Annotated in this window: 106 protein-coding genes and 1 other RNA gene; 72 read left to right on the top strand and 35 right to left on the bottom strand. The window is 63.1% G+C overall.

The genetic code is table 11. The features are described from left to right. Positions 1-298 precede the first annotated feature (298 nt). Positions 299-1,183: a dienelactone hydrolase family protein gene (locus AC1RBA_RS24425; RefSeq protein WP_492403464.1), complete on the top strand. Its 885-nt coding sequence runs from the start codon at positions 299-301 to the stop codon at positions 1,181-1,183. Positions 1,184-1,281: 98 nt separating this feature from the next. Here the strand turns inward: AC1RBA_RS24425 and AC1RBA_RS24420 are convergent, their stop codons facing one another. After that, positions 1,282-1,563: a hypothetical protein gene (locus AC1RBA_RS24420; protein ID WP_162995517.1), complete on the bottom strand. Its 282-nt coding sequence runs from the start codon at positions 1,561-1,563 to the stop codon at positions 1,282-1,284. Here AC1RBA_RS24420 and AC1RBA_RS24415 point away from each other — a divergent pair. Further along, entirely contained in the window at positions 1,451-2,209 is a 759-nt protein-coding gene (locus AC1RBA_RS24415; protein ID WP_492420032.1) for a ZIP family metal transporter, read from the top strand. The two genes, AC1RBA_RS24420 and AC1RBA_RS24415, sit on opposite strands and share 113 nt — an antisense overlap. Before the next feature lie 276 nt (positions 2,210-2,485). Further along, on the top strand, positions 2,486-4,225 hold the full coding sequence (locus AC1RBA_RS24410) for an ABC-F family ATP-binding cassette domain-containing protein (RefSeq protein WP_492420031.1): 1,740 nt from the start codon (positions 2,486-2,488) through the stop codon (positions 4,223-4,225). A 47-nt stretch (positions 4,226-4,272) separates the two neighbouring features. On the opposite strand, the gene AC1RBA_RS24405 is transcribed toward AC1RBA_RS24410, so the two are convergent. Genes AC1RBA_RS24405 through AC1RBA_RS24395 form a run of 3 tightly spaced genes read right to left on the bottom strand, consistent with a single transcriptional unit; the run spans position 4,273 to position 7,217 of the window. After that, complete coding sequence (locus tag AC1RBA_RS24405) at positions 4,273-5,124, bottom strand: sulfurtransferase (RefSeq protein WP_492420030.1); 852 nt, start codon at positions 5,122-5,124, stop codon at positions 4,273-4,275. Positions 5,125-5,137: 13 nt separating this feature from the next. After that, positions 5,138-6,061, bottom strand: a complete 924-nt coding sequence (locus AC1RBA_RS24400) for a DMT family transporter (RefSeq protein ID WP_489628890.1) — start codon at positions 6,059-6,061, stop codon at positions 5,138-5,140. Between the two features lie 55 nt (positions 6,062-6,116). Further along, on the bottom strand, positions 6,117-7,217 hold the full coding sequence (locus AC1RBA_RS24395; RefSeq protein WP_070222628.1) for an aromatic ring-hydroxylating oxygenase subunit alpha: 1,101 nt from the start codon (positions 7,215-7,217) through the stop codon (positions 6,117-6,119). A 407-nt stretch (positions 7,218-7,624) separates the two neighbouring features. Between AC1RBA_RS24395 and AC1RBA_RS24390 the strand changes: the two genes are divergently transcribed. The 8 genes from AC1RBA_RS24390 to AC1RBA_RS24355 all read left to right on the top strand — a co-directional run bounded on the left by AC1RBA_RS24390 (position 7,625) and on the right by AC1RBA_RS24355 (position 14,319). Continuing rightward, entirely contained in the window at positions 7,625-7,876 is a 252-nt protein-coding gene (locus AC1RBA_RS24390; protein ID WP_046683420.1) for an exodeoxyribonuclease VII small subunit, read from the top strand. After that, positions 7,876-8,784 (top strand): polyprenyl synthetase family protein, encoded by a 909-nt coding sequence (locus tag AC1RBA_RS24385; protein ID WP_070290249.1) that lies wholly within the window; start codon positions 7,876-7,878, stop codon positions 8,782-8,784. The genes AC1RBA_RS24390 and AC1RBA_RS24385 overlap by 1 nt, the downstream gene beginning before the upstream one ends. Beyond that, on the top strand, positions 8,785-10,653 hold the full coding sequence (gene dxs / locus AC1RBA_RS24380) for a 1-deoxy-D-xylulose-5-phosphate synthase (protein ID WP_070290055.1): 1,869 nt from the start codon (positions 8,785-8,787) through the stop codon (positions 10,651-10,653). Between the two features lie 165 nt (positions 10,654-10,818). Next, positions 10,819-12,912: an FUSC family protein gene (locus AC1RBA_RS24375; protein WP_492420029.1), complete on the top strand. Its 2,094-nt coding sequence runs from the start codon at positions 10,819-10,821 to the stop codon at positions 12,910-12,912. A 269-nt stretch (positions 12,913-13,181) separates the two neighbouring features. Continuing rightward, complete coding sequence (locus AC1RBA_RS24370; protein ID WP_070290059.1) at positions 13,182-13,367, top strand: hypothetical protein; 186 nt, start codon at positions 13,182-13,184, stop codon at positions 13,365-13,367. Between the two features lie 90 nt (positions 13,368-13,457). After that, the gene (locus AC1RBA_RS24365) at positions 13,458-13,823 is read left to right on the top strand and encodes a glutaredoxin family protein (RefSeq protein WP_230506351.1); all 366 of its coding nucleotides are present in this window, start codon (positions 13,458-13,460) and stop codon (positions 13,821-13,823) included. Between the two features lie 31 nt (positions 13,824-13,854). Next, a complete protein-coding gene (locus tag AC1RBA_RS24360) occupies positions 13,855-14,046 on the top strand; it encodes a hypothetical protein (RefSeq protein WP_070290063.1) in 192 nt (63 codons plus the stop codon). An 84-nt stretch (positions 14,047-14,130) separates the two neighbouring features. Continuing rightward, positions 14,131-14,319: a hypothetical protein gene (locus AC1RBA_RS24355; protein WP_070222614.1), complete on the top strand. Its 189-nt coding sequence runs from the start codon at positions 14,131-14,133 to the stop codon at positions 14,317-14,319. 62 nt (positions 14,320-14,381) lie between these two features. Here AC1RBA_RS24355 and AC1RBA_RS24350 read toward each other — a convergent pair whose 3' ends face one another. After that, on the bottom strand, positions 14,382-14,936 hold the full coding sequence (locus AC1RBA_RS24350) for a cob(I)yrinic acid a,c-diamide adenosyltransferase (protein WP_070290065.1): 555 nt from the start codon (positions 14,934-14,936) through the stop codon (positions 14,382-14,384). Between the two features lie 150 nt (positions 14,937-15,086). Between AC1RBA_RS24350 and AC1RBA_RS24345 the strand changes: the two genes are divergently transcribed. Genes AC1RBA_RS24345 through glcF form a run of 3 tightly spaced genes read left to right on the top strand, consistent with a single transcriptional unit; the run spans position 15,087 to position 18,906 of the window. Continuing rightward, positions 15,087-16,577: an FAD-linked oxidase C-terminal domain-containing protein gene (locus tag AC1RBA_RS24345; protein ID WP_492420065.1), complete on the top strand. Its 1,491-nt coding sequence runs from the start codon at positions 15,087-15,089 to the stop codon at positions 16,575-16,577. Between the two features lie 16 nt (positions 16,578-16,593). Next, the gene (gene glcE, locus AC1RBA_RS24340) at positions 16,594-17,664 is read left to right on the top strand and encodes a glycolate oxidase subunit GlcE (protein WP_070222608.1); all 1,071 of its coding nucleotides are present in this window, start codon (positions 16,594-16,596) and stop codon (positions 17,662-17,664) included. Positions 17,665-17,670: 6 nt separating this feature from the next. Beyond that, entirely contained in the window at positions 17,671-18,906 is a 1,236-nt protein-coding gene (gene glcF, locus AC1RBA_RS24335) for a glycolate oxidase subunit GlcF (protein WP_070222607.1), read from the top strand. Here glcF and AC1RBA_RS24330 read toward each other — a convergent pair. From AC1RBA_RS24330 to AC1RBA_RS24315, 4 genes are all read right to left on the bottom strand, one after another. Next, the gene (locus AC1RBA_RS24330; RefSeq protein ID WP_492420028.1) at positions 18,899-21,007 is read right to left on the bottom strand and encodes a putative bifunctional diguanylate cyclase/phosphodiesterase; all 2,109 of its coding nucleotides are present in this window, start codon (positions 21,005-21,007) and stop codon (positions 18,899-18,901) included. The two genes, glcF and AC1RBA_RS24330, sit on opposite strands and share 8 nt — an antisense overlap. A gap of 184 nt (positions 21,008-21,191) precedes the next feature. Then, the gene (locus AC1RBA_RS24325) at positions 21,192-21,677 is read right to left on the bottom strand and encodes a glutathione peroxidase (protein WP_492420027.1); all 486 of its coding nucleotides are present in this window, start codon (positions 21,675-21,677) and stop codon (positions 21,192-21,194) included. Between the two features lies 1 nt (position 21,678). Next, entirely contained in the window at positions 21,679-22,818 is a 1,140-nt protein-coding gene (locus tag AC1RBA_RS24320; RefSeq protein WP_492420026.1) for a PilT/PilU family type 4a pilus ATPase, read from the bottom strand. A gap of 3 nt (positions 22,819-22,821) precedes the next feature. Beyond that, positions 22,822-23,865 (bottom strand): type IV pilus twitching motility protein PilT, encoded by a 1,044-nt coding sequence (locus tag AC1RBA_RS24315; RefSeq protein ID WP_070312390.1) that lies wholly within the window; start codon positions 23,863-23,865, stop codon positions 22,822-22,824. Positions 23,866-23,935: 70 nt separating this feature from the next. Here AC1RBA_RS24315 and AC1RBA_RS24310 point away from each other — a divergent pair, with 70 nt between their 5' ends. Further along, the gene (locus AC1RBA_RS24310) at positions 23,936-24,637 is read left to right on the top strand and encodes a YggS family pyridoxal phosphate-dependent enzyme (RefSeq protein ID WP_070290071.1); all 702 of its coding nucleotides are present in this window, start codon (positions 23,936-23,938) and stop codon (positions 24,635-24,637) included. 16 nt (positions 24,638-24,653) lie between these two features. Then, entirely contained in the window at positions 24,654-25,484 is an 831-nt protein-coding gene (gene proC, locus AC1RBA_RS24305) for a pyrroline-5-carboxylate reductase (protein ID WP_492420025.1), read from the top strand. Positions 25,485-25,496: 12 nt separating this feature from the next. Here the strand turns inward: proC and AC1RBA_RS24300 are convergent, their stop codons facing one another. The 8 genes from AC1RBA_RS24300 to AC1RBA_RS24265 form a co-directional block, all read right to left on the bottom strand. Then, the gene (locus AC1RBA_RS24300; RefSeq protein ID WP_492420024.1) at positions 25,497-26,213 is read right to left on the bottom strand and encodes an anti-sigma factor; all 717 of its coding nucleotides are present in this window, start codon (positions 26,211-26,213) and stop codon (positions 25,497-25,499) included. Continuing rightward, positions 26,210-26,776 carry a sigma-70 family RNA polymerase sigma factor gene (locus AC1RBA_RS24295; protein WP_492420023.1) on the bottom strand — a complete coding sequence of 189 codons (567 nt, stop codon included), beginning with the start codon at positions 26,774-26,776 and terminating at the stop codon, positions 26,210-26,212. Before AC1RBA_RS24295 ends, AC1RBA_RS24300 begins: the two co-directional genes overlap by 4 nt. 90 nt (positions 26,777-26,866) lie before the next feature. Beyond that, complete coding sequence (locus AC1RBA_RS24290; protein WP_070312386.1) at positions 26,867-27,424, bottom strand: DUF3455 domain-containing protein; 558 nt, start codon at positions 27,422-27,424, stop codon at positions 26,867-26,869. An 89-nt stretch (positions 27,425-27,513) separates the two neighbouring features. Next, positions 27,514-27,861 carry a hypothetical protein gene (locus tag AC1RBA_RS24285; RefSeq protein ID WP_492420022.1) on the bottom strand — a complete coding sequence of 116 codons (348 nt, stop codon included), beginning with the start codon at positions 27,859-27,861 and terminating at the stop codon, positions 27,514-27,516. Beyond that, entirely contained in the window at positions 27,858-28,235 is a 378-nt protein-coding gene (locus AC1RBA_RS24280) for a phage holin family protein (RefSeq protein ID WP_083287244.1), read from the bottom strand. Before AC1RBA_RS24280 ends, AC1RBA_RS24285 begins: the two co-directional genes overlap by 4 nt. 55 nt (positions 28,236-28,290) lie before the next feature. Continuing rightward, positions 28,291-28,647 (bottom strand): ElaB/YgaM/YqjD family protein, encoded by a 357-nt coding sequence (locus AC1RBA_RS24275; protein WP_070290084.1) that lies wholly within the window; start codon positions 28,645-28,647, stop codon positions 28,291-28,293. 108 nt (positions 28,648-28,755) lie between these two features. Next, a complete protein-coding gene (gene ubiA / locus AC1RBA_RS24270; RefSeq protein WP_121668476.1) occupies positions 28,756-29,610 on the bottom strand; it encodes a 4-hydroxybenzoate octaprenyltransferase in 855 nt (284 codons plus the stop codon). 58 nt (positions 29,611-29,668) lie between these two features. Further along, on the bottom strand, positions 29,669-30,607 hold the full coding sequence (locus AC1RBA_RS24265; RefSeq protein WP_070312382.1) for a hydrogen peroxide-inducible genes activator: 939 nt from the start codon (positions 30,605-30,607) through the stop codon (positions 29,669-29,671). Between the two features lie 134 nt (positions 30,608-30,741). Here AC1RBA_RS24265 and AC1RBA_RS24260 point away from each other — a divergent pair, with 134 nt between their 5' ends. The 8 genes from AC1RBA_RS24260 (at position 30,742) to AC1RBA_RS24225 (ending at position 40,818) form a co-directional block, all read left to right on the top strand. Continuing rightward, complete coding sequence (locus tag AC1RBA_RS24260) at positions 30,742-30,981, top strand: DUF3717 domain-containing protein (protein ID WP_070290090.1); 240 nt, start codon at positions 30,742-30,744, stop codon at positions 30,979-30,981. Between the two features lie 33 nt (positions 30,982-31,014). Continuing rightward, positions 31,015-31,497, top strand: coding sequence for a D-glycero-beta-D-manno-heptose 1-phosphate adenylyltransferase (gene rfaE2 / locus AC1RBA_RS24255; protein ID WP_070222576.1), 483 nt, complete (start codon positions 31,015-31,017; stop codon positions 31,495-31,497). 127 nt (positions 31,498-31,624) lie between these two features. Continuing rightward, complete coding sequence (locus tag AC1RBA_RS24250; protein WP_492420021.1) at positions 31,625-33,121, top strand: hypothetical protein; 1,497 nt, start codon at positions 31,625-31,627, stop codon at positions 33,119-33,121. Further along, positions 33,118-34,587, top strand: coding sequence for a hypothetical protein (locus AC1RBA_RS24245; RefSeq protein ID WP_492420020.1), 1,470 nt, complete (start codon positions 33,118-33,120; stop codon positions 34,585-34,587). Before AC1RBA_RS24250 ends, AC1RBA_RS24245 begins: the two co-directional genes overlap by 4 nt. Before the next feature lie 44 nt (positions 34,588-34,631). Next, positions 34,632-35,069: a hypothetical protein gene (locus AC1RBA_RS24240; protein ID WP_492420019.1), complete on the top strand. Its 438-nt coding sequence runs from the start codon at positions 34,632-34,634 to the stop codon at positions 35,067-35,069. A gap of 36 nt (positions 35,070-35,105) precedes the next feature. Continuing rightward, complete coding sequence (locus AC1RBA_RS24235; protein WP_492420018.1) at positions 35,106-38,804, top strand: tubulin-like doman-containing protein; 3,699 nt, start codon at positions 35,106-35,108, stop codon at positions 38,802-38,804. A gap of 33 nt (positions 38,805-38,837) precedes the next feature. Next, a complete protein-coding gene (locus tag AC1RBA_RS24230) occupies positions 38,838-40,055 on the top strand; it encodes a hypothetical protein (RefSeq protein ID WP_492420017.1) in 1,218 nt (405 codons plus the stop codon). A gap of 16 nt (positions 40,056-40,071) precedes the next feature. Next, positions 40,072-40,818 carry a hypothetical protein gene (locus AC1RBA_RS24225; protein WP_492420016.1) on the top strand — a complete coding sequence of 249 codons (747 nt, stop codon included), beginning with the start codon at positions 40,072-40,074 and terminating at the stop codon, positions 40,816-40,818. A 113-nt stretch (positions 40,819-40,931) separates the two neighbouring features. Here the strand turns inward: AC1RBA_RS24225 and trmL are convergent, their stop codons facing one another. Next, positions 40,932-41,402, bottom strand: a complete 471-nt coding sequence (gene trmL, locus AC1RBA_RS24220; protein WP_034784868.1) for a tRNA (uridine(34)/cytosine(34)/5-carboxymethylaminomethyluridine(34)-2'-O)-methyltransferase TrmL — start codon at positions 41,400-41,402, stop codon at positions 40,932-40,934. Positions 41,403-41,441: 39 nt separating this feature from the next. Continuing rightward, the gene (locus AC1RBA_RS24215; RefSeq protein WP_492420015.1) at positions 41,442-42,209 is read right to left on the bottom strand and encodes a phosphoribosyltransferase family protein; all 768 of its coding nucleotides are present in this window, start codon (positions 42,207-42,209) and stop codon (positions 41,442-41,444) included. 57 nt (positions 42,210-42,266) lie between these two features. Between AC1RBA_RS24215 and AC1RBA_RS24210 the strand changes: the two genes are divergently transcribed. The 7 genes from AC1RBA_RS24210 to AC1RBA_RS24180 all read left to right on the top strand — a co-directional run bounded on the left by AC1RBA_RS24210 (position 42,267) and on the right by AC1RBA_RS24180 (position 48,335). Continuing rightward, positions 42,267-43,190 (top strand): methyltransferase domain-containing protein, encoded by a 924-nt coding sequence (locus tag AC1RBA_RS24210; protein ID WP_227742101.1) that lies wholly within the window; start codon positions 42,267-42,269, stop codon positions 43,188-43,190. Positions 43,191-43,655: 465 nt separating this feature from the next. Then, on the top strand, positions 43,656-44,864 hold the full coding sequence (gene coxB, locus AC1RBA_RS24205; protein ID WP_070222560.1) for a cytochrome c oxidase subunit II: 1,209 nt from the start codon (positions 43,656-43,658) through the stop codon (positions 44,862-44,864). Positions 44,865-44,877: 13 nt separating this feature from the next. Then, the gene (ctaD, locus tag AC1RBA_RS24200; RefSeq protein WP_034749009.1) at positions 44,878-46,476 is read left to right on the top strand and encodes a cytochrome c oxidase subunit I; all 1,599 of its coding nucleotides are present in this window, start codon (positions 44,878-44,880) and stop codon (positions 46,474-46,476) included. Positions 46,477-46,527: 51 nt separating this feature from the next. Beyond that, positions 46,528-46,644 (top strand): cytochrome oxidase small assembly protein, encoded by a 117-nt coding sequence (locus AC1RBA_RS24195; RefSeq protein ID WP_217494223.1) that lies wholly within the window; start codon positions 46,528-46,530, stop codon positions 46,642-46,644. A 1-nt stretch (position 46,645) separates the two neighbouring features. Next, positions 46,646-47,218 (top strand): cytochrome c oxidase assembly protein, encoded by a 573-nt coding sequence (locus AC1RBA_RS24190; RefSeq protein WP_099409817.1) that lies wholly within the window; start codon positions 46,646-46,648, stop codon positions 47,216-47,218. Positions 47,219-47,227: 9 nt separating this feature from the next. After that, positions 47,228-47,434, top strand: coding sequence for a DUF2970 domain-containing protein (locus AC1RBA_RS24185; protein ID WP_077399736.1), 207 nt, complete (start codon positions 47,228-47,230; stop codon positions 47,432-47,434). Positions 47,435-47,474: 40 nt separating this feature from the next. Next, complete coding sequence (locus AC1RBA_RS24180) at positions 47,475-48,335, top strand: cytochrome c oxidase subunit 3 (protein ID WP_099665459.1); 861 nt, start codon at positions 47,475-47,477, stop codon at positions 48,333-48,335. A 160-nt stretch (positions 48,336-48,495) separates the two neighbouring features. Here AC1RBA_RS24180 and AC1RBA_RS24175 read toward each other — a convergent pair whose 3' ends face one another. Further along, positions 48,496-48,696 carry a twin transmembrane helix small protein gene (locus AC1RBA_RS24175; RefSeq protein ID WP_046683386.1) on the bottom strand — a complete coding sequence of 67 codons (201 nt, stop codon included), beginning with the start codon at positions 48,694-48,696 and terminating at the stop codon, positions 48,496-48,498. A 36-nt stretch (positions 48,697-48,732) separates the two neighbouring features. Here AC1RBA_RS24175 and AC1RBA_RS24170 point away from each other — a divergent pair, with 36 nt between their 5' ends. The 6 genes from AC1RBA_RS24170 to AC1RBA_RS24145 are packed head-to-tail and all read left to right on the top strand — an operon-like array spanning position 48,733 to position 53,892. Then, complete coding sequence (locus AC1RBA_RS24170) at positions 48,733-49,479, top strand: SURF1 family protein (RefSeq protein ID WP_492420014.1); 747 nt, start codon at positions 48,733-48,735, stop codon at positions 49,477-49,479. Next, the gene (locus tag AC1RBA_RS24165; RefSeq protein ID WP_492420013.1) at positions 49,460-50,089 is read left to right on the top strand and encodes an SCO family protein; all 630 of its coding nucleotides are present in this window, start codon (positions 49,460-49,462) and stop codon (positions 50,087-50,089) included. Before AC1RBA_RS24170 ends, AC1RBA_RS24165 begins: the two co-directional genes overlap by 20 nt. Before the next feature lie 18 nt (positions 50,090-50,107). Then, entirely contained in the window at positions 50,108-51,283 is a 1,176-nt protein-coding gene (locus AC1RBA_RS24160) for a COX15/CtaA family protein (RefSeq protein ID WP_070290255.1), read from the top strand. After that, a complete protein-coding gene (cyoE, locus tag AC1RBA_RS24155) occupies positions 51,284-52,183 on the top strand; it encodes a heme o synthase (protein WP_070290106.1) in 900 nt (299 codons plus the stop codon). Then, positions 52,180-52,773 carry an SCO family protein gene (locus tag AC1RBA_RS24150; RefSeq protein ID WP_492420012.1) on the top strand — a complete coding sequence of 198 codons (594 nt, stop codon included), beginning with the start codon at positions 52,180-52,182 and terminating at the stop codon, positions 52,771-52,773. The genes cyoE and AC1RBA_RS24150 overlap by 4 nt, the downstream gene beginning before the upstream one ends. Positions 52,774-52,815: 42 nt before the next feature. After that, positions 52,816-53,892: an AI-2E family transporter gene (locus AC1RBA_RS24145; RefSeq protein ID WP_409027231.1), complete on the top strand. Its 1,077-nt coding sequence runs from the start codon at positions 52,816-52,818 to the stop codon at positions 53,890-53,892. On the opposite strand, the gene AC1RBA_RS24140 is transcribed toward AC1RBA_RS24145, so the two are convergent. The 3 genes from AC1RBA_RS24140 to nhaR all read right to left on the bottom strand — a co-directional run bounded on the left by AC1RBA_RS24140 (position 53,893) and on the right by nhaR (position 57,726). Continuing rightward, the gene (locus tag AC1RBA_RS24140) at positions 53,893-55,233 is read right to left on the bottom strand and encodes a hemolysin family protein (protein WP_326458246.1); all 1,341 of its coding nucleotides are present in this window, start codon (positions 55,231-55,233) and stop codon (positions 53,893-53,895) included. Between the two features lie 119 nt (positions 55,234-55,352). After that, a complete protein-coding gene (locus AC1RBA_RS24135; protein WP_492420011.1) occupies positions 55,353-56,687 on the bottom strand; it encodes an MFS transporter in 1,335 nt (444 codons plus the stop codon). Between the two features lie 124 nt (positions 56,688-56,811). Next, positions 56,812-57,726 (bottom strand): transcriptional activator NhaR, encoded by a 915-nt coding sequence (gene nhaR / locus AC1RBA_RS24130; protein ID WP_492420010.1) that lies wholly within the window; start codon positions 57,724-57,726, stop codon positions 56,812-56,814. A 115-nt stretch (positions 57,727-57,841) separates the two neighbouring features. Between nhaR and AC1RBA_RS24125 the strand changes: the two genes are divergently transcribed. The 5 genes from AC1RBA_RS24125 to AC1RBA_RS24105 all read left to right on the top strand — a co-directional run bounded on the left by AC1RBA_RS24125 (position 57,842) and on the right by AC1RBA_RS24105 (position 61,311). Further along, entirely contained in the window at positions 57,842-58,915 is a 1,074-nt protein-coding gene (locus AC1RBA_RS24125; RefSeq protein ID WP_492420009.1) for a DUF475 domain-containing protein, read from the top strand. Between the two features lie 131 nt (positions 58,916-59,046). Next, entirely contained in the window at positions 59,047-59,622 is a 576-nt protein-coding gene (locus tag AC1RBA_RS24120; protein WP_070222543.1) for a TerD family protein, read from the top strand. 73 nt (positions 59,623-59,695) lie between these two features. Continuing rightward, entirely contained in the window at positions 59,696-60,391 is a 696-nt protein-coding gene (locus AC1RBA_RS24115; RefSeq protein WP_492420008.1) for a TIGR00266 family protein, read from the top strand. Positions 60,392-60,430: 39 nt separating this feature from the next. After that, on the top strand, positions 60,431-61,012 hold the full coding sequence (locus AC1RBA_RS24110) for a TerD family protein (protein WP_070290121.1): 582 nt from the start codon (positions 60,431-60,433) through the stop codon (positions 61,010-61,012). A gap of 80 nt (positions 61,013-61,092) precedes the next feature. Beyond that, positions 61,093-61,311 carry a hypothetical protein gene (locus AC1RBA_RS24105; RefSeq protein WP_034784905.1) on the top strand — a complete coding sequence of 73 codons (219 nt, stop codon included), beginning with the start codon at positions 61,093-61,095 and terminating at the stop codon, positions 61,309-61,311. A gap of 93 nt (positions 61,312-61,404) precedes the next feature. Here AC1RBA_RS24105 and AC1RBA_RS24100 read toward each other — a convergent pair whose 3' ends face one another. The 5 genes from AC1RBA_RS24100 to AC1RBA_RS24080 form a co-directional block, all read right to left on the bottom strand. Then, entirely contained in the window at positions 61,405-61,902 is a 498-nt protein-coding gene (locus AC1RBA_RS24100) for a zinc ribbon domain-containing protein (protein ID WP_492420007.1), read from the bottom strand. Between the two features lie 144 nt (positions 61,903-62,046). Then, positions 62,047-63,687, bottom strand: a complete 1,641-nt coding sequence (locus AC1RBA_RS24095; RefSeq protein WP_070222535.1) for a patatin-like phospholipase family protein — start codon at positions 63,685-63,687, stop codon at positions 62,047-62,049. An 84-nt stretch (positions 63,688-63,771) separates the two neighbouring features. Beyond that, the gene (locus AC1RBA_RS24090; protein ID WP_492420006.1) at positions 63,772-66,054 is read right to left on the bottom strand and encodes a CPBP family intramembrane glutamic endopeptidase; all 2,283 of its coding nucleotides are present in this window, start codon (positions 66,052-66,054) and stop codon (positions 63,772-63,774) included. Further along, on the bottom strand, positions 66,051-66,776 hold the full coding sequence (locus tag AC1RBA_RS24085) for an ABC transporter ATP-binding protein (protein ID WP_070222530.1): 726 nt from the start codon (positions 66,774-66,776) through the stop codon (positions 66,051-66,053). Before AC1RBA_RS24085 ends, AC1RBA_RS24090 begins: the two co-directional genes overlap by 4 nt. Beyond that, a complete protein-coding gene (locus AC1RBA_RS24080; protein ID WP_070222528.1) occupies positions 66,773-67,471 on the bottom strand; it encodes an ArsR/SmtB family transcription factor in 699 nt (232 codons plus the stop codon). Before AC1RBA_RS24080 ends, AC1RBA_RS24085 begins: the two co-directional genes overlap by 4 nt. Before the next feature lie 76 nt (positions 67,472-67,547). On the opposite strand from AC1RBA_RS24080, the gene AC1RBA_RS24075 reads away from it, so the two are divergent. Both AC1RBA_RS24075 and AC1RBA_RS24070 read left to right on the top strand, forming a co-directional pair. Further along, positions 67,548-68,675, top strand: a complete 1,128-nt coding sequence (locus tag AC1RBA_RS24075; protein WP_492420005.1) for a cytochrome P450 — start codon at positions 67,548-67,550, stop codon at positions 68,673-68,675. Next, complete coding sequence (locus AC1RBA_RS24070) at positions 68,672-69,019, top strand: antibiotic biosynthesis monooxygenase family protein (protein WP_492403396.1); 348 nt, start codon at positions 68,672-68,674, stop codon at positions 69,017-69,019. Before AC1RBA_RS24075 ends, AC1RBA_RS24070 begins: the two co-directional genes overlap by 4 nt. 3 nt (positions 69,020-69,022) lie before the next feature. Here AC1RBA_RS24070 and AC1RBA_RS24065 read toward each other — a convergent pair whose 3' ends face one another. Then, the gene (locus tag AC1RBA_RS24065; protein WP_492420004.1) at positions 69,023-69,475 is read right to left on the bottom strand and encodes a hypothetical protein; all 453 of its coding nucleotides are present in this window, start codon (positions 69,473-69,475) and stop codon (positions 69,023-69,025) included. A gap of 177 nt (positions 69,476-69,652) precedes the next feature. Here AC1RBA_RS24065 and AC1RBA_RS24060 point away from each other — a divergent pair, with 177 nt between their 5' ends. Next, positions 69,653-69,919: a hypothetical protein gene (locus AC1RBA_RS24060; protein ID WP_070222522.1), complete on the top strand. Its 267-nt coding sequence runs from the start codon at positions 69,653-69,655 to the stop codon at positions 69,917-69,919. Positions 69,920-70,008: 89 nt separating this feature from the next. Here AC1RBA_RS24060 and rpoH read toward each other — a convergent pair whose 3' ends face one another. The 5 genes from rpoH to AC1RBA_RS24035 all read right to left on the bottom strand — a co-directional run bounded on the left by rpoH (position 70,009) and on the right by AC1RBA_RS24035 (position 75,143). Then, positions 70,009-70,902, bottom strand: coding sequence for an RNA polymerase sigma factor RpoH (gene rpoH, locus AC1RBA_RS24055; RefSeq protein ID WP_070222520.1), 894 nt, complete (start codon positions 70,900-70,902; stop codon positions 70,009-70,011). Between the two features lie 410 nt (positions 70,903-71,312). After that, entirely contained in the window at positions 71,313-72,233 is a 921-nt protein-coding gene (ftsX, locus tag AC1RBA_RS24050) for a permease-like cell division protein FtsX (protein ID WP_070222518.1), read from the bottom strand. Beyond that, positions 72,230-72,973 carry a cell division ATP-binding protein FtsE gene (locus AC1RBA_RS24045; RefSeq protein WP_070222516.1) on the bottom strand — a complete coding sequence of 248 codons (744 nt, stop codon included), beginning with the start codon at positions 72,971-72,973 and terminating at the stop codon, positions 72,230-72,232. Before AC1RBA_RS24045 ends, ftsX begins: the two co-directional genes overlap by 4 nt. Positions 72,974-72,981: 8 nt before the next feature. Further along, positions 72,982-74,037 carry a signal recognition particle-docking protein FtsY gene (gene ftsY / locus AC1RBA_RS24040; protein ID WP_492420003.1) on the bottom strand — a complete coding sequence of 352 codons (1,056 nt, stop codon included), beginning with the start codon at positions 74,035-74,037 and terminating at the stop codon, positions 72,982-72,984. 164 nt (positions 74,038-74,201) lie between these two features. Then, positions 74,202-75,143 (bottom strand): MerR family transcriptional regulator, encoded by a 942-nt coding sequence (locus tag AC1RBA_RS24035; RefSeq protein WP_230506317.1) that lies wholly within the window; start codon positions 75,141-75,143, stop codon positions 74,202-74,204. Between the two features lie 204 nt (positions 75,144-75,347). Here AC1RBA_RS24035 and AC1RBA_RS24030 point away from each other — a divergent pair, with 204 nt between their 5' ends. From AC1RBA_RS24030 to AC1RBA_RS23985, 10 genes are all read left to right on the top strand, one after another. Further along, positions 75,348-76,661 (top strand): NAD(P)/FAD-dependent oxidoreductase, encoded by a 1,314-nt coding sequence (locus AC1RBA_RS24030; protein ID WP_070222510.1) that lies wholly within the window; start codon positions 75,348-75,350, stop codon positions 76,659-76,661. Beyond that, positions 76,651-77,448: a DUF1365 domain-containing protein gene (locus AC1RBA_RS24025; RefSeq protein WP_492420002.1), complete on the top strand. Its 798-nt coding sequence runs from the start codon at positions 76,651-76,653 to the stop codon at positions 77,446-77,448. The genes AC1RBA_RS24030 and AC1RBA_RS24025 overlap by 11 nt, the downstream gene beginning before the upstream one ends. Further along, on the top strand, positions 77,445-78,692 hold the full coding sequence (locus AC1RBA_RS24020) for a class I SAM-dependent methyltransferase (RefSeq protein WP_492420001.1): 1,248 nt from the start codon (positions 77,445-77,447) through the stop codon (positions 78,690-78,692). Before AC1RBA_RS24025 ends, AC1RBA_RS24020 begins: the two co-directional genes overlap by 4 nt. 2 nt (positions 78,693-78,694) lie before the next feature. After that, positions 78,695-79,243: a chalcone isomerase family protein gene (locus AC1RBA_RS24015; RefSeq protein WP_492420000.1), complete on the top strand. Its 549-nt coding sequence runs from the start codon at positions 78,695-78,697 to the stop codon at positions 79,241-79,243. Then, complete coding sequence (locus tag AC1RBA_RS24010) at positions 79,240-80,520, top strand: MFS transporter (protein ID WP_492419999.1); 1,281 nt, start codon at positions 79,240-79,242, stop codon at positions 80,518-80,520. Before AC1RBA_RS24015 ends, AC1RBA_RS24010 begins: the two co-directional genes overlap by 4 nt. Further along, positions 80,511-81,071: a DUF3833 domain-containing protein gene (locus AC1RBA_RS24005; protein WP_492419998.1), complete on the top strand. Its 561-nt coding sequence runs from the start codon at positions 80,511-80,513 to the stop codon at positions 81,069-81,071. Before AC1RBA_RS24010 ends, AC1RBA_RS24005 begins: the two co-directional genes overlap by 10 nt. Continuing rightward, positions 81,068-81,835, top strand: a complete 768-nt coding sequence (locus tag AC1RBA_RS24000; protein WP_070222504.1) for an SDR family NAD(P)-dependent oxidoreductase — start codon at positions 81,068-81,070, stop codon at positions 81,833-81,835. Before AC1RBA_RS24005 ends, AC1RBA_RS24000 begins: the two co-directional genes overlap by 4 nt. Continuing rightward, the gene (locus tag AC1RBA_RS23995) at positions 81,832-82,287 is read left to right on the top strand and encodes a nuclear transport factor 2 family protein (RefSeq protein WP_492419997.1); all 456 of its coding nucleotides are present in this window, start codon (positions 81,832-81,834) and stop codon (positions 82,285-82,287) included. Before AC1RBA_RS24000 ends, AC1RBA_RS23995 begins: the two co-directional genes overlap by 4 nt. Positions 82,288-83,261: 974 nt before the next feature. Beyond that, a complete protein-coding gene (locus AC1RBA_RS23990; RefSeq protein ID WP_070222502.1) occupies positions 83,262-84,326 on the top strand; it encodes a porin in 1,065 nt (354 codons plus the stop codon). Positions 84,327-84,478: 152 nt separating this feature from the next. Next, positions 84,479-85,018: a hypothetical protein gene (locus AC1RBA_RS23985; protein WP_230506312.1), complete on the top strand. Its 540-nt coding sequence runs from the start codon at positions 84,479-84,481 to the stop codon at positions 85,016-85,018. A 72-nt stretch (positions 85,019-85,090) separates the two neighbouring features. Here the strand turns inward: AC1RBA_RS23985 and AC1RBA_RS23980 are convergent, their stop codons facing one another. Continuing rightward, positions 85,091-86,794: a thiamine pyrophosphate-binding protein gene (locus AC1RBA_RS23980; protein WP_492419996.1), complete on the bottom strand. Its 1,704-nt coding sequence runs from the start codon at positions 86,792-86,794 to the stop codon at positions 85,091-85,093. A gap of 240 nt (positions 86,795-87,034) precedes the next feature. Between AC1RBA_RS23980 and rnpB the strand changes: the two genes are divergently transcribed. The 17 genes from rnpB to AC1RBA_RS23895 all read left to right on the top strand — a co-directional run bounded on the left by rnpB (position 87,035) and on the right by AC1RBA_RS23895 (position 106,052). Further along, an RNA gene (rnpB, locus tag AC1RBA_RS23975) (RNase P RNA component class A) lies at positions 87,035-87,374 on the top strand. Positions 87,375-88,035: 661 nt separating this feature from the next. After that, positions 88,036-88,464, top strand: a complete 429-nt coding sequence (gene mraZ, locus AC1RBA_RS23970; protein WP_034748899.1) for a division/cell wall cluster transcriptional repressor MraZ — start codon at positions 88,036-88,038, stop codon at positions 88,462-88,464. Between the two features lie 9 nt (positions 88,465-88,473). Beyond that, positions 88,474-89,445 carry a 16S rRNA (cytosine(1402)-N(4))-methyltransferase RsmH gene (gene rsmH / locus AC1RBA_RS23965; protein ID WP_070222499.1) on the top strand — a complete coding sequence of 324 codons (972 nt, stop codon included), beginning with the start codon at positions 88,474-88,476 and terminating at the stop codon, positions 89,443-89,445. Beyond that, positions 89,442-89,711 carry a cell division protein FtsL gene (ftsL, locus tag AC1RBA_RS23960; protein WP_326458273.1) on the top strand — a complete coding sequence of 90 codons (270 nt, stop codon included), beginning with the start codon at positions 89,442-89,444 and terminating at the stop codon, positions 89,709-89,711. The genes rsmH and ftsL overlap by 4 nt, the downstream gene beginning before the upstream one ends. Continuing rightward, complete coding sequence (locus tag AC1RBA_RS23955) at positions 89,711-91,489, top strand: peptidoglycan D,D-transpeptidase FtsI family protein (protein WP_492419995.1); 1,779 nt, start codon at positions 89,711-89,713, stop codon at positions 91,487-91,489. Before ftsL ends, AC1RBA_RS23955 begins: the two co-directional genes overlap by 1 nt. An 8-nt stretch (positions 91,490-91,497) precedes the next feature. Further along, the gene (locus AC1RBA_RS23950; protein WP_492419994.1) at positions 91,498-93,006 is read left to right on the top strand and encodes a UDP-N-acetylmuramoyl-L-alanyl-D-glutamate--2,6-diaminopimelate ligase; all 1,509 of its coding nucleotides are present in this window, start codon (positions 91,498-91,500) and stop codon (positions 93,004-93,006) included. Beyond that, complete coding sequence (locus AC1RBA_RS23945; protein ID WP_492419993.1) at positions 93,006-94,436, top strand: UDP-N-acetylmuramoyl-tripeptide--D-alanyl-D-alanine ligase; 1,431 nt, start codon at positions 93,006-93,008, stop codon at positions 94,434-94,436. The genes AC1RBA_RS23950 and AC1RBA_RS23945 overlap by 1 nt, the downstream gene beginning before the upstream one ends. A gap of 2 nt (positions 94,437-94,438) precedes the next feature. Next, complete coding sequence (gene mraY / locus AC1RBA_RS23940; protein ID WP_070222491.1) at positions 94,439-95,614, top strand: phospho-N-acetylmuramoyl-pentapeptide-transferase; 1,176 nt, start codon at positions 94,439-94,441, stop codon at positions 95,612-95,614. Beyond that, the gene (murD, locus tag AC1RBA_RS23935) at positions 95,614-97,170 is read left to right on the top strand and encodes a UDP-N-acetylmuramoyl-L-alanine--D-glutamate ligase (RefSeq protein WP_492419992.1); all 1,557 of its coding nucleotides are present in this window, start codon (positions 95,614-95,616) and stop codon (positions 97,168-97,170) included. Before mraY ends, murD begins: the two co-directional genes overlap by 1 nt. Next, on the top strand, positions 97,170-98,381 hold the full coding sequence (gene ftsW, locus AC1RBA_RS23930) for a putative lipid II flippase FtsW (RefSeq protein WP_070222487.1): 1,212 nt from the start codon (positions 97,170-97,172) through the stop codon (positions 98,379-98,381). Before murD ends, ftsW begins: the two co-directional genes overlap by 1 nt. Then, on the top strand, positions 98,378-99,472 hold the full coding sequence (gene murG, locus AC1RBA_RS23925) for an undecaprenyldiphospho-muramoylpentapeptide beta-N-acetylglucosaminyltransferase (RefSeq protein WP_492419991.1): 1,095 nt from the start codon (positions 98,378-98,380) through the stop codon (positions 99,470-99,472). Before ftsW ends, murG begins: the two co-directional genes overlap by 4 nt. A gap of 10 nt (positions 99,473-99,482) precedes the next feature. After that, a complete protein-coding gene (murC, locus tag AC1RBA_RS23920; RefSeq protein ID WP_070222485.1) occupies positions 99,483-100,886 on the top strand; it encodes a UDP-N-acetylmuramate--L-alanine ligase in 1,404 nt (467 codons plus the stop codon). 1 nt (position 100,887) lies between these two features. Continuing rightward, positions 100,888-101,856 carry a D-alanine--D-alanine ligase gene (locus tag AC1RBA_RS23915; RefSeq protein WP_492419990.1) on the top strand — a complete coding sequence of 323 codons (969 nt, stop codon included), beginning with the start codon at positions 100,888-100,890 and terminating at the stop codon, positions 101,854-101,856. Position 101,857: 1 nt separating this feature from the next. Beyond that, entirely contained in the window at positions 101,858-102,676 is an 819-nt protein-coding gene (locus AC1RBA_RS23910; RefSeq protein WP_070312913.1) for a cell division protein FtsQ/DivIB, read from the top strand. A 49-nt stretch (positions 102,677-102,725) separates the two neighbouring features. Continuing rightward, a complete protein-coding gene (ftsA, locus tag AC1RBA_RS23905; RefSeq protein ID WP_010394955.1) occupies positions 102,726-103,958 on the top strand; it encodes a cell division protein FtsA in 1,233 nt (410 codons plus the stop codon). A gap of 154 nt (positions 103,959-104,112) precedes the next feature. Next, a complete protein-coding gene (ftsZ, locus tag AC1RBA_RS23900) occupies positions 104,113-105,321 on the top strand; it encodes a cell division protein FtsZ (protein WP_034784974.1) in 1,209 nt (402 codons plus the stop codon). Positions 105,322-105,545: 224 nt separating this feature from the next. Beyond that, entirely contained in the window at positions 105,546-106,052 is a 507-nt protein-coding gene (locus tag AC1RBA_RS23895; protein WP_492419989.1) for a peroxiredoxin, read from the top strand. The last annotated feature ends 484 nt before the right edge of the window (positions 106,053-106,536 follow it).

Here is a 106,536-nt window from a genome sequence, read left to right as displayed (position 1 = left end):
CCCCGCTAAGCCGACCTACATGTTTAATTCAGCAATGACCGTAAGCCGAACACATGTTTACTTGAGCAATGACCGTAGGCCGGCTTAGCGCAGCGTAAGCCGACATTGTTTGTCAACTGGGACGAAGCGCATTGATGCTGTGTCGGCTTATGCGGGGCATGCCCCGCTAAGCCGACCTACATGTTTAATTCAGCAATGACCGTAAGCCGAACACATGTTTACTTGAGCAATGACCGTAGGTCGGCTTAGCGCAGCGTAAGCCGACATTGTTTGTCAACACACCTTTCAGGAGTAACGCATGAGCGACATGATCACCGATTGTGAAAGTTTGCTGGGCCAGAGCAGCGTGTCCGGGCCGGACGGCCGGCGCGGTTTCCTGAAGGTGGCGCTGGGCGCGGGCTTTGCCGTGGCCGTGCTGCCCGTGGCGGCGCAAAACGTCATCAAGACGGATTCCGCCGGACTCGTCACGGGCACCATGTCGGTGATGGTCGATGGCCAGGCCGTGCCCGTGTATGCGGCCCAGCCGGAAGGCAAGACGGGTTTGCCCGTGGTATTGGTTATTTCGGAAATCTTTGGTGTGCATGAACATATCGCCGACATGGCGCGCCGCTTCGCCAAGCAGGGTTACCTGGCGCTGGCGCCCGACCTGTTCGTGCGCCAGGGCGATCCCACCAAGGTGGCCAGCATCCCGGAATTGATGAAAGGCATCATCGCCAAGACGCCGGATGCGCAAGTGATGGCGGACCTCGATGCGGTTGTTGCGTGGGCGAAACAGAATGGCGGCGACACGAGCCGTCTGGGCATCACGGGCTTTTGCTGGGGCGGCCGCATCACGTGGCTGTACGCGGCGCACAATCCGGCAGTCAAGGCGGGCGTGGCCTGGTATGGCCGCCTGGTGGGCGAAGCGACTGCCTTGCAGCCGAGCAACCCCATCGACATCGCCGCCACCTTGAAAGTGCCCGTGCTGGGCTTGTATGGCGGCAAGGATACGGGCATCACGCAGGAATCGATCGCGAAGATGAAAGAGGCGCTGGCCAAGGGCGGCAACCAGTCGGAATTCGTCGTGTATCCCGATGCGGGCCACGCCTTCAATGCCGATTACCGCCCCAGCTATGTGGCGGCCGATGCAAAAGACGGCTATGCGCGCTGCCTGGCCTGGTTCAAAAAGCATGGCGTTGCCTGAGGTTGCAAGCTGAACGGCGCTAAAAGTGCCTGATTGCCACATTTTTTTCCAGAAGTTGCCGCGAAAGGCGCACCGGGCTGTAAAATGCCCGGTTCGCGTCAATGCAGTACAATTGCATCTTCACTGCGCCACGCTGCCGCCAAGCGCGCACAAGATTGAATAATAAGCAACACTATACAGATCAAGCCAGACGCCAGCATTGCGGGCGCCCGTAGGCCGGCGCCATTTTGAGGTAAGAAAATCATCGATCCCGTCCTTATATCCATTTTGCTCGCGACCACGATCGCGGGCGTCTTCAGCATTACTGCGGCGGCGATCTTTTCGTTTGCATTCCTGTCCAAAGTGGTCGAGCGCATGGTCAGCTTGTCCGTCGGCATCATGCTGTCGACGTCCTTGCTGCACGCCTTGCCCGAAGCGTTCGAGTCGCAGGCGGACCCGCGCAGCCTGTTCGCCACCCTGCTGGCCGGCTTGCTGGCCTTTTTTATGCTGGAAAAATTCGCCATCCTGCGCCATTCGCACCACCACGAAGGCGACGGCCACCACCACGCGCACGGCCACGACAAGCACGAGGCGGGCAAGGCCGGCTGGATGATCCTGGTCGGCGACGGCATGCACAACTTTACGGACGGCATCCTGATCGCGGCCGCCTTCCTGGCCGACCCGAAGCTGGGCCTGGTCACGGGCCTGGCCATCATCGCGCATGAAATCCCGCAGGAAATCGGCGATTTTATTGTACTGCTCAACGCCGGCTTCTCGCGCCTGCGCGCCTATGTCTTCAATCTGCTGTGCAGCCTGATGGCGGTGGCCGGCGGCTTGCTCGGCTATTTCACCCTGGACCGCGCCAGCATTCTGATCCCGTACGTGCTCGTGTTCGCCTCGTCTGGCTTCATCTATATCGCCTTGTCCGACCTGATGCCGCAGATGCAGCGCCGCGCCACCTTGCGCGAAACCATCCCGCAAGTGCTGCTGATCGCGCTGGGCGTGTGTATCGTGCTGTTCCTGACGCACAAGCGCCACGGCGGTTGATGCACTGATTCGGTGCCGCAGTACCACTTATGCTATATTGCCTTTCTGACTAACTTGCACAGAAAGGAGGAAAATATCATGGAAGAAAACTTGTTGCTCGCCTTGTGGCGCGCACGCTCTTTTAGCGCATTTGCCAGCTCTTGCCCACGTTCTATCGCGCTGCGATAACCTGGCCAGAGCAAAGTTACCCTCCTCTACGAGTCCTTTCCTGGTACTCCGTTGTCGTTAGCGCTCCTGTTAACGCGGATGCTTGCATCCCGAACAAAGACAAGAGCCATGACTACCCTGATTTCTACCCAAGCTTTACAACTGGATACCCACGACGGTTTCCTCTTCAACGAACTCGCCTTTACATTGCGCCAGGGCGACCGCATCGGCTTGATCGGCCACAATGGCTGCGGCAAATCCACCTTGCTGGGCCTGCTCAGCGGCACGCGGGAAGCCACTGCCGGCACCATCCACTATGCCCGTGCCTGCCGCCTGCAGCACGTGGAGCAGCACTTGCCGCCGGAACTTGCCAGCCTGAGCCTGTACGACGCCTTGCTGGCGCCCGTGCTGGAGCAGCCCGAGCTGCATTGGCGTGTCGACAGCCTGCTGGCCGAGTTAGGCTTCGAGCACGAGACGGCGCAAGTGCCCGTGCATTCCCTGTCCGGCGGCCAGCACACGCGCCTGCTGCTGGGGCGCGCCCTGCTGCAGGAGCCGAACGTGCTGCTGTTGGACGAGCCGAGCAATCATCTGGACTTGCCGTCGCTGCTGTGGCTGGAGCAATTCCTGCTGCGCTGGCGCGGCGCCTTCATCCTCGTCTCGCACGACCAGCGCCTGCTCGACAACGTGGCCACGCGCAGCTGGATCTTGCGCGATAGCCGCCTCTACGATTTCGACTTGCTGTGCGGCCCCGCGCTGGCGGCCCTGGCCGAAGCCGATCTGGCCGCTGCCGCCCGGCATGCGGCCGAACAGAAGGAAATCGACCGCCTGTCCGCCAGCAGCGCCCGCCTGGCCCTGTGGGGCCGCACCTACGACAATGAAGACCTGGCGCGCAAGGCCAAGACCATGCAGCGGCGCATCGACAAATTGAAGGATGCGCAATCGTTCGTCAGCGATGGCGCACCGTGGCGTTTGAGTTTGCGCGGCAAGCCGCTGGCGGCCGACCAGTTGCTGGCGCTGGACGCCCTGGATGTGCGCGCCGTGCCCGCTTCCCCGCTGCTGTTCCACACCGGCCAGCTGTGGCTGAAACCGGGCGACCGGGTCGCCTTGCTGGGTGCCAACGGCAGCGGCAAGTCGTCCTTGCTGCGCCTGTGCTGGCAAGCGATCCAGGCGCAGGAGGAGCGCAGCGACTTGCGCTACCACCACGCCGCCAGCATCGGTTACTACGACCAGTCGCTCAGGCAACTGGCCGATACGGCCGATTTGTCCGACGCCCTGTACCCGTTTGCCGTGCAGAACGAGGCGGCGCGCAGCCAGGTGGCGCGCAAGCAAGCGTTGATCTCGGCCGGTTTCCCGTATGCGCGCCATGGCCAGACGGTGGCGACGCTGAGCGGCGGCGAGCGGGCGCGGCTGCTGTTCCTGGGCCTGTCCCTGGCCAGTTATCACTTGCTGCTGCTGGACGAGCCCAGCAACCACCTGGACATGCAGGGCAAGGCGGAACTGGGGCAAGCCTTGCGCGGCTTTGCAGGCGGCTGCCTGCTGGTGTCGCACGACCGCGACCTGATCGAAACGGCCTGCAACCGCTTTTGGGTAGTGGCCGATGGCCGGCTGGAAGAGTGGCCGGATGCGGCCAGCGCGTATGCACGCCTGAGTGCCGAGGATGGACAGGCGCCGTTGCCGGTGCCGCGCGTGGAAAGCGCACTGCTTGTGCCAGGGCAAACTGATGTGGATCAACAGCTGGAACGCTTGTGCGAACTCGAGCAATTGCTGGCGGAAGACCTGGCGAGAAAACCGCGCCACCAGAAGCCGGCCAGCCAGCAGGCGTGGCAGGCGGAACTGGCGCAGTTGAATCAATCGCTGGGGATAATTTAATCGTTATCCACAGGTGAAAAATGGCGGACCACTCGGTCCGCCATTTTTTAATTGCCCGTCGCCATCGGCCGCGCCGGATCGGCGCACCATTCGCTCCACGAGCCGGGATACAGGGACGCGCCTGGCAAGCCGGCCACTTCCAGGGCCAGCAGGTTGTGGCATGCCGTCACGCCGGAGCCGCACTGCATGACGGCCGCTTGAGGTGCGTCAAACAGGGCGCTGAAATCGCGCCGCAGTGCTTCCGCGCTTTTAAAGCGGCCGTCCGCCTGCAGGTTATCCTTGAAGAAACGGCTTTTCGCGCCGGGGATATGGCCGCCCACGGGGTCGATGGTTTCGTTTTCGCCGCGGTAGCGGTCGGGGGCGCGCGCGTCGATCACCGTCAAGGCTTGCGTTTCCAAGTTGGCAACGACGTCCTGCACGTTGACCGTGCGCGTCAGGCTGGCCTTTTCCGTCAGCTTGCCGACAGGGCGTGGCGCCACGGGCGTCACCAAGGGCAAGCCTTGCGCCTGCCAGGCGGCCAGGCCGCCGTCGAGCACGGCCACATTCGGGTGGCCGAGCCAGCGCAGCAGCCACCACAAACGGGCGGCGAACATGCCGCCCTGGCCATCGTACGCCACCACTTGCGTGTCGTCATCGATGCCCCAGCCGCGCAGGGTGGCCAGCAGGGCGTTGCGGTCGGGCAAGGGATGCCGTCCCGTAAATTGGGGGCCACGGGCCGTCTTGGGGCCGGACAAGGCCGTGTCGATGTCGGCGAACTGCGCGTTCTGGATATGCGCGGCGGCAAACGCGTCGCTGCCCGCTGCTGGGTTGAGCAAGTCGTGGCGGCAATCAAGGATGACCCAGTGGCTGTCATTCAGGTGGTCGGCCAGTTCGCTGGCCTGGATTAAGGTGGTGTACATCAGCAACGCTCCTTTACACTTCGCTGGCGATGGGATCCGTGCGCGCGATGGCGGCGCCACGGGCCGTGTTGCGGGTATTGTAATAGGTGGCCGCGATGCCCGAGGCGAGAATGATGGCGATGCCCGTCCAGCCATGCCAGTCGAACAGGTCGCCAAAGATCACCACGCCCCAGAAGCTGGAAAAGACGATGCCTGTGTACTGTAAATTGGCAACCACGAGGGTCTTGCCCAGGCGATAGGAGCGCGTCATGGCCATCTGCGCCATGGTGGCGCACAAGCCGATGGCGGCCAGCAAGCCGATGCCGTAGGCGCTCGTGTGCATGTGCCAGACGACGGGGCCGCCGCCGGCGCTGGCCACGTGGCCGATCACGCCGGCCAGGAAATTGACGACCGAGAAATAGAACACGACCCGGTATTCGGGCTCGCCCAGCAAGCCCAGTTTGCGCACCTGCAAGTAGGCGAGGGCCGACAGCATGCCGGAAATCAAGGCCGTGATGGCGCCGGCCAGCTGGTCCGTCTCGAACACAGGTTGCAGCAGCAGGGTCACGCCGACAAAGCTCATGGCAATCGCTGCCACCAGCGGCCACTCGACCTGTTGCATGCCTTTCCACCAGCCGCCGGCGAGTAAAATCACGGCGATCCAGATGGGCGCCATGTAATTGAGGGTCATGGCCGTGGCCAGCGGCAGGATGGCGATGGCATAAAACCACAGCCACAGGGCGATCACGCCCACCACGCCGCGCCACAGATGCTGGCCCGGCATCGTGGTTTTAAAGCTGCCGCCCTGGTACAGAATCGTGCAGCTCATGACGATCATGCCGATGATGCCGCGGTACATGACGATTTCGGACGTCGAATACAGATCCGACGCCAGTTTCACGCACACGCCCATGATGGCGAACATAAAGCTGGCAAACAGCATCCAAAGTGACTGCATGAGTAATCCTGACGATGAAAATGAAAAAGGCCGCGCAATGCGGCCCCTTGAGGAACTACAGTTCGATATTGCTGCGGTACCACTCGTGGAAGTGCTGCATGCCGTCTTCCATGGGCGATTGGTAAGGGCCCACTTCGTTCACGCCGCGCGCAATCAGAACCTTGCGGCCCGCATCCATGCGCTGGGCGATTTCATCGTCCTCGACACAGGTTTCCATGTAGGCAGCCCGTTCCGCTTCGACGAAGTCGCGCTCGAACAGTACGATTTCTTCGGGGTAATAGAACTCTACCACGTTGCGCGTTTTTTGCGGGCCGTCGGGCCACAGGGTCGAGACGACCAGCACGTGCGGATACCATTCGACCATGATGTTCGGATACAGGGTCAGCCAGATGGCGCCATACGGCGGCGCTTCGCCGCCGCGGAATTGCAGCACCTGCTCCTGCCATTTCTTGTAGGCAGGCGAGCCGGCCTGCTGCAGGCCGCGGTGCACGCCCACCGTCTGCACGCTGTAATCCTTGCCGAATTCCCAGCGCAGGTCGTCGCAGCTGACGAAGCTGCCCAGGCCCGGGTGGAACGGTTCGACGTGATAATCCTCGAGGTAGACTTCGATGAAGGTCTTCCAGTTGTAGTCGCACTCGTGGATTTCCACGTGGTCGAACATGTAGCCGGAAAAATCGAGGTCTTTCGAGACGGACAAATCTTTCAATTTTTCCATCACGTTGTAGCCATTTTGCTCGAACAGCAAGCCATTCCAGCTTTGCAGCGGCGTTTTCGACAGGTTCAGGCACGGCGTCTCGGGGAAATGCGGCGCGCCGATCAATTCACCCTTGAGGTCGTAGGTCCAGCGGTGCAGCGGGCAGACGATGTTATTTGCGTTGCCGCGGCCATTGAACATCAGCGCCTGCCGGTGGCGGCACACGTTGGACAGCACTTCGATGCCATTGGCGTTGCGCACGAGCATGCGCCCTTCGTTCTCAGACGCCAGGGTCGCAAAATCGCCGGTTTCCGGCACCATCAGCTCGTGCCCGACATAGCGCGGGCCGGCTTGGAACAATTGCTGCATTTCACGCTGCAACAGCGTTTCGTCAAAATAGACGTGGACCGGAAGTTGCGCGTTTGAACGCGCCAGCTTGGCGTGAGTAGCCAGATCGGACATCCCAACCCCCCATAAATGTACAACGGTCAGCAGTGCCCCAGGCCATTCCCTGGGCAACCGCTACAGAGAGAAAGAATCCGCAAAGACCTGAATTCAAATTTGTTGAAACGGTATTTCGGACAGAACCGGCGATTATAGCGCGTATCGGCCTCGGCATTATCAAACCCGCCCGGTAAATGCACTACTTTAATGAGAAACATTGTCATTTGGCGTGCAATTTCCGGTAGCAAGGGGCGATTCGGCTAAAATCCACTGACAAGCTGGCAACGCTATTGACTTTGAGCGCGCCGATTGCGCTTAAGTTTTCACTTAATAGTGTGGTTTGTTCTAAAATAACGCTTCTATGCTGGCCGGGAGTCCCCGGCGTCTCCCTACAAGCCCCTCGTGCCACGAAGAGATCTGAGTCTATGTCGAAGAAATTAACTGCCGCTGCCGCAGCGCCGGCCTCGTTTGAAGAGGCGATGGCGGAACTGGCGCAGCTGGTAACGCAAATGGAAGCGGGCCAGTTGCCGCTGGAAGCATCAGTCGCGGCGTACCAGCGCGGCTCGGAACTGGTCAAGTATTGCGCTACCCAGCTCGACAGTGTCGAAGCGCAGGTGAAAGTACTGGAAGGCGACATGTTGAAACCGTTCGTGGATGCCGGCGAGGCCGCCCAATGATGGCCAATGTGCAACAAGACAGCGTGACCTTCGGCGACTGGATGCAAGCGACCCAGTCCGGCTTGGAAGGCCGGCTCGACCAATTCCTGCCGGCGGCAGACGTCGTGCCGCACAAGCTGCACGCGGCCATGCGCTACGCGCTGCTGGGCGGTGGCAAGCGCGTGCGCCCGCTGCTGGTGATGGCGGCCGGTGAGCTGTTTGACGCCGATCAAGACACGCTCGCGCGCGCCGCTTGCGCGCTGGAAATGATTCACGTGTATTCGCTCGTGCATGACGACATGCCGTGCATGGATGACGATGCCTTGCGCCGTGGCAAGCCCACCGTGCACATCGCCTACGATGAAGCGACGGCCCTGCTGGTCGGCGACGCGCTGCAATCGCAGGCGTTCATGCTGCTGGCCGACGGTGCGGCGATTCCTCCCGCGCGGCAGATGGCGATGATCCGGCTGCTGGCGCACGCGTCCGGGTCAAGCGGCATGTGCGGCGGCCAGGCGATCGACCTCGACAGCGTGGGCCAGGCCTTGACCTTGCCGCAGCTGGAACAGATGCATCAACTGAAAACGGGCGCCTTGCTGCGCGCAGCCGTGATCCTCGGCGCGCTGGCGGGCAAGGATTTGACGGCGGACGAGATGACGGCGCTGAACGCGTATGCGCGCGCCGTCGGTCTGGCGTTCCAGGTGGTCGACGACGTGCTCGACGCGACGGCCGATTCGGCCACCCTGGGCAAGACGGCGGGCAAGGATGCGGCCGCCAACAAGCCTACCTACGTATCGATACTGGGGCTGGAACCATCGCGGGCCCTGGCAGAACAATTGCGGTGCGACGCCCATGCGGCGCTGGCGCCATTCGGGGACAAGGCACGCCGTTTGCGCGAGCTGGCGGACCTGGTCGTGCAGCGGAAGGCATAAATGAAACTGTTAGAAACCATCAATGAACCAGCGCAAGTGCGCAAGCTGGCCCGCTCGCAACTGGTGCCGCTGGCGCAGGAATTGCGCAGCTTCCTGCTCGATTCCGTTTCCAAGACGGGCGGCCACTTGTCGTCCAACCTGGGCACGGTCGAGCTGACCGTCGCGCTGCACTACGTCTTCAACACGCCGCACGACCGCATCGTCTGGGACGTGGGCCACCAGACCTATTCGCACAAGATCCTGACGGGCCGCCGCGAGCGCATGCACACCTTGCGCCAGAAAGACGGCATTTCCGGCTTCCCGAAGCGCGATGAGAGCGAATACGACACCTTCGGCACGGCGCACTCGTCGACGTCGATCTCGGCCGCGCTGGGCATGGCCCAGGCCGCCAAGATCAAGGGCGACCCGCTGCATGCGATCGCCGTGATCGGCGACGGCTCGATGACGGCCGGCATGGCCTTCGAGGCGATGAACAATGCGGGCGTGCAGGAAGACGTCAACCTGCTGGTGATCCTGAACGACAACGACATGTCGATCTCGCCGCCCGTGGGCGCGCTGAACCGCCACCTGGCGCGATTGATGTCGGGCCAGTTCTATGCGGCGGCGAAAAATGTCGGCAAGTCCGTCCTGCCCGGCCCCGTGCTGGAACTGGCGAAGCGCTTCGAAGAGCACGCCAAGGGCATGGTCGTGCCCGCCACCATGTTCGAGGAATTCGGTTTCAATTACATCGGCCCCATCGACGGCCACGACCTCGATTCGCTGATCCCGACCTTGCAAAATATCAAGCAACTGAAGGGTCCGCAATTCCTGCACGTGGTGACCAAGAAGGGGCAGGGCTACAAGCTGGCCGAAGCGGAACCGATCCTGTACCACGGCACGCCGAAGTTCAATCCCTTGGAAGGCATCAAGCCGGCCACGGCACCGGGCAAGATGACGTACACGGAAGTGTTCGGCAACTGGCTGTGCGACATGGCGGCGCACGACAAGCGCCTGGTGGGCATCACGCCGGCCATGCGCGAAGGCTCGGGCATGGTCAAGTTCGAACAGCAATTCCCGAACCGCTATTTCGACGTCGGTATCGCCGAGCAGCATTCCGTGACGTTTGGCGCCGGCCTGGCCTGCGAAGGCTTGAAACCCGTCGTGGCCATTTACTCGACCTTTTTGCAGCGCGCCTACGACCAGCTGATCCACGACGTGGCCCTGCAAAACCTGGACGTGACGTTCGCGCTGGACCGTGCCGGCCTGGTGGGCGCCGACGGCGCCACGCACGCGGGCAATTACGACATGGCGTTCCTGCGCTGCATCCCGAACATGGTCGTCATGGCTGCGTCCGATGAAAACGAATGTCGCCAAATGCTGACGACGGGCTACCATTATCCGGGCCCGGCCGCCATCCGCTATCCGCGCGGCGCCGGTGCCGGCGTGGCCATCGTGCCGGAACTGACCAGCATCGAGATCGGCAAGGGCGAGATCAAGCGTCACGGCAAGCGCATCGCCATCCTGGCCTTCGGTTCGATGGTGGCGCCGAGCGTGGTGGCTGGTGACAAGCTCGACGCGACGGTGGCCAACATGCGCTTCGTCAAGCCGCTCGACGTGGCACTGGTGAAGCAGCTTGCTGCCGAGCATGATTGCCTGGTGACGGTGGAAGAGGGCTGCATCATGGGCGGCGCCGGTTCGGCCGTGGCCGAAGCGCTGGCGGCGGAAGGCATCGTCAAGCCGATTTTGATGCTGGGCTTGCCCGACACCTTCATCGACCATGGCGACCCCGTGCAACTGCTGAAAAGCGTGGGCCTGGACGCCACCGGCATCGCCGCGTCGATCGAGCAGCGTTTTGGCGGCTCCCAGCCGCGCCTGGCTGTCGTCAGCTAAGTTGGCTTACAGAATGAAAAGCGGCACTGCGGTGCCGCTTTTTTTGCGCCTGCGGGGTTTTTACGCTGCACTGCAACATTTTTCGTCCGGGAATGCTACGATGACGCTTTGATACCCCTTTCAAAGCCGATCTTGCATTTCAGGAAACTCCACCGCCGTTCGCGCATGCTGGCAAGCCGCTGGCTGACGGGCATGCACGCCTATACCGACACCCTGGCGCAGCGCCGTCCCCTGTGGATGGTCAGCCTGGCCATCGACGAAACGAACTTGTCCGAAGGCTTGCGGGCCGCTTGCGCCTCGAGCGCCATGCTGCTCTTGGGCTTGCTGTTCGACCATCCCGATTTTTCCTGGGCCGCCATCGGCGCCTTCTGGACCTGCCTGGCCGACGCGGCCGGTACGCGGCGCATGCGTTTCGTGTCGATGGTGGGTTTCGGCCTGCTGTCGACCGTGGCCGGCGGCCTGACGGCGCTGGCGGCCGGCCATGGCTTGGTGACGGCGGCCATCGCCGTGCTGCTGTTTTCCTGGGCCGGCGCGCTGGCGCGCATCTGGGGCGCGGCCACGGCGCAGGTGGCCATCCTGGCGGCCACGGCCTGCGTGGTGATGGTCACGCATCCATTGCAATCGATGACGCAGACGGCGCCTTTCCTGGGGCTGTACATGTTCGGCTGCCTGTTCGCCACCGTGCTCAGTTTTACGGTCTGGCGCATCCATCCGTTCGGCCCGAGCAGGCGCGCCATCCGCGCCGCGTATTCGCGCCTGGCCGGCATCGCGCGCGACAATGCGCGCTTCCTGCAACTGGGCCCCGCATTGCCGGACGCGGCCGCGCATGGCGCCAGCTACCGTTCGCAGGCGCGCGCCGCGCTGGAAGCGGCACGGGTGGCGCTGGCCGCCGTGCCGCCCGCGCGCGCGGGCCGCAGCGCCCTGTACGACAATCTGCTGCTGGCGCTCAGCGACGCCGAGCGCATCTTCGCCTATCTGATCGCCGTCACGCATACGTGCGAGCGCGAGCAGCACCGGCTGCGCCAGGACCCGCGCGCGCGGCGCAGCCTGGAAGTGATGGCCGTGCTGCTGCGCCGCCTCGGGCAAGCCGTGCAGCGCCAGCCGGAAACGCCGCCCCTGGAATTGCAGCGCCGCCTGGCCGGCTGCGGACGGCGCCTGGAAGCGGCGCTGGGCGCCTTGCTGCCCTTGCGCCTGAACGTGGAATTCATGGAGCTGGGCTTGCCGCGCGCGACGCAGCTGCCGTGGCGCGAGGCGGCCTTCCTGGCGCTGGGGCAGGCGTGGCAAACGGCGAAAGTCAACGCCACGCCGCAGTCGCTGAGCTGGCGCCACGCGGCGCGCGTGTCACTGGCGACGACGGCCGGCTTCCTGCTGGTCGAGGCGCTGCATATTCCGTTCGGCTACTGGGCCACCATGGCCACCTTATTGATATTGCAGCCGTCGGTGTCCACCACCTGGCCGCGCGGCATCGAACGCGTGGCGGGCAGCGTGCTGGGCGCCGTGCTGGCCGTGCTGATCGGCCTCGTCATCTACACGCCGCTGGGCATCTCGCTGGTGGTGTTTCCCCTGATTGTCGCCACGATGGCCTTGCGCCGCGTCAGCTACAGCCTGCACGTGCTGTTCATGACGCCCGCCTTCGTGCTGGTGGCCGACTATGCGGCGCCGGCCAGCGAGATGGTGTATGCGATGAGCCGCCTGGGCAACAACGTGCTCGGCTGCGTGTTGGCCCTGCTGGCCACGTTCTTCCTGTGGCCGGACCGCGAGGCGGACGACCTGGACCAGCGTCTGGCGAAAGCCGTGTCGGCCAACCTGAAATACCTGCTGGCCGTGCTGGCGGCCGGTGGCAAATGGGATAGCGCCATCGCGCGCCTGCGCCGCGAGGCGGGGTTGGCCAGCAATAACGCGGAACAGGTCTTGCAGCGCTTGCGCATCGAGCGCCGCCTCGACCGCAGCAGCGGCGTGGGCCTGGCAGCGCTGCGCACCTTGCCGCTGCTGCGCCGCGTGGCGGGCAGCACGGCGCGCATCAGTCTGAGCCCGCAGGCCGAGCCGGCGCCGCCCGAATTGCAACGCTGGATCGCCGAGGTCAGCGGGGAAATCGATGCGCTGCTGCGCGGTGACGCCGATGCCGGCGCGCCTGGCCCCTGCGTTGCCGAGGGCTTGACGGCCCTGCAAGCCGACGCGGTGGCCCAGGTGCAGCTGCTGCGGGGATTATTGCGCGAACATGTGCATGCGCAGCCCATGAGCCTGCCTGTGCCGGCCTGAATATAGCCGCCGGCCGGCTGCGCCCGCAACCGGCCTCTCCTGCTTACGGCGCCGATATTGTATAGACGTTTGACGCCTCCCAATCTCTCCAAATTCCACATTCCATGCGCTTTGCCGGTATATTTTCCAAACTGGAAATTTATCGAAATGAAACGTTGACTCTAAAATAAGTGCGGTCTATATTCGTTTTCGTAGCAAGCAAAGATGACATTTCTTACGACTGGTCTGCCGCGATTGCCTGAGGCAATCGCTCACATGGAGAGTAGTAAATGAAAAAGATTGCAGCATTTATTTTCACCCTGGGATTGAGCGCTTCCTATGCCATGGCTTCCGATATCGGCTGCTCTACCTGCGAGGAAGAGCTGCGGGAATGCACGATGCAAAATGGCGACAGATCCCCATTTTGCATCGGCAGTTACAAAGCCTGCCTGAGGGTCTGCGACATCGCTTCCTGATTTCCGTGCATTGCCAGGCGGCGGGCAAGCGCATGCTGCGCCGGCCGCCCTCGATCATCTACGTCTCTGATACCTATGATGCAGAAAAAAATGAAAACCATCGCCATGTATGGCCTGATCCTCGCTGCTGGCCTGGGCAGCGGTTATGGCCTGTCCTTGTTGCCGGGCTTGTTCAAGTCGAATTACACCGAGGGCAATTACGCGGCGTATTTCCCTAACGCCCAGGCGAAAGTGGTCTTGTACGGTACGGACTGGTGCGGCTACTGCGCCAAGACGCGCGCGTACTTCAAGGAAAACAAGATCGAATTCGTCGATCTCGATATCGAGAAATCACCGGAAGCGAAAAAAGCCCATGCGGAACTTGGCGGCGGCGGCGTGCCTGTTGTGCTGATCGGCAACCGCAAGATCCAGGGTTTTAATGCGGGCGCGCTGGAAGCGGCGCTGAAGAAAATCTGACGTTCCCACTTGTTAACTTGAAAGGCTGACCATGTTCAAAAAGATTGCCGCTTTCCTGTTTGCCGCCGGCGCCGCCCTGTCTTTCAGTGTCCAGGCTGGCGGCCCTGACTGCACCTTTGTCTGCGAGCGCAACTTGCTCGATTGCGTGGAATTCGGCCAGCCGGCCTGCATGGAAAATTATCAGGCTTGCCAGAAGGAATGCCTGCGCCCGCCGCATAACTGACGCGCGGAAGCACTTATGGATGACGCGTAAGGGACGGCGCGCCATGGATGTTGCTCATCGTCTCACAATTCAACAGGAGTGCTTATGTTCAAAAAACTGGGTTTCTTTTTGTTTGCCATGGGCGTCAGCGCCTCGTATGCGATGGCCAGCAGTACCGCCGACATATCGGAATGCCAATCCGAGTGCTATATGGCGCTCGACGCCTGTGTCATGGAGTTCAGTGTGCCTTCATGCGTGCGTGTCAATAAGGCGTGTCTGCAGGCCTGCGGCTAGCAAGCGCCTGTCAGCTTGATGCAACACGGCGATGCTTGTCAAACTGCATCGCCGTTTTTTATTTAGCCCCGCGTGCGGTCATGCCGCCACAGCACGTCGCTGCCGCCGGCAAAGCGGTTGAGCACGCGCGACAGCACGAACAGCAGGTCCGACAATCGGTTCACGTACTGGCGCGGATGTTCGTGCAGGGGCTCCGCATTGGCCAGGGCGACGATGCTGCGCTCGGCGCGGCGGCAGACGGTGCGGCACACGTGCGCGAGCGAGGCGGCGCGCGAGCCGGCCGGCAGGATGAATTCGGAGAGGGCCGGCAAGTCCGCATTGTATTTCGCCAGCAGGTCGTCGAGGCGCAGCACGTGCTCTTCCTTGATCAGCTGGTAGCCGGGGATGCAAATTTCTCCGCCCAGGTCGAACAGGTCGTGCTGGATGGCCACCAGCTCCTCGCGCAAGGCGTCGGGCATGGCTTCGCACAGCAGCAAGCCGATGTTGGAATTGAGTTCGTCCACGTCGCCCATGGCGTGGATGCGGGCGCTGTCCTTGCTGGTGCGGCTGCCGTCGCCCAGGCCGGTGCTGCCATTGTCGCCCGTGCGCGTGGCGATTTTCGAAAGTCGGTTGCCCATGATGCTGATCCTGTAAAGAAGAATGGGGGCAGCATACGACACTGTGCGCCGCCCGGCGCCGGATTTGCAGGCAAATCGGACAAAAAATGCGGTGCGCGCCACTTTTGTGCTTACAATCGTTGCACGCCCATGCCTCTTGCCATCCATCTTATGCTCAATGCCGCCCCTGAATCCGGATTGACCGCCGCGCGCCAGCAAGCCGTCGTCGCGGCCCTGCTGGCCGTGCTGCCGGCCCGCTGCGTGCTGTCCGACGCTGAAGACACGCGCCCGTACGAATGCGACGGCCTGGCCGCCTACCGCCAGCTGCCGATGGTGGTGACCCTGCCCGACACGGAAGAACAGGTCATCGCCATCCTCGGCGTCTGCCGGGAATTGAAGGTGCCGATCGTGCCGCGCGGCGCCGGCACGGGATTGTCGGGCGGCGCCTTGCCCATCGCCGACGGCGTGGTGCTGTCGACGGCGCGCCTGAACCGCATCGTGCGCCTCGACGCGTATGCGCGCACGGCCGTGGTGCAGCCGGGCGTGCGCAACCTGGCCATTTCCGAAGCGGCGGCTCCCCACGCGCTGTATTACGCGCCCGACCCGTCGTCGCAGATCGCCTGCAGCATCGGCGGCAACGTGGCGGAAAACTCGGGCGGCGTGCATTGCCTCAAATACGGCCTGACCGTGCACAATGTGCTGCGCGTGCGCGTCGTCACCATCGACGGCGACGTGCTGGAACTGGGCGGCGAATGCCTCGATTCGCCCGGCCTGGACCTGCTGGCCGTCTTCATCGGCTCCGAAGGCATGCTGGGCATCGTCACGGAAGTGACGGTCAAGCTGATACCGAAGCCGGCGACGGCGCGGGTCATCATGGCCTCGTTCGGCGACGTCGTCACGGGCGGCAATGCCGTGGCCAATGTGATTGCCGCCGGCATCATCCCGGCCGGCCTGGAAATGATGGACCAGACCTCGTCGCGCATGGTCGAACCGTTCGTCAAGGCCGGCTACGACACCGACGCGGCGGCCATTTTGCTGTGCGAAGCGGACGGCACGCACGAGGAAGTGGAAGAGGAAATCGCCCGCATGACGGCCGTGCTGGAAGGGGCGGGCGCCAGCGCCATTGCCGTCTCGCAGTCGGAAGCGGAGCGCATGAAATTCTGGTCCGGCCGCAAGAACGCGTTTCCCGCCGCGGGACGCATCTCGCCCGACTACTACTGCATGGACGGCACCATCCCGCGCAAGCGCCTGGCGGAAGTGCTGACGGGCATCGCCGCCATGGAAACGACGCATGGCTTGCGCTGCGCCAACGTGTTCCACGCGGGCGACGGCAATCTGCACCCGCTGATCCTGTTCGACGCCAACATGCCCGGCGAATTCGAGCGCGCCGAGGCGTTTGGCGCGGACATCCTGGCCCTGTGCGTGGCCGTGGGCGGCACCATCACGGGCGAACATGGCGTGGGCATGGAAAAGATCAATTCCATGTGCGTGCAATTTACGCGCGCCGAACTTGATGCCTTCTTTGCCGTCAAGCGCGCCTTCGACCCCCACACCTTGCTGAACCCGGACAAGGCGATTCCCACCTTGAACCGCTGCGCCGAATTCGGCAAGATGCATGTGACGGCGGGACGCCTGCCGTTCGCCAACCTGCCCCGTTTTTAATTTTCCGGAGACCCCATTGCAAGCGATAGCGGAACAATTCAGGCAGCAGATTCTGGCGTCCAGCGCGGCGGGCAAGCCCTTGCTCCTGCGCGGCGGCGGCACGAAAGACTGGTATGGCCAGCAGCTCGATGGCGAGGTGCTCGACACGCGCGCGTATGCGGGCATCATCGATTATGAACCGACGGAGCTGGTGATCACGGCCCGCTGCGGCACGCCGCTCGCCGAGATCGAGGCGGCGCTGGCCGCGCGCAACCAGATGCTGGCTTTCGAGCCGCCCCATTTCGGCGCTGGCGCCACGCTGGGTGGCGTCGTCGCCAGCGCCTTGTCCGGGCCGCGCCGGGCCAGCGCGGGCGCCTTGCGTGACTTCGTGCTGGGCGCCGTGCTGATGGATGGCCATGGCGAACGCCTGGCCTTTGGCGGGCAGGTCATGAAAAACGTGGCCGGCTACGATGTCTCGCGCCTGCTGGCGGGGTCCATGGGCACGCTGGGCCTGATCCTGGAAGTGTCGCTGAAGGTGCTGCCCCTGCCGCTGCGCGAAGCGACCTTGCGCGTGGCGTGTGCGGAAATCGCCGCCTTGCGCCTGCTCAATGAATGGGCTGGTCAACCGCTGCCGATATCGGCCAGCTGCTGGCACGATGGCGTCTTGAGCGTACGCCTGTCCGGCGCCGAGGCGGCCGTGTCGGCGGCGTTGCATGCGCTGGGCGGCGAGGTGCTGGCGCCCGATGACGCGGCCGCCTTCTGGATGTCCGTGCGCGAGCAGACGCACGCCTTCTTTGCGGGCGCGGGCAGCTTGTGGCGGCTGTCGCTGCCGCCGCACGCCAGCGCCGTGATCGTCAAGGGGCGCCAGTTGATCGAGTGGGGCGGGGCGCAGCGCTGGCTCAAGCTCGACGCCGACGCCGATGCGGCCGGGGCGCTAGACATCCGCCGGGCAGTGGCCGCGCTTGGCGGCCACGCCACCCTGTTCCGCGGCGGCGACAAGGCCGTGGGCGTATTCCATCCGCTGGCGCCGGCCGTTGAAAAAATCCACCAGCGCCTGCGGCAGGCTTTCGACCCGGCTGGCATCTTCAACCCGCACAGAATGTATTGAGCGCGCATGCAAACCAATCTCGCCGATTTCATCAAGAACACGCCGGCAGGCGACGAAGCCGAAGCCATCCTGCGCGCCTGCGTGCATTGCGGCTTTTGCACGGCCACCTGTCCCACCTACCAGCTGCTGGGCGACGAACTCGATGGCCCGCGCGGGCGCATCTACCTGATCAAGCAGGTCTTGGAAGGCGCGCCCGTCACGGCCAAGACGCAGACGCACCTGGACCGCTGTCTGACCTGCCGCAACTGCGAGTCGACCTGTCCTTCGGGCGTGCAGTACGGGCGCCTGGTCGACATCGGCCGTAACGTCGTCGAGCAGCGCGTACAGCGCCCCTTGCGCGAACGCGCGCTGCGCTTCGCCCTGAAGGAAGCCTTGCCGCGCCGCTGGCTGTTTACGCCCGTGTACAAGGCGGGGCAGGCGCTGCGCCCGCTGCTCTCGAAAAGCTTGCAGGACAAATTGCGGCCAGGCGCCGCAGCCGGTGCATGGCCGGTGCGCCGGCACGCGCGCACCATGTTGCTGCTCGACGGCTGCGTGCAGCCGGCCATGTCGCCGAACATCAATGCGGCCACGGCGCGCGTGCTCGATGCGCTCGGGGTACAGCTGATCGTCGCGCCGAAGGCGGGCTGCTGCGGCGCGCTGCGCCATCACCTGAACGACCAGGACGCGGCGCTGGACGACATGCGCCGCAATATCGACGCCTGGTGGCCCTATGTCAACGGCATGGACAGCGCCGAAGCCATCGTCATGACGGCGTCCGGCTGCGGCGCCACGGTGAAGGAATACGGCCATCTGCTGGCGCACGATGCGCAGTATGCGCAGAAGGCGCGGCGCATCGCTGAACTGACGCGCGATCTGTCCGAGATCATGCCGGCCTTTGAAAACGAGCTGGCGGCGCTGCTGAAGGGGCGCATAGTGAAAAAGGTGGCGTACCACCCGCCGTGCACCCTGCAGCACGGCCAGCAGATCCGCGGCAAGGTGGAGCAGGTGCTGCGCGCCGTCGGCGTCGACGTGCGCCTGTGCGCGGACAGCCATTTATGCTGCGGTTCGGCCGGCACGTATTCGATCCTGCAGCCGGAACTGTCGCAGCAGCTGCGCGACAACAAGGTGGCGAACCTGGAAGCGTGCGAGCCGGAGATGATCGTGTCGGCCAATATCGGCTGCCTGAGCCATTTGCAGTCCGGCACGCAGACGCCCGTGCGGCACTGGATCGAGCTGATTGATTCGGCCTTGACGCCTAAATAGGTATTTCGCTGTACTGCGCGATGCGCCATTGCGGGGCGGGGATGAACGTGTTCGCCCACTCCAGCACGGCGTCGGCCGGCATGGGGCGGGCGATGCCGTAGCCTTGCGCCAGGTCGCAGCCGAGCTGGATCAGGCGCGCGCCATGCTCGACGCTTTCCACGCCTTCGGCGATCACCGTCAAGCTGAAGGAACGGGCCAGGCCGATGACGGCGCGCACCAGGTGCAGGTCGTCGCGGTCGTTGAGCATATTGCGCACGAAGCTCTGGTCGATCTTGACGATATTGGCCGGCAGGCGTTTCAGGTAGGACATCGACGAATAGCCGGTGCCGAAATCGTCGAGCGCGAACGTGATGCCCAGCGCCTGGCAGGCGCGGATGATGCGGCGCACGTCCTCGATGTCGTGCAGGGCCGACGATTCGAGGATTTCCAGTTCCAGCATGCTGGCGCGCACGCCGGGAAATTCGCCGAGGATGGTTTCCAGGCGCGAGACGAAGTCCGGTTGCTGGAAGTGGCGCGCCGCGATGTTCACGCTGACCACCCAGTGCTTGCCGGTCGCGCTCCAGCGCTGCATCTGCCACAGGGCCTGGCGCAGCACCCATTCGCCGATATCGATGATCAAATCCGTCTGTTCCACCAGCGGCAGGAATTGCGCCGGCGCCAGCACGCCGCGGCGTGGATGTTGCCAGCGCAGCAGCGCTTCCATGCCCACCACCGTGCCGGCGCGCATATTCACCTTGGGCTGGTAGTACAACCGCAGTTCGCCGTTGATCAGGGCGTGGCGCACTTCCGTGCGCTGGTTGTGGTGGGTGCGTACTTCCTCGTCGAGGTTGGTGTCGAAGAAGTGGTACTGGTTGCGCCCCGTCAATTTCGCCTGGTAGACGGCGTGGTCGGCGTGGCGCAGCAGGCTTTCCGTATTCAGGTCCTTGCCCGCGTAGACGGCGATGCCGGCGCTGGCCGTCATGTGCAGCGCCTGCTGGTCGCACTGGTAGGGACGGCTCAGCTCAGTCATCAGTTGCGTGACGTTCTGTTCGATGCTGGCGATGCTGGCCTGGCCGCACAGCAGCATGACGAATTCATCGCCGCCCAGGCGCGCCGCATAGTGGACCTGGCCCGTAAAGCCGTGCAGGCGGCCCGCTACCTGCTTGAGGATTTCATCGCCAGCCTCGGCGCCGTAGCGGTCGTTGATGGCCTGAAAGTGATCGAGGTCGAACAGGCAGACGGCCAGCAGGCGCTGGCGTTCGCGCGCGAGGAACAGTTCCTGTTCGAAGCGGGCGGCCAGCGCGGCACGGTTGGGCAGGCCCGTCAGCACATCATTGTAGTTTTGCCAGGACAGCTTTTGCAGCGCCTGTTGCATGTGCACGGTTTCATTCAGCTGTTCGCCCAGCTGGCGCTGGCTGGTCTTGAGTGAGGTCAACAGTTCTTCGATATCGCCGGCCATGCCGTTGAACGACTGCGACACGGCTTGCGCCTCGGGCGTGGCGCCGGCTGCCAGGCGCACGGCGAAGTTGCCTTCGCGGAAGCGGTCGGTCGCCTGCACGAAGCGCGCCAGCAGCTTGCGGTGCGTGGCCAGGATCAAGCCCAGCAGCAGGAAGACGAGCACGATATTGATGCTGCTGAGGATGGCCTGCTCGCGCACCCGCTGCCACACCTGCGCCAGGGGCAGGCCGGGCGTGTAGTGCAGGTCGAGGATGCCGTCGCCGCCGTCCGGCAGCGCCACCGTCAGGCGGCTGCGGATGGCATTGATACCCGCCAGGCGCGCGAACCACGCCGGCACCGTGGCCAGTGTGTCGCCAAGCTTGCTGTCGGCCAGCACCTCGACATGCCCGCCAGCCGTGTCCCAGCGGGCAGAAACGAGGCTGCGGTTCAGCGGCAGGGCGCTGCGCAGTACCTGGCGCACGCTGTCGTGCATCGCGTGACTGTCCGCGTGCACGGCCAGCGGCAGCACGCTATTGGCGAGGAACAGGTCGAGTTGTCGCGCATCGCTCTGGTAGCGCGCATTGGCCAGCGCCGTTTCCGTGCCGAGCAGGGCGTGATAGCGAACGGCGGAAACGGCGAGTATCAGGAAGAAAATAGGAAGAAAGAGGCGGGAATAAATTCCCATCCGCATCCATGAAGATAATATTTTCCCAAAGACTGGCATCGTTTTTTGATCGATATCTGCGAATAATTATGCAAACATTATCACTGAAATTTGCTATTGGAAACACAATATTGATATCAAGCATGAAATAAACACGGATTCATTGATTTGAGCAATTATTGTTTTTAATCAAACCGTCGAATGGCTATTCCTGTAGCAATTGCCGAATGTCGTCCGCCAGGCTGGCCGGTTTGCTGGCCGTCGCGTAGCGGCGAAATACGCTGCCATCCTTGCGCACCAAAAACTTGGTGAAATTCCATTTGATCGACTGCGTGCCCAATATGCCGGGCGCCGCCTGTTTTAATTGCGCAAAGACAGGGTGCGTATGCGGGCCATTCACATCGATCTTGGCAAACAGGGGAAAGGTGACGCCGAAGTTCTTTTCGCAAAAGGCTTTGATTTCCCCATTCGAGCCCGGTTCCTGCTGGCGGAATTGGTTGCAGGGAAAGCCCAGCACGACCAGGCCCTGCTCGTGGAATGCGCGGTACAGCGCCTCGAGCCCCTGGTATTGCGGCGTGAAGCCGCAGGCGCTGGCCGTGTTGACGATCAGCATTACCTTGCCCTTGTAGCGGGCCAGGTCGATCGGCGTGCCGTCCAGCGCCTCGGCCTGGAAATCGTGGATGCTGGTCATGTCAGAGGAGTCCCAGTTTGGTGGCGCCCGTTTGCGGGGCGGGTTCCGGCGCCGTGGCGCCCTTGAGTTTGATCGCCAGGCGCAGGTCGTTGACGGAGTCCGCATTGCGCAGCGCGTCTTCATGGCTGATGGCGCCCGCTTCGTGCAGGTCGAACAGGGCCTGGTCGAACGTCTGCATGCCATGCTCGCGCGATTTTTTCATCAATTCCTTGATCTCGTGCACCTGACCCTTGAAGATCAGGTCGCTCATCAGCGGCGAATTGAGCAGGATTTCCAGCGCCGCCTTGCGCCCGCCGCCTTCCTTGTTGGGGATCAAACGCTGCGAAATCATGCCTTTTAAATTCAGCGACAGATCCATCAGCAGTTGCTGGCGACGCTCTTCCGGGAAGAAATTGATGATGCGGTCCAGCGCCTGGTTGGCGTTGTTCGCGTGCAGGGTGGCCAGGCACAGATGGCCCGTCTCGGCAAATGCGATGGCGTGGTCCATGGTGTCGCGGTCGCGTATTTCGCCGATCTGGATCACGTCGGGCGCCTGGCGCAAGGTGTTTTTCAGGGCCGTGGCCCAGTCGTCCGTGTCGACGCCCACTTCGCGCTGGGTGACGATGCAGTTGCCGTGCGGATGGATGAATTCCACGGGGTCTTCGATGGTGATGATGTGGCCATGGCTGTGTGCGTTGCGGTGGCCCACCATGGCGGCCAGGGTGGTCGACTTGCCGCAGCCCGTGGCGCCCACCATGATGACGAGGCCCCGCTTGCTCATCACGATGTCTTGCAGGATGGCGGGCAGGCCCAGGCCATCCAGGGTGGGGATGGCGGTATTGATCAATCGCAAGACCATGCCTGCCTGGCCCATCTGCACGAAGGCGGACACGCGGAAACGCCCCAGACCGTCCGGGCTGATGGCGAAATTGGCTTCGCGGCTCGATGCGAACTCGGCCGCCTGGCGTTCGTTCATGACGGCGCGCACGTAGCCGGCCGCCTGCTGCGCGGCCAGCGCGCCGCCCGCCAGCGGCGTCAGCTTGCCGTCGAGCTTGATGGCGGGCGGAAAGCCGGCCGTGATGAACAGGTCGGAGCCGCCCCGGGCGCGCATCTGCGCCAGCAGCGCGTGCATGGCGCCATAGTGTTCGTGCGTCGTCTGCATGGCTTATCCGGGGAAGTTTTCGGGCGACTTGGCGGCCGAGCGGGCAGTTTCCGCCGAGATCGTGCCGCGCCGCACGAGGTCGGACAGGCACTGGTCCAGCGTCTGCATGCCCACGTTGCTGCCCGTCTGGATGGCCGAATACATTTGCGCCACTTTCGCTTCGCGGATCAGGTTGCGCACGGCCGGCGTGGCCAGCATGATTTCATGCGCGGCCACGCGCCCAGCGCCGTCCTTGGTTTTGAGCAAGTTCTGCGAAATGACGGCTTGCAAGGACTCGGACAGCATGGCGCGCACCATTTCCTTTTCCTCGGCGGGGAAGACGTCGATGATGCGGTCGATCGATTTCGCCGCCGACGAGGTATGCAGGGTGCCGAACACCAGATGGCCCGTTTCGGCCGCCGTCAGCGCCAGGCGGATGGTTTCCAGGTCGCGCAATTCGCCCACCAGAATGACGTCCGGGTCTTCGCGCAGGGCCGAGCGCAGCGCATTGCTGAACGAATGCGTGTGCGAGCCTACCTCGCGCTGGTTGATCAGGCATTTTTTCGGCTCATGCACGAATTCGATCGGGTCTTCGATGGTCAGAATATGGTGATTCAGCCGTTCGTTGACGTGGTTCACCATCGCTGCCAGGGTGGTGGACTTGCCCGAACCCGTCGGGCCCGTCACCAGCACGAGGCCCCGCGGGCGCATGGCCAGTTCGCCGAAGATGCGCGGCGCGTTCAGGTCTTCCAGGGTCAGGACTTTCGACGGAATCGTGCGCAGCACGGCCGAGGCGCCGCGTTCCTGGTTGTAGGCGTTGACGCGGAAGCGGGCCAGGCCGGGAATTTCGAACGAGAAATCGCACTCGAGCGCCTCTTCATACGCCTTGCGCTGGCTGTCGTTCATGATGTCGTAGATCATGCTGTGCACTTCCTTGTGCTCGAGCGGCGCCACGTTGAGGCGGCGCACGTCGCCATTGACCCGTATCATCGGCGGCAGGCCGGAAGACAGGTGCAGGTCGGAAGCCTTGTTGCTGACGGAGAAAGCGAGAAGTTCGGAGATGTCCATTTATAATCCCTGTGCCTGCATTGATGGGCTGGCGCACTGTGCCGCCGCCCCTATACACTAGAAAATGATTATGTCCACAATCGAACAGAACTTGCAAGCCGTGCGCGACAGTATTGCGCAGGCAGCCGTGGAGGCGCAGCGCGCGCCTGCCGACGTGACCCTGCTGGCCGTATCAAAAACATTCGGCGCGGACGCCGTGCTGGACGCCATGCGCGCGGGCCAGATGGCGTTTGGCGAAAACTATCTGCAGGAAGCGCTCGACAAGATCGCCTTTGTGAAGGAGGCCTCGCCGCAGCACGTCCCGGCATGGCATTTCATCGGCCCCATCCAGAGCAACAAGACGCGCCCCATCGCCGAGCACTTCGACTGGGTGCATACGGTGGAACGGGAAAAGATCGCCGCGCGCCTGTCCGAGCAACGGCCGGCCGGCTTGCCTGACCTGAATATCTGTCTGCAAGTCAATATCAGCGGCGAAGCCAGCAAGAGCGGCGTAACGCCGGCTGACTTGCCGGCGCTGGCGCATGCCGTGGCGCTGCTGCCCCGCTTGCGTTTGCGCGGCCTGATGGCAATTCCCGAGCCGGAAACGGATGTCACGCTCCAGCGCCGTGCGTTCGCGCAATTGCGCGCGCTGTACGAACAATTGCAGGCGGACGGACTGGCGCTCGACACCCTGTCGATGGGCATGTCGGCCGACTTGCGCGCCGCCGTGCTCGAGGGCGCCACTATCGTGCGCGTGGGCAGCGCCATCTTCGGTTCCCGCAACTATTCCTGATGAAGAGAGAACAAGCATGACGACAGAATTGAATATCGCATTTGTAGGCGGCGGCAACATGGCCGCGGCCCTGATCGCCGGCCTGGCGGGCAAGCTGACCCTGGGCGGCAACATCCACGTGATCGACCCGCACGCGCCGGCGCTGGAAAAACTGCAGGCGCAATTCGGCGTCACGACGGCGACGTCCGCCAGTGACGCGTTGCGCGGCGTGGACGTGATCGTGCTGGCCGTCAAGCCGCAAAGCATGCGCGACGTGGCGGCGCAGCTGCTGCCCTTCCTCGACGGGGAAAGCGCGCCATTGGTCCTGTCGATCGCGGCCGGCATCCGCGCCGCCGACCTGTCGCGCTGGCTCGGCGATTATTCCGCCATCGTGCGCTGCATGCCGAACACGCCGGCCCTGATCGGCATGGGCATCACGGGCATGGTGGCCAGCAGCGGCGTGAGCGACGAACAGAAAAAGACGGCCGACGCCATCCTGCGCGCCGTCGGCCAGACCGTCTGGCTCGACGACGAAGCGAAGATCGATCCTGTGACGGCCGTCTCCGGCAGCGGTCCCGCCTATGTGTTTTACTTTATCGAAGCGATGCAGCAGGCAGCGGCCGAACTGGGCCTGACGCCCGAGCAGGGCACGCAGCTGGCCATTGCCACGTTTACGGGCGCGGCGCAGCTGGCGGCGAATTCCAGCGAGCCCGTGTCGCTGTTGCGCGAGCGCGTCACGTCGAAAGGCGGCACGACCTATGCGGCCTTGACCAGCATGGAAGAGAGCGGCGTGAAGGCGGCCATCGTCAAGGGCATCAAGGCGGCCGCGCAGCGCGGGCGCGAGATGGGGGACGAGCTGGGCAAATAAGTGGACAGGTAATTACATGACCTTGACGGCGCGGCCGATGTAGAGCACCGGCCCCGTCGGTCTGCCCGTGGGCGAACCCGTCTCCGGCTCCAAGGTGATTTCAAACAATTGCTCGGGCTGCAGCGGCGGCAGCTTATCCAGGGTCAATTTGACGCTTTGCCCCGGCTTGACGAGGCCCAGCGAGACGGGCGCGCCCCAGTCCTTGCCCTTGGTCCAGAATTGCAGGGCTTTCTGCTGCGGCACCGTGGTCGGCCCCAGCGGGATCAGGCTCAGGTCGCGGTTCTTGCCGCCGCGTCCGCCCGCCTGCACGATCCAGCCCGGCGATTTATCTTGCGGCGCCACCAGCACCACAAGGTAGCCGGGCCCGCTGGGAGCTTGCAATTGCGTAGTGACCAGCACGGCCAGCGCGGCCGTGGCCAGCAAGCCGCCGCCGGCCAGCACTCTCCAGAAGGCCAGGCTGTTCCACCACGCTTGCCAGCCGCCCGCCTGCCGCACGGTGTTCGGCATGAACAGGCTGGCGCTGATGCGCGGCCACAGTTGCGCCGAGGGCGTTTCGGGCGGCGCCAAAGTCGTCAAGGGCAGCAGACGCCGTTCCCAGTCGGCCACGGCGTCGCGCAAGGCGGCGTCAAGCGGCAAACGCTGCTCCACTGCCGCCCGTTCGGCCAGGTCCAAAGTGCCCAGCACGTATTCGCCGGCCAGCCTTTGCCATTCCTCGTCGCTGTTGATCATCCCATGCACTCCCGCAAGGCGGCCAGGCCCCGCTTGACCCAGGCCTTGACGGTGCCCAGCGGCGCTTGCAGGCGCTGCGCGATTTCGCTATGGGAACAGCCATCGACGTAGGCGTACAGGATGCTGTTGCGCTTGGGTTCGTCCAGGTGGCCCAGGCAATCGTGCAGCTTGCCCATGTTCGCCTGCAGGGCGTAGGCGTCCGAGGTGGCGTCGGCATCGTGGCCTTCGCGTTCATGCAGCAGGGTTTCCACGGTATCCTCGTCGGCCGATACTTCATGGGCGCGGGCGCGCGCCACGTTCAGCGCCTGGTGCCGCACCACCACATAGATCCAGCCCTTGCCGCTGCCGCGCGTGGCGTCGAAGCTGCCGGCGCGGCGCCAGATGTTCAGGAAGGCATCGTGCAGCACATCTTCGGCCAAGGCCCGCTGGCGCACGATGCGCAGGGCCACGCCCAGCAGATAGCGGCTTTCCTGCTGGTACAGGCCATGCAATGCCTGCTGCTCGCCCCTGGCGCAGGCGCGCAGGGCGGCATCGTAATCGTAAGGGGCGGCGTGGGCTGGCAAGGTCGGCGCAATCGTTGACTGAACGGTTAGCAAGTTTTCAAGGCCGAGTATAGGTCAGAAACCCGCTTGCCAACCGTCGCTTGAAAGGATTTATGCCGATTTCCAGAAGATGTAGTCGGCCTGGTAGGGCACCCATTGTTTGGCACCGACGGACTCCATGCCGCAGGGGCTGCTTGGCGCCACGCCGCCGCTGGTGGCCACGCGCTGGATGTAGCTGACGCCCTGCATGGCGCCGCTGCCCGTGGCCGGATTGGCTTTCACCAGCTGATACGGGATATTGCCCGCGCCGGCCGGTGCCACGGCCACTTGCGTCGCCGTCACTTTCGAGCCGTCCAGGTTGGCCCAGGTGGCGGGCGGGCCCACATACGTGCCCACTTGCATGCCGCTGCGGTCGTTCAGGGCCGCGTCCGGTCCCACGAAGACCCATTCATGCCCCGTCATGTCTTTCTTCGCCTTGCATTCGTAGGCGATCTTGCCCACGCCCACCGTCTGCATGGCGACCTGATGGCCATCGGGCACCTTGACGGCGTTCGGCAATTGTTCCTGCGAGTAGCGTGCGCTCATCGGTGCGCAGGCAGCCACGAGCAGGGCGGCGCACAGGACGGTGAGCGAGGGGGCGGTATGGCGTGGGGCGGTGGTGGCATGCATGGCAAGCTCCTGGTAGTTGGCTCAACCGGCTGGTTGATACCATTACTACGCAGGGGCCGGCCATTTGGATGCAGCCAGGCAAAAATATTTTATGGCGGCGTGTCTTTCTTGCTGAAGCGCTGCGCCAGCGCCAGCACGACGGGCATGGCGGTGGTGGCGTGCTTGAGCAGCGCGCCGCTGGCCCGCAGCAGCGGCAGGAAGCGGCTCGGGCGCACCAGCAGCAAGCCCAGCACGGCGCCGCCCACCATCAGGGGAATTTTAAAACGCGTGGCCAGGGTGTGGCGCAGATTGCCGCCCGTTAAAGGTTCCAGCAATTGGCGTGTCTGCACGCCCAGGGCCAGGCGCTGCAGCGCGCATTCGGCCAGCAGCGCGTCGCGCCGCTGCGCCAGGCTGGCGGCCGTATGCACATGCGACAGTTTGGTGGGATGCGTGGTCATGGCCGCTCCGATCCCCGGCGGGCCAGTAGTTGCAGCTCGTCCAGGTCTTTGTTCAGTTCGGAAAGTGTGAAGGACAGCAGTTTCGGCTTGCTGCGGAAACTGGCGCGCACGCCCAGCAGGGTGGCGACGGCGGCGACGATGAAGACGGCGGCCGTGATGGCGATGGCGGCGATGCGGTGCGTATCCCAGAACAGCACGATGACGAGGAATACGATCAAGACGAGGCCGACGAACAGGCACAGCAGCGCCAGCATGGCCAGCGCCAGATAGGACAGGAAGCGCAGCGACTCTTCTTCCATTTCCACGGCCGCCAGGGCCAGACGGGTCTGGACGATGGCGGCGAGGGTCGCTGCGACTTGGGCGACATGGTGCATGATAGCCATATGCTGCCTTTCGCGTCAGGGGAGGCGGCCTGCGCCGCCGGTACTACTAGCGGCGTGACGAGGAAAGCAGCAGGCCGAACAGCACGCCCACGACGGCGCCCGCACCGACAGCTTTCCATGGATTGTCCTGCACGTATTCGTCGGTGGCCTTGGCCGCCTTCTTGGTACGTTCGAGCAAGTCTTCTTCCAGCTTGATCAAGTCTTTCTTGGCCGTTTCCAGGGTGGCGATGAACTTGTCCTTGACGGCTTTGACATTCTCGCCAGTCTGATCCTTGGCGCCATCGAGCCAGCCTTCCGCTTCATTGATGACGTTTTTCAGGTCGCCGACCAGTTTGTCGCGGGCCTTGTCGGCGTCGGCGAGGATGCTGTCGCTGCTGGATTTGCCGGTATGTATCGAGTTCATGTATTACCTCATGGAAGTGAAACTGCACAGTGAAATACCAGTGTAGGCAGCTGCGGCCAGGCCTGTCTTGCGCCGCCTCAAGGGCTGCCGCGGCGCAAAGATCATTGCTTAACGGAAAGCAATGTCCAGTACCACGCCCGCAAAGACCGCTGCTCCTAGCCAGTTATTATGCCGGAATGCCGCAAAACACGGCATACGCTCGCGTGCGCGGATCAGGGTGTAGTGATAAACGGCGCAGCCGGCCGCCACCAGCAAGCCCGCGACGAACCAGTAACGCAAGCCCAGATACCAGCCGCATGCCAGCCACAGCAGCAGGAAAACGGCATAGCAGAACATGACGATGGCCACGTCGTAGCGGCCGAAGGTGATGGCCGAGGTCTTGATGCCGATTTTCAAGTCGTCGTCGCGGTCGACCATCGCATATTCCGTATCGTAGGCCACGGCCCAGAAGACATTCCCCAGCAGCAGCAGCCAGGCGACGACGGGCACGGAATCCGTGATGGCGGCAAAGCCCATGGGAATGCCGAAGCCGAAGGCGATGCCCAGATACGCTTGCGGAATCGCAAAGAAGCGCTTGAAGTAGGGATAGGTGCCGGCGATGATGACGGCCGCCACGGACAGTTGCTTGGTCAGCGCATTCAGGGGCAGGATCAGGCAAAAGGCCAGCACGGTCAGCACGCTGGCCACGGCCAGCGCTTCCTTGCCGCTGATGCGTCCGCTGGTGATGGGACGGTCCGCCGTGCGCTTGACGAATTTGTCGATATCCTGGTCGGCGTAGTCGTTGATGGCGCAGCCTGCCGAGCGCATCAGGAAAGTGCCGAGAGTGAAGATGAGCAGCAGCCGCCAGTCCGGCACGCCTTGCTGCGCCAGCCACAGCGCGCACAGGGTAGGCCACAGCAGCAATACGGTACCGATAGGCTTGTCCAGCCGTATCAGGCGGAAATACAGCGCCAGCTTGTTCATGGAAGACTCGATCTTGTTGAAGAGAAAGGTCGATTATCGCAAATAGTATGCAAATGTACTATTCGTCGTCTTCGCACAAGGGGGTGATGCCAGGCAAGTTGCAGCCGGCGATGGCCGCGCACAGGGCGTCGATGGCCGCCTTGCGCGTAAAACTCTTGCGCCACAGCATCACTACCCGGCGCGATGGCACGGGGGTGGCGAAGGGCCGGTATTCGAGCATGCCGTCGGTGGCGTGCATATTGGCGACCGAGGCGCGCGGCAAGACCGTCAGGCCGATGCCGCTGGCCACCATGTGGCGGATGGTTTCCAGTGAGGAACCTTCAAACGTGCGCTGCATGCCGTTCCCGGGCGAGGAAAAGCGCGCCATTTCGGGGCACACTTCCAGCACCTGGTCGCGGAAACAGTGGCCATTGCCCAGCAACAGCATGGTTTCCGATTTCAAATCCTGTGCGGCGATTTTTTCACGCGCCGTCCACGGATGCTGGCGCGGCATGGCCACGACGAACGGTTCGTCATACAGTTCCTGCATGGCCATGCCGTGATCGGGCAGGGGCAGCGCCATGATGGCCACGTCCAGTTCGCCCTGGCGCAGCAATTCGAGCAGGCGAACCGTGAAGTTTTCCTGCAAAATCAAAGGCATCTGCGGTACCTGGTCTATCATGGCCTTGACCAGCGGCGGCAGCAGGTAGGGGCCGATCGTATAGATCACGCCCAGGCGCAGGGGGCCGGCCAGCGGGTCCTTGTTCTGCTTGGCGAGTTCCTTGATGGCGGCCGTCTGTTCCAGCACGCGCTCGGCTTGCGCGATGATCTGCGCGCCCAGGGGCGTGACGGAGATTTCCGCGCCGCCCCGTTCGAACAGGACCACGCCCAATTCGTCTTCGAGTTTCTTGATGGCCACTGACAGGGTGGGTTGGGCAACGAAACAGGCTTCGGCGGCGTGGCCGAAGTGCTTCGCTCGCGCGACTGCAACGATATATTTCAGTTCAGTCAGTGTCATAGGTTGATTGAAACACAGGAAGTACTTACTTGCAATGAATGAAAGGTGGCGCAAACGTGAAACTGTGGCGCCGATGGCGTATTGTAGCGGATCGCCCCCTATAATGCGGGAGCGGGCGGCGGAAGGAGGGGGCGATGGAATTGCGGATGCAGGCGCTGGAAGCGGCGATCAATTACTGGCGTGCCCGGCAACCGGCGCGCGGCAATGAATATGCGCTGTCGCCACCCGTCAGCCGCCTGGCCGGCGTGTATGCGCTGATGATTTATTACCGGCAAGATCGCATCGCCGAAGAGGGCCTGGATCCTGCCATTCTGGCCTTGATCGATGCCTGGCGCCGCGATGCCGGCGGCATCCAAGGCGATAGCCACGCCTGAGTGTGACCGTATTTAACCCAACAAGAGATATCCATGCCTGAATTTGAAAACAAACTGTGCGGCCGTGACGAACTGCGCGCCCGCGCCGCGGCCCTGCCGAAACCGGTGGTCGTGACGAACGGCGTGTTCGACATTTTGCACCGCGGCCACGTGACGTATTTGGCGCAGGCGCGCGCGCTGGGCGCTTCGCTGATCGTTGCCGTGAATACTGATGCATCAGTGAAACGCCTGGGCAAGGGCGACGACCGTCCCCTGAACAGCTGCGAAGACCGCATGGCCGTGCTGGCCGCGTTGGAAGCGGTGAGCCTGGTCGTGCCGTTCTCGGAAGACAGCGCCCTGGAAGTGGTGCAGGAGATCGAACCGGAAATCTATGCCAAGGGCGGCGATTACGACATGGCGGCCATCCCCGAAGGACGCGCCGTGCTGGCGTATGGCGGCCAGGCCGTGGCCATCGATTTCGCGCACGACCGCTCGACCACCAAGCTGTTGACGAAAGTGCGGACGCAGCAGGGCTGAGGACCGTCGTCAATGTTTCCATACAGATAAAAAGACGTTACTATGAGAACTGCCAGGGCTGCGACTTCGTTTCGACAGCCCCAGCACGTTACACCGTCTGATATGCATTGCTTGTCATAGAAAATACATGGATCATAAAACTTCTGGGGATTGGCCACTGCCCTCCGGCGCCTGGTACGTCGATGACGCGGGCGCGTGGAGCATGCAGCGCAGCGCGGACGGCCAGAATGTCTCGCCCTTGGTGAGCCAGGCCGATATCGGCAAGCTGATGCTGGCGCGGCGCCTGCCCGCGGCGGCCGGCGCGCCCGTGCGGCAGTTTCCGCCCGAATTTGCGTTCGACCCCGCCTCGGGCGCGGCCTTGCAAGTGCCGCCCGAGGCGGCCGCCACGCCGTCCGGGGGGGCGCCTTGGGTTCCTCCTTTCGGCGCGCATCCTGTCAGCGATGTGCCGCCGGCCGGTCCGGCCGGCTTGCGCCAGGCCAGCGTACCGCTGAAGCTGGCTGACCAGCGTGCGCGCGAAGAGCATGCGCAAGCCGATGCTTCGCTGCCCATGCCGCCGCCCGGCGAATACGAATTCTTTTCCGCCCCGTTCGGAACCAGCGCGCCCGCGCTGCTGGCGCTCGACCCGCGCAAGGCCGTCCTGCACGCCTGGCTGCCCGCCTCGAAACGCTGGCTGGCGCTGGACCCCGACTATGGCAGCTTGCTGGCCGAATCGGACCTGGCCCACGGCGCCTGGCGCGCCGAGCTGGTGCCGGAATTCAATAGCGTGCTGGTCTTGCCGACCAGCCATGGCCTGGCCTGCATCCGTCCCGACGTGCCTTCGCTGACCTACGTGGTCGAGCACGTGGGCGGCGCGCCGTGCGTGGCCGCGCCCGTCTGGTTCCAGAACCGCCTGTGGGCACCGCTGCGCGACAACGATGGCCGCATCCGCTTCGTCAACCTTGATGCGCAACAAAAACCGGGCAGCGACGTGCTGCTCGACGGCGTGGTCGACCTGGGCACCGTCAGCGCCCCCGTGGCCTACAACCGCATGGCCGTGTGGCCCTGCGCCAACGGCCAACTCCGGCTGCAGCTGCAGCCGGACGGCAACGTGGCCGCTTCGTTTACGCCCTGGCCCGAAGGGCTGGTGCCGCATTTCGAATTCGGCAGCCCGTACGTGTCGCGCGATGGCGGCCTGTGGCAGCTGTGCTTCGAGCGCAGCCGCGGCACCTATGTCTACGTGAAACTGGGCGCGCAATCCGAGCGGGCCGACGCGCTGGCGCCGCGCCTGTGCTCGGGCAGCTTCAATTACCGCTTCGCCGCCAAGCTGAAAACGGCGCCGTGGGAAGAACCGGAACACGGCGACGATGGCGGCAAGAACCAGGCCGTCATGCCCTTGCTGGAATCGGGCGGGGGCAGCAGCGTCTTTGGCGTCAAGTTCGCCACCAGCGCCGGCCTGTCGAGCGTGCTGCGCTCGAGCGAGCGCCTGGCGGCCCAGCTGGTGCAGGACGACGAGTTGCGCGAAACCGTATTTCACACGTTCGCCGTCAGCGAGCCGTGGCGCGTGCGCCTGTTTGTGCATGAAGGCATGCTGTGGGCCTACCACCCGCTGCTGTCGCGCATCGATGGCTGGGCCTTGCAGGCATGAAGGCGCGCTTACTGACCGTGGCTTGCGCCGCGTTTTTCAGCGCCGCCGCCGCGCATGCGGCCGGCATCCAGCAAGCGTTTCTGGTGCAAAACTCGGGCTGGATGGAGCCGTTCTACACGGATGAGCATTCGCAGCTGAAAGCCCTGGTGGGCGCCGTGGCGCAGGCCGCTACAAACCCGTCCGACAAGGTCTACACCCTGGCCTTCAGCCAGAGCAGCGGCAGCAATGTGTCGCCAGCGCTGATCGGGCAAGGGCAGGGCGGCGCCGGCGTGGCGGGCCAGCTGGCCCATCTCGGCCTGGCGCGCAAGAGCGCCGGCGGCGCGCTGGCCGACACGGATTTTCAGGAAGCCGTGACCAAGACCATCACGGGCCCGTTCCAGTCCGCGTCCGGCATCGTGTGGATCTTTACGAATAACAAGAACAGCCCGAACAACGACAGCCAGACGGCCGAGCGCAACCGCGATTTTTACCGCTTGCTGCATCTGGAACCGTCGATCACCAAGACGGTGGTGTTTCCGCTGCGCATGCCCGTGCAGGGCAAGCTGTACAGCGCCAAGGGCTTGATGGTGTATGCGCTCGCGTATGGCCAGCCCGCGTCCGAGGCTTTGAGCCGCATCCTGGCCGAGGGGCGGCTGTCGCAAGTGCTGACGCGTCCGCCCGCGCGGCTGAAACCGGTGGACCAGGATGCCGTGCGCATCGTGCCCCAGTCCGTCAAGAACAGCGCCAATGTGCACGCCAGCCTGGGCCGCGACGGGCGCACCATCGTGCTCGACGTCGATGCGGCGAACCTGGTGCCGCAAGTGGTGCTGCAGGCGTCGCTGCAAAACATGTTTTTCCCGTACGTGATCGACAGCGCCAGGGTGCACGCCAGCCTGGCAGGCCAGAACGCGCCGCTGCACGTTGCGCCAGATCAAATCCGGCAGCTGCAGCCGGGTGCCAGCCAGTCCGTGCAGGTGCAGTTTGCGTTGCCGATGGCGCAGATTCCGTCGCCGTGGTCGGCGCAGGCGATGGCCGCCATGGGCAAGCAGGTGTTGCTGCCCATGCAGGCGCAGGTGGGCCTGTCGGAACAGCGGCTGGCGCTGGCGTCCAGTTTTGGCAAGGATTTGCAGGAACTGTTTCCCGGCGATCCGATCTCTGACATGTTCACGCCGCCCGACAGCGTGCGCGCGTCGCAGGCGACGATCCCTTTGCTGGTGCGCATACAGTATCCGCTCTTGCCCGTGCTGGTGATCCTCGGCGGCGTGCTGGCGCTCGTGCTGGGCTTGCTGGCGCTGGGTTTGCTTGGCACGCGCGCCACGCGCTACAAGGTGATGGCCGACGGTGTGCAGCGGCAAGTGCTGCTCAAACCATTCAAAAGCGTGCAGATCCGCGACGATGACGGCCGCGACATCGGCGAACTCAAGCGTGGCCTGGGCAAGCCGGCCGTCGTGCGCGTGGCCGAAGGCCATACCCTGAGCCTCGCCTGAGCAACCATTCTTTAAATAAACCTTCTATTCAACTGAGGCATACCATGGCGCAAGACACTCCAAAAGACAACGCAGGCTTTACCTTGCCGGCCCCCGCATCCGCGCCGCCGGCCGCCGATGCGCCGGGCGCACCAGCATCCACCACGGCCACCACCGAAGCTGCGCCCGCGTTGGACGCCGCCGCCACGACCGACACCTCGTCGCGCGACACCCTGATCGGCGGCGTCGTGCTGTTGCTGCTGTTCGTTGCCTTTTTCTTTGCCAAGAATGCCTATGCGAATGGCCTGGTGGCCAAGCGCGTGCCGCCGAACAAGGCCAATGCCTCGGGCTGGTGGTTGTTCATTTTCCTGGCCAGCCTGGCGACCGGCGTCGTGCTGGCGGCCGTGAATGCGCATAAATTCCTCGCGCCATTGTTCATGGGACCGCTGGTGCTGGTGGGCCTGGTAGCGTTGCTGTTGACGTTCACCTCCAGCCGCCGCTAAGAATACGCCGTTGCACGCATCATCGAAGGAATCACCATGGCAGAGAACCTGAACCAAACCATCACCGGCGGCGCCAGCGAGCGCAAGCAGGACAAGATCATCGAACTGCGCCCGACCCTGTTCATCGGCATCGGCGGCACGGGCATGCAGGTGTTGATGCGCGTGCGCCGGCGCATCCTCAACACGCTGTGGGGCGGCGCGGGCAACCGCACGCGCATCGAGGGCCTGGCCGACTTTCCCATCGCGCAATTCATCCATTTCGACCTCGACAATGGCGCCGTGATCGAGAGCGGCGAGTCGCAGGCGAAGGACTTGCAGTTCGACCAGGTGAAGTTCACGGACGACGACAAGGTGGTCGAATCGTTCGACATGGACAAGTACAGCCGTGATGAAGATTCCTTGGAGAAATATCCGCACATCAAGGAATGGTTGCCGCTGACGCCGCAGCGCATCCGCGAGCTGCGTTTCGACATGAGCAGCGGCGCCGGTCAGATCCGCGCCGTGTCGCGCCTGTATTTCTTCGACAAATACGCGAAGATCCGCGACAAGATCCGCTTGAAGCTGAAAGCGCTGAAGGCGGGCCTGTCGCACGAGCGCCAGCTGGCCGAACTGGGTTTGCGCATGGAAACGAACCGTTTCCGCATCGTTATCGTCGGTTCCGTGGCCGGCGGCACGGGGTCCGGTTCCTTCCTCGACATGGGCTTGCTGGCGCGCTGGCTGGCGCGCAGCGAAGTGGGCGCGGCCGACGTGGAGCTGATGCTGTTCTTGCCGACCGGCTACACCAAGGCCAACAAGGACCGGGTCGAGGCCAACGGTTATGCCGCGCTGATGGAGCTGGAATCGGCCATGATGGGCAACAAGGGTTATGTGGGCCGCTGGGATGCGTATGACCGTCCGGAACTGACGCGCGAGCCCTACAGCGAGGTGTACCTGATCGATTCGGGCAACCTTGCCCAGCAGCACACCAAGGATGTCAGCGACGTCTACCACATGGTGGCCGACTCGCTGTTCGAGGATTTTGCTTCAGCCGACTTCGCCCGCGCCAAGCGCTCGATCGCCGTCAACCAGGCGCAGCACAAGAATTCGCTGTACAACGCGCCCGTGCCGCAAGACCGCTTCGGCGACATGCGTTTGTATTTCTCGAAGCGCTTTTCCTCGTTCGGCATGGCCGTGCTCGATACACGCCAGGAAGCGGCGCGCGACGAGCGGGCCCACCGCTGGGCCGGCGCCATGCTGCAAGCGTTCTTTGGCGTGGGCGGCACGGATGCGGGCGCCAACCGCGCCACGGATACGCAGCGCGATAATTTCCTCGCCGCTAATATGTTCCTGAAGGGCACGCCGTTCAGCGATTTCCCCGAGTTTTCCGACAAGAGCATCGAACTGAAGCGCTCCAGCGGCGACTTCATCGATTTCCGCGTCGTCGACGAATTGCTGGAAGACCGCCACGGCCACTTGCTGGCCGGCGTGGAAAACCGGGTCAATACGCGCATTAACGATATCCGCACGGGCTTCGACCGCAGCGAATGGCCGGCGCAGGTGCGCGACGCCATGAAGCACCTGGAACGCGACGCCGTGCGCGACCAGGATTCTACGGCCGACACGACGGAAGACCGCATCAGCAAGCGCCGCCGCGAAGTGCTCGACGACGTCAAGAAAGTCGTGCGCGACCAGTTGTACGGCTATCTTGACAATAAAGAATTCGGCGGCCTGGAATACGTGTTGTCGCTGGTGGAACAGATCAAGGACCGCATCGAGGCGCCGGGCAGCGGCTTGACGGCGCAGATCGGCGCGAATGCCGAGCGTTACCGCGAAATCAAGGAAGCCGTGCGTTCGCGCGAATACGAGCGCCTGCTGAACAACCTGGAACAGACGCGCAGCACCTTCGGTTTCCTCAGCAATGGCGAAAAGCAGGCCGGCGTGGTGATGGATCATTTGCGCACGGAAATGGCGAATGCGCTGAAATTCCATCTGCGGGCCAAGGCGGCGGACGAGTCCGTCATCTTGCTGGGCGAGCTGTCGCGCTGGCTGGGCAACCGGGTCGGCGTCGACGCGCAGGGCCGCGCGCAGTGGAATGGCCTGGTGGGCGAGCTGCAAACGGGCCGCGAAGGCGTGCTGGCCATGCTGGCGGAATTGAAAACGGCCAATACCATCCTGCAAAAGGACCTGGACAAGGAACATGCGACCCTGATCGTCATTCCCGTCACGGAAAAAGACATCGCGCTGCCGTCGGCGGCCACCTTGCGCCAGTGGGCCGATGACGCGTTCAAGGACATGGGCGGCTCAAAAGCCCTGTTCCCCATGCTGGGCGAACCGGCGCAGCGCGGTTTGATCCTGGCCAAGGTCACGCGCATGGCCGAGAACATAATCGCCACGGCGGGCCTGGCGGAAGGGGCGACGAGCACGCCCGACCCCCTGTTCGAGGCATTGGAACAGATGGACGTGTCCGAACGCCTGGACCGCTTCCGCAAGCTGCTGGCCTGCTCCATGCCGTGGATCGACGCCAACATGGCGGGCGACTTCACGGTCGTGTCGGACCAGTTCAAGTGCGTGATTGGCGTGGCCAACGCGGCCGCCTTCAAGGCGAAGTTCGGCGCCGAGCTCGAATCGTGCGTGCCGACCCAGGTGGGCATCACGGTGAGCCAGCTGGAAATCGTCGAGACGGGCATCCGCGGGCGCGCCGTCTGCTATTGCGAGCTGGCCGGCGTGCCGATGACGGTGCTGCGCGGCCTGGAAGGCTGGCGCACCAGCTACCGCAAGGAAGGCGACAACGACAAGGCGCCGACCCACACGCATATCGATCCGACGCAATTCACGCACCCGATCGCGCCCAATACCGATGAAATGAAGCGCCTGGCCGAGGATTTCGGCGAGTTCCTGCAGGCGATCATGCTGGGCGTGCTGACGCGCCACACGGGCAGAGTCGTGCCGCCGGGCCAGTACCAGTTTGCCGTCGAACCGGGCGACCTGCGCCGCATCGGCAACGAACGGGCCATCCGCCAGAACGGCATGCCCGCCTCGTACGAGAAAAACATCGCCCTGCGCATCGAGGAAAAATTGACGGCGCTTGACGCCGTGCAGACGGCGGCCATGGCCGCGCTGGCAAAATACTATGAACGCACCGTGTATGCGCCCAAGCTGGTGGCGCAGGCCGATGGCTCGCAGCTGCCGTACGTCGGCTTTGGCAGCGCCATTTCCGCCGAGCTGGGCGCGCGCCTGCGCGAGTCGGCGCGCCGCAAGGGCATGGCCAGCGATGAGCTCGAGCGCACGGTGCAAGCTCTGCTGGGCCGCCTGAAGGAGTGGGCAAACGTCATCGGCGACTCCGACGGCGACGCCTACGACTGGGAAGTGCGCGAGCCGGAAGCGGACGGCCAGCCGCGGCTGAAATATGCGATCAAGGGGGAAATGCTGGAAGCGGGACGCCTCGAGCAATTGCTGCGCCCGGCCAGCGCGCCGGCCGCTGCCGTGGCGCCGGCCTTTGGTATGGCGCCGCCACCGCTGGGCGGCATGCCGCCGCCCCTGGTGGAGTACCAGTATTTCCTGGGCATAAACGGCCAGCAGCAGGGACCGTTCACGGCCCAGCAGATCGTGCAGTACGTGCAGGCAGGGCAGGTCGTACCCGGCACCACCAAGGTGTGGCGCGCCGGTTTGCCGGCCTGGGCCGAGCTGGCCCAGTTCCCCGAGCTGGCTCCCTTGTTCCTTAGCGCGCCACCACCGTTGATGCCGCCGCCTCTGTGAACGCTGGAATGACGTTGGAATGAAGGATTAGTTTTGGATATCTGCAACAAATGCAAGACGGGCCTGTGGACCGTTGTCAGCCATTGTCCGTACTGCGGGCAGGCGCAGGCTGGCGTAGCCCAGCCAGCCGCGGCCGTGCCGCCGCCGCTGCCGGTGCAGACGCCGGCGCCTGTGCCGCCGCCTGTGCCAGTATCGCCGCCTGTGGCGCCCAAGCCGCCGCCTCTGCCGGTGTTACCGGCGCCTGCGCCGAAAGCGCCACCCAAGCCGGCTCCGGCTCCGGTGCCGCCGCCAGCCGCGCCGAAGCCCGTGCCGGTGCCGCCATCGGCGCCTGCAACGGCAGTCCCGCCGCCGCCGCGCAAGTGGCTGCGCTGGCTGGGCGGCGCCGTCGTGCTGGCGGCCGTCATCGTCTACATGAATGGCAAGCCGGGCGGCAAGAGCGAATCGGCCTGCAACGACGCCATCGACAGCGGTTTGAAACTGGTGGCGAATGGCAGCCTGGACGGCGCCCGCCAGAAGCTGGCGACGGCGAAAAATGTGTGCACGGGCAAGTCCAGCGCCAAGGCCGATGATCTGCAGGCGGCGATCGGCAAGGCCGGCGCCGCATCGGGCAGTTGCCAGCGCGGCGTGCGCGCCATCGAGCGCAATATTGACGGCCATCAATTGCAAAACGCCGCCAGGGGCATTGCCGGGCTCGACATCGATTGCGCGGGCGCTGCCAGCGTGGATTCCTTGCGCAAGCAGCTGGCGCGCCAGCAGGCGGCAGCCGCGTCCGTGCTGGTCGGCGTGCGCCAGGCGCTCGATGGCAAGGATGCGACGGCGGCCCGCAATGGCATCGCCAGGCTGGAAGCGATCGACCGCGAAGCGGTGGAATTGCCGCAGCTGAAGGCCGACGTGCAGGCGCTGTCGATGGCGGCGCCCGTTTCTGCCCCGTCGCCGGCCCCGGCGCAGGCAGTAATGCCGGCACAGCAGGAACCGGCGCCCGCGCGCGTGGTCGAACGTCCAGTGGTGACCGAACGCCGTCCGCTGGAAACGTCGCCCGTCGATAGCGGCGCTGCCATGCGGAACGAGATGGCGCAATCGTTCCTGCGCGATGCCGAGCGTTCATTGCTGGAAGGTAAGTTCGATGCGGCCAAGACGTATCTGGAAAGCGCACGCCGCGTCGATCCGGGCAATGCGCGCATCGACAATCTGTCGCGCCGCATCCGCGAGCGCGAACGGCAAGTGCTGCAGACGGAAACAACGATCAATTAGTCATCCGGGAGTCACCATGCTGAATCACACCACCTTGCGCGCCGTCGCTGCGCTGACCATCGCGGCCATGCTGACCGGCTGCGCCACGGCGACTATGAACCCGAACGGCGTGCGCCAGGACAGTTCCTATCCGCAAGGCGGCGCCCAGGCGGCCACGGATGAGGATCCGTGCAGCGTGGGCACGTCGGCGGCGGCCGGTGCGGCCGTGGGCGCGCTGCTGGGGGCGCTGGCGGGCGGCAAGAATGGCGCGCTGAAGGGCGCGGCCATCGGCGGCGGCCTGGCGGCGGCCGGTTGCCTGGCCATCAATGTCAATTCGCGCCAGACCAAGACGGCGGCGCAGGCGGACCGCGACTACATCCGCACGCGCGGCGCCTTGCCGCGCGAGCCGCAAGTGGTGTCGTACACGCCGCAGCTGAGCGCGTCGACCGTCAAGCGCGGCCAGCCGTTCAAGGTCAACTCCGTGGTGGAGCTGGTCAACGGCAGCGCGCAAAGCGTCAACGACGTGCGCGAAGAACTGGTGGTGCTCGACCCGCAAGGCCAGCCCTTCAAGTCCGGCTCGAAAGCGCTGGCCAGCAACAACAAATCGGGCGGTCGCTTTGAAAACTCGTTCGAGCTGACCTTGCCGGCCGGCGTGTCGCAAGGCGTGTACGGCGTCAAGACGAATCTGTACGTGAACGGCAAGCTGGCCGCCACGCGCGACTTGCGCACGCAGCTGGTGATGCTGGACGACAATAGCGGCGCGGCGCGGCTGGCGCTGCGCTGATCGCCGTATGCAAATGCGTAGGTCGGATTAGCGGGGTAAAGCCCCGCGTAATCCGACAACACCACTAACGCCAACAATGTTGTCGGATTACGGCCCCTTGGGCCTAATCCGACCTACGCGCCGCCCTGGTAGCCGTGTTGGCGCCAGGCCTCGTAGACAACGACGGCCACCGTATTCGACAGATTCAAACTGCGGTTGTCCGGGCGCATGGGCAGGCGGATGCGCTGTTCGGCAGGAAAGCCGTCGCGCAGGGCGGGATCGAGGCCTTTTGTTTCCGAGCCGAACACGAACACGTCGCCCGGCAGGAAGGCCACGTCGCCGAACGGGCGCGAGCCGCGCGTCGTCATGGCGAACATGCGGGCCGGGTCGGGCTGGGTATCGGCCAGGAAGGCTGCCCAATTCTTGTGCACCTTCATCTTGGCGTAATCGTGGTAATCGAGGCCGGCGCGCTTCATCTTGGCATCGTCGAGGGGAAAGCCCAGCGGTTCGACCAGATGCAGCTGCGCGCCCGTGTTCGCGCACAGGCGGATGACGTTGCCCGTATTGGGCGGGATTTCAGGTTCTACCAAAACAACGTGAAACAAAATGCTCTCCTTGGTCTATCTCTCATATATACAGCGAATTTAATGCGGCGGCGTGCGCGCCACCACCAGGATGCTGACCCTGGCCGCCCCCGCGCGCTTGCAGGCGGCGGCCAGCGCGTTGACGGTATGGCCGCTGCTCATCACGTCGTCGACGATGCCGACATGGCATCCTGGCAATAACGGCGCGTAGTCCGGCGCGATGGCGAACGCGTGCGCCAGGTTGGCTTGCCGTTCCTGCGGCGCCACGCCGCTTTGCGCCCGCGTTTCGCGCACGCGCAGCGCCAGCCGGGGCTGCAAAGGCACGTCCAGCAGGCGCGCCAGCGGGCGCGCGATTTCCAGCGCCTGGTTAAAACCCCGCTCGGCCAGCCGGGCCGAGCCCAAGGGCACCGGGCACAGCAATTGTGGCGCTTGCCATTCCTGCTGTTGCTGAATGGCAACATGCAGCAGTTCTGCGAACAGGGGCGCCAACGCCAGTCGCGCGCCGAATTTCAGCTGCAGCAGCAACTGGTCGACGGGTGCCGCATAGTCAAACGCCGTGACGGTGGCGTCATACGCGGGCCGCTGGCGCAAACAGCGCCCGCACAGTTGAGCCACCTCACTGTCAGCGAGCGGATTGGCGCACTGGCGGCAGCGCTGGCGCAGTTGCCCGCGTCCTTGCCCCAGGTACTGCGCGCGGCAAGGCGGGCACAGCACTTGCGGGCAACCGATGCCGCACAGCGCGCATTGCGCCGGCAGCACGGTGTCGCCCAGCCACAGTCGCAGCGCCTGCCAGGCGGCATCAAGGCGTTGCCGGGTGGCGGTCCGCATCGCGATGGCGTCGTTCCATGTACACTGCCGACATTATCTCACCTCACCCGATTCAACATGCCAGTTCCCACCAGTCCGCCCAAAATGAGTGCGCCCATCGATGCGGTGCAAGTACGCGATTTCTTTTCCCGTCCGGCGCGCGTCGCGCCGTCGGACTTCCTGCGCCGCGAAGTGTCGGCACGCATGCACGAGCGCCTGGAGCTGGTGAAAATCACGCCGCATCGCGTGCTTGACGCCGGCTGCGGCCCAGGCGCGGACCTGGCGCAATTGCACAAGGATTATCCCGCCGCGCAGATTATCGGTCTCGATGCAGCGCAAGCGATGATGCAGGCGGCGCGCGCGCCCGCGTCGAAACTGGCCAGCCTGAATCAGTTCCTCAGCAAGTTGCTGCCGGCCAAGACAGGCGTGGATTTGTTGTGCGGCGACCTGGGCGACCTGCCGCTGGCGCAGGGCAGCATCGACCTCGTGTGGTCGAATCTGGCGCTGCACTGGCATGCCCAGCCCGACCGCGTGTTTGCCGAATGGCGGCGCGCGCTGCGCCTCGATGGCTTGCTGATGTTTTCCTGCTTCGGCCCCGACACTTTCCGCGAAGTGCGCGACGCGTTTGCCGAGGCCGATTTATATCCGCACGCCTTGCCCTTCGTCGATATGCACGACTTTGGCGACATGCTGGTCGAGACGGGTTTTTCCACGCCCGTGCTGGACATGGAAATCATCACCGTCACCTACGATACGGCGGAAAAACTGCTGGCGGACGTGCGCGCCTTTGGCGGCAACCCGCTCACCACGCGCCGGCGCGGCCTGATGGGCAAGGCGGCCTGGCAGCGCATGCTGGCCGCGCTGGAAAAGACGCGCCGTCCCGACGGCAAGCTGGGTCTGAGTTTCGAAGTGATCTATGGCCATGCCTTCCGTCCCGCGCCGCGCGTGACGCGCAATGGCGAGGCCATCATCCGCTTCGATCTGCCGCGCAAGCCTAAATAAAAGGGCAAAGAAACCGACACTTGGTCGCATTCGCGCGCGATGTGGCAACTTGGCGTTGCAAAGCACGCGGCGGCCGGGAGAAGGGCGCGCACAAAGCCGATTATTGCTTGATGGATTCAAGTTTACTTGATTATAATCGTTGATTGTTTGTCAGCTTGCTAATTGAAAAAAACAAGGGCTGCATACAAAATAAAAAAAACAAAGCGAGACTTATTCGAAGTTACTGCATTAGTATAGTAACCATCTTCCACACGAGGCCATTTCGATGTGGGGAAGAAAAACAGGGTTCCAGCATGGTTGCGCGCCGCCGTTTTTTGCTGCGGCAGCCAGCATGGAATTCGCTGGTGCTTGACGCACATGGCCGCATTCCGGCCGTGTTGCTTTCATGGAGGAGCGGCAGCGGTCCAGTACGGAGAAATCCGCAGCCGTTTAAAATATCATTATTTTTGGGTGGTTGGGGAAAACATGACACATGCAAAGCGACTTCAATCGTTGCTGCTCGGGCTGTCTTTGACAGCGTTTGGCATCGGGCGATGGGCCACGGCGGCACCGGCTGCCAGCACCTATCCCGGCACCGGCGGTCCCGTGCCGTTCGAAATGAATCTGCAACCGCCGGCGACACAGATCGCCCATGAAATCTACGATTTGCACACCCTGATGATGATCATCTGCCTGGTGATCTTCGTGGCCGTGTTCGGCGTCATGTTCTATTCCATCTTCAAGCACCGCAAGTCCCTGGGCCACAAGCCGGCCACTTTCCACGAAAGCACCACCGTCGAGATCGCCTGGACCGTCGTGCCTTTCCTGATCGTCATCGGCATGGCCCTGCCTGCCACGCGCACCGTGGTCGGCATGAAGGACACCTCGAACGCCGACATCACCATCAAGGCCACCGGCATGCAGTGGAAATGGGGCTATGACTACCTGAAAGGAGAGGGCGAAGGCATTTCCTTCCTCTCCAACCTGGCCACGCCGCGCTCGCAAGTGGGTGCGCCAGGCGCGCCGCCGACGGAAAAACGGGGCGAAAATTACCTGATCGAAGTCGACAACGAAGTCGTCGTGCCGGTCAACAAGAAGATCCGCGTGGTACTGACGGCCAACGACGTCATCCACGCCTGGTCCGTGCCCGCCTTTGGCGTCAAGCAGGATGCGATTCCCGGCTTCGTGCGCGACACCTGGTTCAAGGCCGACCATATCGGCACCTTCCGCGGCAATTGCGCCGAGCTGTGCGGCAAGGAACACGCGTTCATGCCCATCGTCGTCAAGGTCGTCTCCGCCGACGACTACAAGGCTTGGGTTGATGTAAAACAAAAGGAAATGGCCGCATTGGCTGATGATCCAAGCAAGGTGTGGACCATCGACGAATTGAAGGTCAAGGGCGAGAAAGTGTATACGGCCAACTGCGTGGTCTGCCACCAGGCGACCGGCAAGGGCGTACCGGGGGCATTTGCGCCGCTGGACGGCTCGGCCGTGGTGAACGGCCCGAAAGCTGATCAGATCCACGTCTTGCTGAACGGGCAAAAGAGCGGCAAGTATCCCGCTGAAATGCCGGCATGGAAACAGCTGTCCGACACGGAAATTGCCGCAGTGATCACTTACACGCGCAATTCCTGGTCGAACAAGGCCGCAGAGAACATCGTTCAACCAGCCGAAGTCGTGGCTGCACGCAAGTAATTAGGAGCCGCATATGAGTACGAGCACGAGCACCTTGGACCACGCCGGTCACGATCACGACCATGCCCACGACCACCCGACCGGCTACCGCCGCTGGCTGTTTGCCACCAACCACAAGGATATCGGTACGTTGTACCTGTGGTTTTCGTTCATCATGCTGCTGTCGGGCGGCGTGCTGGCCCTGATGATCCGTACGGAACTGTTTCATCCAGGCTTGCAATTCTTTCACCCGGAATTTTTTAATCAACTGACCACCATGCACGGCCTGGTGATGGTGTTTGGCGCCATCATGCCGGCCTTCGTCGGCTACGCCAACTGGATGATCCCGCTGCAAGTGGGCGCGTCCGACATGGCGTTTGCCCGCATGAACAACTTCTCGTTCTGGCTGCTGCCGCCGGCCGCGCTGTTGCTGGCCACGTCCTTCCTCGTACCGGGCGGCGCCACGGCTGCCGGCTGGACCCTGTATGCGCCGCTGTCGACGCAGATGGGCCCCGGTATGGACATGGCGATTTTTGCCATGCACCTGATGGGCGCCTCGTCCATCATGGGTTCGATCAACATCATCGTCACCATCCTGAACATGCGCGCCCCCGGCATGACCCTGATGAAAATGCCGATGTTCTGCTGGACCTGGCTCATTACCGCGTATCTGTTGATCGCCGTCATGCCCGTGCTGGCCGGCGCCATCACCATGACCCTGACGGACCGCCATTTCGGCACCTCGTTCTTTAATGCGGCAGGCGGCGGCGACCCCGTCATGTACCAGCACATCTTCTGGTTCTTCGGCCATCCCGAGGTCTACATCATGATTCTGCCGGCTTTCGGCATCGTCTCGCAGATCCTGCCCGCGTTTGCCCGCAAGCCGCTGTTCGGCTACGCCTCGATGGTCTACGCTACCGCTTCCATCGCGATTCTGTCCTTCATCGTCTGGGCGCACCACATGTTTACCACCGGCATGCCGGTGACGAGCCAGCTGTTCTTCATGTACGCGACCATGCTGATCGCCGTGCCCACGGGCGTGAAAGTGTTCAACTGGATCGCCACCATGTGGAAGGGCTCGATGACGTTCGAAACGCCGATGCTGTTCTCGGTGGGCTTCATCTTCGTCTTCACCATGGGCGGCTTCACGGGCCTGATCCTGGCCGTCACGCCGATCGACATCCAGCTGCAGGATACCTATTATGTGGTGGCGCACTTCCACTACGTGCTGGTGGCCGGTTCGCTGTTCGCCCTGTTCGCCGGTTTCTACTACTGGTCGCCGAAATGGACGGGCCATATGTACAACGAGACGCGCGGCAAGATCCACTTCTGGCTGTCGCTGATCACGTTCAACGTGACCTTCTTCCCGATGCACTTCCTGGGCCTGGCCGGCATGCCGCGCCGCTACGCCGACTATCCGGCGCAGTTCACGGACTTCAATATGATCGCCTCGATCGGCGGCTTCGGTTTCGGCCTGATGCAGGTGTACTTCCTGTTCTTCGTCGTCTTGCCGACCATCCGCGGCGGCAAGGCTGCGCCAGCGAAACCATGGGAAGGCGCGGAAGGCCTGGAATGGACCGTGCCGAGCCCGGCGCCGTTCCACACGTTTGAAACGCCGCCGACCGTGAAATAAGGTATCGCGGGCCGGCGTGTTGCGCGGCCCGTCTTGAATAAAGTGCCTGCCATGACCGAAGTGAAAACTGAGCGCAAGAAACCGAACAACCTGCGTACCGGGCTGATCTTGGCCGCCCTGGCGGCCTTCTTCTTCCTGTCCGTGTTCGTCAAGCGCATGTGGCTCTGACGTGACGACGCCCCACCAACAGGAAACGCGCGGCCTGAACCGCAAGATGCTGGGCAAGCTGCTCGTCATTGCCGTGCTGATGTTCGGCTTTGGCTATGCCCTGATTCCCGTCTACAAGCAGATTTGTGAAGTGATGGGCATCAACGTGCTGACGCAAAAAGATGGCACGGTGGCTTACGACAACAATACGCAGGTTGATACGACGCGCAGCATCACCGTCGAGTTCGACGGCAATGCGCAAGGGCCTTGGCGCTTCCGCCCGACCGTCTCGAGCATGCAGGTGCATCCGGGCGAACTGGTGACCGTCATGTATGAAGTGGTCAATACACAAAACCGCGTCGTCAACGCGCAAGCGATTCCCAGCTACGCGCCGCAGAGCGCCACGCCGCATTTCAAGAAGGTCGAGTGCTTCTGCTTCAAGCAGCAGACCTTGAAACCGAAGGAAGCGCGGCAGATGCCGGTGGTGTTCTTCCTCGATCCGGCCCTGCCGAAAGAGGTGAAGACCATCACCCTGTCGTACACGTTTTTCGAGATTGCCGGTCTGAGCCAGGCTCAGACGCCGGCCGTCCAATAGGAGAGTGCCATGGGCGAATCCGCCAAGCCGGAAAAAGCGTCGTTCCTGTATTCGCTGCGGGCCGTCGTCTGGTCGTTCACGGGGCTGCGCCGCAAGAGCGATTTCGACACGGATTCGGCCAAGCTCAATCCCGTGCACATCGTCATCGCCGGTTTCCTGGTGGTGGCTTGCCTGATCGGCATCCTGATTTCAATTGTTAAATTCGTCGTTTTATAAATTATAAAAAACCACCCTATAAGTTTTTGAGGAGATGATGATGAGTTCCAACCACGCCGCCGTACCTTATTATTTCGTGCCCGGCCCGTCGCGCTGGCCCATGCTGGGCGGCGCCAGCCTGCTGCTGACCATGATCGGCGCCTCGGCCTGGGTCAACGACGTCTCCTGGGGCCCGTACGTGAATTACCTGGGCATCGCCGGCATCCTGCTGGTGCTGTATTTCTGGTTCGGCGACGCCATCAGCGAATCGGAGCAGGGCTTGTACAGCGAGCGCATCGACCACTCCTTCCGCTGGAGCATGAGCTGGTTCATCTTTTCGGAAGTCATGTTCTTCGCCGCCTTCTTCGGCGCCCTGTTCTACGCGCGCAGCATCTCGATGCCATGGCTGGCCGACCTCGACCACAAGGTGATCTGGCCCGATTTCGCCGCCCACTGGGGCAACACGGGCCCGGCCGGCACGGTGCAGGAATTCACCACCATGACGCCGTTCTGGATTCCGACCATTAATACGGCCCTGCTGCTGACGTCGGGCGTCACCCTGACGATTTCCCACCACGCGCTGCGCGCCGGCCACCGCGCCATGACGGCCCTGTTCCTGTTCGCCACCATCGTGCTGGGCGCCATCTTCATGGGCTTCCAGGTCTATGAATACATCCACGCCTACAGCGAACTGAACTTGAAATTGACGTCCGGCATCTACGGCGCCACCTTCTTCATGCTGACGGGCTTCCACGGCTTCCACGTGACCCTGGGCGCCATCATGCTGTCCGTCATCCTGTACCGCGTGCTGAAAGGCCACTTCACGCCCGAGCACCACTTCGGCTTCGAAGGCGCCGCCTGGTACTGGCACTTTGTCGACGTCGTCTGGCTGGGCCTGTACGTGGTCGTGTATTGGTTATAATGGCGGGGCAGGGCGCGCGTTGTTGAGGGGCGCGCCGGCACCATAAAAAAAGCCGTACCGGGAGATCCTGGGTACGGCTTTTTTCTTAGTGTGAAGAATTTTGCTAAGCAAGCAACGTCGTTGGCAACGGGGTCAGACCCGTCGGGTCTGACCCCAGCCGTTAATGTATGCCCGTCGGCTGGATATAACCCAGATGATGCGCCAGCAGGATCAGCAAAAACAGGGTGATCGACAAGCCCACGCGCAGGGCCAGCGCCTGCACGGTGCGGTTGCTCTTGCCCTTGTCGCGCATAAGGAAGAACAGGGCCGAGCCCAGGCTGCCCAGGATCAGGATGAAGGCGATGGCAACGAGGATTTTCATGGATGGTAGCGCCAGGCTTGAGGAGGTTTCATTGTAATGCGTATCCGCTTCCATTTTAGATGGATTCCATTTGTTGTAATGCTGCTACTGGTGGCCCTGGGTGTCTCTCTGGCGCAGTGGCAGCAGCGCCGTGCCGACGAGAAAGTCGCGCGTGCCGCCCGGCTGGAAGCGGGCAACCAGGCCGCGCCGCTGGCCTTGACGGCCGCGCCGCTGCTGCCGGCCGATGCGCAAGCGATCGAGTTTCGCCGCGTCACCGTCACGGGCCATTTCGTGCCCGCCTGGACGGTCTACCTGGACAACCGCCCTTACAAGGGCCAGGCCGGTTTCCACGTGCTCACGCCATTCCAGATTGACGGTTCGACCATGCACGTGCTGGTGGCGCAGGGCTGGTTGCCGCGCAACAATACGGAGCGCACGCGCATTCCCGACTATGCCACGCCCACGGGTACGGTGACGATCACCGGCATCGCGCGCCTGAACGCGGGCCATGTGATGGAACTGGGCACGGCGACGGCCCTGGCGCCGTACGCCATCGTGCAAAATGCCGATATCGGCCAGCTGGCCCGGGCCAGCGGCCTGGCCCTGCAGCCCTTTATCCTCGAACAAACAGTCGACCCAGGTGATCCGCCAGCATCCGGCCAGCTTCCCGTGCGCGACTGGCCGGCGCCCGACCTGGGCGCCGACAAGCACCGCGGCTATGCATTCCAGTGGTATGCACTGGCACTGATGGCTTTTTTATTTTTTGTCTTTACAGGATTTCGACGTGCAAACAAACAGCCCTGAAGCAACGCAAGACAACGGCAACAAGCAGCTGCAAAACACGGGACGGTGGAAACTGCTGGCCGTGGTGGCCGTGTGCGCCTTTCCCATCATCGCCTCGTATTTCACGTATTACATCATCAAGCCCACGGGCCGCAACAACTATGGCGCCCTGATCGACCCGCGTCTGTACCCGATACCGGAAGCCCAGCTGCAGGTGACGGAACTGGACGGCAAGCCCGCGCCGCTGGCCCAGTTCATGGGCAAGTGGGTGTTGCTGCAGACGGGCCCGTCCGATTGCCAGGAAGCGTGCAAGAAGCAATTGTTTGACATGCAACAACTGCGTTTGATGCAAGGCAAGGAGCGCGAACGCCTGGAACGGGTCTGGCTGGTGACGGATGGCCAGCCGCTCGACACGCTCGTGATGCGCGAATTCGACGGCACCAGCATGCTGCGCGTGAATAATGACGCCTTAAAGGCGTGGCTGCCCGTGGAGCCGGGCGGCAAGACCAGCGACCACTTATATTTGATCGATCCGCTGGGCAACCTGATGATGCGCTTCCCGAAAGACGCGGACCCGAACAAGATCAAGAAAGACATCGCCAAGCTGCTCAAAGCTTCGGCGATCGGTTAAGGGGAACGCATGCCGACGATGCATCTCTCCGCGCTGGCCCAGCTGGGCTTGACGGGTCTGCTGGTGGCGCTGCTGCCGTTGACCATGGTCTGGGTGTCCGCGGACGCCAATAAATACCGCAAGCTCGTGTGGATCGCCGTCTTCCTGACGGTCGACCTGATCATGTTCGGCGGTTTTACGCGGCTGTCCGATTCCGGCCTGGGCTGTCCCGATTGGCCAGGCTGTTATGGTTCCGCCAATCCTTTCCTCGCGCACGAGCACATCGTGGCGGCGGAAACCCTGATGCCGACGGGCCCCGTGACGGTAGTGAAAGCGTGGATCGAAATGACGCACCGCTACCTGGCCATGGCCATCGGCGTCTTGATCGTGGCGATGATGGTGCAGGCGTGGCGCCAGTGGAGAAAGAGCAAGCGCGAGGAATTCGCCCCCGCACTGCCGACGGCGCTGTTTTTGTTCGTCTGCCTGCAGGGCGCGTTCGGCGCCTGGACGGTGACCCTGAAACTGCAGCCGGTGATCGTCACCATCCACTTGTTGCTGGGCATGGGCTTGCTGGCCATGCTGACGTGGCTGGGCGGGCGCCAGGATCATGCCGTCAAACCCTTGCTGCGCGCCGATGCGGATGCTGCCGTGCTGCGCCCCGTGCGCGCGCTGGCTGTCATGTCGCTCGTGCTCTTGACGGTGCAGATCGCGCTCGGTGGCTGGGTGAGCACCAACTACGCCACGCTGGCCTGCACGGATTTCCCCCTGTGCGGCGGCAAGGTCATTCCGGAGATGGATTTCGAGCATGGTTTCCACCTGTGGCGCGAACTGGGCAAGACGGCCGCCGGCCACTATTTGCCGTTTTCCGCGCTGACGGCCATCCACTGGGTGCACCGCAACTTCGCCTTCATCGTGCTGGCCGGCATCGGCTATACCGTGTGGCGCGCGTGGAAATTGCCATCCTTGCGCGGCACGGCCCGCTGGGTGGCGCTGGTGCTGGCCCTGCAGGCGGCCACGGGCCTGGCGACCATCTACCTGAGCTGGCCATTGTCGATTGCCGTGCTGCATAACGGCGGGGCGGCGCTGCTCGTGTTGTTGCTGACCATGTTAAACTACAAGGCTAAATTCCAACTCGATGTAGCGCGCAATGTTCAGCGCGCTTGCGCCGCCGCGCCAGTGCCCTCGGCACCAGCCAGTCCTTCCCGTACCGCATAAATGACTACTCAGACCATCAGCCGTAAACCATCCCCCCGCATCGCCCAGTACTGGGCGCTGACCAAGCCCCGCGTCACGCAGCTGGCCGTATTTTGCGCCGTCATCGGCATGTTCCTGGCCAGCGAGGAGTTGCCGGACTGGCATGCGGTGGTGTTCGGCACCATCGGCATCTGGCTGCTGGCCGGCGCCGCGTTTGCCGTCAATTGCCTGGCCGAGCGCGAGATCGATGCGCGCATGGCCCGCACGGCGCGCCGTCCGATGGCCATGGGCGACATCACGGTGAAACAGACGGTGGTGTTCGCGCTCGTGATCGGCGGCCTGGGCATGGCGATTTTGTATCACCTCGTCAATCCGCTGACCATGTGGCTGACCTTTGTCACCTTTGTCGGCTATGCCTTGATCTACACCATGGTGCTCAAACCCGCCACGCCGCAAAACATCGTCATCGGCGGCCTGTCCGGCGCCATGCCGCCCGCGCTGGGCTGGGCGGCCGTCGCCAACGACGTGCCGATGCAGGCGTGGCTGCTGGTCCTGATCATTTTCGTCTGGACGCCGCCGCACTTCTGGGCGCTGGCCATGTACCGCCGCGACGATTACGCGCGCTCGGGCCTGCCCATGCTGCCCGTCACGCACGGCATGCAATTTACGCAATTCCACGTCTGGCTGTATTCGATCGCGCTGGCCGCCACCACCTTGCTGCCGTATGCCGTGCGCATGAGCGGCCTGATCTACCTGGCTTCGGCCGTGCTGCTCAATGCGGGCTTCCTGTATTACGCGTGGAAGATGTACCGCCACTACACGGACTTGATCGCGCGCAAAGCGTTTACTTTTTCCATCATCTACCTGGCATTGCTGTTCGCGGCCTTGCTGGTCGATCACTACATTCCCCTCGGCACATGAAAAAATACCTGACCTTGTTGTTGGCGGCCGCGCTGGCCGTCGTCCTCGCCGGCTGCGGCAAGCCTGCCGCACCGAAGCTGGCATTCAAGAACACGGACGTGACGGGCCTGGGCTACGCGCGCGAATTCGCGCTGACGGACCACACGGGCCACCCGCGCACGCTGGCCGACTACAAGGGCAAGCTGGTGCTGATGTTCTTCGGCTACACGCAATGCCCGGACGTCTGCCCCACGACCATGGCCGACATGGCGCAGGTGATGAAGGAAATGGGTCCGCAGGCGGACCAGGTGCAGGTGCTGTTCGTCACCGTCGACCCCGAGCGCGACACGCAGCAATTGCTGGCCCAATACGTGCCCGCTTTCGACAAGCGCTTCGTGGGTCTGTATGGCGATGCGGCCGCGACGGCCAGGGTGGCCAAGGAATTCAAGGTGTATTACGCCAAGGTCGAGGGCGAAACGGACAGCAGCTACACGGTCGATCACACGGCGGGCACCTATGTGTTCGACCGCGAAGGCAAGATCCGCCTGTTCGTGCGGCACGGCGAAAAGCCTGCCGCCATCGCGCACGATCTTAAACTTCTGCTATCCTGATCCGGTCGCGCCCCCGGGCGCCATCTTCAGGATACGCAGTACATGGATAAACGTTTCGAGCCGCACGCCCGCCTGGCAGCCATCATCTTCTTGTTGATCGGCTGCTTTTTCGTCTTGCGGCCCTTCCTGGCCGCCATGCTGTTTGCCGCTTGCGTGGGCATTTCCAGCTGGCCCCTGTATCTCCTCCTGCTCGACCGCCTGAAAGGCCGGCGCAACTGGGCGGCCGCCATCATGACCCTGTCATTGCTCCTGGTCATCGTGCTGCCGCTGGCCCTCGTCACCTACAACCTGGCCGATAACGTCTCGCGCATCTATGAACAGTTGCGTACGGCGCTGGAAACGGGCGGCCTGCATCCGCCCGCCTGGCTGGCCAGCATTCCCGTGGTGGGCGACACCATCGCCGGCTACGTGGAGCGCCTGCTCGCCGATCGCGAGGAATTATTGAATTTGGGCAAGACGATGCTGGAGCCGGCGCGCCATTTCCTCGCTTCCGGCGGCATCCTGCTGGGCACGGGCCTGGCGCAGACCAGCCTGGCCGTGTTCGTCAGCTTCTTCCTCTACCGCGATGGCCAGCAGCTGAGCCGTGCCTTGATGACGGGCGCCGGCCGCATCATCGGCGACAGCGCGCCCGGCGTGGGTCTGACCATCAGCCGCACCGTGCGCGGCGTCATGTACGGCTTGCTGGGCACGGCGCTGGCGCAAGCGCTGGTGGCCGTGGTGGGTTTCCTGATCGCCGGCGTGCCGGCCGTCGCGCTGCTGGGCGTTGCCACCTTCATTTTTTCGCTGATCCCCGTGGGTCCGCCTCTGATCTGGGGCGGTGCCGCCATCTGGCTGTTTTCAGACGGCCAGACGGGCTGGGGCATTTTCATGCTGGTGTGGGGCGCGCTGCTGATCAGCGGCGTGGACAACGTGGTCAAACCCATGCTGATCAGCCGCGGCAGCAGCCTGCCGTTCTTGCTGGTGTTGCTCGGCGTGCTGGGCGGCGTGCTGGCCTTCGGCTTCGTCGGCATTTTCATCGGGCCGACCCTGCTGGCGGTGCTGTACAGCCTGTTGCAAACGTGGACGGTGGGCGAGACCACCGTGCCGCAGGGCAAGGATACGATTACCTTGAAGAAGTAATCAGTCGCGCAAGTCCGCATCGAGATCGCGTTCCTGCTTCGGAATCACCTTGATCAGCACGATGCGGGGCCCGTTCATCTTCTTGACGACGATGTCGAAGTCGACGAAGGTGATGCGCTGGCCCTGCTTCGGAATGTCTCCCAGCTTGACCATGATCAAGCCGCCCACCGATTCCACGTCGTCCAGCCCCAGTTCCTCGTTTTCGATATCGATGCCGAGGATGCGTTCGAGCGAGAAGATGGGCAGGCTGGCCTTGCCGATCAGGGTGCCGTCGCTTTGCTTGAGCCAGTCGTTTTCATTGCGGCGGAATTCGTCGCGGATTTCACCGACCATGGCGCCGAGCAAGTTATCGAGCGTAATGAAACCCAGCGGACGCTTGCCCTTTTCGCCGATCAGGGCGAAGTGCGGCGCGCCGTCGCGAAAGCGCCGGAACAGTTCCAGTGCCGGCGTGCGCGCGGAAATGATGTCGACGGGACGCAGGAACGGCGTGAGCGAGGTGATCGGCTTGCCCGCCTGCTGGGCAAAGAACAGGTCCTTCAGGTGCACCACGCCCAGCACGTCGTCTTCATTCGTGTCGAAATACGGGTAGCGGCTGAAGCGGTTGCGCAGCACCGTGTCGAGGTTTTCTTCCAAGGTGTTCGAGGCGTGCAGGGCGATCACTTCATTGATCGGGCGCATCAGGTCCGACACCGTCATCTGTTCGAAATCGAGCGATTGCGCCAGGATGTTGCGCTCGTCGCGCGTAAATTTCTCGCCGGGCTGGCTGGTGCGCAGGATCAGCTTGAGTTCTTCGGACGAGTAATGGGCATCGTGGCCGCCCTTGCCGGACAGGCCCGCCAGGCGCAGCACCCAGTTGGCGCTGGCGTTGAGCAGGTAGATGGCCGGATACATGGTCCAGTAAAAGCCGTACAGGGGAATCGCGCTCCAGAGGCCGACGGCTTCCGGGTTGCGGATGGCCATCGATTTGGGCGCCAGTTCGCCCACGACGATGTGCAGGAAGGAAATCACGCTGAAGGCGAGAACGAAGGAGATGCCGTGGATCAGCTCTTGCGAGGTGACGCCGACGGCGCCGAACAGCGGCTCGAGCAAGCCGGCGAACGCCGGTTCGCCGACCCAGCCCAGGCCCAGCGAGGCCAGCGTGATGCCCAGCTGGCAGGCGGACAGGTAGGCGTCCAGCTGGCCATGCACCTTGGCCAGGATGCGGCCCCGCAGCCCTTGCGTCTTGGCGATGGCGCGGATGCGCGTGCGCCGCAAGGTGACGATGCCAAACTCGGCGGCAACAAAAAAACCGTTCAGCGCGACCAGGAAGAGGGCGAGCAGGACTAGCAAGACATTGTGCATGGGGGCGCAAAAGATGGGCTGTTAAAACGTCATCTTAAACGACGAAGGCCGCCATAGCCTAATTTAGCCGCGCGCCCCGCCCGTGCAGGCGGGCGCGCGCGGCGGGTTTTTCGCGCTTTTCAGCCTTTGGCCGCCGTTTGCGGTCCGCCGCGCATGGCAAACACCATGACGGCCGAGACGATGGCGGGGATGGCGACGACGAGGAAAATCGTGCTGTTGGGCCAGTTCAGACGGATCAGCTCGCCGCCGAGCACGGGACCGATGATGGAACCGATGCGCCCGATGCCCAGGCTCCAGCCGATGCCCGTCGAGCGCAGGGTGGTCGGGTAGTAGCTGGCCGCCAGGGCGTTGACGGCGGGCTGGCCGCCCACCACGCAGAAACCGGCGATGAAGATCGTGATGAACAGGAAGGCCAGCGACACGTCGGGACGGCCGATCAGGGCAATTGCCACGGCAGCGACCAAAAAGCACGGCAGCAGGATGCGGCGGAAGCTGGAGCGGTCGATCAGCTGGCCCATGACGAGGGTGCCGATGGTGCCGCCCACTTGCAGGGCCGTGCCCGCCAGCACGGCGTTGGCCGTCGACAGGCCCGCTTCCTTGGCGATGGTCGGCAGCCAGTTGGATAGGAAATACAAGTTCAGCAAGTTCATGAAATTGATGACCCACAACAAAATCGTCATCTTGGCGCGGCCGCCCGTAAACAATTGCAGCACGGGCGCGCCTTTGTGTTCCTTTTCATGCACGACGTATTGCGTGTCGGCCGTGATGTTGACGGTGGGATCGATGCGTTTGAGCCACTGGGCGACTTTATCCAGCTTGCGTTTCTTGAGCACCAGGAATTGCATCGATTCCGGCAGCAGGAAGAACATCAGCACGCCGATCACCAGCGGCACCACGCCGCCCACGTAAAACACGGATTGCCAGCCGAAGGCGGGAATCAGCGCGGCGGACAATAATCCGCCCAGCACGGCGCCCAGGGTAAAGCCGCACGAGACCAGCATCATCAAGGTGACTTTCTTGCGCAGGGGGCTGTATTCGCCGGCCAGCGCCATGGCGTTCGGCATCACGGCGCCCAGGCCCAGTCCCGTGATAAAGCGGATCAGCTGCAATTGCTCGATGGTGGTGGCCAGCGGCGTGACCAGCATGCACAGCGAAAAGAAGATGGTCGAGCCGATCAGCACGGGACGGCGGCCGAATTTGTCGGCCGTGATGCTGAAGACGAGCGAGCCGACCAGCATGCCCAGCAAGCCCGCGCCAAACACGGGACCCAGGTTGGCCTTGCTGACATGCCAGTCGGCAATGATGGCGGGCGCCACATAGCCCATCGCCTGTACGTCGAAGCCATCCATGATGACGCACAGCCCGCACAGGATCAGCATGCCGATCTGGAAGGAGCCGATCCTGTTGTTATTGATGAGATCGGGAATATCGATCGTCTTGCCTGCCGTGGACATGGTGATGCTCCTGTTTTTTTATGGTGATCGCACCCTGCCGGCGAGGGAGGCGCGCGTGTTTGTCTCAGGCTTTATTACAATCGCTTTTGATTGATTATTCAAACGTTATTTTCGAATGGATTTATCAGCTTTCCTTGTTAATCTTTGGCTGGCCCTGGATGGCGGCCAGGATGACATCGAGTGCCGGGTGCATGATCTTGCGTTCGTTTGAAATGACATAAAACTGTTCGCGCAGGGATGAGGCGTCGCCGACCAGCACGGCGCCGAATTGCTCCTCGATATCGGCCGCCAGGCTGGCCGGGGCGAAGAACAGGCCCAGGCCCTTGCGGCCGAAGGCGTTGAGCATGGCGTTGTCCTCGAATTCACCGACCACATCGGGCCGCACGCCTTGCTGCACCATCCATTCATCGATGCGCCCGCGCAAGGCGTTATTGCGCGCCGGCAGCAGGAATGGTGCGCCATGCAGGCTGTGCGGGAAGTTGTCGCGGTATTGTGCGGCCAGCGCGGGGATGCCGAACAGTTTCATGGCGCTTTCGCCCCACAGGTGGCTGGACACGCGCAGGCTGGCGCCGGCCGGCACGGCGCGGTCCGTCAACACCAGGTCCAGCTTGTGCAGGGCCAGGTCGGCCAGCAAGGATTCAAATTCGTCTTCCAGGCACACGAGCTTGACGGGCTGGTCCAGGCTGCGCGTGGCGTCCAGCATGCGGTAGGCCATCAGTTTCGGCAGGGAATCGGAAATGCCCACCGTCAAACGCATCTTTTCCGCGTCCGTATCGGCCAGCGCATCCTGCATCTGCTCGCCCAGCAAAAAAATCTGGTCCGCATAGCCGAGCGCCAGCCGGCCCGCTTCCGTCGGCACCAGGCGGCGTCCCTGCGGCTGCAGCAGGGAGCGGCCCAGTTCCTTTTCCAGCAGGGCCAGCTGGGTGCTGATGGTTTGCACGGCCAATCCCAGCCGTTCGGCCGCGCGCGTCACGCCGCCTTCCTTGGCGACCACCCAAAAGAAGTACAAATGGCGGTAATTGAAGCCCGTGGTTTTCATCGCGATATCCTATCTTCTGTTTTTACGAAGTAATACTTCCATTATCTTCTATTTTTAAATGTGTGACATGTCCCTATACTATGTTTCATTAAATCTAGATAACGGGGAACTATCGATGAAGCATTTCAGAGTGTCATTTCTAGTGACATTTATCTGCCTGGGCATTTCCGCCTGGTGGGGTTACACGCACGGTGGCGTGCAGACGATGCTGGCGGCGCTCGGTATCGCGGTGATCCTGGGCGTGATGGAAGTCTCGCTGTCGTTCGACAACGCGGTGGTCAATGCCTCGGTGCTGAAGAACTGGGACAAATTCTGGCAAAACCTGTTCCTGGGCGTGGGCATCATCATCGCCGTCTTCGGCATGCGTCTGCTGTTCCCGCTGGTCATCGTGGCGCAAGCGGCGGACCTGGGCTTGACGGAAGTATGGAATCTGGCACTGAGCAATCCGGAACAGTATTCGATGCACCTGACGAATCACCACGCGGAAGTGGCGGCATTCGGCGGCATTTTCCTGCTGCTGGTCTTCCTGAACTTCCTGCTGGACTCGGAAAAAGAAACGCACTGGCTGGGCCGTATTGAAGAAAAATTGGGTGCGCTGGGCAAGATCTCGTCGATTTCCGTGATGATCGCGCTCGGTACCCTGATGGCCAGCCTGTCGATGATCGAAGAAGGCCAGAAGCTGGTGGTTTTGACGGCAGGCCTGTGGGGTATTTTGACCTACGTGGGCGTCGATGTGATCAGCGGTTTGCTGGAAGGCGATAACGGCGACGGCAACATGGGCGACATCATCAAGCGCGGCGGTATTGGCGGCTTCCTGTATCTGGAAGTGCTCGACGCCTCGTTCAGCTTTGACGGCGTGATCGGCGCGTTCGCCATCACCAAGGATGTCGTGATCATCATGCTGGGCCTGGCGATCGGCGCGATGTTCGTGCGCTCGATGACGGTGTTCCTGGTGCGCAAGGGCACGCTCGACGAGTTCGTTTATCTGGAGCACGGCGCGCACTATGCGATCGGTATCCTGGCCGTGATCATGTTGGTCAGCATGAAGTTCCACATTCCCGAGATTTTCACGGGTCTGATTGGGGTGGCCTTCATTCTCGCCTCGCTGTGGTCGTCGATCCGCTACAAGCGCAGGATGGCCCTCGAAGAAGGCCGGACGGAAGCGCTGGAAGCGGTCAAGGCAGTGTAAAGAATGCGCGGCAAACGACTACACCCGTTTGTCGGCAAGTTGCAGCAAGCGTCGCCGCCGGCCTGGGGAGTCAGGCCGGTGGAGGACGCCAGGTGTTTGATCATATACAACCCACATAGGAGAAATACATCATGGCAATCAGTCTGCAAAAAGGCGGCAACGTTAACCTGAGCAAGGAAGCCCCCGGCATTTCGAAGATGATCATCGGCCTGGGCTGGGATGCCCGCGCCACCGATGGCGCCGCGTTCGACATCGACGGTTCCGTATTCCTGTTGAAGGCCGACGGCAAGGTTCGCGCCGACGTCGACATGATTTTCTATAACAACCTGAAGTCGAGCGACGGTTCCGTCACCCACTCGGGCGACAACACCACCGGCGCCGGCGATGGCGACGATGAAACCGTCGTCGTCGACCTGGCCACGGTGCCGGCCGAGATCGACAAGATCGCCGTCTGCGTGACGATTCACGATGCCGAAGCGCGCAAGCAAAACTTTGGTATGGTATCGAAAGCGTACGTGCGTTGCGTCAACGCCAACGGCAACACGGAAATCGCCCGCTTCGACCTGTCGGAAGACGGTTCGGCGGAAACGGCCATGGTCTTCGGCGAAATCTACCGCAACGGCGGCGATTGGAAATTCAAGGCTATCGGCCAGGGATATAAAGGCGGTCTGGGCCCACTCGCCGCATCGTTCGGCGTCGGCGTATAAGTTGTAAATAATCAAGGCGGTCCGCAGCGCGGGCCGCCGCCATCACCATCATCGTTGAGGAAGGAACAGTTGAATGCCGGTTTTTAATGTAACAGGGGACGTCGACCCGTTTCTGCATGTGTCGCTGGCCAAGGGCGAGAAGATTTATTGCGAATCCGATGCGATGGTGATGATGGAAACCAATCTTGAGCTGAAAGGCAAGATGACGGGCGGCATAGGCGCTGCGCTGATGCGCACCTTTGCCAACGGGGAATCGTTCTTTCAGCAGCATATCGAGGCCATGCGGGGCGACGGCGACTGTCTGCTGTCGCCCACCTTGCCCGGCGCGATGCGGGTGCTCGAGGTGGGTGCCCAGCAATACATGATCAGCGACGGCGCCTTCGTGGCGGCCACGTCTGGCGTGGAATTGAAGGTGCGCACGCAAAGCCTTGGCAATGCGCTGTTTGCCCAGAGCGGTGGGTTTTTCATCACCGAGACGGCAGGCAGCGGCCAGTTGGCGGTGTCCGGTTTTGGCGCGATGTCGGAACTGGAAGTGACGCCTGGCAAGGACGTGGTGATCGATAACTCGCACGTCGTATGCTGGGACAACCGCCTGCAGTACGAAATTTCCATGACGACCGGCAGCAGCGGCGGCTTTCTGGGCAATTTGATCAATAGCCAGACCAGCGGCGAAGGCGTAGTACTGAAATTTTCAGGCACGGGAAAAATCCTCGTGTGCTCGCGCAACCGCGCGGCCTTCCTCGCCTGGACGCAAAGCAAGCCGGCGTAACTAATATTTGATGTAACTAAGCAAACAGGAGCTATGCGTATGTCTGTCAATTTGAGCAAGGGCCAGAAGATTTCTCTGGACAAAGAAGCTGGTACCACCCTGACCCGTATCACCATGGGCCTGGGCTGGGATGCGGCCAAGACCAAGGGTTTCCTCGGTTTCGGTTCGAAGACGGAAGCCGTCGACCTGGACGCCTCGTGCGTCATGTTCGATGAAAACAAGGGCACGTCCGACATCGTCTGGTTCCGCCAGCTGAAAAGCAAGGACGGCAGCATTGTCCACACGGGCGACAACCGCACGGGCGCGGGCGATGGCGACGACGAACAGATCAATGTCGATCTGTCGAAGGTGCCGGCGCACGTGAAAAGCCTGGTCTTCACCGTCAACAGCTTTACTGGCCAGAACTTCTCGCAGGTGGAAAACGCCTATTGCCGCATCTTGAATGCCAGCAATAACCAGGAAGTCGCGCGTTTCAACCTGTCTGTGCAAGGTTCCCACACGGCACAGATCATGGCGAAGCTGTACCGCCATAACGGCGAATGGAAGATGCACGCCATCGGAGAAAACGGCAACGGTCGCACGTTTGACGACCTGATGCCCCAAATCTCAGTGCATCTATAAGGAGCAGTACGCAGCGGGCGGGGGACGGACCGGATACCGGCCCTTGTCCGCTGCTCTATTTTGAAGGAGAGTATGTCGTGATGCGATTGCTGATAGCCTTGCTACTTCCGTGTCTCACGTTTTTCATGCTGGGGCGCCCGCTGGCCGGTGCCGCCGCCTTGATCTTGCAGTGCACTGTGATCGGCTGGGCGCCGGCGGCCCTGTGGGCCCTGTACACGGTGAACCAGCATAAAACGGAGCAGGAACTGGAAGGTGCGTTAAGCCGCAGCTACATGCGCAGGCGTAGTCGCTTGATTTAAGGTCGATTGATCTAAATCAACCGGGCGCCAGGAATCCTTGCGCTAAAGCCCGTACGAGCGATCGTGCGGGCTTTTTTGTGCGCGTGCGAGGCGCTACTCATCGCTTTCGGCTGGGCATATTGCCGCTTGTGCGGCCTCTGGCGAGGACGTTTCCGCTGCCGCCAGCAGGGTGTCGACGGTGCTGGCGTCAACGCGCTTCATGTCTTTCGACCACGATACGAGTAAGGCGAAAGACAGCAACAGGCTGATCACGCCGATGACTAGCGTAAGACCGATGCCCCATTGCGACCACTTTCGTTGTACCAGGTTGAAGTGTTCAACACTTTGCCATTTTCCATTTTTCCAGGCCATCTCACGGCCTTTGATGCCCAGCCAGATGGCAACCCCGATGCCAACGTAGGGGATCAGTGCGAGTAAGCCTATCCACGTGCGGTTGCCGATCGCCCATATCCAGTTCAGCAGGAAGGCGCCCCAGCTCCAGCCAGCCACACCGGCAGGCAGTGCCTCGGCGGCGTCACTGCGCGCGCCGCAGTTGGCGCAAAAGTGCGTCTTGCCTTCCGCTTGCTGCGTCCCGCATGCCGTGCAAAACATGGGCTATCCTTCACGATGAATGGTGACCAGGCGGCTGCGGTGCATGGGTTTATCCCCCGCAACAGCCGTACAGTGCATTCTTCTTCGTCGACGTCATGGCTGTCTTGATTACAATCAAGAGTTACCCTTGTCGTGACAGGCAGCTCATTTCTTGCAGCGTATCGGCACGTTCACGGAATTGCCGTCTGAGCTCAGGTTACGGTATTGCAAATCTTCGCTTTCGATGGCGAAGCGGGGCACGGCGTGCACGTAGCGCTGCTTGCAGACCGTGTCGTCATTGATCAGTTTGCCCGCCAACATGTAGTCGCACAGCGCGAAGCGCGATTCCTCGTCGTCGAGGATCAGCACGCGCGCGGCGCTGTACAGCGCCGATTGCAAGACGTCCGGGCTGCAGTTTTCCGGCCCCGTCAGTTTCAGATGGGTTTTCGTCTGCGTGGCCAGGCGTTGCAGCTTGACGAGGGCGGCGCGCTCTTCCTTGCGGGCACTGTCGACTTGGGCGTCGCCGCTGGACAGGCGCAGCGCCAGCGAGGCGATCTGGTCGATGGAAATATGCCAGGCAAAGCCTTCGAGGCGCGTGCGGATCTGGCCGGGCAGGGGATCGGCCGCATCGACTTCGCAGCGGTACTGGCCCAGGTGGGGACGGCACAGCACGGGAATGGCAAAGGCCGAGGTGCGCTTGCCCTTGACGAATTTCTGGCTCAGGTCGCCAAAGTTTTCATGCGTGATGGTATCGAAGCGGGCTTGCCCAAAGCCCATCTTGACGAGGTTTTCCTTGCGCTGGCGCGAAAACAGGGCATCGACGGCGTCGTAGATATTCTTGTTGAAGATGCGGTCCAGCGGCTGGCGCTCGTCCGACATCTTTTCGAAGACGGCGCTGGAATTGGGCGCGTTGGCGTCGATGGAAATGAGGATGAAGGGCTTGCTGTTCAGGCGCGGCGGCACGACGGCCATGTCGTTGCCGTACAGCTGCGTCAGGGCCACGTCCCACAGGGTTTCCACGCCCAGGTTGTCGGCCGCGCCGCCATCGAACAGGTGCACGTAGGACGGCGATTCGCGCGACTCGGAACCGAGCTCCGGCACGAACGTATTTTTCGGACGGAAACGCTCGAAGGTGACGGAATCGAACACGCCGGGAAAGGCGGCCGAGGTGGCCACGGCCGTTGCCAGGCGGATATCCTGGATCGGCGAATGCAGGGTGCCGTAAAAATACTCATAAGAAAACACCACGCGCTTGCCGCCATCGGTGGCGTCCGTCGCGTTGGCCAGGAAGATGGGGCCATCGTGCGGCAAGTCCTCGTAGGTTTTCTTGTCGTACAGCACATCGTCGAATACGTCGGACAGGAACGAGGTGCGCGTCTTGTTCGTCAACAACATCGTCGTCAGGTTGGCAGGTTTCAAAATGGTCTGGCCGAAGAAATCCGTTTTCAGCTTGCTGCGCAGCAAAGGCCAATCCGTCTGCTTGCCATGCAGCGCATAGTAGCCGCCCGCGATGGCGCCGCCGGACACGCCGGAGATGGCCGAGGCGCCGCTGACGAGGCCGAACTCTTCCAGCTGCTCCAGCGAGGCGGCCGAGAAATTGGCTGCGCGGCTGCCCCCGCCGGACAGGGCGATGCCGATGAAGTGGTCGTTGGGCATGGGCTGCTGGATGCGCGCCTTGGGCGCGTCGATGCGCAGGCGCGGGGCTTCCTGCACGGTGAACGTGCGGTTTTCCACGCCGCTGTTGGGGCGCAGGGCGAGTACCGTGCAGCCGCTCAGCAGCGCAACGAGGATAAATGGTGCGAACAAGCGTGGCTTCATGCGTGATCTGTGCGTAGTCATTGGTTGGGATACGGACGGAAACGTGTGCGATTCTAGCAAACTTGCTGGTGATTAAGCATGCAGCTGATATGCGAGGAGGGCGGCGTTGTAGCCCGCGTGTACCAGTATGGGCGCCAACAGCGCGCCGCTGCGTTCGTACGCGAGGCCCGCGCACAGGCCCAGCACGAAGGCAGGCAGCATCGACACGGGCGGATGGACGATGGCGAAGAAGGTCGCGCCGATGGCGATCGCTTGCCAGGCCGGCAGCGAACGGCGCAAGCCGCCCTGCAGCAAGCCGCGGAAAATGAATTCCTCGCACAGGGGCGCGGCCAGCACGCCCAGAGCCAGCAGCCACAGGCTGTCCCACGAACTGTCGCCCGCTGCCGCCGCAGGTGCTTGCAGCACGAGCGTGCAGGCGATGCCGCAGAGAGCCGATACGGCCGCGCCTGCCGTACCCCAGCGCCAGGGGTGCCGGCCTCGTGCCATGCGCGGCACGCCGGCCGTCTTGCTGCGCCAGTAGACCAGGCGCAGCAGCACATACGTGAGCACGCCAGCCACCTTGTCCTTGAGCAGGATCAACAGCAGGATTTGCAGAATAAAAAACAGCATGGCGGCGATCAGGCCGTCGGCTGCCGTGACCCTGGCCGGCGGCGAGGCGGACGGGTCGAGCAGGTAGGGCAGCGCATCGCGTGCTTTTTGCCACAGGGCCACGGCCAGCGCCGCCGTCAGCACGACAAACACCAGTTGCTGCGCCAGGCTGCCGGCCGCCAGCGCGGCGATGTACAGGCCGGTCAGCAGCAGGTATAGATACGTGTAGGCGGGCCGTATCTTTACCGCCGCCTCGGTGGCCAGCGGATCGCTGGCAAACACGCCCAGCGCCACGGCGATCGCCGAGTACAGGGGGATACCGGCCAGGGCCAGCAGCATCAAACCCGCCATGTCCCACCGCCAGGCGTCTTGCCAGGCCAGCGCCGCGCTGAACAGGATCAAGGGGTAGAGCAGGGCCAGCGCGGCCCACAGCTGGGCTTTTTGCCGCAGCGCCTGGTCGACGGCGACGGGAAACGTGTACAGCAGCCACAGCGCGCCGCCTTCCTTGTTGAGGGTCTGGAAGGCCGACATCATCAGCACATAAGTGCCGAGGAAAAAGCCGGTAGAGGCCAGCAAGACGGGGCTGGACAGCAGCTCGTGCAGGTCGCGTGCCTGGCCCGAGAACAGGGCCTGGCCACCGAGGATCAGCAAGGGCAGCAACAGGGTTTGCACGAGAAAATTGCGGTCGCGCAGCAGCAAAGTCAGCTCGCGGCGCTGGATCACCGTGCCGGGGCGGGCGCGCCACTTGCCAGCGGACTGGTTCGCAGGGGAGCGCTTGCGGCCGGCCTCGCGCTGGCCCGCGCCCACCACGCCGTGGCGCAGCTGGCGGCGCAGCAGGGCCATGCCCAGCTGCATCAAGCACAGGCATTGCGCCAGCAGCAGGACGGCCGGCAAGGCTGCTGCCGCACCTTGGGCATTGAGCAAACTCACCAGCAGGCCCGGCGGCGTCCAGCCGGTCCAGGCCGGCATGGCCGCCGCCCACGCGTGGGCAAAGCCGCCCGTACCCATGCCGAACGACATGCCCATATACATGGGAAACAGGCCGGCCACCGACAGCAGGGCCTGCAAGTTGCCCAGCTGCGCAGGACTGAGCGACAGGCGCAAGCCCGTGTCGATCAGGGTACGCAACATGGCCGCCAGGGCCAGCAGGAGCAGGCAGGCAAACAGCCCCGACAGCGGCGAAAACCAGTCCTGGCCCGAATACCAGGCGATCATGGTGGTGCCGGGCCACAGCACCAGCAGGCCGAGCGGGTTGACCAGCGTGCGTTCGAGCACGCGCGCCCACAGCAGGGTGCCCTTGTCGACGGGCAGGGTGACCAGCCATTCCAGGTCCCAGTCCGGCTTCGACAGTTCTCCCATGCCCAGCGGCAGCAGCAGGCTCACCAGCCACAGCAGCGCCAATTGCAAGGTCAGGGCGCCCGCCAGCGCCGCACTGAACGGTTGCTCGATCAAGTGGGCGATGACGGGCGCCATCACGCGCTCGCCTGCCTGCAGGCTGCCCTTGGCCTGGCAAACGGTCACCTGGTCGAGCAGGCAATGCATGTTCAGCAGGTTGTGGCGGGCGATATTGCCGGAGGCAAATAGCATGGGCAAGACCAGCAGCGCGCCCAGCAGCCATCGCCCTCGTTTCTTTCCTGGCGTGGCGGGTCGGCTCTTGCCTCCCCGATGGAACGCCAAGCCCTTGCCGCTGACGTTGAGCAGGCGCTGCAGGCGCAATCGGGTCAGCAACCAGACGGCGCGCCAGGCGGTGGGCGGCGCCGGTGTCATGCGGTTTCGTCGGTGAGTTGCAAAAAGAGGTCTTCCAGGCTGCCGTCGCTGGACAGCTGCTGGCGGATCTCGTCCAGGCTGCCCGTGGCGACCAGGGCGCCACGGTGGATGATGGCAACCCGGCTGCACAGTTTTTGCGCCATGTCGAGCAAATGCGTGGAAACAAAAATGGTGGTGCCGGCCGCGGCGATGCGCAGCAGGCGTTCCTGCACGTCGCGCGACGCGCGCGGGTCGAGGCCGTTGATCGGTTCATCGAGGATCAGCACGGCGGGATCGTGGATCAGCGCGCACGCGAGGCCCAGCTTTTTCTTCATGCCCAGCGAATAATTGACGGCGAAATCCTCGCTCGCCTCGTCCAGGCCGAATTCCGTCAGCAGACGCGCCGTGCGCGTGGCCGCCTCGGCGCGTGGATAGCCATGCATTTCGGCCACGAATTGCAGGATTTCACGTCCTCGCAAATAATCGTAGAAGATGGGATTGTCGGGCAGATAGCCCACCTTGCGCTTGACGGCGGCGCCATCGCGGTGGCAATCGAGGCCATCGATCAGCACGCGCCCGCTGCTGGGCACGAGGATGCCCATCAGCATGCGGATGGTGGTGGTTTTACCGGCCCCATTCGGGCCCAGGAAGCCGAAGACCTCTCCTTTGCCCACTTGTAAGGTCAGCGGCTTGACGGCCTCGAACGTGCCGTACTGTTTGGACAAACCTTCGAAGCTGATCATGGTGCCCCCAGGGCGGCCAGCAGGCGCCGCTCGCCATCGGGCGTGAGGCGCAGGGCACGGCTGTCGAGTTCGCGCTCGGCCCAGCGCCGGCGCAGGGCCAGCTGCAGCAGGGCCGCCCCCAGCGCCCCGCCCAAATGGGCGCGCCGTTCGCTCCAGTCCAGGCAGGCACAGGCGAAGCGGCGGCGCTGGCGCTGCAATTGCGGCACGTCGATGCCCAGCGCCGCCATGCCGGCCGCACCCGCTTCCGACAGGCAATATTCGCCTTCGCCATCATCGTCGAGCAGCCAGCCTTGCGCGTGCAACTGGTCGTGCATGGCGACGGCGACCGTGCCGGCCATGTGGTCGTAGCAGGTGCGCGCATGGCGCAAGCGGTCCGGCGTGGAGGGTGTAAACGGCGTTGCTGGCACGCCGGCCACCACCAGCAGCGCTTCCAGCGCCCGCGCCACCTCCGTACTGGCCAGACGGTAGTAGCGGTGCTTGCCCTGCGCCAGCATCGACAGCAAACCGTCGTCGCGCAAGCGCGCCAGATGGGCGCTGGCCGTCGAGGCGCCTACCTCGGCCAAGGTGGCCAGTTCCGTGGCCGTGCGCGCATGGCCATCGAGCAGGCTGCACAGCATGCGCGCGCGGGCCGGTTCGGCGATGGCGCCGGCCAGTTGCGCCAGGCCCATGTCGGCCGAGGGAAGTTTGTCATCCATGATTCGTCCGTGGGCGAAGTGTTGTGGTGGAAGGGGCAGCATACTCGTGTCCCCACATCACTGCAATGGAATGCGCATGCCGCTCGCCGACGTTGTTATCGCCCCCACCGACCCTTTTTCCGCCGTCACCCACGCGGCACCGTATGGCTACTATCGCCGCCTGGCGGAAGGCCCGCCGCTGCGTTTCGAGGCGTCGCTCGATTGCTGGCTGGCAACGGGCGCGGCCGGCGTGCGGGCCGTGCTCGAGCATCCCGCTTGCCGCGTGCGCCCGCCGGGGCAGGCCGTGCCGCTCAACCTGGCAGGCACGCCGTGCGGCGCCATCTTTGCCGAACTGGTGCGCATGAACGACGGCGAGCGGCATGCCGTGCCGAAACAGGTGCTGGCGCGCGCGCTGGGCCAGGTGGACCTGGCTCGCCTGCACGGACGGGTGATGCAGTTTGCCGGCGACCGCGTTCCCGGCAGCGCCGCGCAGCTGAACGAGGCGATTTTTGAGCTGCCCCTGTTCGCCATGGCGGACTTGCTGGGCTTTGCGCCAGCGCAATGGCCGGCGCTGGCCGCCTGGACGCGCGACTTTGTCGCCTGTTTGTCGCCGCTGAGCAATGGAGAACAACTGGCCGGCGCGCAGCAAGCGGCCGACGCCTTGCTGCACGGTTTTACCGTATTGCTGCGCGAGGCGGATGCCTTGCCCGGCAGCTTGCTGCACGACATCGTGAGCGGGGCGGATGCCGTCGGCTGGCAGGCGTCTGGCGGCGTGCTGGCCAACCTTGTGGGCTTGCTGTCGCAGACGTGCGACGCCACGGCAGGTCTGCTGGGCAATGCCACGGTCGCTTTGTGCACGCAGCCGCAGTTGTTCGCGCAACTGCGCGCCGCGCCCCAGCGATGGCCGGCTCTGCTGCGCGAAGTCAGCCAGCATGATCCCGCGATCCACAACACGCGCCGCTACACGGCCGATGCCGTGGAGTTGCCCGGCGTGCGCATACCGGCCGGACAGACGATCATCGTCGTGCTGGCCAGCGTCGGCCAGGCGGAGTCGGGTTTTGGCCATGGCCGCCACGCCTGTCCGGGCCAGTCCATCGCGCAGACGATTGCCACGGCATGCCTGCAGGCATGGGCCGATGGGCTGGAAGACATGCCGCTGGCCTGGTCGTACCGGCCTTCGCTGAACGCCCGCATCCCCGTTTTCAGCAATGGAGAAATAGCATGATTGCCGTGATTTTCGAAGTCTGGCCCAGCGCCGAAGGACGCCAGCAGTATCTGGATCTGGCGGCCGCGCTGCGCCCCTTGCTCGCTGAAGTCGATGGATTCATGTCCATCGAGCGCTTCAGCAGCCTGAGCGAGCCAGGCAAACTGCTGTCGCTGTCTTTCTTTCGCGACGAAGCGGCACTGGCACAGTGGCGGCAGCTGGAAGCGCACCGCGCGGCGCAATCGGCGGGCAGGCACGGTGTGTTCGACGACTACCGGCTGCGCATCGCCGGCGTGGTGCGTGATTACGGCATGCTGGAGCGGCAACAGGCGCCGACCGACAGCCGCCAGCGCCACGATGTCTGACGCTTAGCGGGGCAGGGCGCCCTGCGTGATTTTTACCTTGACCCGGTAGGTGGGCGCGGCCGCGTCCAGGGCGGGCGGCGTGGCCGGATCGACGTCGAGCAGAGTGAACGTCAGGTGGTTGACGGTCACGGAGCTGGCGGCGCCGGGCATGGACTCGGACAAGACGATATCGGTGGCGCCCGCGCTGTTGAGCAAACTGAAACTGTAGCTGACGTAGCCTTTCCACACGCACACGGCGCCCTTGCGGCAGCGGCTGTCGTTGACGCGCTCGAGTTTCAGGGTATCGGTGGCCGTGATGGCGACCTGTTCGCCCGGCGAGAGCACGTGGGTGACGCTGCGCGGCGTGTTTTCCGCGTCGCCGGCGCTGCCAGCCGCGCCGCAGCCCGCCAGCACGGCCACGCAGGCGATGAACAGGGGTAACAACCATGTTCGGTACGATTGATGTAGATAGTGCATGTTTTTCCTTTCAGGTGGAGCGTCCCGGCGTGGCGTCCACGCGTGGGATGAAAATGATAATAACAAAATGATATTTTTCCGGCGCACTATTGGCGCGCTGCCGATGAATTGACGCGTCGGCCACGCGGCGCGCCGATTACTGCGTAGAATGGCTGTTTTGAAAATCAGGAAACAACCATGAAAAAAACCGACCTGGCCAAAAGCGATGCCAAGAAACTGATGGGAAAGATGAATGTTCCCGGCGCCGGTGCATTCGGTAAGGAAGCGGTGGTCGTCGACCGCCGCGAGCAGCGCAAGCGCGATCAGGCGCTGGGCCTGGTGCCGTTCGCCGTCAAGCTGAACAGCGATCTGGTGTTGCAATTGCAGACCCTGGCCAAGGAGCGCGGCGTGGATCTGAATGAATTGGTCGCCGAGCTGATCACCAAGGGCTTGGCTGCAGCATAAGGGCTGACAATGTTTATCTGTTGATAAATATCATTTATAAAACTAAAAGGCGCCTTGCGGCGCCTTTTGCATTGCGGCATTGCTTTCGATTACACGTAGGCCGCCAGGGCGCCCTTCATTTTCTTCAGCGCCGCCACTTCGATCTGGCGGATGCGCTCGGCCGATACGCCGAACTCTTCAGCCAGCGCGTGCAGCGTGGCGCCGGAACCGTCGTCGTTGGCCAGCCAGCGCGCTTCGATGATGCGGCGCGAACGGGCGTCCAGTTTGGACAAGGCCGTTTCCAGGCCTTCCGATTGCAGGCGCGTCACTTGTTCCGCTTCCAGCACCTTGGTCGGCTCGCTTTGCTCCGACGACAGGTAGGCGATCGGCGAAAACTTGTCGTCTTCATCGTCGGTCGGCGATTCCAGCGCGATGTCGCGGCCGCTCAAGCGCGTTTCCATTTCGATCACTTCTTCGCGCTTCACGTCGAGCAGCTTGGCCAGCGCATCGATCTGTTTCGGCGTCATCGCATCGAGGCCCGTCTTGTGGCTGCGCAGATTGAAGAACAGCTTGCGCTGCGCCTTCGTCGTCGCGACCTTGACCAGGCGCCAGTTTTTCAGGATGTACTCATGCATCTCGGCTTTCACCCAGTGCATGGCGTACGACACCAGGCGCACGCCCTGGTCCGGATCGAAACGTTTCACGGCTTTCATCAAGCCGATATTGCCTTCCTGAATCAGGTCGGCATGCGGCAAGCCATAGCCCAGATAGCCGCGGGCAATCGAGACCACCAGGCGCAGGTGCGACAGCACCAGCTCTTGCGCGGCGGCCAGGTCATTTTTTTCGCGCAGGCGTTTCGCCAGCGAAATTTCTTCGTCGTGGGTCAACATGGGCAGACGGTTCACGGCCGAAATATAGGCGTCGATATTGCCCAGATTGCCAGTGAACCCGAGGCCCAGCGCATTACTTTTGGTCGGAACCAATGCGGATGTTGCGGACATCATAGTCATGTTTTCTCCCTCGTAGTCGTGCTTTGTTCCAGTTGGCCACATCACACGATGTGGCCCGATTGTCTGTTCTGTTTTGCGTATTCGGTCTTGCACTTTGCAGATCGCGGCACCATCTTCATCTGGCGTCCATGGCGGTTCTGCTGTTGGTATGTCCCTATATTAGCACTCTCTGCCTGAGAGTGCCAATCAGCACATTTAATCGTCCTGATAGCCTAAATACTATGGTGATTTAATGCTTGATATATATCTCTGAACAGCGCGAGATAGCGCTTTACGACAACGTAGCCAGTCTACGGCCTCTGGCTGAAGCGAGCCTTAAGAATACTTGCTAAATATCAAGATAACAGCAGATGGGGATGGCGAGGCGCATGGCGGCGCCAGGAGCGCCGCCATGGAAAGGAAGGTCAGTTCAGGCGCGCCAGGTGGCGCTGTACGCAGAGGAAGGCGCCGATCAGGCCGAGGCCGGCGCTGACGGCCAGCAAGCCGGCCATCGGCAGCGGCGCCAGCGGCACCAGCTGGAATTCGGACGCATACAGGCGTGCAAACTCGGCAATCGCGGTATTGAGCGGCTGCAAGGCCAGCGCCACGGCGCCCAGCGCCAGCGCACCGGCGCACAGGCCCAGCAGGGCGCCCGTGTAATAGAAGGGGCGGTGGATGAAAGTATCGGTGGCGCCGATCAGTTTCGAGATGCTGATTTCATCGCGCTGCTGCATCACTTGCAGGCGGATGGTATTGAAGACCACGGCGATGACGGCCACGCCCAGGGTGATGGCCAGCAGCAGCAGCACCAGGCGCAGCACGCCCAGCAGGGCCGCCAGACGCTTGACCCAGGCCGAATCGACTTGCGCCGATTCCACGCCCGGCAGGTGGCGCAACTGTTCCGCCACGGCATCGACATCCTGCGCTTCGCTGGCGCTGCTGAAGGCGTCGAGTTTCAGCACATAGCTGTCGGGCAGGGGATTGTCGCCCAGGGTGCTCAGTACGTCGGCCAGGCCGTTCTTGTTCTTCAGCGTATCGAGCGCCTGTTCGCGCGGGATGAAGACGATCTTCGCCTTTTGCTCGCCGACGATCTTGCGCATGGCGCTGGCCAGGGCCACGGCTTGCTCGCGCGGCGTGTCGATCTTCAGGAAGACGCTGATTTCCGGGTCGACCGACATCTGTTCCGACATGGGGCGCACATTGTCGAGCATGGTCAAGCCGGCGAACGGCAGCGACAGGGCGATGGCGACGACGAGCACGTTCAGTAAAAAGCCACCTGGCGACTTGCGCAAGTGAATCAGCGCCGAACCGAGCGCGAAGCGGTGTTGACGGAACCAGCCTCTCATGCCTGTTCTCCCTGCGCGTCGTCCTGGTCGGGAGCGGGCGCAAAGTCGGGATCGGGCGGGGCGAAGACGGGCGCCTGCGTGGCCTTGTCGATGGCGACCAGCTGGCCGTTCTTCAGGTGGATCACGCGGGCGGCGGCGTCGAGCATCTGTTCGTCATGGCTGGAAATGAGGCAAGTCACGCCCACCGAGTGGAATGCTTTGAGGGCGTCGAGCACCTTGTTGGCGCTGGCGCGGTCCAGGTTGGCCGTCGGTTCGTCGGCCAGGATGATCTGCGGCCGGTTGACGATGGCGCGCGCGATCGATACGCGCTGCTGCTCGCCGCCCGACAGCGACAGCGGACGCGCCATGGCGCGGTCCAGCAATCCCACCTTGTCGAGCGCGGCGCGCGCGCGCTGCTCGGCGGCAACTTTATGCGCGCCGACGACGAGCAGCGGCAGCATGACGTTGGCCAGGATGGAGCGGTCGTTCAGCAGTTTTTGCTGCTGGAAGATCAGGCCCATGTTCCGGCGCAAAAACGGCACGCCGGCCGGCTTGATCTTCGCCATGTCCTGGCCATTGACGATCAGCTTGCCCGACGTGGGGCGTTCCATAGCGGCGATCATTTTCAGCAAGGTGGACTTGCCGGCGCCGGACGGGCCGGCCAGGAAGACCAGCTCGCCCTTGGCAATACTGAGCGAAATGTCGCTGAGCGCCACGGCGTCGGGGGAGTATTGCTTGGAGACGTGCTGAAATTCAATCATGTATGGGCTTATCCGAGCAGCGCTTCGACAAATTCGGCAGCCACGAAAGGCTGCAAGTCTTCAATTTTCTCACCGATGCCGATGAAATACACGGGCACGGGGCGCACGCGGGCAATCGCCGCCAGCACGCCGCCCTTGGCGGTACCGTCCAGCTTGGTGATCACCAGGCCGCTCAACTGCAGGGCATCGTCGAAGGCCTTCACTTGCGTGAGGGCGTTCTGGCCCGTGTTGCCGTCGATGACGAGCAGGGTTTCATGCGGTGCGCCCTCCATGCCCTTGCCGATCACGCGCTTGATTTTCTTCAATTCTTCCATCAAGTGCAACTGCGTCGGCAGGCGGCCGGCCGTGTCGACCATGACCACGTCGATGCCGCGCGCCTTCGCCGATTGCACGGAGTCGTAGGCCACGGCGGCCGGGTCGCCCGATTCCTGCGAAATCACGGTAACGTTGTTGCGCTCGCCCCAGACCATCAGCTGCTCGCGCGCGGCGGCGCGGAAGGTGTCGCCCGCGGCCAGCAGCACGGACTGGTTGTTCGACTGCATGTGCTTGGCCAGCTTGCCGATGGTGGTGGTCTTGCCCGCGCCATTGACGCCGGAAATCATCATCACCAGCGGCTTGTGGCGGCCCAGCTCGAAGCGCTTTTCCAGCGGCGAGAGCAGCTCGATCAGCAGCACTTTCAGCGCGGCCTTGACGGCGGCTGCGTCGAGCAGCTTGTCTTCCTTGACCTTTTTCTTCAATTCCGTGAGCAGGAATTCGGTGGCGTCGATGCCGGCGTCGGACATCAGCAGCGCCGCTTCCAGCTCTTCGTACAGGGCGTCGTCGATCTTCGCGCCGACGAACAGCACGGACAAGGTGTTCGAGGTTTTCGACAGGCCCGCCTTCAGGCGCGTCATCCACGATTTTTTCTCGGGTTCGGCAGCGACGATCACGGGCACGAGCTCGGCTGGCGCGCCGCTCAGGGGCGCAGCGGCAGGCTGCGGTGCGGGCGGCGTGGCGGGAAGGACGAGGGGCTCGGCTGGTGCGGCCTCGGGAGCGATGGGTTTTTTCTTGAAGAAACTAAACATGGATGTGTGGTGGCGGGTGCTGACCTAAGGCCCGGCGGCGCCGGACACTGTGTTACGGGCTATTCTACCAGAGCGCGCCCGGCCCTTCATGCTTTACTGTTCGATTGGCAACATTGCGTGCCTATCCACGGAGATCGCCGCAGTTGCCGCGCTTTTCAACGGGTTCAATGCGTTTGCAGGGCCAGCGCCTGGTGGCGGCGGCGCCAGTCGGCGATGCTTTCGTCGACTTGCCGCAAGTCCAGCACATGCAGGAAAGAAGGGGGCTGCTTGTACAGCACGGGACTGCGTCCCCCTGCCCACAATTCCATGCTTGGCGGCAAGTTCGCATGCAGTTGCTGCAGGCTGTCGCGCGTCTGCCGCTGCTTGCTGGCGCTGGAAAACGACAGCGCCACGATATCGGCCCGCTGCGCGCGGGCGGCCGCGACGATGTCCGTCAGCGGCGTTTCCACTCCCAGCGACATGCAATGGGCGCCCGCCGCCGCGCACAGCGCCTCGGCCATCAGCAGCCCCAGGCCATGACGCTCCTGCGGCAAGGTACTGAGCACGATGCGCGGCGTGCGCGTCGATGGGCTGCTTGCCTGCGGCAGGGAAAAGATGGCGTGGCGCATCACCGTTTGCAAGGTTTCGCTATACAGATGCTCTTCATACACGGCCAGGTCGCCGCAAGCCCATGCCTCGCCCACCATGCCCGTCAGGGGGGCGATCACGTCGATGGTGAACGCTTTCAAGCCCAGCACGGCCAGCGCCTGGCGCAGGGCGTCACCCAGTTCCGCCATCTGGTGGCCGCGGCACAGCGACAGGTAGTGTTCGAGCTGCGGAGGCGGCGTTGACGGCGCCGCACTGCCGGCGCTGGCCAGCTGCTGCAGTTGCACGGTGCTGTGCTGCATGATTTTTCCCGGACGAAAGCCGAGGTCCAGCAGGCGCTTGACCATGCGCAACTTCTGCACTTGCTCGGCCGGGTAGCTGCGCTCGCCAAAGGCGTCGCGCTGAGGCTGGGGAAAAGCGTAGCGGCGCTCCCAGACACGCAAGGTTTCCTTGGCCAGCCCGGTATCGCGCTCGACATCGCTGATGCTGAAGGCGGAAGTAGGTTGCAGGTCAGTATCCATACCAGGGGCTTGCTCGCATGCCAAAAAGAACGTGGAGTGCATTTTACGCCTTCCGCCGCCCCGGACCAAATAGCTGAATCCGATTGGAAATTGCCGACGTATAAGTTGTGGAACGGCCGAGGGCGCTCATTGACATAAATCAATATTTCATCGATTATCCATGAGGCTCGTTTTGTCCAGGACAAACTTAATACAGGTGTACTCATGAAAATTGCCGTCGTCGGAGCAGGAATTGCAGGTTTGTCGTGTGCCTATCGCCTGGCGCAGGCGGGCCAGGACGTGACCTTGTACGAGGCGGGCGACTATTTTGGCGGCCACAGCCATACGGTCGATGTCACGCTCGATGGCGTCACGCATGGCGTCGACACGGGTTTCCTCGTGTTTAACCACGCCACCTATCCGAACCTGGTGCAACTGTTTGACGAACTCGGTGTCGAGGCGGCCGACAGCGACATGTCGTTTTCCGTGAAGATGCCGCTGGGCACCTCGTCCGATGCCCGCGTGCTGGAATGGGCGGGCGCCAATTTCGATACCGTGTTCACGCAGCGCAGCAATCTGTTGCGCCCCGCCTTCCTGCGCATGCTGCGCGATATCGTGCGCTTCAACCGCCAGGCCAGCGCCCTGGCCATGGCCAGCGTGCCGGCGCCGGCCATGTCGCTCGGCGAGTTCCTTGATCTGCACAATTATGGCGACGAGTTCCGTCACTGGTATCTGTTGCCGATGGCCGCCTGCATCTGGTCGTGCCCGGCGCGCCAGATGCTGGCCTTTCCCTTGGCCACCTTCATCCGTTTTTGCCACAACCACGGCTTGCTGCAGGTGAGCAACCGGCCGCAATGGCGTACGGTGCGCGGCGGTGCGCGCGTGTACGTGGAAAAACTGCTGGCAGGCATTGCGCAGCAGCGCCTGGCGTGTCCCGTGCTGGCCGTGCGCCGCCAGGGGCACAACGGCGCACGCATGGTCGAGCTGCATACGGCGGCCGGCGTCGAGCATGCCGATCACGTGGTACTCGCTTGCCACAGCGACCAGTCGCTGGCCCTGCTGGCGGACATCCGTGACGACGAGCGCTCCGTGCTTGAAGCCGTGCGCTACCAGCCAAACCGGGCCGTGCTGCATACGGATGCGTCTTGCCTGCCGCAGCGCCGCCGCGCCTGGTCGGCCTGGAATTACCAGGGCCGGCCGGCCGCGCAGGAGGGCGAATCGCCGCAGGTATGCGTGCACTATTTGCTGAACCAGCTGCAGCCGCTGCCGTTTACGACGCCCGTCATCGTCTCGCTCAATCCGCTCGACGAGCCGGACCCGGCCAAGGTCATCGACGCGTTTTCGTATGCCCACCCCGTGTTCGATGGCGCGGCCATTGCGGCCCAGGCGCGCCTGGCCGGTTTCCAGGGCGCGCAGCACACGTGGTTCGCGGGCGCCTGGACGGGCTATGGTTTCCATGAAGACGGTTTGAAGTCGGGCCTGGCCGTGGCGCAAATACTCAATGGCATGGCGGCGGCGGAGCTCGGCCATGCCGCGTAATTCATCGCCGTCCGTGCCGCCGCAGCCCCAGCTGTGTCTGGGGCGGGTGCGGCATGCGCGGCTGCGTCCGCGCGCGCATGCTTTCAGTTACGGCATGTTTTATCTGCGCCTGCCCTTGCGCAGCCTGGACGCGCACGATTTTCCTGCCCGCTTGATCTCGCGCAACGGCGCCAATGTGCTGTCCTTCCGCGACAGCGACCATGGCGATGGCACGACGCCGCTGCTGGAGTGGATCGATGGCTTGCTGCGCCAGCAAGGCGTGCTCGACGCGGGCGGCGAAATCTGGCTGCAAACCATGCCGCGCATGTTCGGCTATGTGTTCAATCCCGTCAGCTTCTGGTTTTGCCACCGTCCGGATGGCGCCTTGCGCGCCGTGGTCTGCGACGTGCGCAATACCTTCGGCGAGCGCCACCTGTACCTGCTCGAACAGGGCGGGCCCATCGCTTATGGCAGCGAATTGCAGGCCAGAAAAATTTTCCACGTGTCGCCATTTTGCAAGGTGGAAGGGCATTACCGCTTCCGTTTCCTGCGCAACACTGAAAAGGATGGCGAGCGCCACCTGGCCCGGGTCGATTACGACGACCTTGACGGTCCTGTTTTGCAGACGAGCTTGTCCGGTACGGCGCGGCCGCTGCGCGATGGCGCCATCGCCTGGGCTCTGCTGCGCTACCCGCTGATGACGTTTGGCGTGATGGCGCGCATCCATTGGCAAGCCTTGCGCCTGTGGCTGCGCCGCGTGCCGTTTTTCAGCAAACCCCACCCTCCACAAGAAAAGGTGTCCCGATGAGCTCCGACTCCCTGCCGACCGGCCTGCATGCGCGCAGCAGCGCGTGTCCCGCGCACTTGCCCGACCACACGCACCTGGATATGCCCGCTTCCGGGCGCATGATCGTGCGCCTGCTGCAAAAATTACAATATGGCGCCCTGCGTCTGCGCACGCCGGATGGCAGCATCTTGCTGTACGGCGACGGCAGCCACCCCGTCACCCTGGACTTGCACAACTGGCGCCTGTGTTCCGCCGTGTTGCGCTCGGGCGATATCGGCTTTGCGGAAACGTTTATCGCCGGCGACTGGCGCACGGACAATTTGCCGGGCTTGATCGAGCTGATGATACGCAACCGCGCGCAGATCGAGTCCTTGATCTATGGCAACTGGTGGGGCAACCTGGTCTACAAGCTGCGGCATTTGCTCAACCGCAATTCGCGCGCCGGCAGCAAGAAGAATATCCACGCCCATTACGACATCGGCAACGCCTTTTATCAGTTGTGGCTGGATCCGTCGATGACGTATTCGAGTGCGCTGTTCGCCGAAGGCGCCAGCCTGGAGCAGGCGCAAGGGGCGAAATACCGGCGCATCGCCGATCAGCTTCAACTGCAGCCAGGCGCCAAGGTGCTGGAAATCGGCTGCGGCTGGGGCGGTTTTGCGGAAACGGCGGCGCGCAGCTACGGCGCCCATGTGACGGGCCTGACCTTGTCGACCGAACAGCTGGCGTATGCGCGCCGGCGCCTGCAGGACGCGGGGCTGGCGGCGCAGGCCGACCTCCAGCTGTGTGATTACCGCGACAGCGCCGGCCAGTACGACGCCATCGCCTCGATCGAAATGTTCGAAGCCGTGGGGCAAAGCTACTGGCCCGGCTATTTCGCCTGCGTGGCGCGCAACCTGAAGCGGGGCGGCCGCGCCTGCATCCAGACCATCGTCATCGCCGACGACTTGTTCGAGCGCTACAGCAAAAGCACGGATTTCATTCAACAGTATATTTTTCCGGGCGGCATGCTGCCGTCGCCGGCCGAGTTCCGCCGCGCCGCCGAGGCGCAGGGCTTGCGCGTGGAAGACGCCTTCCGCTTTGGCCTCGATTATGCGCAAACCCTGCGCCAGTGGCGCGCCAGCTTCCTGGCCCAGCGCACGGCGCTGGAAAAGCAGGGTTTCGATGGCCGTTTCCTGCTGACCTGGGAGTTTTACCTCGCGTATTGCGAGGCCGCCTTCCAGGCGCACAACACGGATGTAATGCAATTTACTCTGGTGAAGGACTGACCATGCGCCGTTTGCTTGCCACTGTTGTGCTGTCATTGACCATGTTGGGTGCCGCGGCCGCGCCGCCTGCCTTTGTCGCTGCCGACGTGCCCGAGGCCCGGCTGGCGGGGGAGGGCGAATACACGTGGTTCGGCATGCGTATTTATCGGGCACAACTGTGGGTGGGACCGCAGGGCTACCAGGGCGCGGCGTCCGAAACGGCGCCGTTTGCGCTGGAATTGCGCTACGCACGTTCGCTCGATGGCAAGAAGATCGCCGAAGCCAGTTATGAACAGATGCAGAAAATCGGCGCCGGCACGCCGGAGCAGCGCCTGGCGTGGCTGTCGACCATGCAGCGCATCTTTCCTGACGTCAAAGAGGAGCAGCGTATCGCGGGCGTCTACCGGGCCGGCATCGCGCCCGGCGTGCGCTTTTATCTCGATGGCAAGGTGCTGGCCGACGTGAGCGATGGCGATTTCGCGCGCGCGTTTTTTGCCATCTGGCTCTCGCCGTCGACCACGGCACCCAAGCTGCGCGCGGCCTTGCTGCAGAATGCGGCGCCGCTGCCATGAACGCCGGGGCCAGCGTGTTGAGCTTGCCGGCCTTGTTCAGCTACGGCCTGTTCGGCTTGCCGCTGGCCATGCTGGCGCTGCCCATCTATATCTATGTGGCGCCGTTTTATGCGCAGCGCAGCAGTCTTGACCTGGCGCAGATCGGCGCCGTGCTACTCGCGGCGCGCATCGCCGCCGCCTTCATCGATCCGGCCCTGGGCGCCTGGATGGCGCGTGGCGGGCGCAGTTATGCCATGCTTGTCGGCGCCGCGCTGCCCTTGCTGCTGCTGGGCTTTGGCGCGCTGTTCCATCCACCGCCGATGCCGCAAGAGGTTACCCTGGCCTGGTTCCTGGCAGCCTTGCTGCTCGTCTACACGGCCTATGGCCTGGCCGGCATCGCGCACCAGAGCTGGGGCGCGGCGCTCACCCAGGCGTCCACGCAGCGGGCGCGGGTGGCGGCCGTGCGCGAAGGCTGCGGCTTGCTGGGCGTGATCCTGGCGGCCGGGCTGACTTCCGTGCTCGGCTATGACGGCTTGTCGCTGGCCTTTGCCGTCTGCCTGCTGGCGGCGGGTGCGCTGCTGCTGGCGCGCGCGCCGCGTCCCGCCTTGCGCAGCGCCGGGGAAACGTTACCCGGCAATGGCTGGAAGCTGCCGTTTCGCCAGCGCGCGTTTCGCTGGCTGTTTGCCGTCCTGCTCGTCAATGGCGTGGCGGCCGCCATCCCCGCCACCCTGTTCCTGTTCTTTGCCGGAGACTACTTGCGCCTGGGCCATTACGCGGGACCGTTCCTGATCGTCTACTTTTGTGCGGCGGCCGCCTCGATGCCCGTGTGGGTGGCCCTGGCGCGCCGGTTTGGCGAGGCGCGCGCCTGGGGCGGCGCCATGCTGCTGGCCGCGACCGTGTTTGTCTGGGCGTATGGCCTGGGCGCGGGCGCCGCCTGGGGCTTTGCCGCGATTTGCCTGCTGTCGGGCCTGGCGCTGGGCGCCGACCTGGCCTTGCCGCCGGCCCTGCTGGCAGGGCTGATCGGCGCGGCCGGCCATGCCGGGCGGCACGAAGCGGCATATTTCGGCTGGTGGAACTGGGGCGTGCAAATGAGTCTGGCGCTGGCGGCCGGCATCGCCCTGCCCCTGCTGGCCTGGCTCGGCTATGTGCCTGGCAACAGCAGCGGCGGTTTGCCGGCCCTGGCTGCCGCCTACGCCTTGCTGCCCTGCGCCTTGAAACTGCTGGCGGCGCTGCTGCTGTGGCGCGCGCCGCTACAACATATATATAGTGAACCCGGGGAGTATCGTCCATGTACCTGATGAAATGTTGCCGGCGCGGCATGACGGCCGCCGCCTTGCTGCTGGCGCTGGCCGCCTGTTCCACGCCGCCCACGCCCGCCACTTACGCGCAGGAAACACCCAAGCTGGACCTGCAACAGTACTTCAACGGCACGCTCGACGCCCACGGCATCTTCCAGGACCGCTCCGGCATGGTCGTGAAACGCTTCACCGTCGTGATGCGGGCCAGTTGGGCGGGCGAGACGGGTACCCTGGACGAGGATTTCACGTATTCGGACGGCAGCCGCCAACGGCGCGTATGGACCTTGCGCAAGACGGCGCCCGGGCGCTTCATCGGCACGGCGCCCGACGTGATCGGCGAGGCCGTCGGCGAAGTGGCCGGCAATGCCTTGCGCTGGCAATACGTGCTGGCGCTGCCCGTCGATGGCACGGTCTATCACGTCGACTTCGAGGATTGGATGTTCCTGATGGATGAAAAGGTCATGCTGAACCGCGCCGCCATGAGCAAGTTCGGCTTCAGCCTGGGCGCCGTCACTTTATCGTTCAGCAAACGTCCGCAGGCGGCCCCATGAATCGCAAGATCACCAGCTGGGCCGGCAAGCACGTGTGGATCATCGGCGCTTCCAGCGGCATCGGCGCCGCCTGCGCCACCTTGCTGCTGGAGCAGGGCGCCAGCGTGGCCTTGTCGGCGCGTCACCGCGCCAGCCTCGAGCAGTTGTGCGAGGGGCAGCCGCTGGCGCAGGCATTGCCGCTCGATATCACCCAGCATGCGCAGCTGCGGGCCGTCTGCGTGGAGTTGCAGCGGCAGTGGACGCATATCGACCTGATACTGGTGGTCGCTGGTGGTTATCAGGCCATGCGCGCCGATAGCTTCGACCTTGAGGCGGCGCAGGGCTTGCTGGCCCTGAATGTGGGCGGCGTCTTCAATTGCCTGGAGCAGGCCTTGCCGTGGCTGTTGCGCCAGGGCAGCGGCGGCATCGGCATCGTCGCCTCGGTGGCCGGCTATGGCGGCTTGCCCAAGGCGCTCGCATATGGCGCCAGCAAGGCTGCGCTGATCAATCTGACGGAGTCGCTGTATCTGGACCTGCATCCACGCGGGATTGATGTATATCAAATCAACCCCGGTTTTGTCGCCACGCCTTTGACTGCGGACAACGATTTCACCATGCCGGCCCTGATGACGGCGCAGGACGCGGCCGCCGCCATGCTCGACGGCATCGAGCGGGGGCAGTTTCACATCCACTTTCCCAAACGCTTTACCAATACCCTGCGCCTGGCGCGGCTGTTGCCGTACCGCGCCTATTTCTGGCTGATCCGCAAGGTGACGGGCGTATGAGCACAAGCATGCGGGACACGGAAGGCGTGGAACAGGCGCTGACGCGTCTGGTGGCCTTTTACGAGCACCTGAGCCTGGAAAGCCTGGCCCAGCTGGGGGCCGTGTACGCGCCGGACGCCCATTTCAAGGACCCGTTCAACGAGGTGAAGGGGCATGCCGCCATTCTGGCCATCTTCGAGCACATGTTCGTGCAGGTCGATGCGCCCCGGTTTGTCGTGCTGGAAAGCCTGGGGCAGGGGCAACAAGCCTTTCTGATCTGGGAGTTTCGTTTCCGCATGAAACGACTGGTATCTGGCGAACAATGCATACGCGGCGCCACACATGTGCGCTTCGATGCGCAGGGACGGGTGCTCGTGCACCGCGATTATTGGGATGCGGCGGAAGAGTTGTATGAAAAACTGCCGTTGCTGGGCTCTTTCATGCGCCTGCTCCGGCGCGCAAGCCAGCGTTAAAGCTTGTTTCTCTATGCTTTTAAGAAAAAAATGCAAAAAAGAGAAAGTAAAGATGTGAAATGGGGCCGCTGAAAACTTGATTTCGGTCAAAGTGTCGTTTTTTAGACACAAAAATATCAAAATATTGAGAAGGCAACATTGTAAGAAATTGTTTCAAGTGATGCGCAATTTGCAAGCAAGAGTCGTACTCATCCGTTCCAATCGGATGGTGGAAGCGTGGTCTGAAAAACATGGAAAACATTTCTATGTGAGCAATTTAAATTACCGGAAAGTCAGTAATTGTGTTGATACTTTGCCTATTTTTTTGACGCGTGCGCCGACGTCGAAAATAGCGCCTACGCCCCTGAATAATGCGGCAACGCACCAAAAATGGGCGCATGCATTCCCGTTTTTGGGCATTCGGCAGCAAACATTGCCGATGCCGTGTATGCTTCGTCCCGTTTATCCATTATCGCCTGACAAATTGTGCGCTTTGTCGCGTAAATCTTGGAGGGCAAATGAGGGGTAAAGCATGTTGACGTTTTAATCACTCGCCTGATACTGTTGCACTAATACAACGGGTGTCGACTAGGCATGCGCTATGATGGAATGGTCAATCAGGCCAATGCATTGGTTGGCAAGGGGCACTGGCTCTGTCGCGTAGTACGGTTGGCGATGGTCGGGATGCCTGAAAAAGCCCCCGGCCTGGTACCGGAAGTAACATGTTGGAACTTGATGGAATGTGAAACGGTCGTTATAGTGCCGCTTCCGGTGCCGTTTGAGCACCGAACCGGCGCACGAATAACGGTCGTTATGCAGCCTTCAAGCTTATCGGTGCAATAGCGTGCCGATACCGATATGAATGTTCCTCTGACCGGAACAGCAATGTGGCAGGTGGAGACCTTGCCCTCACTCATAAAAAGCGCTCTGCTAGAGCGCAGCTCGAGATGCATAGGCTGTATTACTTTTTGCTTCAAAAATTAAAGGAAATCGCAATGAAAAAAACTCTGATCACCCTGGCAGTTCTGGCAGCAGCCACTGGCGTAGCCCAAGCTCAATCGAGCGTTGTTATCTACGGTACCGTTGACGCTGGTTTCGTCAGCGAGCGCGGCGGTGTTAACGGCAACGTTAACAAACTGGACAGCGGCATTGCTTCGGCTTCCCGTATCGGCTTCAAAGGCACCGAAGATCTGGGCAGCGGCCTGTCGGCACTGTTCGTTCTGGAATCGGGCTTCGGCGTTGACAACGGTCAACAAGACGTTGCAGGCAGCTTGTTCAACCGTCAAGCTTACGTTGGTCTGAGCAGCAAAACGACCGGTACCCTGACCCTGGGTCGTCAATACACCCCTTGGTACAACACCCTGTCGAAAGTTGCTGATCCATTCGCAGCTGGCTACGCTGGTTCCGCTAAGAACCTGTTCCCATCGAACACCCGCACCAGCAACACCGTGCTGTACACCTCGCCAAACTTCAACGGCTTTGACGCTGACGTGGCTTACACCTTCGGCGAGCAAGCTGAGTCGAACAAAATCGGCCGCAAAATCGGCGCGTCGGCTGGCTACTCGAACGGTCCTTTGAACGCTCGTATCGCTTACAACAACACCAGCAACGACACCGCAACGACCGAAACCGGTAGCGGCCGTAACTGGTTGGCTGCAGCTAACTACGACTTCGCAGTTGCTAAAGCTTACATCGCATACGGCGCAAACAAAGGCCAAAACAGCGCCATCCGCAACAACGGCAATGTTAACGCGTTTAACTACACTTCGGCTGGCTACAGCACCGACAGCAACAACATCCTGGTCGGCGCAACCGTACCTGTTGGCCCAGCTGGCACCGTAATGGCTTCGTTCATCCGCACGAACGACAAAACCGCTGCTAACGCTGATGCTGATCAATGGGCACTGGGCTACTCGTACGCTCTGTCGAAGCGCACCAGCACCTACGCTTCGTACGCTAAAATCAAGAACAAAAACAACGCTGGCTACACCGTTGGTAACAACAGCAATGTTGGTACGGGCGACAAAGCCTTCAACGTTGGCGTTCGTCACTCGTTCTAATATTCGCGCAAGCGAAGCTTAGTACCGCTGCCAGCATCCCTTCGGGGATGCTGATAAGCAAGGAAACGCGCTGTCTGGCTTCGGCCTGGCGGCGCGTTTTTGCATTGGCGGCGCCAGTTATAATGGCGCCGTTACCCAAGTAAAGGAATGCCATGTATTCATTCACCTCGCCGCGCCTGGCCGCCATGCTGGCCGCGCTGCTGCTCGCCGGCGCCACGGGCGCCGCTGTTGCCGCCGTCAAGGGCAAGAAGCCGGCCGGACTGGAGCGCTATGGCGTGGCCGTCTATTCGGACCTGTGCCTGCAAAAGGATAGCGGCGAAATCGGCGGCCAGCGCGTCACCCTGCACCGCTTTGCCGAGGCCGATTCCGTCATCTATGAATTCACGGCAGGCGCCCTGAGCTGGCCTATCGTGGCCAACGACGTCAACCTGGACGCCGCCACGGGCGCCTTCGACTTCACCATCGCCGGCGCCGACAGCGAGGAACGCACCATCGTCGGCAAGTTTTCCAAAGACGGGCAGACCCTGACCCTGGAAGGCGATTACTGCGGCGGCAACGTGCGCATGCCGATGAAACTGAGCCGCGTGCGCGATTTCGGCCGTCCCCTGAAAAACTGCACGCCATGCCCGCCGATGCCGGAAGCGCCAGCGCAGGCGCCGGCGCAAGACAGCGCCGAGGCGCCTGCCGCTTGAGTTATTGTGACTTGCACATGAAAAAGGCCCGGTATCGACCGGGCCTTTGTTATTTCTCGCCTTGCAAGGGGCTTACTTGGCCGCCTGCGCCTTTTCCGCATTCGCGCGGATCGTCGCCAGTGTCGCGTTCGGCGTGATCAGGTTGCCGTCGTAGCGCAGTTCGATCAGGGCCGGCAAGTTGTGCGCCCTGGCATGCGCCAGCGCCCGCTGCAGGGCAGGGGCGAACTCTTCCGTCGTATTCACCACTTCGCCATGCGCGCCATACGCCTGCGCCAGCGCCGCAAAATCGGGGTTGTGCAGGGTGGTGCCCGACACGCGGCCCGGGTAATCGCGTTCCTGGTGCATGCGGATGGTGCCGAACATCTGGTTATTGAAGACGATGATGACGACGCCCGCCTGGTATTGGACGGCCGTGGCCAGTTCCTGGCCATTCATCATGTATTCGCCATCGCCGGCGAACGTGATCACGGTGCGTTCCGGATGCACGATCTTCGCCGCCACGCCCGACGGCACGCCGTAGCCCATGGCGCCGTTCGTCGGCGCCAGCTGCGTGCGCATGCCGCCGTAGCGATAAAAACGGTGCGCCCACGAGGCGTAATTGCCGGCGCCGTTCGTCACGATGGTGTCGGCCGGCACCTGCGCCATGATTTCCTGCGTCACCTGCCACAGGTCCAGCGGCGCCTGGCCATCGCGGAAGATGGGCGGCTGCTCCTGGTAGGCGGCCAGCTCGGCCTTCGCTTCCGCGGGCGTATGTTTCCACGCGGCAGCATCGACGGGGGCCATGGCGGCCAGCATGGCGCACACTTGCGGCATGCCGCTGTTGATCATCAGCTCGGCCTGGTAGACGCTGCCCAGCTCCTCGGCGTCCGTATGGATGTGCACCAGGCGCTGGCGCGGCACGGGCGAGTCGAACAGGGTGTAGCCGCCCGTCGTCATTTCGCCCAGGCGCGGGCCGATGGCGATGACCAGGTCGGCATTTTTCACGCGCGCGGCCAGTTTCGGGTTGATGCCGATGCCGACGTCGCCGATGTAGTTCGGGTGTGCATTGTCGAGCAAGTCCTGGAAGCGGAAGGCGCAGGCGACGGGCAGGTGGTTGCTTTCCACGAACTGCTGCAGGTCGGCGCACGCTTGCGGCGTCCAGGTGGTGCCGCCCAGCAACACCAGCGGCTGCTTCGCGGCCGCCAGCATGGCGCGCAGCTGCTGCAGCTGCGCGTCGGACGGCGCCGCCTGCACGCTCCGGTAGGCGCGCGTGTCGGCGACAGTCGCCATGGAAATGAGCATGTCTTCCGGCAGGGCCAGCACGACGGGGCCGGGACGCCCGCTGGTGGCGACCTGGAAGGCGCGCGCCAGGTATTCGGGGATGCGCTCGGCGCGGTCGATCTGCGCCACCCACTTGGCCATTTGGCCGTACATGCGGCGGTAGTCGATTTCCTGGAACGCTTCGCGGTCGACGAAATCGTTGCCCACCTGGCCGATGAACAGGATCATCGGGGTGGAGTCCTGGTAAGCCGTGTGCACGCCGATCGAGGCGTTGGTGGCGCCCGGACCGCGCGTGACGAAACAGATGCCCGGCTTGCCCGTCAGCTTGCCGTAGGCTTCGGCCATGAAGGCGGCGCCGCCTTCCTGGCGGTTGATGATGAAGCGGATGCCCGAGTCGTGCAGGGCGTCGAGCACGTCCAGGTAGCTTTCGCCAGGCACGCCAAAAGCGGTGTCGACACCGTGGATCTGCAGGGCATCGACCAGGATCTGGCCGCCGGTACGGGGTTGTTGCGTCATGTTCGGCTCTTTATATTCTAGTTGGGTGGCAAAGAAATGGGGCAAGCGGTGTGCATGCGCCTGCATGCAGGCGGCTTGCCCCATTCATTCTATGTGAGCCGATTTGGCCCGGCTTTTGAAATGGCGACACCGAATTACACAATCCCCCGGGCCGGAGCCCGACGCGGGGCCCGGCGAACGGTGTCGTTCCCGCACAGGCCTTTTTGCAGAAACATGCTGCGGCGCGGTACAATGGCGGGTGAAGCAGGCCAGACAGTCGCTGGCCGGCGCAGCAATGCGCTGGCGGGAGGAAGGTCCGGACTCCATAGAGCGGGGTGACGGTTAACGGCCGTCCGTCGAAAGCCGCAAGGTATAAGGCGAGGAATAGGGCCACAGAGACGAGCGTATTAAGTTACGGTGAAACGCGGTAACCTCCACCTGGTGCAATTTCAAATAGGCACGCGATGATGCTGCTCGCGGAGCGTGCGGGTAGAAAGCTTGAGCGCCCGAGTAATCTGGCGCCTAGAGGAATGACTGTCATAGCGCCGACCTGCAAGGGAAGGCGCCGTAACAAAATCCGGCCTATCGGCCTGCTTCACTTGAATTCCTGCTCTCTGGCTTGCCGGGGAGTATCTTGGTCACCGCAGTTTGCATGCTGCGCACCAAGCAAAAGCCCCGCAACGGGGCTTTTTTTGTTTCTAAAAATAGTGCAGCGAAGATAAAGTTGTATAGACAACTAAAGATGGACAATTGGTTAAAGTTTCTTGGTTCTAATTAATTGCTGCAGTGCAAAAATATTTTTCCTGCGTCAGGCCAGGCCCGGAAAACAGGGCAGGTATGCGCCATGGGCAAGTGTTTTTTGCTTTAAACCAAGTCTTTCTCTGCCGCTGCTGGCCGTTGTGCCTGCATGACGAAAGTATTGTCATGTGTCAACTAACTGTAAAAAATTCAATTTTTTGATTTCGTTTTTTTCGATGTTTACGGTAGGAAAACACATGTGTGCAGATGAGGTAGCACATTCACTATCTTTCATAAGTATCTAATTTATCGATATATTTTTATTTGAGACTCCTTCAACGATCTGCGCTAAGTCCTTAATTTCATTAATAAAATTCCTGTTTTGCCAATCGGAAACCGCTTGACCACTATCTTTGCTTCCTCTAAAGTGGGCAACTGTGTGAAAAAGTGTGTTTTTGTGGGAAATTTTCCCTTTCCATCGCGATGCGCAAGCGTTGCAAGCCAAGCTCAAAAAAAGGTCTTCCGTGTTTCAAGGCGCGTCCGCAATCAATCTCGATGCCAAAGGCAGGATGTCTATCCCTGCCAAGCACCGTGACGCGCTGGCGATTCAATGCGAAGGCCGTCTGACGCTGACCAAACACCCCGATGGCTGCCTGCTGTTTTTCCCCCGTCCCGTGTGGGAAAGCCACCGCCAGCAAATCGCCGCCTGGCCCATGTCGGCGCGCGCCTGGCAGCGCATCTTCCTCGGCAACGCCGTCGACGTCGAGCTGGACTCGGCGGGCCGCGTGCTGATCTCGCCTGAATTGCGCAATGCCGTCGGGCTGGCGCGCGAAGTGATGATGATCGGCATGGGCAGTCACTTTGAAATATGGGATGCCGCCAAATTGGCCGACAAAGAACAGCAGGCGATCGATGCCGGCACCCCCGATGTACTTTCCAATTTTTCTTTCTAAGGCTCCGTAATGACACAACTCACGGTGCCGGAATTTCAGCATCGCACGGTGCTGCTCGATGAAGCGGTCGATGCGCTCGACCTGTCGGGCGACCGCGCGCACGGCATTTACGTCGATGGCACGTTTGGCCGCGGCGGCCATAGCCGCCTGATTTTGTCGCGCCTGGCCGATGACGCGCGCCTGATCGGCTTCGACAAGGATTTGCAAGCCATCGCCACGGCCGAACAGATTGCCGACCCCCGTTTTCAGATCGTCCATGACAGCTTTGCCACCATGACGGCCAGCCTGGCCGAACGCGGCGTGCAGCAGGTGGACGGCATTTTGCTCGACCTGGGCATCTCGTCGCCGCAGGTCGACGACGCGGCGCGCGGTTTCAGCTTCCGCAACGACGGACCGCTGGACATGCGCATGGATACCACGCGCGGCGTCTCCGCGGCCGAGTGGCTGGCGGTGGAAACCGAGCAGAATTTAGAGAAAGTGATACGCGATTATGGGGAAGAACGGTTTGCTTTTCAGATTGCAAAGGCGATTGTTGCTGGCCGGGCAGTCCAGCCAATTTCAAGCACACGACAGCTTGCCGGCATCGTGGCAGGCGCCGTCAAGACCCGCGAGAAGGGTAAGGACCCCGCTACCCGCACCTTTCAGGCAATCCGCATTTTCATTAACAAAGAGCTCGAGGATCTCGAGATCGGTCTGAATCAGGCATATGCCTGCCTGGCGCCGGGCGCGCGCATGGCCGTGATCAGTTTTCATTCGCTCGAAGACCGCATGGTCAAGCGCTTCTTCGCCTCGAAGGCGAACGTGGAGCAGCCTGACCGCCGCCTGCCGATCCGCGCGGTGGATTTGCCGCAGCCGGAAATGAAGCTGATTTCGAAGATGAAGCCGTCCGACGCCGAGATCGAGGGCAATCCCCGTTCGCGTTCGGCCGTCATGCGCGTGGCGCAGCGTTTGCCCATTCCAGTTAGTGGCGGCGCCCGATGACTGGCAAGCTGTGTGTCCTGCTGTCGGCCCTGCTGGTGTGCTGCGGCCTGTCGCTGGTGAACGCGCAGTACCAGTCGCGCCACCTGCTGATCGACCTGGAACGCGCGCAAGCGCTGTCGCGCCAGCTCGACATCGACTGGGCGCAACTGCAGCTGGACCAGTCCACTTTGGGCAAGCATGAACGCATCGAATCGATCGCGCGGCGCGACCTGAGCATGACGCCGCTGACGGCGGCGCGTACGCAATACCTGACGGAGGGCGAATAATGAAGTTGGGCGGTAATAGCAACGGCCGGGTGGCGGCATCGAAAGGCGTGCCATTCTCGAAGAACCCCGTACTGGCGGTGCGTCTGCCCGTCTGGCGTTCGCGCGTCGTGCTGTTCCTGCTGTTCTTCGCTTTCGCCGGCCTGGGCGCGCGCGCCCTGTGGCTGCAGGGCGTGTCGACGCAGTTCCTGCAAAAGCAGGGCAAGGCGCGCTATGAGCGCACGCTGGAATTGCCGGCCACGCGCGGCAAGATCACCGACCGCAACGGCCAGGTGCTGGCGTCGTCCGTCCCCGTGAAAGCCATCTGGGCCATTCCCGACGACGTGCTGCAGGCGTCGCCCGAAAAAATCAATGCGCTGGCCAGCCTGCTGGAAATGAACGTCAATGAATTGCGCAAGAAGCTCGATTCGGACCGCAGCTTCGTTTACCTGAAACGCCAGGTCGAGATGGACGTGGCCGACAAGATTTCCAAGCTGGGCATCGACGGCATCGACGAGCGCAAGGAATACAAGCGCTTCTATCCACAGGGCGAAGTGATGACCCACGTGGTGGGCTTTACCAACGTGGAAGACGTGGGCCAGGAAAGCATGGAACTGGCGCAGCAGAAAACCCTCGTCGGCACCACCGGCAGCCGCCGCGTGATCAAGGACCGTCTGGGCCACATCGTCGAAGACATCGGCTTCATCCACGAACCGCATGACGGCAAGGACCTGACCCTGTCCGTCGACAGCAAGATCCAGTACATCGCCTTCACGCAGCTGAAGGAAGCGGTGGAGAAATTCAACGCCAAGGCCGGCGGCGCCGTGGTGCTCGACGTGCACACGGGCGAAGTGCTGGCCCTGGCCAATTACCCGAGCTACGACCCGAACGACCGCCGCAAGCTCACGGGCCAGCAGCTGCGCAACCGCGTCATGACCGATACTTTTGAGCCCGGTTCGACCCTGAAACCGATCACGGTGTCGCTGGCGCTCGACACGGGCCGGGTCAAGCCGACCACCCTGATCGACACAGGCCCGGGCCGCTACACGATCGCCGACCGCACGATTACCGACACCAAGCCGCACGGCGTGATCAACGTCTCCGAGATCATCGAGATGTCGTCGAATATCGGCACCTCGAAGATCGCGCTGGGCATGCCGTCGCAGGAAATGTGGGAAATGTTTACCAAGGTCGGCTTCGGCCAGCAGCCGAAATGGGGCTTCCCCGGCGCCGTGGCCGGCCGCGTGCGTCCGTATAAATCGTGGCGCCCGGTGGAACAGGCGACCATGAGCTACGGTAACGGCATTTCCGTGTCGCTCATCCAGCTGGCGCGCTCTTATATGATGTTCGCCCGCGACGGCGACACGATTCCCCTGTCGTTCCAGAAGGTCAATGAACTGCCCGTGGGCCAGCAGGTGATCAAGCCGAAGACGGCCGCCGACATGCGCGCCATGCTGGAACTGGTGGTCTCCGGCGCGCACGGCTCGGCCAAGCGCGCCCAGGTCGCCGGCTACCGCGTGGGCGGCAAGACGGGTACCGCCTATAAGGTGGAAAACGGCCGCTATGCGATGCCGCGCAAATACATCGGCTCTTTCGTGGGCATGGTGCCGATGTCGGCGCCGCGCTTCATCATCGCCGTGATGATCGATGAACCGACCGGCCCCGCCCACTATGGCGGCCAGGTCGCCGCTCCCGCTTTCGCGGCGATTGCGACCAACGCGCTGCGCGCGATGAACGTACCGCCCGATTCCTCCGTTACCGAAATCGTGGTCCCGGCCAATGCCGGCCCGGAGGCCATGTGAAGTCACTCATGACCATACAAGACATCAGTTTGTGGATCAAAACGGCTGCCCCGTCCGGGCAGCTGACGTCCGATTCGCGCCGCGTGCAGCGCGGCGACGTGTTTTTCGCCTATGCGGGCGCCACCGATTTCATCGCCGCCGCCATCGCGCAGGGCGCCGCCGCCATCGTGCATGACGCCGTGGAATGGAACGCCACATGGGGCGTGCCGCACCTGCTGGTCAGCGACCTGAAACGCCTGGCCGGCCCCGTGGCGCATGCTTTCTACGACATGCCCGACAGCGCCATGTTCAGCGCTGGCGTAACGGGCACGAATGGCAAGACCTCGTGCGCCTTGTGGCTGGCGCAAGCCCTGGCGCGCCTGGGCGAGCCATCGTCCGTCATCGGGACCTTGGGCGTGGGCCTGTGCAAGCCGCGCGGCGCCATCGAATTTGACGTCACCGGCTACACGACGCCCGACGCCGTGCTGCTGGCGCGCAAGCTGGCCGCCATGCGCGACGCTGGCGCCAAGGCCGTCGCCATCGAAGTGTCGTCGATCGGCCTGGACCAGGACCGCGCGGCCGGCATGCATTTCGACGTCGCCATGTTTACCAATCTGACGCGCGACCACCTCGACTACCATGGCGATATGGCGGCCTACGAGGCGGCCAAGGTCAAGCTGTTCGACTGGCCCGGCCTGAAAACGGCCGTCATCAACCTGGACGACCCCATGGGTTTGCGCCTGGCGGCGCACGTGGATGGCAAGCCGGCCGGCGAATATCCCGTCATCGGCTACACCCTGCAGGATGCTGCCGCCTTGCCCGACCTGCCGGGCGTGCTGATGCTGCGCGCCAGCCAGTTCCGCAGCCGCAATGCCGGCACTGACTTCCACCTCGAATGCGCGCTGGGCGTGGCGCTGGTCAAGACGCAGCTGGTGGGCCACTTCAATATCAGCAACGCGCTGGCCGTGCTGGGCGCCTTGCTGGCGCACGGCACCGGCCTGCGCGCGGCCATCGACGGCATCGAATCCTTGCAGCCGGCCCCGGGCCGCATGCAGCAGGTGGGCGGCCAGGAAGCGCCGATGGTCGTCATCGATTACGCGCATACGCCGGACGCGCTGGAAAAGACCCTGGCCGCCTTGCGCCAGGTGGCGCAGGAACGGGGCGGCCAGCTGTGGTGCGTGTTCGGCTGCGGCGGCGACCGCGATCCGGGCAAGCGTCCGCAGATGGGCGCCATCGCGCAGCTGGCCGATCACGTGCTCGTCACCAGCGATAATCCGCGCAGCGAAGACCCGCACGCAATCATCGCGCAGATCGTCGCCGGCATGCGTGCAGACGGCCCGCAGCCGCAAGCCATCGAAGACCGCGCCGCCGCCATCCTGTCGGCCATCAAGCACGCCGCCAAGCCGGACGTGATCCTGTTGGCGGGCAAGGGCCATGAACCGTATCAGGAAATCAAGGGCAAGAAACTGCCGTTCTCCGATGCCGACCATGCGCAGCTGGCCCTGTCCGCGCGCCTGACCATGATGAGGACGAACTGATGCGCGGCACCCTGACAGAACTGATGCCGTCGCTGGACGGCGCGCAGCGGACGGGCGACGCCGTTTTTGACGGTGTCTCCACCGACAGCCGCAGCGCCCAGGCCGGTTCGCTCTTCGTCGCCCTGCGCGGCGAGAGTTTCGATGCCCACGACTTCCTGGAGCAGGTGGCCGCGCGCGGCGTCGCCGCCGTGGTGGTCGAGCGCCTGCCCGCAGGCTGGGACAGCGGCAAGGTGGCGGCCATCGTGGTGCCCGATACCCTGGCCGCGCTGGGACGCATCGCCAACCACTGGCGCCGCCGTTTCAATGTGCCCGTCATCGGCGTCACTGGCAGCAATGGCAAGACCACCGTCAAGGAGATGATTGCATCGATCCTGGCGGCGGCCTTTGGCGAAGAGGCGCGCCTGGCCACGCGCGGCAACCTGAATAACGAGATCGGCGTGCCGTTGACCCTGTTCCGTCTGAGCGAGCAGCACAAGGCGGCCGTCATCGAGATGGGCATGAACCATCCGGGAGAAATCGCGCGCCTGGCCGCAATTGCCGCGCCGACCCTGGCGATGGTCAACAATGCGCAGCGCGAGCATCAGGAATTCATGCATACGGTCGAAGCGGTGGCGCGCGAAAACGGCGCCGCGCTGGCGGCATTGGCCGGCGACGGCGTGGCCGTCTTCCCGCATGGCGACGAATTCACGCCCTTGTGGCGCGAGCTGGCCGGCGCGCGCGCCGCCATCACCTTCGGCCTGTCGAAGGACGCCGACGTGAGCTGCACGCATCGCGCGGCCGAGGATTTTGGCAGCGACCTGTTCGTCAGCGTGCGCGCGCAGGACGGCGCCTTGCGCCAGTTCTTCGTCGGCCTCCAGGCGGCGGGCGAACACAATGTGCGCAATGCGCTGGCCGCTGTGGCATGCGCCGTGGGCGCCGGCATCGCCATCGAACATATCAAGCTGGGCCTGGAGGCGTTCGCGCCCGTGAACGGCCGCCTGCAGAAAAAACGTGCCGCCAACGGCGCCACCATCATCGACGACACGTATAACGCCAATCCGGATTCGGCGCGCGCGGCCATCGATGTACTGGCGCAGGCCGCGGCACCACGCATCCTGGTGCTGGGCGAGATGGGCGAAGTCGGCACGCAGGGGCAGCAGTTCCACGAAGAGATCGGCGCCTACGCCGCCGCCAAAGGCATCGAACACGTGCTGGCGACGGGCGGCCTGGCGCGCCATCTGGTGAGTGCGGCGCAGGCAGCCGCCAGCCAGGAATCGGGCACGGTCGTGGAGTATTTCGAACAGTTCGACGGTTTGCTGGCGGCGCTCGATGCGCATTTGTCCGGCCGTTCGGATGCAACAGTATTAATCAAGGGCTCCCGCTTCATGAAGATGGAACGGGCCGTGCAGCATTTGATTGGTTCAAACAACAATAACAAGGAAGCTCACTAATCATGCTGCTCTGGCTCGCTCATTATTTCCAGGACGACATTGGCCCATTGCGGGTCTTTAACTTCATCACGTTCCGCGCCGTCTTCGCCACCTTGACGGCGATTTTGATCGGCCTGTGCGCCGGTCCCGCCGTGATCCGCATGCTCACGCGCATGAAGGTCGGCCAGGCCGTGCGTACGGACGGCCCGCAAACGCATCTGAAAAAACACGGCACGCCTACCATGGGCGGTGTGCTGATCCTCATCGCCATCGGCATTTCCACCTTGCTGTGGGCCGACCTGTCGAACCGCTTCATCTGGCCGGTCCTGATCGTCACGCTGGGCTTTGGCGCCGTCGGCTGGGCCGACGATTACCGCAAGGTGGTGCACCAGGACCCGGAAGGCATGCGCTCGCGCGAAAAATACTTCTGGCAGTCGCTGATCGGCATCGTCGCCGCGTTTTACCTGGCGTTTTCCGTCTCCGTGTCGGAACCTGACGCGGGCCACGTGTGGAACCTGATCTATGCCTGGGTACAGTCGGGCTTCGCCATGGACCTGCCGCCGAAAGCCGATTTGATCGTCCCGTTCTTCAAGACCATCAGTTATCCGTTGGGCGTGTGGGGCTTCATCGCGCTGACCTATTGCGTCATCGTCGGCACCAGCAACGCCGTCAACTTCACGGACGGTCTCGATGGTCTGGCCATCATGCCGACCGTGATGGTGGGCACGGCCCTGGGCCTGTTCGCCTACCTGACGGGCAACGCCACGTATGCGCGCTACCTGTTCATCCCGCACATTCCGGGCGCCGGCGAACTGGTGATCTTCTGCGGCGCGCTGGCAGGTTCCGGCCTGGCCTTCCTCTGGTATAACACGCACCCCGCGAAAGTGTTCATGGGTGACGTGGGCGCGCTGGCACTGGGCGGCGCACTGGGCACCGTCGCCGTCATCGTGCGCCAGGAAATCGTGCTGTTCATCATGGGCGGCATCTTCGTCGTCGAAACGCTGTCCGTGATCATCCAGGTCGTCTGGTTCAAGTACACCAAGAAGCGCTTTGGCGCGGGCCGCCGCGTCTTCCTGATGGCGCCATTGCATCACCATTTTGAACAAAAAGGCTGGAAGGAGACGCAGGTTGTCGTGCGTTTCTGGATCATCACCATGATGCTGGTGCTGCTCGGCCTGACCACCTTGAAGCTGCGCTGATGATGTACGACGCTAAAACCGCACTGGTACTGGGCCTCGGCGAATCGGGGCTGGCGATGGCCCTGTGGCTGGCCCGCAGCGGTGCTTGCGTGCGCGTGGCCGATACGCGCGAGGCGCCAGAGCGCCTGGCCGCGTTGCAGGCTGCCGTGCCGCAGGCGCAGTTCATCGCCGGCGCCTTTACGGCCGACCTGCTCGATGGCGTCGACTTCGTTGCCGTCAGCCCCGGCCTGGCGCCGGGCCGCGAACTGGCTGGAATCGCCCCGGCCGCGCAGGAAAAAAATATCCCCGTGTGGGGCGAGATCGAACTGTTCGCGCAGGCCCTGGCGGCGCTCAAGGCGGAACGCGGCTATGCGCCGAAAGTCATCGCCATCACGGGCACGAATGGCAAGACGACCGTCACCAGTCTGGTAGGCCTGCTGTGCGAGCGCGCCGGATTGGTCACGCGCGTGGCCGGCAATATCAGCCCCGCCGCGCTGGACGTGCTGCGCGAAGTGCTCGATGCCGAGCCTGCGCCGCAGCCGGTGGAGGCGGACGCTGAAGCGGCGGAACCCGTCGCCGGCACCTTGCCGCAGGCGTGGATACTCGAGTTGTCCAGCTTCCAGCTGCACACGACGTTCAGCCTGCAGGCCGATGCGGCCACGGTCCTGAATCTGTCGCAGGATCACTTGGACTGGCATGGCGACATGGCCGCGTATGCCAAGGACAAGGCGCGCATCTTCGGCGAGCAGACCGTGCGCATCCTGAACCGCGACGATGCCTTGGTCATGCACATGGCCGATCCGCTGGCCGAGACGGTCACCTTCGGCACGGGCGAGCCGGCGGAAGTGGACAGCTTTGGCCTGGTCAATGAACGCGGCATCTTCTGGCTGGCGCAAGCCGTGCCCAGCGAAGAAGTGATCGAGAAAAAACGCAGGAAGAACGATCCGGCGCCGGAACCGGTGCCGACGATGGCCAAGAAACTGATGCCGGCCGACGCGCTGAAAATCCGCGGCCAGCATAACGCCTCGAATGCGCTGGCGGCGCTGGCCCTGTGCCGCGCCATCGGCTTGCCGTTCGCGCCGCTGCTGCACGGTTTGCGCGAATACCAGGGCGAACCGCACCGCGTGGAGCTGATCACGGCCGTGGGCGAGGTCGAATACTACGACGACAGCAAGGGCACCAACGTGGGCGCGACAGTGGCCGCGTTGTCCGGCCTGGGCAAGGCGTTTGGCGGCGCGGAACAGCGCCTGGTGCTGATCGCCGGCGGCGACGGCAAGGGGCAGGATTTCTCGCCGCTGGCCGAACCGGTTTCGCGCTACGTGCGCGCCGTGGTGCTGATCGGCCGTGATGCGCCAGCCTTGCGCGCGGCGCTCGAGCCGGCCGGTGTGGACATCATCGATTGCGCCACCTTGCCGGAAGCCGTCAAGCGCGCCAGCAGCCTGGCGCTGGCCGGCGACGCCGTGCTGCTGTCGCCCGCTTGCGCCAGCCTGGACATGTTCAAGAACTATGCGCACCGCGCGCAGGTGTTTGTCGACGCCGTGCGCGACATCGCCCTGGAAAACGGACAGGATATCTGATGGCCTTCCAACTGCCTTTCCGCTTTGGTTCCGGCTCGGCTGCCAAGCCGCTGGATAGCCGCGCGCGGCAGTCGAAGATGATGGATTACGACAAGCCGCTGGTGTGGGTGGTCCTGCTGCTCATGTTGCTCGGCATGGTGATGGTGTATTCGGCGTCGATCTCGCTGTCGGACGCGCGCAAGTTTGCCGCCTACACGAACAATTATTTCGTCGTGCGCCAGGCGCTGTTCATCGGCGTGTCGGTGATCGCCGGCGCGCTGGTGTTCCGCATTCCCATCGCGACCTGGCAAAAAATCGCGCCGTGGCTGTTCATCGGCACCCTGGTGCTGCTGGTGATGGTGCTGATACCGGGCCTGGGCGTGTCGGTCAACGGCGGTCGCCGCTGGCTGAATCTGCCGGGCCTGCGGCCGCAGCCGTCCGAGCTGATGAAGGTGGTGATGGTGCTGTACGCGGCCGACTACACGGTGCGCAAGCAGGAATACATGCACAAGCTGACCAAGGGCTTCATGCCGATGGCGCTGGCCGTCAGCTTCGTCGGCTTGCTGCTGCTGATGGAGCCCGATCTGGGCGCCTTCGGCGTGATCGTCTGCATCGCCATGGGCATCCTGTTTTTGGGCGGCGTCAACGCCATCTGGTTCGGCGGCATCGGCGCCATGCTGACGGCGATCTTCGTCACCATCATCGCCCTGTCGAAATTCCGCCGCGAGCGGTTTTTTGCGTATCTCGATCCGTGGCAGGAAGACAATGCGCTGAACAAGGCGTATCAGCTGACGCACTCCTTGATCGCCTTCGGGCGCGGCGAACTGTTTGGCGTGGGGCTGGGCGGCAGCGTGGAAAAACTGCACTACCTGCCCGAAGCGCATACGGACTTTTTGCTGGCCGTGATCGGCGAGGAACTGGGCCTGGTGGGCGTGCTGGTCGTGATCGGCATGTTCTACTGGATTATCAAGCGCGCGTTTGACATCGGCCGCCAGGCGATCGCCATCGACCAGACGTTTGCCGGCCTGACGGCAAAGGGCATCGCCATCTGGATCGGCGTGCAGACCTTCATCAACATGGGCGTGAACCTGGGCCTGCTGCCGACCAAGGGCCTGACCTTGCCCTTGATGAGTTATGGCGGCACGGGCGTACTGATTAACTGTATCGGCCTGGCGATTTTGCTGCGCATCGATTACGAAAACCGGATCCTGATGCGCGGAGGCCGGCTATGAACAACGTGACGAATTTGAAAACGACGAAAAGACTGATGATCATGGCGGCCGGCACCGGCGGCCATATCTTCCCGGGCCTGGCGATTGCGCAGACGATGCGCGCGCGCGGCTGGGAAGTGAGCTGGCTGGGCACGACCCATGGCATGGAGCAGGAACTGGTGCCGAAAAGCGGCATTCCCATGGATGCCATCGAATTTTCCGGCATGCGCGGCAAGGGCCTGGCGCACACGGTCAAAGGCGGCTTCAGGATGCTGGCCAGCTTCTTTGCCATCCGCCGTTTCATCGCCAGCCGCAAGCCGGACGTGGTGATGGGCATGGGCGGCTACGTCACCGTGCCGGGCGGCCTGATGGCGCGCCTGAAGGGGGTGCCGCTGGTGCTGGTCAATGCCGACGCGGCGCTGCTGCTGTCGAACAAGACGCTGGTACCGCTGGCGCAGCAGGTGTGCTTCGGGTTCCCCGCCGATTTCGGCAGCGCCGCCGGCAAGGCCGTCGTCACGGGCAATCCCGTGCGTGCCGAGATCCTCGCCATGGCACCGCCGGCCGCGCGTTTCGCGGGACGCAGCGGACCGCTGCGCATCCTGGTGGTGGGCGGCAGCCTGGGCGCGAAAGCGCTGAACGACAGCCTGCCTGCCGCGCTGGCCCTGATGCCGGAGGGCGAACGCCCGCTGGTGACGCACCAGTCGGGCAAGAAGAATATCGACGCCCTGCATGCCGCGTATGCGCAGGCGGGCGTGCAAGCGAACGTGGTCGACTTCATCGACGACATGGCCAGGGCGTATACCGAGGCCGACCTGGTGATTTGCCGCGCGGGTGCGATCACCCTGTCGGAATTGACGGCGGCCGGCGTGGCCAGCGTGCTCGTGCCGCTGGTGGCGTCGACCACCAGCCACCAGCGCGACAACGCGCAATGGATGGCGAAACAAGGCGCGGCGATTCATCTGCCGCAGACGGAAATGAGTGCAGTGTCGCTGAGCACTCTGCTGGCGTCCTTGACGCGCGAGACCTGCCAGCAGATGGCGCAGGCGGCACTGGCAGCAGGCAAGCGCGACGCCAATGAGGCGATCGCACACGTATTGGAAAAATTGGCATGAGGTTAGCTCTGTGAAGCATAAAGTAAACAATATCCACTTTGTCGGCATTGGCGGCAGCGGCATGAGCGGCATCGCCGAAGTGCTGGTCAACCTCGGCTACAAGGTGTCGGGCTCCGACCTGGGCAGCAATGCGGCGACGCAGCGCCTGGCGAGCCTGGGCGCGACCGTCATGCTCGGCCACGCGGCCGAGAACATCGGCGACGCCGATGCGGTGGTGACGTCGGGCGCCGTCCCGCAAGACAATCCGGAAGTGGCGGCTGCGCGCGCGCGCAAGATACCGCTGGTGCCGCGCGCCGTGATGCTCGGTGAATTGATGCGCCTGAAACGCGGCATCGCCATCGCCGGCACGCACGGCAAAACCACCACCACCAGCCTGGTCGCTTCCGTGCTGGCGCAGGGCGGTCTCGACCCGACTTTCGTCATCGGCGGCCGCCTGACCAGCGCCGGCGCGAACGCCAAGCTGGGCTCGGGCGACTACCTGGTGGCCGAAGCCGATGAATCGGACGCCTCGTTCCTGAACCTGACGCCGATGATCGAAGTGATCACGAATATCGATGCCGATCACATGGACACCTACGAGCACGATTTCGAGAAGCTCAAGCAGGCCTTCGTGCAGTTCACGCACCGCTTGCCGTTCTATGGCCGCGCCATGCTGTGCATCGACGATCCGCACGTGCGCGCCATCATCCCGTCCGTCACCAAGCCCGTCACCACCTACGGTTTCGCGGAAGACGCGCAAGTGCGCGCCATCAACGCGCGCGCCGTGGGACTGGAAATGCACTTTACCGTGCTGCAGGAAGGTTATCCGGACCTCGACGTGGTGCTGAACCAGCCCGGCATGCACAATGTGCAGAATGCCTGCTCGGCGATCGCCATCGCGCGCGAAATCGGCATCGCCGACAGCGCCACGCAGCAGGGCCTGGCCGAGTTTTCCGGCGTGGGCCGCCGCTTTACCCGCTATGGCGACGTGGCGCTGCCGAACGGCGGCACTTTCGCGCTGGTCGACGATTTCGGCCACCATCCGGTGGAAACGGAAGTGACCCTGGCCGCCGCGCGCGCCGCCTATCCGGGGCGCCGCCTGGTGCTGGCTTTCCAGCCGCACCGCTACAGCCGCACGCGCGACCTGTTCGAGGATTTCGTCAAGGTGCTCGGTGCGCCCGACGTGCTGCTCTTGTCCGAAGTGTATGCGGCGGGCGAGGCGCCTATCGTCGCCGCCGACGGCCGCGCCCTGGCGCATGCGCTGCGCGCGCGCGGCAAGATCGAGCCGATTTTCGTCGAGTCCATGACGGACATGGCCGACACCATCATGAGCGTGGCGCGCGACGGCGACGTCGTGCTGACCATGGGCGCCGGTTCCATCAGCGGCATCCCGAATCAACTGACAACGTATCAATCTCACACTGTAAAGGCCTGACGTGAACCAAGCTTCAGCTATCGACGTTAAACAATTGGGCAAGGTCGGCGTCCTGTTCGGCGGCCGCTCGGCCGAGCGCGAAGTGTCGCTGATGTCCGGCGCGGGCGTGCTGGCCGCATTGAAAAGCCATGGCGTGGATGCGCATGGCTTCGACACGGGCGAACGCACCCTGGCCGAACTGGCCGCTGAGAAGTTTGACCGCGTCTTCATCGCGCTGCACGGCCGCTTCGGCGAAGACGGCAGCCTGCAGGGCGCGCTGGAACAGCTGGGCATCCCGTACACGGGCAGCGGCGTGATGGCGTGCTCGGTGGGCATGGACAAGGTCTATACCAAGATGATCTGGCTGATGCACGAGCTGCCGACGCCGAAGTACGCGGTGCTGGACGACAGCTCCGACCTGGCCAAGGTCGCCGCGGAACTGGGCTTGCCGCTGATCGTCAAGCCGCCGCATGAAGGCTCGAGCATCGGCATCACGACGGTCAACGAGGCCTCGGCCTTCCAGGCGGCCTACGACATCGCCGCCGGCCTCGATGATTCGGTGCTGGCCGAGGAATTCATCAAGGGCCGCGAGTTCACCGTTGCCATCCTGGGCAAGGGCGCTGCGGCGCGCGCGCTGCCGCCGATCGAAATCGTCGCTCCGCAAGGCAATTACGATTACCAGAACAAGTACTTCACGGACGATACGCAGTATTTCTGCCCGCCGCAGCTGGACCCGGCGATCATCGCCGAGATGGAGCGCATCGCCCTGGCGGCGTATCGCGCCCTCGGCTGCGAAGGCTGGGGACGGGTCGATGTGCTGATGCGTGCGGCCGACAGCAAGCTGTTTTTGCTGGAAGTGAATACCTCGCCAGGCATGACGGGCCACTCGCTCGTGCCGATGGCGGCGCGCGCGGAAGGCACCAGCTATGAAGACCTGTGCCTGGAAATCGTTTCCGGCGCAAGCCTGAAAATGCACAAGGGACAGCGCTGATATGTGGCATGACGCTAAAAGCCTCAATACGACTGCCAACGGCTTGCTGGCCGCGGTGCTGGTCGTGTGCGTGGCCGCCGGCGTCTGGTGGGTGTCGCAGCGTCCCATGTTCGACCTGCGCACGATCAAGGTGGAGAGCGCGGACGACAAGGGCCTGCGCCACGTGAATTACCTGACCCTGCGCAGCGGCACTTTGGGCCGCATCAAGGGCAATTTTTTCACGACCAACCTGGAAAGCGTGCGCGGCGTGTTCGAATCGGTGCCCTGGGTGCGCCGCGCCAGCGTGCGGCGCGAGTGGCCGAACCAGCTGATCGTGGCGCTGGAAGAACACGAAGCGCTGGGCACCTGGGGCGAAGATGGACGCCTGCTGTCGGTCAAGGGCGATGTGTTTACAGCCAATGTGGCCGAAGCCGAAGACGACCATGAGTTGCCTGCGTTTGCCGGCCCCGATGGCAGCGAGAAGGAAGTACTGGCCACCTACGTGCAGCTGGCAAAGTGGTTTGCGCCGTTGAAGATGGTGCCGGAAACCCTGTCGCTGTCGAGCCGCTATGCGTGGACGGTGAAACTGAATAACGGCATGAGCGTGGCGCTGGGGCGCGAGCAGAATCATACAACCCTGAAAGCGCGGGTCGACCGGCTGGTGGGCATCTACCCGCAGCTGGCAAGCCGGCTGGAAAATATCGACACGATCGATATGCGCTACCAGAATGGCCTGGCGCTCAGTTCAGCCGGCCTGGTGATACCGGCCGAAGGCAAGGATGGCAGGCCGGCGCCGGCGATCAAGAAGAAAAATGGCAGTCCGATTAAAAAACCGGCTTGACCGAATACTCAATTAATCAATTAATAGCCCAAAAAACTAGGCGAAAGAAATGACAAAAGACGCGAAAAACCTGATCGTCGGCCTCGACATCGGCACCTCGAAAGTGGTGGCGGTGGTTGCCGAAGTGATGTCCGATGGGCGCCACGAAGTGATCGGGCTGGGCCAGCACGAATCGAAGGGCCTGAAAAAAGGCGTAGTGGTCAATATCGAGGCCACGGTGGAGTCCATCCAGCGCGCGCTGGAAGAGGCCGAGCTGATGGCCGACTGCAAGATCCGCAATGTGTACGCGGGCATTGCGGGCAGCCATATCCGCAGCTTCAATTCCAGCGGCATGGTGGCCATCAAGGACAAGGAAGTGACGGCGACCGACGTGGCGCGCGTCATCGAGACGGCAAAAGCGGTTAACATTCCGACCGATCAGCAATTGCTGCACACGGTGCCGCAAGAGTTCATCGTCGACAGCCAGGAAGATGTGCGCGAGCCTATCGGCATGAGCGGCATCCGCCTGGAGGTGAAGGTGCATATCGTCACCGGCGCCGTGTCGGCGGTGCAGAACATCGTCAAGTGCGTGCGCCGCTGCGGGCTGGAAGTGTCGGACCTGATCCTGCAGCCGATGGCGTCCGCCGATGCGGTGCTCACGCCCGACGAGAAGGAACTGGGCGTGGTGCTGATCGACATCGGCGGCGGCACGACCGATGTGGCGGTATTTTCCGATGGCGCGATCCGCCATACGGCAGTCATTCCCATCGCCGGTGACCAGATCACCAACGACATTGCCATGGCCTTGCGTACCCCGACCGCGGAAGCGGAAGAAATCAAGATCCGCTATGGCGTGGCCAAGCAGGTCCTGGCCGACCCCGGCGAATCGCTGGAAGTGCCGGGCCTGGGCGACCGCGGCCCGCGCAACCTGTCGCGCCAGGCGCTGGCGGCAGTGATCGAGCCGAGGGTCGAGGAGCTGTTCGCGATGGTGCACCAGGTGGTGCGCGAATCCGGCTACGAAGGCGTGCTGTCGTCGGGCATCGTGCTCACGGGCGGCACGTCCATCATGCCCGGCATGGTGGAAATGGCGGAAGATATTTTCCTGAAACCGGCGCGCCTGGGCACGCCCGAGTATCGGGGCCAGCTGGCCGACGTGGTGCGCAGTCCGCGCTATGCCACGGTATTGGGCCTGCTGCTGGAAGCGAAGAAGCAATACCTGCGCGGCCACATCGTGACGCGTCAGGACGGCTCGGTGAAGGCAGTCTGGCAACGCATGAAGGAATGGTTTTTAGGGAATTTTTAAGGGCATGATTTACGCCCGGCAGTACAGGTTTTTTGGCAGCATCGCAGGTACACACACATAACTTTATTTTATATTTAACCGCAGTTTTCAATCTCCAGTTCTCCTACCAATATGAGGCCTGGCGCTTGGAAACCGCATCTGATAGGAGCACATCATGGAGTTCGATATGGTCGATAACACAGCTTTAGGTACCGTCATCAAGGTCGTCGGCGTCGGCGGTGCGGGTGGCAATGCAGTCCAACACATGATCAACAAAGGCATGTCGGGCGTGGAGTTCATTGCCGCCAACACCGACGCACAGGCCCTGTCGACATCGAAGGCCCACAACATCATCCAGATCGGCGATACCGGTCTGGGCGCCGGCATGAAGCCTGCCGTCGGCCGCCAGCTGGCCGAAGAATCGCGCGCACGCATCGCCGATTCGCTGCGCGGCGCGCACATGGTCTTCATCGCCGCCGGCATGGGCGGCGGCACGGGCACGGGCGCCGCTCCTATCGTGGCCGAAGTGGCCAAGGAACTGGGCGCCCTGACGGTGGCCGTGGTCTCCAAGCCATTCTCGTACGAAGGCCAGAAGTGCATGGACATCGCCGACGAAGGCCTGGAGCAGCTGTCCCTGCACGTCGACTCGCTGATCATTATCCTCAATGAAAAACTGGAAGAGATCTACGAAGACGAAAGCATGCTGGAATGGATGCAGCACGCCGATGATGTGCTCAACAACGCGGTGGCCGGCATCGCCGAAATCATCAACGTGCCTGGCCATATCAACGTCGACTTCAACGACGTGAAAACCATCATGGGCGAGCAGGGCAAGGCCATGATGGGCACGGCGACGGCGTCCGGCGTCGACCGCGCGCGCATCGCCGCCGAACAGGCTGTCGCTTCGCCGCTGCTGGACGGCATTGATCTGTCTGGCGCGCGCGGCGTGCTGGTCAACGTCACGGCCAGCCGTGGCCTGAAAGGCAAGGAGATCAAGGAAGTCATGGCTGCCGTGCGCGCGTTTGCCGCGCCGGACGCGTCGATCGCGCAAGGTATCGCCTACGACGACGCCATGGGCGACGATATCCGCGTTACCGTGGTGGCCACGGGCCTGGGCCGCGCGAAGAAAAACATCCAGTTGGTACCGCAGCAAGTGCTGCGCACCGGCACCCACAACAGCCCGCTGACCCCGTCGGCTGCCATGGGTAGCGCGCAAGCGGCGACGACGACGGTTGGCGTGGCCACGCCGGCAGCCGGTTTCGACGGCATGAAGGCGCCGGCAGTATGGCGCCGCGAGTCGGCTTCCGAGCAGGTGCGCGCGATGGAAAAGAATGGCATGGAAACCTACGACATCCCCGCCTTCCTGCGCAAGCAAGCAGATTAAGGTGATCTGATGTCAGTAACGATGACGGCGGCCTGAGGGCCGCCGTTTTTTTTTCCGTTTTTTTGACTTTTGGCTTTGCCTTTCCTGCCGCTTTCTGCACAAATGCGGCAAGTCAGGCATACTATCGCGCAGTGTCGGCATCATGCCGGCAGAACCAGATCACGGGCGCCGTCCGCTCCATGGAGCGGGCGGCGTCCTTAACCGACAGTACACAAGGAGTCAACATGACCATCAAGATCGGCGACACCCTGCCAGAAGGCACCCTGGCCGAATTCATCGAAAGCGAAACCGAGGGTTGCGCACTGGGCCCGAACACGTTCAACGTGCAAGACCTGCTCAAGGGCAAGAAGATCGCCATCTTCGGCCTGCCAGGCGCCTACACCCCGACCTGCTCCGCACAGCACGTGCCAGGCTACGTCAAGCACGCTGCCGACCTGAAAGCCAAGGGCGTCGATGAAATCTGGTGCATCTCCGTCAACGACGCGTTCGTGATGGGCGCCTGGGGCCGCGACCAGAAAGCCACCGGCGTCGTACGCATGATGGCTGACGGCAATGCCGCCTACAGCAAGGCACTGGGCCTGGACGCCGATTTTTCCAAGCACGGCATGGGCACGCGCTCGCAGCGCTACTCGATGCTGGTCGACAATGGCGTCGTGACGCAATTGAACGTCGAGCAGGGCGGCAAGTTTGAAGTGTCGAACGCCGAAACCTTGCTGGGCCAGCTGGCCTAAGCAGATCGCAGGTCGGCGTAGGTCGGCTTAGCGCAGCGTAAGCCGACGAGCTGCGTTCGCATCACGTTTGCTCTGGCATTGTTGGATTACGCGCTGCGCGCTAATCCAACCTACGCAATAAAAAATACGCAATAAAAACGGCGCCATCGGCGCCGTTTTACGTTTACTGTACCGATGGCTTGGTCGCTTCGAACATGGCCGCGTCGATGCTGAACGAATAGTCGTCCTGCAGCTGAGCCAGCTGGCCTAAGCAGATCGCAGGTTGACGTAGGCCAGGCGTAGGCCAGGCGCAGGTCGGCGTAGGTCGGCTTAGCGCAGCGTAAGCCGACGAGCGGAATTGGCATCACGTTTGCTCTGGCATTGTTGGATTACGCGCTGCGCGCTAATCCAACCTACGCAATAAAAAAGGCTATGTCACCATCAGATGTGGGAATGCTCCTAGCGTTGCCTTCAATAATGTTTCCGGCGACCGGATACGCCCGGC

The sequence above is a fragment of the Janthinobacterium sp. GW823-FHT03B06 genome, from assembly GCF_058796955.1.
This window is presented reverse-complemented; position numbering and strand designations above follow the sequence as displayed.

Coding starts and splice junctions, on each gene's coding strand:
- AC1RBA_RS24425 (WP_492403464.1), top strand. CDS start 299: ATGAGCGACATGATCACCGATTGTGAAAGTTTGCTGGGCCAGAGCAGC.
- AC1RBA_RS24420 (WP_162995517.1), bottom strand. CDS start 1,563: ATGATGCCGACGGACAAGCTGACCATGCGCTCGACCACTTTGGACAGG.
- AC1RBA_RS24410 (WP_492420031.1), top strand. CDS start 2,486: ATGACTACCCTGATTTCTACCCAAGCTTTACAACTGGATACCCACGAC.
- AC1RBA_RS24405 (WP_492420030.1), bottom strand. CDS start 5,124: ATGTACACCACCTTAATCCAGGCCAGCGAACTGGCCGACCACCTGAAT.
- AC1RBA_RS24400 (WP_489628890.1), bottom strand. CDS start 6,061: ATGCAGTCACTTTGGATGCTGTTTGCCAGCTTTATGTTCGCCATCATG.
- AC1RBA_RS24395 (WP_070222628.1), bottom strand. CDS start 7,217: ATGTCCGATCTGGCTACTCACGCCAAGCTGGCGCGTTCAAACGCGCAA.
- AC1RBA_RS24390 (WP_046683420.1), top strand. CDS start 7,625: ATGTCGAAGAAATTAACTGCCGCTGCCGCAGCGCCGGCCTCGTTTGAA.
- AC1RBA_RS24385 (WP_070290249.1), top strand. CDS start 7,876: ATGGCCAATGTGCAACAAGACAGCGTGACCTTCGGCGACTGGATGCAA.
- dxs (WP_070290055.1), top strand. CDS start 8,785: ATGAAACTGTTAGAAACCATCAATGAACCAGCGCAAGTGCGCAAGCTG.
- AC1RBA_RS24375 (WP_492420029.1), top strand. CDS start 10,819: ATGCTGGCAAGCCGCTGGCTGACGGGCATGCACGCCTATACCGACACC.
- AC1RBA_RS24370 (WP_070290059.1), top strand. CDS start 13,182: ATGAAAAAGATTGCAGCATTTATTTTCACCCTGGGATTGAGCGCTTCC.
- AC1RBA_RS24365 (WP_230506351.1), top strand. CDS start 13,458: ATGAAAACCATCGCCATGTATGGCCTGATCCTCGCTGCTGGCCTGGGC.
- AC1RBA_RS24360 (WP_070290063.1), top strand. CDS start 13,855: ATGTTCAAAAAGATTGCCGCTTTCCTGTTTGCCGCCGGCGCCGCCCTG.
- AC1RBA_RS24355 (WP_070222614.1), top strand. CDS start 14,131: ATGTTCAAAAAACTGGGTTTCTTTTTGTTTGCCATGGGCGTCAGCGCC.
- AC1RBA_RS24350 (WP_070290065.1), bottom strand. CDS start 14,936: ATGGGCAACCGACTTTCGAAAATCGCCACGCGCACGGGCGACAATGGC.
- AC1RBA_RS24345 (WP_492420065.1), top strand. CDS start 15,087: ATGCTCAATGCCGCCCCTGAATCCGGATTGACCGCCGCGCGCCAGCAA.
- glcF (WP_070222607.1), top strand. CDS start 17,671: ATGCAAACCAATCTCGCCGATTTCATCAAGAACACGCCGGCAGGCGAC.
- AC1RBA_RS24330 (WP_492420028.1), bottom strand. CDS start 21,007: ATGGGAATTTATTCCCGCCTCTTTCTTCCTATTTTCTTCCTGATACTC.
- AC1RBA_RS24325 (WP_492420027.1), bottom strand. CDS start 21,677: ATGACCAGCATCCACGATTTCCAGGCCGAGGCGCTGGACGGCACGCCG.
- AC1RBA_RS24320 (WP_492420026.1), bottom strand. CDS start 22,818: ATGCAGACGACGCACGAACACTATGGCGCCATGCACGCGCTGCTGGCG.
- AC1RBA_RS24315 (WP_070312390.1), bottom strand. CDS start 23,865: ATGGACATCTCCGAACTTCTCGCTTTCTCCGTCAGCAACAAGGCTTCC.
- AC1RBA_RS24310 (WP_070290071.1), top strand. CDS start 23,936: ATGTCCACAATCGAACAGAACTTGCAAGCCGTGCGCGACAGTATTGCG.
- proC (WP_492420025.1), top strand. CDS start 24,654: ATGACGACAGAATTGAATATCGCATTTGTAGGCGGCGGCAACATGGCC.
- AC1RBA_RS24300 (WP_492420024.1), bottom strand. CDS start 26,213: ATGATCAACAGCGACGAGGAATGGCAAAGGCTGGCCGGCGAATACGTG.
- AC1RBA_RS24290 (WP_070312386.1), bottom strand. CDS start 27,424: ATGCATGCCACCACCGCCCCACGCCATACCGCCCCCTCGCTCACCGTC.
- AC1RBA_RS24285 (WP_492420022.1), bottom strand. CDS start 27,861: ATGACCACGCATCCCACCAAACTGTCGCATGTGCATACGGCCGCCAGC.
- AC1RBA_RS24280 (WP_083287244.1), bottom strand. CDS start 28,235: ATGCACCATGTCGCCCAAGTCGCAGCGACCCTCGCCGCCATCGTCCAG.
- AC1RBA_RS24275 (WP_070290084.1), bottom strand. CDS start 28,647: ATGAACTCGATACATACCGGCAAATCCAGCAGCGACAGCATCCTCGCC.
- ubiA (WP_121668476.1), bottom strand. CDS start 29,610: ATGAACAAGCTGGCGCTGTATTTCCGCCTGATACGGCTGGACAAGCCT.
- AC1RBA_RS24265 (WP_070312382.1), bottom strand. CDS start 30,607: ATGACACTGACTGAACTGAAATATATCGTTGCAGTCGCGCGAGCGAAG.
- AC1RBA_RS24260 (WP_070290090.1), top strand. CDS start 30,742: ATGGAATTGCGGATGCAGGCGCTGGAAGCGGCGATCAATTACTGGCGT.
- rfaE2 (WP_070222576.1), top strand. CDS start 31,015: ATGCCTGAATTTGAAAACAAACTGTGCGGCCGTGACGAACTGCGCGCC.
- AC1RBA_RS24250 (WP_492420021.1), top strand. CDS start 31,625: ATGGATCATAAAACTTCTGGGGATTGGCCACTGCCCTCCGGCGCCTGG.
- AC1RBA_RS24245 (WP_492420020.1), top strand. CDS start 33,118: ATGAAGGCGCGCTTACTGACCGTGGCTTGCGCCGCGTTTTTCAGCGCC.
- AC1RBA_RS24240 (WP_492420019.1), top strand. CDS start 34,632: ATGGCGCAAGACACTCCAAAAGACAACGCAGGCTTTACCTTGCCGGCC.
- AC1RBA_RS24235 (WP_492420018.1), top strand. CDS start 35,106: ATGGCAGAGAACCTGAACCAAACCATCACCGGCGGCGCCAGCGAGCGC.
- AC1RBA_RS24225 (WP_492420016.1), top strand. CDS start 40,072: ATGCTGAATCACACCACCTTGCGCGCCGTCGCTGCGCTGACCATCGCG.
- AC1RBA_RS24215 (WP_492420015.1), bottom strand. CDS start 42,209: ATGCGGACCGCCACCCGGCAACGCCTTGATGCCGCCTGGCAGGCGCTG.
- AC1RBA_RS24210 (WP_227742101.1), top strand. CDS start 42,267: ATGCCAGTTCCCACCAGTCCGCCCAAAATGAGTGCGCCCATCGATGCG.
- coxB (WP_070222560.1), top strand. CDS start 43,656: ATGACACATGCAAAGCGACTTCAATCGTTGCTGCTCGGGCTGTCTTTG.
- ctaD (WP_034749009.1), top strand. CDS start 44,878: ATGAGTACGAGCACGAGCACCTTGGACCACGCCGGTCACGATCACGAC.
- AC1RBA_RS24195 (WP_217494223.1), top strand. CDS start 46,528: ATGACCGAAGTGAAAACTGAGCGCAAGAAACCGAACAACCTGCGTACC.
- AC1RBA_RS24185 (WP_077399736.1), top strand. CDS start 47,228: ATGGGCGAATCCGCCAAGCCGGAAAAAGCGTCGTTCCTGTATTCGCTG.
- AC1RBA_RS24180 (WP_099665459.1), top strand. CDS start 47,475: ATGAGTTCCAACCACGCCGCCGTACCTTATTATTTCGTGCCCGGCCCG.
- AC1RBA_RS24175 (WP_046683386.1), bottom strand. CDS start 48,696: ATGAAAATCCTCGTTGCCATCGCCTTCATCCTGATCCTGGGCAGCCTG.
- AC1RBA_RS24170 (WP_492420014.1), top strand. CDS start 48,733: ATGCGTATCCGCTTCCATTTTAGATGGATTCCATTTGTTGTAATGCTG.
- AC1RBA_RS24160 (WP_070290255.1), top strand. CDS start 50,108: ATGCATCTCTCCGCGCTGGCCCAGCTGGGCTTGACGGGTCTGCTGGTG.
- cyoE (WP_070290106.1), top strand. CDS start 51,284: ATGACTACTCAGACCATCAGCCGTAAACCATCCCCCCGCATCGCCCAG.
- AC1RBA_RS24150 (WP_492420012.1), top strand. CDS start 52,180: ATGAAAAAATACCTGACCTTGTTGTTGGCGGCCGCGCTGGCCGTCGTC.
- AC1RBA_RS24145 (WP_409027231.1), top strand. CDS start 52,816: ATGGATAAACGTTTCGAGCCGCACGCCCGCCTGGCAGCCATCATCTTC.
- AC1RBA_RS24140 (WP_326458246.1), bottom strand. CDS start 55,233: ATGCACAATGTCTTGCTAGTCCTGCTCGCCCTCTTCCTGGTCGCGCTG.
- AC1RBA_RS24135 (WP_492420011.1), bottom strand. CDS start 56,687: ATGTCCACGGCAGGCAAGACGATCGATATTCCCGATCTCATCAATAAC.
- nhaR (WP_492420010.1), bottom strand. CDS start 57,726: ATGAAAACCACGGGCTTCAATTACCGCCATTTGTACTTCTTTTGGGTG.
- AC1RBA_RS24125 (WP_492420009.1), top strand. CDS start 57,842: ATGAAGCATTTCAGAGTGTCATTTCTAGTGACATTTATCTGCCTGGGC.
- AC1RBA_RS24120 (WP_070222543.1), top strand. CDS start 59,047: ATGGCAATCAGTCTGCAAAAAGGCGGCAACGTTAACCTGAGCAAGGAA.
- AC1RBA_RS24115 (WP_492420008.1), top strand. CDS start 59,696: ATGCCGGTTTTTAATGTAACAGGGGACGTCGACCCGTTTCTGCATGTG.
- AC1RBA_RS24110 (WP_070290121.1), top strand. CDS start 60,431: ATGTCTGTCAATTTGAGCAAGGGCCAGAAGATTTCTCTGGACAAAGAA.
- AC1RBA_RS24105 (WP_034784905.1), top strand. CDS start 61,093: ATGCGATTGCTGATAGCCTTGCTACTTCCGTGTCTCACGTTTTTCATG.
- AC1RBA_RS24100 (WP_492420007.1), bottom strand. CDS start 61,902: ATGTTTTGCACGGCATGCGGGACGCAGCAAGCGGAAGGCAAGACGCAC.
- AC1RBA_RS24090 (WP_492420006.1), bottom strand. CDS start 66,054: ATGACACCGGCGCCGCCCACCGCCTGGCGCGCCGTCTGGTTGCTGACC.
- AC1RBA_RS24085 (WP_070222530.1), bottom strand. CDS start 66,776: ATGATCAGCTTCGAAGGTTTGTCCAAACAGTACGGCACGTTCGAGGCC.
- AC1RBA_RS24080 (WP_070222528.1), bottom strand. CDS start 67,471: ATGGATGACAAACTTCCCTCGGCCGACATGGGCCTGGCGCAACTGGCC.
- AC1RBA_RS24075 (WP_492420005.1), top strand. CDS start 67,548: ATGCCGCTCGCCGACGTTGTTATCGCCCCCACCGACCCTTTTTCCGCC.
- AC1RBA_RS24070 (WP_492403396.1), top strand. CDS start 68,672: ATGATTGCCGTGATTTTCGAAGTCTGGCCCAGCGCCGAAGGACGCCAG.
- AC1RBA_RS24065 (WP_492420004.1), bottom strand. CDS start 69,475: ATGCACTATCTACATCAATCGTACCGAACATGGTTGTTACCCCTGTTC.
- AC1RBA_RS24060 (WP_070222522.1), top strand. CDS start 69,653: ATGAAAAAAACCGACCTGGCCAAAAGCGATGCCAAGAAACTGATGGGA.
- rpoH (WP_070222520.1), bottom strand. CDS start 70,902: ATGATGTCCGCAACATCCGCATTGGTTCCGACCAAAAGTAATGCGCTG.
- ftsX (WP_070222518.1), bottom strand. CDS start 72,233: ATGAGAGGCTGGTTCCGTCAACACCGCTTCGCGCTCGGTTCGGCGCTG.
- AC1RBA_RS24045 (WP_070222516.1), bottom strand. CDS start 72,973: ATGATTGAATTTCAGCACGTCTCCAAGCAATACTCCCCCGACGCCGTG.
- ftsY (WP_492420003.1), bottom strand. CDS start 74,037: ATGTTTAGTTTCTTCAAGAAAAAACCCATCGCTCCCGAGGCCGCACCA.
- AC1RBA_RS24035 (WP_230506317.1), bottom strand. CDS start 75,143: ATGGATACTGACCTGCAACCTACTTCCGCCTTCAGCATCAGCGATGTC.
- AC1RBA_RS24030 (WP_070222510.1), top strand. CDS start 75,348: ATGAAAATTGCCGTCGTCGGAGCAGGAATTGCAGGTTTGTCGTGTGCC.
- AC1RBA_RS24025 (WP_492420002.1), top strand. CDS start 76,651: ATGCCGCGTAATTCATCGCCGTCCGTGCCGCCGCAGCCCCAGCTGTGT.
- AC1RBA_RS24020 (WP_492420001.1), top strand. CDS start 77,445: ATGAGCTCCGACTCCCTGCCGACCGGCCTGCATGCGCGCAGCAGCGCG.
- AC1RBA_RS24015 (WP_492420000.1), top strand. CDS start 78,695: ATGCGCCGTTTGCTTGCCACTGTTGTGCTGTCATTGACCATGTTGGGT.
- AC1RBA_RS24010 (WP_492419999.1), top strand. CDS start 79,240: ATGAACGCCGGGGCCAGCGTGTTGAGCTTGCCGGCCTTGTTCAGCTAC.
- AC1RBA_RS24005 (WP_492419998.1), top strand. CDS start 80,511: ATGTACCTGATGAAATGTTGCCGGCGCGGCATGACGGCCGCCGCCTTG.
- AC1RBA_RS24000 (WP_070222504.1), top strand. CDS start 81,068: ATGAATCGCAAGATCACCAGCTGGGCCGGCAAGCACGTGTGGATCATC.
- AC1RBA_RS23995 (WP_492419997.1), top strand. CDS start 81,832: ATGAGCACAAGCATGCGGGACACGGAAGGCGTGGAACAGGCGCTGACG.
- AC1RBA_RS23990 (WP_070222502.1), top strand. CDS start 83,262: ATGAAAAAAACTCTGATCACCCTGGCAGTTCTGGCAGCAGCCACTGGC.
- AC1RBA_RS23985 (WP_230506312.1), top strand. CDS start 84,479: ATGTATTCATTCACCTCGCCGCGCCTGGCCGCCATGCTGGCCGCGCTG.
- AC1RBA_RS23980 (WP_492419996.1), bottom strand. CDS start 86,794: ATGACGCAACAACCCCGTACCGGCGGCCAGATCCTGGTCGATGCCCTG.
- rsmH (WP_070222499.1), top strand. CDS start 88,474: ATGACACAACTCACGGTGCCGGAATTTCAGCATCGCACGGTGCTGCTC.
- ftsL (WP_326458273.1), top strand. CDS start 89,442: ATGACTGGCAAGCTGTGTGTCCTGCTGTCGGCCCTGCTGGTGTGCTGC.
- AC1RBA_RS23955 (WP_492419995.1), top strand. CDS start 89,711: ATGAAGTTGGGCGGTAATAGCAACGGCCGGGTGGCGGCATCGAAAGGC.
- AC1RBA_RS23950 (WP_492419994.1), top strand. CDS start 91,498: ATGACCATACAAGACATCAGTTTGTGGATCAAAACGGCTGCCCCGTCC.
- AC1RBA_RS23945 (WP_492419993.1), top strand. CDS start 93,006: ATGCGCGGCACCCTGACAGAACTGATGCCGTCGCTGGACGGCGCGCAG.
- mraY (WP_070222491.1), top strand. CDS start 94,439: ATGCTGCTCTGGCTCGCTCATTATTTCCAGGACGACATTGGCCCATTG.
- murD (WP_492419992.1), top strand. CDS start 95,614: ATGATGTACGACGCTAAAACCGCACTGGTACTGGGCCTCGGCGAATCG.
- ftsW (WP_070222487.1), top strand. CDS start 97,170: ATGGCCTTCCAACTGCCTTTCCGCTTTGGTTCCGGCTCGGCTGCCAAG.
- murG (WP_492419991.1), top strand. CDS start 98,378: ATGAACAACGTGACGAATTTGAAAACGACGAAAAGACTGATGATCATG.
- AC1RBA_RS23910 (WP_070312913.1), top strand. CDS start 101,858: ATGTGGCATGACGCTAAAAGCCTCAATACGACTGCCAACGGCTTGCTG.
- ftsA (WP_010394955.1), top strand. CDS start 102,726: ATGACAAAAGACGCGAAAAACCTGATCGTCGGCCTCGACATCGGCACC.
- ftsZ (WP_034784974.1), top strand. CDS start 104,113: ATGGAGTTCGATATGGTCGATAACACAGCTTTAGGTACCGTCATCAAG.
- AC1RBA_RS23895 (WP_492419989.1), top strand. CDS start 105,546: ATGACCATCAAGATCGGCGACACCCTGCCAGAAGGCACCCTGGCCGAA.